We start from the raw sequence: 83,029 nt of genomic DNA, 5'->3' as shown, positions 1-83,029 counted from the left end.
AACACCACGCCATTGATTGACGTGATGCTGGTTCTGCTGATCATGCTGATCATCACCATCCCGTTGCAGACCCAATCTGTTGCGATTGATCTGCCGCAGGGCAACCCGCCGCCTTCGACGGAGGAGGTTCCGGTTGTGACCCTTGTGGTGGATTTTGATAATACGATTACCTGGAACGGGCAGCCGGTCAGCAGCGAGGACGACCTGCAGGCGCATCTGCGCGAGATTGCCTCCGCCCAGCCCAAGCCGGAATTCCACATCCAGCCCAACCGGCTGGCGGATTACAAGACTGTCGTCCACGTCATGGCCGACGCCCAGAGGCTCGGGGTCACCCAGATGGGTATCGTCGGGCAGGAACAGTTCGTCGATCAGTAAGGGAGCATAAAGCTCCGGGTAAAAACGGGCGTGCCGTATGGCAGGCCCGTTTTTTTTATGTCAGGTGCAGATAGCGCTCTGGGAGACGGCTTGCCAGAAATCATAAAAATAACATCCGGGCAAAAATGTTTGCGGTGTAGGGTGCGCTCAAGGGAACCCGGTTCGCTGTCGGGCGTAAAGTGCGAACAGGGCGGCATTGCATAAAGGGAGCAAAGCATCATGCGCCGGATGGGGGGAGTGCTGGTGGCGGCTACGTTGCTGTGGGGACACGCAGGGTCTGCGCTGGCCTACCAGCGCACTGTTCATTTTCGCACGCAGGGGGAGGAAGCAACTGTTGCTGGCACGGTCGAGGGGGAAGAGGTCGTGCAGTATAAGGTGCCAGCAAAAGTCGGGCAGTTTCTGCTTGTCGGGGGGCATGCAAAAAGCGCGCGCGTCAACTTCTGGGTGCGGGATCCCGGCGGGACGGAAGTTTACAGTAGCAAGGTTCAGGACGCCGCCTATATTGGCAGGCCCGAGCAGGACGGAACGTATGTTGTCGGGGTGTTCCTGCGCAAGGCTGATGCCGCGCGTGGGCAGGCAGCGTTTTTTCGACTGCGGTTTTCCCGCAGGTCTCAGCCAGAGGGATAAGGGCTGGGCGAACTGATGTGCGCAAAAGCATAGGCACATATCTGTCTGGTGCAGGGCAACCGTGCTGCCCGTTGTGATATGGCGGACAAGGTGGTTGGAGTATGTTACAGCGCACGCGGCAGTGCCCGTTGCTTATGCGCGCGGCGTAACGGAAGAAGAGACTCCATGAGAAAGCCCGAAACAATAGCCAAGTCCCTTATCACGCGGTTTAATGTGGCCGTTGCAGTCAAAATGACCATGCTGTTTGGCAGCATCTGGTGCGTTTATGCCTTTTTTGTCTTTTCTCTGGTTCCGGTTATTGTGCCGCAATGGCAGAACACGCTGCTTTACATAAGCAACTGCATTCAACTGGTGGCATTGCCCGCCCTTATGGTGGGGAGTGCCGTGCTAAGTCAGGGGGCGGACCAGCGCGCATCGGAAGATCATGCGGCCTTGCTGGAAATCCTGTCCGATGTGCGTGAAGAACTTGCAGACCTGAAGGATAAGACCGCCGGGATCGCGCGGGATACAACCGAAGCTCTGGAGCGCCCGGCCGTTACCGATGTCTCCATTTCCGACCAGACCATCGTGCTGGGGGATAAATCGGACGGGGGCGAAAACTAAAACCATTTTGTGCGCTATATGCCTGCATGCGTGGTCATGTGCATGACGGGGAGATGTGCGCTGGATAAAGGTCATAAAAGGTACCAGACCTTGCGGCTTGTATGGGCCTGCTATGGGGTGTCTGCCGTGTTTGTGGGGGCTGCGGGGTCTTCTGCCATGGCGGCGGAAACCGCGTTGGCTGGCAAGGCGCAGGTTGTTACGGTGCATGCCAGTCTTGCACACCTGCCCGCGGGCGGGGGGCTGATCCGCCCTCAGTCCGAGCCTCAGGCCCAGAGCGTGGTGAATGCCGAATATATTGCCCGTCAGGCTCCCTCTGCCACGGCGTTTGACCTTGTGGCCCAGTTGCCGGGGGCTACGGTAAGCGGGTCGGACCCGTTCGGCTTTTCCCCCCAGAGCAATATTTCTGTCAGGGGGATGAACGGGGATGCCATAGGGTATGTGCTTGAAGGCATGCCCCTGAATGACATTGCCTACTACACGGGCTACCCAAGCCAGTTTGCCGATAACGAGAATTACGAAACCATAAGCCTGCAACAAGGCGCACCAGACCTGAACAGTCCGGTGCTGAATGCGGCTGGCGGGTTGATGACGCTGCGGTTCAAAACCCCGGCGGACAAAGCCGGTGGGGTGTTTGATACCTCTTATGGTTCGTACAATACCAACCGTCAGTTCCTGCGGCTTGAAAGTGGTGAAATAGGCCATACCGGCCTGCGGGGTTTTGTCTCCTATTCCCACGGAGCAACGGATAACTGGCGTGGTCCGGGGCGGGATGAGCGCCAGCATGTGGACTTCAAGCTACTGAAAACATGGGGGCAGCAGAGTAGTGTTGCCCTGCTTGGGTCATGGAATCAGGCGATAAACAGCTATTACCCCCAGGTTACAAAAGACGCCTGGCAGGTCGATGGCATACACGGGGGCAACAATCTTGCCGCCCATTATAATGCCGACAATGCGGTAGGGGGGACGGATTACTGGCGTCTGGCCCGCCAGCCCGAGCGCACACTTTACATGGCCGCCCCCGTTAACCTTGCTCTGGGCAACGGGCTGGAACTGAAGGTCACACCTTATGCGCAGGGGGCCTACGGTAATGCGCCGGGGGGCATGCAACTGCCGAGCACAGGCCTGTTCAACGGCACGGACGCCGTGCAGCTTGCTCCGGCTCTGGCGAACAGCCCCGATGGGTCCATACCCGTGCGGGCGGATTATACGCAGCGGAGCTACCGCTCAGGTTTTACCACGGCACTGGACTGGAAGCATGGCTCCAATGACCTGACCATAGGCTACTGGTACGATTACGGGGACGATGCGCAAAAGCAGACCTTTGTCATGCTGGATGCCTCGGGGGCGGCCGGGTCCATATGGGGGGGTAACCCCTTGCGCACGGCCGGGGGGCAGGCGTTATGGGGGGCTAACAACCATACCATTGCCCAGACCAACGCTCTTTTTATAGGCGATCGGCTCAGCCTGCTCCATGACCGGCTGTTGCTGAGTGCGGGTTTTAAGGAAGTCATGTTCTCCCGCACCGGTACAAACGCCATGCCGGGCAGCCGGTATAATATTGGCACGAACACGGCGGTACCCTTGCCCCGCCTTGGTGCCAGATTTCAGATAACGCCGCATCATCAGGTCTTTTTTAACGCCACCACCAATTTTCGCACCCCGGCGGAAACAGCGCTGTATGATGTCTATGACCCCACCAGTGGTGCACTGGAGCAAAAAGGCACCGGTAATCTGAAGAATGAATACTCCATTGCAGAGGAACTGGGGTACCGTTACGCGGATGACCTGCTTGTGGGGAGCTTGACCCTGTTTAACTACAATTTCACCAACAGGCAGGTTTCCACTCTTGTCATGCTCAATGGTGCGCCGGTACAATCCACCATTAACGCGGGCGGGCAAACCACACGAGGCGTGGACGTGGAGGTGGGGCTAAGGCCATGGCACCATATAAGCCCTTATTTTTCAGGTGAGTATCTGCACTCCACAATTGACAATGACCTCTCTTCTGGCTCGGATGTTCTGCCAACACGGGGCAAACGTTCGGTGCGCTCCCCCACCTTGCAGGCCGCAGCAGGGCTGACATACGACGATGGGCATTTTTTTGGAGTGATGACGGTCAAATATACCGGGCATCAGTATGCAACCTTTATGAATGACGAGCGCATGCCCTCCCATGTTACGGGCAATCTGGCGCTTGGTTACCGTATGAAGGACGTATCCGTGCTGCATGCGCCGCAGTTGCGCATGAACTTCATCAACATCACCAACCAGCATTATCTGTCTGGTATTGCCGACCCAACCCTTGCCGCGCACGATACTGTGGGGCGGCGGGGGAGTGTGGTGTCTGGCCAGTCGCCTGACTATTACATTGGGGGAGGTTTTGCTGCCCTGTTTACCGCATCCACCGGTTTTTAAGGCATGAGCGTGGGGGAGCAGGCCCAGTTTGGGGTAAATGGCGTGCAGCAGCGGCGCGACTGGCCCTGCCTGACACTGGATGAAAGCCGGTCAGTCCTGCGTTTTTTCCACAATATGCCGTCTGCCCAGAGTGTGGCGTGGCATAGCATGCGCCCTTTTTCAGCTCTGGGGCGTGTGCGGCTGGAGGGGCAGGGGGAATGTCTGCTCAAACGCCACCACGTAACCCTGCGTTCTGTAAAATGGCTGGAGGAGGAACACGCTTTTATAAACCATCTGGCAGGGCAGGGAGCTGCTGTCTGCCCGCCGCTGGTTCTGCCCGATGGTCATACGGCTCTAACGGTTGGGGACTGGACATACGAGGCCTTTTTGCCCGCCCGTGGGGCTGATGTTTATCAGAATGTCATGTCCTGGCAGCCGTATTTTTCGGTCAGGCAGGCTTATGGTGCGGGTGTTGCGCTGGGCAGGCTGCATCTGGCGGCAGCCGGGTTCAAAGCCCCTGCACGTGGGGGGGCAGAGGTGGTGCCTCTGCTCTCGGGGTTGCGGGTTGTGGCCCAGCCAGAGCTGGTGCCTGCCGTGCAGCATTGGGTGGCCCGGCAGCCCCGGTTGCGATCCGCTCTGGCACACCGCAACTGGGTAGGGGACGTGGAGGCCATGCTGTTGCCTTTCCACCAGCGTTTGCAGCCTTTGTTGCCCCATATTGTTCCGGCATGGGGGCATGGGGACTGGCACGGTTCCAACCTGTTCTGGGCCGGGGATGATGTGAGCAGTGTGCTCGACTTCGGCATGGCGGACCGGACCTGCGCATCGTTTGATCTGGCCGTGGCGCTGGAGCGGGCTGTGGTGGACTGGCTGGCCCTGCCAGCCTCCGGTGTTGTTGCATGGGAGCAGGTAGCGGCCCTGCTGGAAGGGTATCAGTCCGTTCGCCCGCTAAGTGCTGGGGAATGTGCACAGGTTGTGGCGTTTCTACCCCTTGTGCATGTGGAGTTTGCCTTGTCCGAAGTCGGCTATTTTGCCGGGCTGGTGCATGATCAGGCTTCGGCCGAGGTCGCCTATACGGATTATCTGCTCGGGCATGGGCGCTGGTTTGCCTGTGGGGAAGGCAAGGAGCTTCTGGCTCGCCTGCCCGCCCTGCTACGCCAGACCGCAAGCCAGCAGGGGGCGGAATGACCACGCTGGAATGGGCTGCCGCCTTGGCCAGCGCCCTTGGGGTCTGGCTGACAGGGCAGCGTATGGTGGTGTGCTGGCCTGTGCTGGTGGTGGCATCGGCCCTGTATGGCGTGGTGTTTGTGCGTGCCGCTTTGTACGCGGATGCTGCCTTGCAGGGCGTGTTTGTTGCGTTGTCCCTTTACGGCTGGGCGCAATGGTTGCGCGGTGCCCGCGCGGAAGGGCAGGTGCGTGTGCTCCGGCCCCCCACAGCCCGGCGGTTATGGGGGCATGTGGGGGGCACGGGCCTTGCTGGTCTGGGTCTTGCACTGGTTTTGCGGCACTGGACGGATGACCCAACCCCCATGGGCGATGCCCTGCTGAGTGCTTACAGTATTCTGGCGCAGTTCTGGGGTGCACGCCGTTACAGGCTAAGCTGGGCGTTATGGGTGGTGGTGGACGTCTTCTACACCGTGCTGTTTGGAGAACGCGGCCTGTGGGTTACGGCAGCCCTGTACGCAGGGTTTGTGGTGCTGGCGTTGCGGGGCTGGCAAAAATGGGGGCAGGCCCAATAAGGCATGCCTTCCCATACTGGCCCGTCCGACCAGCGGGCGTATGGGAAAGGCCAGCCAGACCGCAGGTCAGGAAAAAATAATGGTGCGATGCCCATTGAGCATCACCCTGTGCTCCGTATGCAGTTTGACCGCGCGTGCAAGCACCTGCGATTCCACCCCTCGGCCTGTGGCAATATAATCGTTGGGGGAGAGGTTATGGCTCACCCGTGCGGTTTCCTGCTCGATAATCGGGCCTTCATCCAGATCAGCGGTCACATAATGCGCGGTCGCGCCGATCAGTTTGACGCCGCGTGCATAAGCCTGATGGTAAGGGCGCGCGCCTTTGAAAGATGGCAGGAAGGAATGGTGGATGTTGATGATCCGCCCGCTTAGCTGCGTGCTCAGAGTGTCCGAGAGCACCTGCATATAGCGGGCAAGAACAATCAGGTCCGCCTGTGTGGTGTGTACAAGTTCCAGCAGTCTGGCTTCCTGTTCCGCCTTGTTCTGCGGGGTGACGGGCCAGTAGTAATAGGGAATGCCCGCCTGCTGGGCCGTGGCTTCACTGTCTGGGTGGTTGGAGACAATGGCGACAATCCGGGCCTGCAACCAGCCGACACGGACCTGATACAGCAGGTTGAGCAAAGCGTGGTCAAAGCGGGAGACCATAATAATCATGCGTGGCAGCACGGCTGCATCATGCAGGCGCATGTTCATGCCGAACTGCTCCGCCACGGGGGCCAGACAGGTTTTTATGTCCGCCATGTCATTGGGGCCGGGGGTGAAAAAAGCCAGCCGCATGAACAACTGGCCCGTGCTGCGGTCACTGAACTGGTGGGTTTCGGTAATATCTGCACCCTGCCGTGCCAGCGCCGAAGTCACGCCTGCAACAATGCCAGCCTTGTCCGGGCAGGAAAAAGTAAGAATGAACTGCATAAGGCTCTGTCTGCTCCACGGGCCAGAAAGGAATCGCGCCGTAGTGTGCCAGCCATTCCCATATCTGTGCAATCCGGAGCGTGGGGCTGGAGCGTGGTTTGGGTGTGCCGTGGTGGGTAAGTCAGGCTGTGGATGAATTACAACACTCCGACTCGTTGTTGGAATGAGAGGTCAAGAGGGTTTGGTGTCATAAAAGCTTAAAAAAGCTACAAACCGCAGGAAACAGACATTTTTTATACTCTTTAAGCCCAGAGGCGGGTAAGTTTATCCACAATAGAAGGGGACGGATTACGGGAAAACCTTGTGGATAGTTTTGTGGAAGGCAGGAGCGCGCATATGTTTCATCGTCTTTCTGCATTTGTTCCTTATTTTGCCGGTCTGTGTGCTGGCTGGTGGGGAATGGGTTCGCATTTTATAAAAACCATGCCAGTTAGGCAGCATACAGGACCAGTCCTGTCCGCCTTGGTGTGGGGGATCCCTCACTCTGCCCGTAACCCGCTGGAGCAGATTTTTTTGCTATGCGCCTGACTCTGTACACCGACTATGCGTTACGCACCTTGCTTTATCTGGCCGTACATACGGACAGGCGTGTTTCCATACGCGAGGTGGCCCAGACGTATGGCATTTCCGAAAATCATCTGGTCAAGATCATCCATCATCTGGGGCGCGGCGGGTTTGTGCGCACACAAAGAGGGCGCGGCGGCGGGCTGACTCTGGGCCGTCCTGCCGAAGAAATCTGTGTGGGGGACGTCGTACGGCATACGGAAGAAGATATGGTACTGGTCGGCTGTATGACCCGTAATGGGGATGAGGGAATGCCCTGCCTGCTTGCAAAGGGGTGCAGCCTGCGCGGAGTGCTGGAGCAGGCGCTGGATGCGTTTATGGGGGTTCTGGATAAGTCCACGCTGGCGGATATGCTGCACCCGTATGAGCGGCGCACATTGTTGCAGGCGGCAGAACACCGCCACAGCCCTGACCCTGCTGGCAGGTAAACCGGGCTCCTCCTCATATGCGCCATGCGTTTGTGTGTGGGGCAGGGCGGGTTACGGTGTTGGTGATACCAGCATGCTGGCATAGGCTGTTGAAGGTCTTCTGGCTGGAATGGAAACAGATCAATGTCGCAGAAATTCAGGATTGCACTGGTAACCGGGGCCACCGCCGGGTTTGGGCATGCCATAGCCTTACGCCTTGTGCACGAAGGATACCGGGTTATTGCCACCGGTCGCAGGCAGGAACGGCTGGAGGCTCTGGCAGGGCAGGTTGAGGCTGGCCGTATCCTGCCGCTGCGGCTGGATATGACTGATCTGCCCGCCTTACGGGCCCTGCCACACAGTCTGCCGCAGGAGTGGCAGGCGGTTGATGTGCTGGTCAATAATGCGGGGCTGGCGCTTGGGCTGGAAAAAGCATGGCAGACCAATCCGCAGGATTGGGAGACAATGATTGCAACCAATGTAACCGGGCTTGTGGAAATCACCCGGGCTCTGCTGCCCGGCATGGTTGCGCGCAATAGCGGGCATGTTGTGTCCTTGGGGAGCACGGCCGGGACTTACCCGTATCCCGGCGCCAATGTGTATGGGGCGACCAAGGCTTTTGTGGACCAGTTCATGCGGAACCTGCGCAGCGACCTGCTGGGCAGGCAGGTGCGGGCAACCACCATTGCGCCGGGGCTATGTGGGGGAAGTGAGTTCAGTCAGGTCCGGCTTGGGGATCAGGGCAAGGCCGATGCTGTCTATGCGGGTACAGCCCCGCTGCTGCCGCAGGATATTGCCGAAACCGTGGCCTGGGTGCTTGGCCAGCCCGCCCATGTCAATATCAATCATGTGGAAATGATGCCAACCTGTCAGGCTTCCGCCGGTCTGGCGGTGGACCGGAGCATGCTGGGTTCATAAGCGCTGGGTGCCGCCTTGCCACACCAGACAGGAGTGCAGGCTCATATTGTGGCCGTGGACCCATCTGGTGCAGCAGGGCTAAGTCGCTCCCTGCATAACGGATCAGTACGTTCCGAGAAGCAGGGAGTGAAGCAGCAAAGCCAGGTTATTCGGGTACTTTACAGGCGATACACAGCTTGTTGCCATCCGGGTCGCGCAGATAGGCGAGGTAAAGCGGGCCAACGGGGGTCTGGCGCACGCCGGGCGGGTTTTCAATGGCCTGACCACCGTTTTCCACACCGGCCTTGTGCCATGCGTCCGCCATGGCTGGAGTATCTGCCTTTAAGCCGATGGTGCCGCCATTCGCTGCGGTGGCGGGTTTACCATCCAGCGGCGGGGTTACAATAAACCGGTCACCATGCTTGCCATAGGTAATGCGGCCTCTGGTGTCGATTTCTGCTGGAGGAATGTTCAGGACAGCAAAAACGGCATCGTAGAATTTTTTCGAGCGGGCAATATCATTAGTGCCCACCATGATGTGCGTGAACATGGTCTGTCTGTTCTCCAGTGGTTGGAACACAGGGAGGATGGCCCGCCCTGCTCCACACGGCAAGTCCTGCTCAGCTTATGTCCGCAATGCGTGCAAACCGTTGCTGCCGCCGGATGAACAGTTTTTCCGAAACGCGGAACGCTACGCTCTGCAACCAGCTATGGGGGGGCAGACCAATGATCTTGAACACCATGGTCGTGACACGGCGCAGGTGCTGGGGGCGGTAGTTGCGCATGGCCCGCACCATATAGGCCGCAATGCAGCGCGTATGGTCGTAGGGTTGGTCCGCCGGTACGTTGGTTGTGTAGTAGGCGGAGGCCAGTTCGTCGTCCTCGGTTTCCGTCACGCGGCCCAGCGCGATGCGGATACGCTGCCAGAGGCCAATATTCTCGCGGTGCAGGTAGCGGTGCATGTGGTCATAAAACAGTTTGAAATGCCGGAACTCATCAGCCGCAATCTGCTTGCACAGTGCCTTGAGCACAGGCTCTTCCGTGGTGTCGGCCAGCGCGGAATAAAAAGAGGACGTGCCGGTTTCCACCATGCACCGGGCGATCAGTTCCCCCGTGCGGGAGCCGCGTACGGAGTGGTCAACATCCAGCGGAATCCTGTAAAAATCGCGGTAACGCTGGAATGCGGCCTGATAGTCCCACTCCGGGTCGGCCAGCATGGCCCAGCGGCCCAGCGCATCACCATGCTGGATTTCTTCTTCCGCCCAGTGGTTGGCCGCCGTGCAGAAATCCGGGTCATTGTGGAAGACGTTGTTGAGGTACTGTGCGTAGTCCACACTGTTGCGCTCCACAACAGCGGCCGCCTTGATGGCGGGGATCAGTTCCGGGTCAACCTTGGAGGGATCAAACCGATCCCATGGCAGTTGATCAATCTGCCAGTGCTTCATGTACCGGACCTCCTGTTGCGCCATATCCCTGCCAGCCCTGCATGGTTCGCCCTGTTGGCACAGGGGAGGGAACAGAGGCGGCAGGCAGGTTTTTTAAACCATATGGTGCGTTGGCAAAGTAACGCGTGACAACAAAATACATCTGTACCCAAAACGCCGTATCTCCTGCCCGGGTTTGCCCCGTGCGCAGGGTTTGGCGGCATAAGGGTCTCTGTTATGGCACGGGTTGCTCATGGACTGGAACAGGGAAAAATATGGCACGGCAAATATGACCTGCTGCGCTGGGTGACGTCAGGGGGGAATGATGCCGCCTGCTCTTTGTGCACTATCCGCGTTTTCAGGAAGCATTCAGGCGTTTTCGTGGCTGGTTGAGGGGAGTGTGTCTTCAAGCGGGGGGAGTGCGCGCGGGCGGCGCTTGTCATCCAGTGCGACAAAAATGAACTCCCCTTCCGTCACCTTGGACGTAATATGGGTGTGGCGCGCCCTGCGCCATGTTTCCACATGAATGGTCAGTGACGTGCGACCCGTGCGGATGATTTTGGTGTAGATGCTCACCTCATCCCCCACCACAACGGGTTCAAGAAAAACAAGGCTGTTGATCGCAACGGTCACGCACCGCCCATTGGCCCGGAAGGCAGCGGTTGTGCCAGCGGCAAGATCCATCTGCGAGACAATCCATCCGCCAAACACGTCTCCTGCGGGGTTGGTGTCTGTTGGCATGGCCACAACGCGGATCGTGGGTACACCCGGCGGCAGATTGGAACTGGGTGAAGGTGGCATCGCAAGTATGTCCTTAAACTCTTTATGGGTCGTCTGGAGTGGCAGAGGTCAGTTTACACGATAAGCAGAATTGCGGCGAGGATACCCCTCAGTTTTGTGTGATCTGCATGTCATCCCTACGCGGTAGCCGTGCATGGTCCGCTCGGGACCCGCACGGGGCCGCAGGCCTAGTTGCGGATAAGGATGTAATTCACTGTGACGTCGAAGTTGATATGCTGATCCTTCATGTCCGGTGGCACAGGAGGGAGCTGCGCGCCTTCGAACATGCCAACGGTTGCTGCGTCCAGTGCCGGGGTTGAAGACCCGCTCATAAAGACTTTGAACACATGGCCCGAACGGTCGAGAATAACATGGACAGAGGTGCTGCCCTCTTCCCCCCGCTCAGCGGCTTCGGGCGGGTAGAACAGGTGGCGCTGGATCCATGCGTCAATTTCCGCAGCGTAGTCGCTACTTACGCCATGTACGCTTGTGCGTGAGGCGTAGTGGGCATTCAGTTGCCCGTTTTCCACCATTGGTCCAATGGACAGGTCCAGCGGGGCGCTTGACCCGCCCGGGCGGCCCCGGTTGGAGCGGCGGGGGGCTGGTGCCTCGTTAAATGAATAATCCATCGGGTGCTGGAGCAGGGACTGCAGGTTCTTTGGGAACTGCCGGGATTGGGTGTGCGGGCGCGGTACTGCGTGGCTGCTCGGCTTTGCCGTGGATTTGTGCGGAGTTGGCCGCGCTTTCCGGGGTGTGGTCTGGGGTTTTGGCAACCCGTCATCCGACTGCGGAAGGGGGGGCACCTCCGGTGTCGCCTCACTGGCTTCGGGCGGGGCTTTCTGGGTGTCGGGCTGCTGTTCTGCCGGAGGGGGAGGGGCCGCCTGCGGGGCTGCATTGCCGCTACCAGCTTCGGGCGAACGGGGGCCAACCATACCGCTGGAGGTCGTGGGCTGGGAAAAAACCATTTCCACCGGGGACGACTGGCTGGCCTGGGGAGAGCCTGTCTGTCCGTGGTGCGTTGCCTGATAAAGGAGTGCCGCCAGAAGCAGAAAATGCGCAAGGGCCGAGGCCGTAAACACCGGCCCCAATGTGGGGTCGGCGTATATGTCCTTGCGGATCAGGGGTGTGGAGGAGCCGCGTACCGGGCTGCCCGGTGGCTTGGGCACGGGCATGAACGGGAACAGCCGCGACCGTTGCCCTGCACCGCCTTCCACTTCAGCCGGTGGGGGGGCGGAAAGGGGGCGTGCGGGTTGCAGGCGGGGTTCCTGCCTGTTGGGTAGGGCGGCATTCGGGCGTGTGGAAGAGCGACGCGTATCGACCATGGACTGCCCGAGTTCTCCCTTGCCCCGCATGAGTATGGTGTGCGTGGGTATAGCCCACTTGCCCGCTATTTTGCCATTGCTCAAGCCCCGGTGCTACAGAGAACTTTGCTCCGGGGTGTGTGCAGGTAACGGGCAGGGTAGAGGACCACTCCAGAAATGGTCCGGTGTTGCAAGGCAGCCTGCGCTGCCACCATAGGTGATTTTACCAGATTTTAACGCGTTGTTGCATCGGCAGGTATAGCTTGTCGCCGGGCTGTACGTTCCATGCGTCGTACCATGCGTCAATATTGTGCATGGGCAGGTTTACGCGCGCTTCGGGCGGGGAGTGCGGGTCCGTGACAACAAGCCTGCGGATGGTTTCCTCCCGCAGTTTTTCGCGCCAGACCTGCGCCCAGCCCAGAAATACGCGCTGCTCACCGCTCAGCCCGTCCACCACCGGGGCGGGCTTGCCGTTGAGCGATGCGTGGTAGGCATCAAGTGCCAGGGTCAGCCCGCCCAGATCGGCAATGTTTTCGCCCATGGTCAGCTTGCCGTTCACATGCACACCCGGCAGCACTTCAAACGCGTCATACTGTGCACCCAGACGGTCAGCCAGCTTCTGGAAGCGTTCGGCATCGTCCTTTGTCCACCAGTCGCGCAGGCGTCCGTGTTCATCAAACTGACGGCCTTCATCATCGAATGAGTGGGTCATTTCATGGCCGATCACGCCGCCAATGGCGCCGTAGTTTACAGCCGGATCAGCCTTGATGTTGAAGAACGGCGGCTGAAGAATGGCGGCGGGGAAAACCACCTGATCAAACAGCGGGTTGTTGTAGGCATTAACCGTTTGCGGGGTCATGTCCCATTCGTTGCGGTCCACCGGCTTGTCCAGACGGTCCAGCCAGTAGCGCCATTCAAAGGCCACACCGTTGCGCGCATTGCCGTACACATCACCTTTTTTAACCGCAAGGCCCGTGTAGTCGCGCCAGTGGTTGGGGTAGCCGACCTGAATTTCAAAGTTTTCCAGCTTGCGGAGTGCGGCTTCCTTGGTGGCAGCACTCATCCAGCTATTGTTCTGCAACCGGACCCTGAAGGCATTTTTCAGGTCGGTGGTCAATTTTTGCATGGCCACACGGTTTTCGGGGGGGAAGTAGCGCTGCACGTAAACCTTGCCCAGCGCCATGCCCATGGCGGCACTGGTGGCCTGTACGCCCCGCTTCCACCGGGCGGTCAGGGTTGGCTGGCCAGTCAGGGCTTTGGTAAAGACAAACCGGGCCTGTTCAAAGCTGTCCGGCAGGTACGTTGTGGCGTTTTCGACCAGATGGAAGGCAAGCCACGCCCGCAGGGTGTCCATGTCCGTTGCGGCCAGCACCCGGGCCTCGCCTGTAATGGCGGAGGGTTCTCCAACAATCAGGCTCCGCTTGTCCATGTCCTGTGCGGGCAGGCCGGAAGCACTGAGCCATGCGACCCAGTCAAACCCCGGTGCCTTGGTCCCCAGTTCGGCCAGTGTCATGGGGTTATAGGTTTTCTGCGGGTCACGCAGGTCCGCGCGGGGCCAGTGTGCTTCGGCCAGTTTGCTCTCAAAAATCACAATGGCGGCCGCGGCCTTGCCGGGTTCGGGCCAGCCTGCGAGCGTGAGCGCTTTTTCGATATAGCTCTGGTAAGCCACTTTTTTGGCGGCAAATGCGGGTTTGAGGTAATAGTCCCTGTCCGGCAGGCCCAGCCCGGCCTGATCAAGCGTGAGCGCATAGCGCGTGGGGTCCTTGGCGTCGGGGTTGATCCCCAGCGAGAAGGGACCAAACTGGAACGACCCTACTGCCGTACCGCTGAGGGCCGCAAACCCTGCCATGTCCTTTATGGCCCGGATGGCATCCATATCCTGCGTCAGTGGCTGTGTGCCCAGACGTTCCACTTCCGCCACATCCATGTAGGAGGCGTAGAAGGTGCCCAGTTTTTCTTCCGTGGTGCGGGGGGTGGCTACCGGGTGGGCGGACAGGTCATCCAGAATGCTCTGGACCCGTGTGCGGGAAAGCTCGGCCAGAGCATTGAACGGGCCATAGCTGGTCATGTCCGCAGGGATTTTAAGGTGCTCCAGATACGTGCCGTTGGCGTAGCGGAAAAAATTGTTCCCCGGAACAGTCGCAAGGTCCCGCCCGGCAAGGTCTACGCCCCATGCGCCAAAGCTGGCCTGTGCCGTTTGTGGTGTGCTCTGCGGCGCGGCATGGGCCTGCCCGGCCAGACTACCTGCTCCCATAACGGCGGAAAGCAGAAGGGCATGGCGGAAAATGGCGCGCAAGGACAGGTCTGGCACAGGGGAACTCCGGTTCTTTATTATAGTTGCTGACACTACGGATTGCTGGCCGTGTTTCTTATGCAAAACACAAGACAAGTGCCTACCTTAGCCAGCTTGTTCCAGCCTGCCTACCCTCTTGTGGGGGGAGGGTTTCTTAAAAAAAACCTTATACGCGGATGCAGGTCTTTTTGATCGGGATATGCATGAATGTGCGGTTGAACGGTTGAAAATGAGATGGATTTGGGCGAACAACCTTGCATAAGAGAGCGTGTTGCCGTCATGAGAAAGCCAGCTTTGCCGGGGGAGCATGGCTTGCGTGGCAACGTGGTGGCACATGGGTGGGAAAGGAGCGGATTATTTTCGGGCAGCAAGCATATGGTCTTTTTCTGAGTATGCCGCGCCGCGCGTACTGGCAGCGTATGCTGTGCTGCGTCAGCCTGATCCCGCTCAGCCTGTTTGCGGTCCCTGCGGCACAGGCGCAGGATACGCCCGGCCCTGTCGGCAAACCGGCTGCATTGCCCAAACTTCCTATCGTACCTGATAAGCTAGGGCAGGCAAAACCCGCCCATGTGGCCGCTCGTGGCGTAACCCATGTGGATGTGGGGGCGCACCGGTCCGATTTTGCTTTTCCCGCAGCCCAGCACGAGCCTGATGCCACAACGCATCTGAGCGCGGAAATGCTGCGCAACAGGGACGTTACCACCCTCCGCGGGCTGGAGAGCGTGGCTCCAAACCTGACCATGCAGAGTATCAACGGCACAGCCTCGACCAATTTTTACCTGCGTGGTGCCGGGTTTAATGACTTTACGCAGAACAACATGCCCCCCGTTCTGACGTATATGGACGATGTGGCCTATGCGTACCCCGCCATGAGCAACGGGCTGCTGTTTGATATGGCCGATGCGGCCGTGGACCCGGGTCCGGTGGGCACAAAACATGGCCAGTCCACCACAGGGGGGGAGGTGCGCCTGCGCACCAATGACCCGACGACCACATGGCATTACGGCGGAATGGAGGACATAGCCTCCTACGCGCGGAGCCGGAGCGAGGCTTATGTGTCCGGCCCGCTGGCCAAAGGCTGGAGTTTTCGGCTGGCAGGGCAGACGCGTCAGGGTGGGGGGTGGCAGTACAACCCGACCAATGGCGCACATCTGGGGGATGCGGACCTCTGGGCCTTGCGGGGCAAACTGCGCTGGCAGCCCAATGAGCGCACGACCATCCAGCTCGGTGGTCATTTTGTGCAGGATAACAGTCAGGTGGTCACGGCGGTTCCTGTTGACAGGCTTATCGGGTCACAGCCCTTGCCGGATTTTGGGCTGGGACGGCGGGCGGAATGGTCCATGCGGCCAGAGTTTGCAAATCTTGTGGGGCGTGGTGCGGGCCTCAAGCCCAGCGAGCATAACCAGTACTGGGGGGCTGACCTGCGGCTGATCCATGATTTTGGTCCTGCTACCTTCACGGCCATCAGTGCGTTCGAAACCGAGCGGCAGGGCGAATATACGGATCAGGATGGCACGGCTCTCTCTCAGGCAGATACGTACCGCACCATAGATGCCAACGTGTTCACGCAGGAAGCCCGGCTGAACGGGGTTGCCCTGCATGGCCGCCTGAACTGGGTTGTGGGGGCATATTATCAGCGCAGCCGCATGAACCAGCAGTTTTTCTTTGACTATACGGATTACTCCGCACGCCAGTACATGATGGCTACGACCTTTGGCCTGAATCAGGAAAGTGTTTCAGAATTCGGGAATGTCAGCTACCGCCTGCCGCATAATGTGACCATCTGGGCCGGGCTTTTGCATGAGCTGGATGACCGGGGCCTTACCAGCCTGAAGTCTCAGATATTCGGCGGAGCGACCCGGAATTTTGACCCCGAGAACACCGCCGCCAACCAGTTTGCCGGGCAGGTTGGGGTTTCGTGGCAGTTTGTACCGCAGGCTTTGCTGTATTACAAAATGAGCAAGGGCTTTAAACCCGGCGGGTTTAGCGCCAACAATACGCAGGTGCAGGCCCAGTTGGACCCGTTTGGGCCGGAAACGGTTCTCACCTACGAACTCGGCCTTAAATCGGACCCCATACCGGGGCGTCTGCGCCTGAATGGTGCAGCGTTTTACAACGACTTTCATAACCAGCAGGTTATTGGCACCGTGCTGATCCCCAATTTTGGCCCGTTGAGCGAAATTACCAACGCCCCCAAATCCGAAAGCTGGGGGTTTGAGGCAACACTGGAAGCCCACCCGTTTGGCCATCTGTTCTTAATGCAGAACCTTGGCTGGCAGCGCGGGGATTTTCAGGATTTTCCAAATGTGGACCGGCCAGCCACCAATGCTTACCACGCAAGCCATCCGCAGCAGTGGAAGGCTATTGAACGTAATTTCAGCGGTGTGGATAACGGCTCCCCCAAACTGACCCTGAACGGGGATGCCACATGGCGGCAGCCCCTGCCCCGGAACTACAGGCTGGATTTTGGGCCAGACTGGCAATACAGGGGCAGCCAGGCCATTACCGTGGGGGGAACCGGGTTTTACCGCCTGCCACCGTATTTTTTGCTGGGGGCCCATGCAATCCTGCATTCTCCCTCCCAGTTGTGGGACATAACGGTTTATGCCCGCAATATTCTGGACCGCCGCTATGCGGAGAGCGGGGGCATGGCCACCACAACCTATTTTTATATCCCTGGCGAGCCGCGTTTTATTGGTGGCCGCATTGCCTGCCATTTTTAACGGCTGCAAAAGCCATGGCCTGCAATCTGGCCCATTGAGGGCAAACAGGGCATGATGGCGGCATGACAAAACAGGCCGTTCAGACACAATCCTTCCTGCTCCGGCTGGGCGAGCAGACCGTGCATGTCCGCCAGATGGGGGAGGGGCCGGGCCTGCCGCTGCTGCTGGTGCATGGCTTTGGTGGCAGTGCAACCAACTGGCAGCTCACCCAGCAGGTGCAGGCGGCCCACAGGCGGGTTATTGCGTTTGACCTGCCCGGGCATGGCCAGTCCAGTGCTCTGGTTCAAGCCCCCACACTGGCGCGTCTGGCGCAGGTTACAGCCCTGACGCTGGACGGGTTGGGGGTGAGCAAAGCTCATGTTCTGGGGCACTCGCTGGGCGGTGGTATTGCTCTGTCCTTGCTGGAGAGTGTTCCCGCACGGGTTGCCAGCCTGTCCCTGCTGGCCCCGGCAGGGTTGGGGCGCACGGTCAACATGGCGTTCATGACCCGCTTTGTGGAGGCCAGCACTGCGGCGGATATGGCGCAGGCCATGGCCATGGCTGTGTATGATCCCAAGCTGATCGGGCGCAAGGTTGCGGAATTTTTGGTGGAGGCCCGCGCAGTGCCGGGGGCACGGGCTGCGTTGCGCGCTATTGCGCAGACCTGCTTCCCCCATGGTGAGCAGGCCAATAACCTGCGCCCGCTGCTCAATAATCCGCCATGCCCCGTGCAGATTATCTGGGGGGAGGCAGATCAGGTATTGCCCGCCACGCAGGCACAGGGGATCCCTGTGCAGGATAACTGCCATTTTCTGGCCCGTACCGGCCACCTGCCCCATATAGAGCAGGCGGCTACGGTTAATGCACTGGTAAGGGATTTTTTATATGCGTGTGAAAAACCCTGATATTATCAGAGTTTTTCCCCCGCATGTCATGGCCCTTTCCCGTTAAAAAAATGGGGGAAGGGGATGTGTCTAGTCCATGCGTACGGAGGGGCGCACAAAACCGTCCAGCCAGTCCGTAAAGCAGGCAATGGCACCACGGAAGGGGCCATGCAGTTCAAACTGATGCTGCCGGTAAAGGGCCATATGCCCAAGGCGTGCGCTCAGGCCATTTAAAAACCCGCCGCCAAAAGTCTTGCCATCGGCAAATGCGCCCCAGCCGTTATAGTCTCCAAGGGCAACAATGGCTCCCCGGTTACGGAAGTGGAAGTCCGGCACAGGCTTTTTGTTAAAGATGTAGCCCGGCAGGTGGCGGGCCAGATGGTGGGCCTGCTGGCGGGCCACCTGTGCCGTGGGGGCCACTGGCGCATCCTTGATAAAGGAGCAGTCACCCATGGCAAACACATGCTCGTCCACCGTGCTTTGCAGGTTGGCCTGCACGGTAAGCTGCCCGCCACGCTGGTAATCCAGCCCGTCCATATCCCGCGTGACATCCGGCGCTTTAACGCCTGCGGCCCAGACGCGGAACTGCGCGTTAACACGGCTGCCATCCTTAAGAATGAACCCGTTTTCGTCCGCGCCGCTGACCATGGTGTTGGTGCGTACGGCAATGTTCAGGGCTTCAAGCTGCTTCTGGGCCGCGTCCGAGACATTCTGCGGAAAGGCGGGTAGAATGCGCGGCCCGGCTTCCAGCAGGGTTACGCGCATTTCCGGCGTGACCGGGGTAAAGTTGTACAATGCGCCAATGTCGAGCGCCTTGTGCAGCTCCGCAGCCAGCTGCACGCCGGTTGCTCCACCGCCCACAATGGCAATATCGACCGGCGTGCCACGACCATAGGCCTGAATAATGGCATGGCGGAAGCGTTCGTTAAAATGATTGGCCTCAACCACGTTGTCGAGGAACATGCAGTGTTCCACCACACCGGGGGTGCCAAAGTCATTGGCGCGGCTGCCAATGGCGAACACCACGGCATCGTAATCCAGATGCCGTTCTTCAAGCAGAAGCTGGTTGTTTTCTTCCATCAGCGGGGCAAGGGTGATGCGCCTGTTGGCCCGGTCCAGATGCGCAATCTCGCCATAACAGAAGCGGAAGCCGTGAGCCGCTGCGTGGGAGACAAATGTAATCCGGTCGTTTTCGTTCCGGGCGGTTCCCGCGGCAAAGCAGTGGAGCATGGGTTTCCACACATGGCTGAAGCCTTTGTCCACCAGCGTGATTTCCAGCCTGCCGGAGCGGCCGAGCGTGTTGCCCAGGCGGGTCGCCAGGGCCAGACCGGCAACGCCTCCACCAATAATCACGAGCCGGAACCTGTTTGTCATATCATTCCTGTCCTCTGCCTCCCCCTTTTGGCCTGAGGGGGAGGCTGTTTTGCGGTATGTTGTCTGTCTATGCCACGGCACAGCGTGGCTGGCTGGCTGGCGGGCGGGCAGTGGCAGAGGAGTGGTTTTGCCCGGTTCAGGTTGCGCTGGACAGGTCCAGCAGCCCGATCACCCCATCTTCGGTGCCAAAGCCCAGTGTGCAGCCATCCGGGCTGTAAGCCAGCGCGGTAACAGCGCCAGCCTGCCCCAAGGATACAGGAAGTACGCGCTGGGTCGTGGGCTCTATCATCACAACCGTGCCATTGGCAAAGCCCGCAGCCACAACTTCCTGCGATGGGTGGAAGGCAACGCGGGTGCACAATGCGCCCCCTGCGCCTGGGAGTTCTGCCGGGGGTTTGCCCATGGGGCCGCCGCCAAAGAACGGCCACATCACCACAACGTCCGCACCACTGGTGGCCAGCCATTTGCCATTGCTGGAAAAAGACATGGAGCGTACCTTGCTCGGGTAGCCACTCATGCGGATATTGTGCCCGTCTGCCAGCCGCCAGCCGTGCAGGTCGTTTTCCTGCATGGCGGTTACCACCGCATCCCCATTCGGGTGCATGGCAATGCCCAGATGGCTGCCTTTCCATTCCAGCAGCCGGGCACTGCCATCCTTGGACTGGGTGAACCACAGCGACACACCATTATAGTGCGATGCGGCAAGGCGCTTGCCCTTGGGGTCAAACGCAATACCGCCAACGGTGGTGGGGTGTTCAAACGTGCGGATAATTGTGCGGCCCGTGGCGTCGCGCAGTTCCACATTCTTGCCCGATGCCGCAGCGATCAGGGTGCTTTTGTCGCTGACAAATGTGGTAATGTGCTCTACCCAGCGGCGGGTTTTGGCCAGTTCTTCAATTTCGCCCGCAGGGTCAAGGCGGCACAGGCGGCCATCATCCCCGCCGGTTAAAAAACTGTCTGCCAGTGTATCGGGGGAGAGGGCCAGTACTGGCCCGTCATGCACCGCGTAGGTTGCCCACGCATTGGGGGCAGTCAGGTCATGCCGGTGGGCGACCACCACGTCCCCTTCACCCGTGGTAAAGGCGAACCGGCTGGAATCGCGCGAGGCAACGCAGCTCGTAATTTCTCCCTCGACCTGCCGGAAGGCGCCGCGCTTTTCAATCAGCCCGCGCAGAAGGGTTTCCTGAGTCGCGCTCATGCTGCAATGCAGCTTTCAAGCCCACGGCGGAGCTGTGGCCTGTTCAGATTGCGGCCAATAAAGACCAGACGGCTCTCCCGGGTTTCACCATCCTTCCATGGGCCAATGGCGTTGCCATCGGCCATCATGTGCACGGCCTGAAACGCAAAGCGTTCGGGCTGGCCTGCAAAGTCCAGAATCCCCTTGGTGCGCAGCATGTCTGCCCCTTTTTCCTGCAACAGGGCGCTGATCCATGCCTGAAAACGCCCCGCATCCAGCGGCTGCCTGACCTGAAGGGACACGCTGGAAATGTCTTCCTCATGGTGGTGTTCGGGATGTTCAAGAAAATCAGGGGTGTTTTCCAGCACACGGGCCAGATCAAACCCGCCACGGTCCAGCACATCGGTCAGGCGCACATTGCCCTTTTGGGCATGGTGGATGGGGGCCGAAGCATTGATCTTGCGAATGGCGGCCTCAATCTGGGCAATCTGGCCTGCATCCACCAGATCGGTCTTGTTGAGGATAATCACATCGGCAAAGGCCACCTGCTCGCGCGCTTCGGAGCTTTCGGCCAGTGTGCTCAGGAAGTTAAAGGCATCCACAACCGTAACGACCGCGTCCAGTTTTGCTTTTTCGCGCACGTCTTCGTCGGCAAAAAAAGTCTGGGCCACGGGGGCGGGGGCGGCAAGGCCGGTGGTTTCCACAATAATGCCGTCAAACTTGCCGCGGCGCTTCATCAACCCGTTCAGAATACGGATCAGATCGCCCCGTACGGTGCAGCAGATGCAGCCGTTGTTCATTTCGAACACTTCTTCGTCCGCGTCCACAACCAGATCGTTGTCCACGCCCAGTTCGCCAAATTCGTTAATGACCACGGCGTATTTGCGCCCGTGTTCGGCGGTCAGGATATGGTTGAGCAAGGTGGTTTTGCCCGCGCCCAGAAAGCCGGTCAGCACCGTAACGGGCACACGGGTATCGGGCGTGCTTGTGGCAGCATTTTCCGGCGCGAGGGATGCGTCAGACATAGGGTAAGCCTCCAATTCAACAATCGTGCTTTTCATATAGGACGCCAGATTATGAGAAACCAGAGAGGCATGGCTCCGCCGCGCCATAACCGGAGCTTCCGTGGCGTGTAAAAAGCCTAGTTTTCGTGTGTGTCCGTGGTGTTTGTAAGGGACTGGGGTTTTTGTTTGGGGGCGGTGGAACGCAGGAACCGCACGGCCAGCGCGCCATAAAGGGCATGGCTGCACAATGCGCGTGAAATCCCAAAGGCCAGAAAGGCACTGGCCATAAGTGCCAGCGTGATCTGCTGGTTATCGCACATTTCCATCACAATAACGGTTGCGGTCAGGGGGGACTGGGTGACCGCGGCAAAGTAGGCCACCGTGCCCAGCAGCACCACGGCACCGGGCGTGGTGTGGGGCAGAAAATGCGCGATCCACCCACCCATGCCCGCCCCGACAGAGAGCGAAGGCGCGAACAGCCCACCGGGGATACCCGAGCAGTAGGAAATAAGGGTGGCCAGCAGCTTGAACAGAAAGAACGAGGCCGGGTACTGGTCGGAGCCCATAATAATGTCACGTGCCTGCATGTAGCCCGTGCCATAGGTCATGCCGCCGCAAAGCAGGCCGATTATGGCCAGCGCCAGCCCGCACAACGCGGCGAACAGAACAGGGCGCAGGCTGATAAACCGCCCGAATGCCCCCGGAATCCCGCGGGAAATGCGGACCAGAAGGGCCGAGAACATGCCCCCGCACAGCCCCCCCATAACCCCGCAGACCACCACGGCCAGCCAGCTTGTTCCAACCGGCACGGCGGAATAGGTGTGGCCGAAATAGGTGTAGTTCCCCACAAGGGCAATGGCGGTCACGCCGGAAATAATCACGCAGGTCAGCATGGTGCCGCTGGTGCGCTGCTCAAAGGAGTGGGCCAGTTCTTCTATGCCAAACACAATACCAGCAAGTGGGGTGTTAAAGGCGGCCGCGACCCCGGCAGCCCCGCCAGCCTTGATCAGGGCGCGCTGCTTGGTCACATCGGTCAGGCCCGCAAGGCGGCCCACCGTGTGCATGATGGACGCCCCCACCTGCACGGTTGGCCCTTCGCGCCCGATGGAGGCGCCACAGAGCAGGCCAAGGCAGGTCAGGCAGATTTTGGCCAGTGCAATCCGCAGGGCCAGAACCTTGTCCACAATGGTCATGTCCTGCAGGTGCATGCAGGCAATGGCCTGCGGAATGCCGCTGCCCTGCGCGCCGCGGAACCATGTGCGGGTCAGCCAGGTAGAAAGTGCCAGCCCCAGCGGGGTCACCAGCAGCATCAGCCAGGGGTTGATATGCACAAGAATGGTGCGCACATGGGCTGCCCTGTCCGCCAGCCCGGCGAAGGCTACGGCGACCACACCAACCAGAACCGCCCCCGACCAGTAAATAAGCTTGCGTCGCCAGCTTACGGTGCCAGCTTTGGCGTGTTCACGCAGATGGCGCAGGGACTCTGCAGTGGGTATCACGCTCGCGGAGGGCATGAGGCATCTCTTGCATAAAAGAAAAAAGATGCGACCCAGTTTAACATTTCATGCGGCAGAAGAAAGACATTACCGTCTTTTATGATGGTTTTCTGTTTATTTTTCTGCTGAAGAACCGAAGCTGACGGGGGATGTCCCTGTGGAGGGGATGTTCAGGACCGTATGATCGTGCTTGGCGCAGGTTTCCGGTTCTATATGAATATGGACCAGCGTGCTGCCCATATGCGCGCGCAGGGCGTGTTCAATGCGGTCGCAGATGTCATGCGCGACCTTTACGCTCATGGTGCCCGGAACGACCAGATGGAACTCAAGGAATGTCATGGCCCCCACAATGCGGGTGCGGATATCATGCGCCTGAATGGCTCCATGTCCGTTGGCCGTAATAATTGCGCCGATTTCGCCCAGTGTCTGGGTGTCCGGGGCTTCGTCCATCAGCCCGGCAATGGAGTCCCGCATGACTTCCCAGCCAACCCGCAGCACGTTCAGGGCCACCAGCCCGGCCAGAACCGCATCCAGTTGTGGCCAGCCCAGCAGGGGGATCAGCGCAACACCGGCCACAAGGGCCACACCCGTCCATACATCGGACAGTACATGCTGCCCCCCGGCAATAAGGGCGGGGGAATGGCGGGCCTGCCCGGCACGGAGCATGATCAGCCCCCAGCCCAGATTAACGCAGGTTGCCGCCCCGTTCAGCAGCAGGCCGTTCCATGGCGCCAGTGCGGGGTGGGGGTTCAGCCAACCTTCCACGGCCTCGCGCCCAATCACAAATGCGGTAATGACCACCAGCGTGCCCTCGGCCACGGCGGACAGATACTCCGCCTTGTAGTGGCCATAGGTATGGTTGTGGTCCGCCGGGCGCTCTGCAACGCTTAACGCCCATAGCCCCCCTGCGGCGGCGACCACGTTGATAATGGTTTCTATGGCATCTGCATGCAGGGCAACGCTGCCGCTTACGGCAAAGGCTGCATATTTGAGCCCCAGCGCCACAAGGCTGACAAACAGGCTGACAACGGCAAGGCCCCGGTTACTTCCGGGGAGCGGGAGTTCGGGCATAGGCTCTTGTTTATCTGGTGTTAGACGGTGTGCGGGTCAGACAGGTGGCACGTGGGGCCGTAATCCTGTGTTTCCATCTGCACGGTGGGGTGGGCAATGCCAAAGCGTTTGCGCAGAGTGGTGACAAGTGTGTCGAGCAGGTGGCTATCGCTTTGCGCATCAGCGGCGTCTGCGCTGCGGACCAGATGCACGGTCAGGGCGGTTTCGGTCGTGCTTATGGGCCAGATGTGCAGGTCATGCAGGTCCGCAACACCGGGGGTGCTGCGCAGAAAGCTTTCCACTGCACTGGGGTCGACCTCACGCGGGACGGCATCCAGCGCCATATCCAGCGAATCCCGCAGAAGGGACCATGTGCTCAGGACCACCACAACAGAAATGGCAAGGCTTATGGCGGGGTCTATCCATGCAACATGGGTCAGCAGCACCATCCCCCCGGCAATAACCACGGCAAGGGATGTCAGGGCATCGGCCATGAGGTGCAAAAAGGTCCCTCGAATGTTCAGATCCCCTTTCTGCCCGGCGGCAAACAGCATGGCGGAGGCACCGTTTACCACAATACCGATGCCTGCAACCACCATCATGGTCATGCCCGCAACCGGGGTGGGGTGCATCAGGCGGTGAATGGCCTCCCACGCAACGCCGCCAGTGACCAGCATGAGAATGATTGCATTGGCCAGTGCCGCCAGAATGGAGGAGCGGCGCAACCCATAGGTAAAGCGCACGGTCGGGCTTTTGCGGGAGAGGTACTCGGCCAGCCACGCGGCGGCCAGTGCGAGCACGTCTGAGAGATTATGCCCCGCATCGGCAATGAGCGAGAGCGAATGGGCATAAACACCCCATATCGCCTCCGCCACCAGATAAAGCGAGTTAACGGCAATTCCTACGGCAAAAGCCGTACCAAAGGAGGTAGGCGTGTGCACGTGGTGGTGGCCAAATCCGTGCTTGTGCGTGCAGGCCGCCCCGTTACCTTCATGCTCATGCTCATGCTCATGCTCATGCTCATGCTCATGCTCATGCTCATGCTCATGTGTGCAGGGCGAAGGGGCGGTATGGCCTGTGCAGCCCGAATGGTCCGTATGGTCATGCGTCGGCATGTCTGGGGCTGGCATGGCTCTGGCTGCTTTCATTCACACAAATGGCCGTAGGATGGCGCTATTTCAGGGTTGCCACTTTATCTAGGGTGGGTTGCCGCAGAATGGAAGTGGAATATCCTCCACCGATTGCACGGCAGGCGTTGCACGCCCAAGCCGTTCCAGAATAGGGAAGGAGCCAGAGGATCGTTTTGCCCCATTTGCAACTATACTGGATGAACACGCCCCATGCTCCGTCTGACTGAACTGCGGCTACCGCTGGACCACCCGCCCGAGGCACTCCGGCAGGCGATCTGTGAGCGGTTGGGCATTGGTGCGGATGCGCTGGAACACTACACCGTGTTCAAGCGCGGGCATGACGCACGCCGCCGTTCTGCCATATGGCTTGTGTACACGCTGGATTGCGCCGTGCGGGACGAGGCAGATGTGCTGGCCCGTTACCGGATTGCGCACCCCGGCAACATCCATGTCCAACCCGCGCCGGACATGGCCTGGCATGCGCCCATTACCAATGGCGCAGCCCTTGCCGCGGCAGAAGGGTATAAACGCCCCATTATTATCGGCGCCGGGCCATGCGGGTTTATGGCCGCCCTGATTCTGGCCCGCATGGGGTTGCGGCCCCTGCTGCTGGAGCGTGGCAAGGTTGTGCGTGAACGCACGGTGGACACGTTTGCCCTGTGGCGTCGCTCCGTGCTGACCCCGGAGAGCAACGTCCAGTTTGGTGAGGGCGGGGCCGGTACTTTTTCCGACGGTAAACTCTACAGTCAGGTGCGCGACCCGCGCTTTCTGGGCCGCAAGGTGCTGGAGGAGTTTGTAAAAGCCGGTGCTCCGGAGGATATCCTGTATCTGGCGCACCCTCATATTGGCACGTTCCGGCTGGTGTCCATGGTGGAGCATATCCGTCAGGAAGTGGAGCAGGCCGGTGGGGAATACCGTTTCGGGGCCAGAGTGGATGACCTGCTGCTCAACGCATCCACCCGCAAGGTGGAAGGGGTGCGCCTTTCCAGCGGGGAGGTTATTGCAGCAGACCATGTTGTGCTCGCCGTGGGCCACAGTGCGCGCGATACGTTTGCCATGCTGCAAAAACAGGGTGTGAGCATGCAGGCCAAACCCTTTTCCATGGGGGTGCGGATCGAGCACCCGCAATCGGTTATTGATACGGCCCAGTTTGGCCCCAGCGCAGGCAACGAGCAGTTGGGGGCGGCCGAGTACAGGCTGGTCCACCACGCAGCCAATGGGCGGGGTGTGTATTCCTTCTGCATGTGCCCCGGCGGTACGGTCGTGGCGGCAACATCGGAGGAAGGGCAGGTCGTTACCAACGGCATGAGCCAGTATTCCCGTGCCGAACGGAACGCCAATTCGGGCATGGTGGTGGAACTGCGCCCCGGTGAGGACTACCCGGATGACCCGCTGGCAGGCATTGCCTACCAGCGCCACTGGGAGCGGCAGGCATTTCTGGCCGGGGGTGGGGATTATCGCGCCCCTGCCCAGCGTGTGGGGGATTTTCTGGCCGGTCGTCCATCCACCGCGCTGGGGGATGTGGTGCCCTCCTACAAACCGGGAGTAACACCAGCGGACCTGTCCACCTGCCTGCCGGATTTTGTGGTGGAGGCCCTGCGAGAGGCCCTGCCCCGGTTCGAGCGCAAACTACGCGGCTTTGCCATGGATGATGCGGTCATGACCGGGGTGGAAACCCGGACGTCCTCCCCTATCCGCGTGCCACGGGGGGAGGATGGTCAGTCCGTCAATACACCCGGCCTGTACCCTGCGGGGGAAGGGGCAGGGTATGCCGGGGGGATCCTCTCCGCCGCCATGGACGGTATCCGCATGGCCGAGGCCGTTGCGCAGGATATGGCTGGCCTGCCGGTTACTCTGGCGTAAGAGCCTATCCCGCGCGTGCGGGGCTTCAGGGAATATTGGCCAGAAACTCTTCCACCAGTTCGGTAAAGCGCTGGGGGGCATCGGCATGGACCCAGTGACCCGCACCACGAATGCTCTCCAGCCGGTGGTTAGGAAAAAGTGTCCGCATGGCCGGCTCGTTATCCGGGCTGATATAGGGAGAGTTTTCCCCGCGAATGAACAGGGTTGGCCCTTCATAGCGTAAGTCCGGGGCAAGGTGGGGCCAGCCCATAATGTCGGGCATGGCGGCCAGAATATCGGGCAGGCCGATGGCCCAGCCGGGGTTATCCCCCAGCCGTATGTTCTGCGCCATAAGCTGGCGTACCGCATCACTCGCAATATAGGGGCGCAGCAGATCGTTGGCGCCGCGCAGGTCCAGATATGGGGGGAATTGCAGCCTGTCCAGAGTGTCGGGCAGGTCCAGCCGGTCAAACCCGCCCTGTGCGGGCGCTATGTCCACCACAATCAGGGCGCGTATGGCGGTTGGGTGGGTCAGGGCTGCCATCATGGCGGTTTTGCCCCCCATGGAGTGACCGAGCATAATGGCGGGGCTGGCGTGGAGGTGCTCCATTGTGTCCAGCACATCCTGCGCCATGGTGGGGTAGCTCATGGGGCCGTGGGGGCTGTTACCGTGGTTGCGCAGGTCCATGGCCAGCGTACGCCGGGTTGTGGCCAGCTTGCGCTGCACAAAACCCAGATTGCGCGCCCGGCCAAACAGACCATGCAGCAGCACAACCGGCAGGGTTTTTTCGGGCGTTGGGTGCTCGGGGCCGCGCTCGCTCACGTTTAGCAACACTGTTCTGCTCTTTCCTCTGCTCTGGCGCGTATGGCGCATGGTGGGGCAGTTTTGCCCAGCTTTGCCGCTGAATGCGAGGGGCAGGGGCCTGTTTTTTCTTCACCTTCCAGAGAGAGGGCAGGTGTGTCACAGTCAGACCCATAGTTTATGGTGTGCGAGAGGGAGAGTGCATGCAACGGTGCCTTGTTATTCTCAGCCAACTGGACCAGACGGAGGTTTTGCTGGGCATGGCGGCACAGGTGCTCACCCGTATCCGGGGGATGCAGCGGATTGATGTGCTGGCTGCGCGGGAGCCTCCGGAGCAGATTCTGGGGCGCATGGGGTTTTCCGATACACAGGCCCAGACCCTGCGGGCCAGACAGCGCGAATGGGCCGATGCCCTGCATACCCGCTTCCAGCAGTGGCTGGCGCAGGAATATGGCACTCCCGCAGACCGGCTGGGCAAGGTGGAGGTTAACTGGCTGGACCCCGAAATTACGGTGGACCGCATTATTGCAGGTTACGGCAAGGACGCCGACCTGCTGATTCTGGGCTTCCCCGATAACCGGGACAGCGCCCAAAAGCATGTAGCCACCCGTGCCGCTATTTTTGAATCCGGCCGCCCCGTTCTGTTTGTGCCCCCATTCTGGGAGCAGACCAGCGGGGACCGCATGTTCATGGCATGGAAAGACACCCCCGCCTGCCGCCGCGCGTTTTTTGCCGCCCGCTCCTTTGTGGGGGCGGCCGAGGCGGTTGAGGTGGCCGTATCCGCCACCGATCCGCTGCCGCTGGATATTCTGCCCGGCGTAAGCGTAACCCAGCAGCCAGTTGCGGAGAGCCGCAATGTGGGAGAAACCCTGCTGGACATGGCCGGAACCTTCCGTGCCGACATGCTGGTGCTCGGAGGGTACCAGCATAACATGGTCTATAGTCGGCTTATGGGCAGTGTGACCGACTATATTCTGGCCAACCCCCGTGTGCCGGTGCTTTTACAGCACTGACAGCCTTATGGGCTGGCCGTCTGGCAGGGAGTTCAGGGCGTGCGGAGTGTTTTGCGCGCAAAAGCCCAGCACAATGCGCCAAAACCCAGTGTGCCCAGAATGGCGGGTACGTTCTGGGGCACAAAGGCGGCGAGGGAAAAAGCATTATCCCGCCCAGTAGCGCCGGAAAGAACAGCCAGTAACACCCCGGTCAGGCTTTCCCCCACAATAAAGCCCGATGCCAGCATGGTGCCGGTGGAACCACCTTCCGGGCTGCTCTGGCCCGTGGTGCTGGTGGCCTGTCGGTTACGGCTGATCCGCTTGAGCACCCACCCCAGTATGGCCCCGCAGGCCAGTGTCAGACTGACGGAGGCTGGCAGGTACAGGCCCACGGCTACCCCCAGCGGCGGCAGAGCCTGCCCCCGGCGGCGCAGGCCAAGATCCAGCACGACCAGCCCCACCCCCAGCCCCATGCCAACGCAAAGCATGGTCCAGTCCAGTGAATGGGTAAAAATGCCTTTGGCAATCAGGGTAATCAGGGCAGGTTGGGGGGCAGACAGGGCATGGGCGGGGTCCATGCCGGGGCGGGGCATGGCGCCGGTAAACCCGTATGCCTGATACAGCAGGTTGAGAACGGGCGGGATAACCGCAGCCCCAACAAGGCAACCCGCTATAAGTGCGACTTCCTGCTTCCACGGGCTGGCCCCCACAAGCTGGCCGGTCTTGAGGTCTTGCAGGTTGTCGTTGGAAATGGCGATGGTGGCGGTAATGGCCGACAGGAGCAGGATGGTAAACGCTGTGGCCAGTTTCTGGCCATCCGCCATCATGGCGTCAGGTGTCAGGCCCAGAGCCTCAAGTGCCAGAATCATTAGCGCGCACAAGACTGCGCCAATAATGATAATGCCTGAAATGGGGGAGGAGGATGACCCCACAATACCCGCCATGTACCCGCAGGCTGCGGCCATGACAAAGCCGAAGACAACGCAGAACACCACAGCCACGCCAACAATGGGCCAGAACCCGTGTGCCACGGGGGCCAGAAAGGCGGCAAAAAAACCAGCCAGCAACAGCATGGCTCCCACCATAAGCCCCCCCATGGTGCGGGCGGAAAGGTCCTTGTCTGTTGTGGCGGTCTGGCCCGTTGTGCGTTGCAGCATGGTGCGTATGCCCCGCAGCACGGGGGGCATGAGCTCGATCAGGGTCCAGAGGGAGGCAATGGCAATGGCGCCAGCCCCCACAAAGCGGACCTTGTGCAGCCATATGTCCTGCGCAAACTGGGCGGGGGGCAGGTGCGCGGGGTTGGGTAACAGGCTGGTCAGCCAGGGCACACCCACGCCCCATGCCAGTATGCAGCCTGTTAGCATGGCCATGCCCCCGCTCAGGCCAACCAGATACCCCGCCCCGATCAGGGCGGGGGAAAACGCGGCACTGAGCTGGAAGACGGCACTGCCCGCACTTGCGGTCAGGTTAAGCCCATCGCCCAGCAGGCGCAGGCCGCCACTGCAAAACGAAAAAACAGAGGCCATGACCCCGCCGCTGATCAATGCCTGCAGGCCGCGCTGGTTGCTCCTGTCCGCCCCTGCGCGCAGGATTTCGGCCGCGGCCACACCTTCGGGGTAGGGCAGGCTGCTTTGTGTCACCAGCGCGCGCCGGAGCGGGATGGTGAACAGTACCCCCAGCACCCCGCCAGCAAAGGACAGCCCCGCCGTCTGCCAGAAGGGAAAATGCGTCCAGAACCCGGCAATAATCAGCCCCGGAAAGGTCGCAAACACGCAGGACAGCGTGCCCGCGGCCGAAGCCTGGCTTTGCACCATGTTGTTTTCCAGCAGGGTGCCCCCGCCCATAAGGCGCAGCACGGCCATGGAAATAACCGCAGCGGGTATGGATGAGGCAAATGTCAGCCCGATCCGCAGGCCCAGATACACATTGGATGCGGTAAATACGACGGTAATAAGCGCACCAAGCAGTAGACCACGGAGTGTGAGTTCCCGTTGGGGGTTCGGGCTGGCCATGCGTCCTGTCTCTCCCGGAGGGTCATGGAGGTTGCGCCATCCATCATGCGGGTGGTCTGGCGTTCCCTCGCGTACGGTCCAAGGGCGGAGGATTTGCGGGCAGGCCGCAATCCTCCGCTCTTTTGTGCACATACGATGCTCACCGGGATTTGTCTGCCCCAAAGCGGGTCAGAAGGTCAGTTCAATGTTGCTTTGTACAAAGGCGCCAGATGTGGCTCCGGCATTGGTCATGGTGTGCGAGGCAAAAATGTATTCTCCGTCAATGCCAAGCGTAATGTGGCGTGTGGCCCGCCAGGTAAAGCTGGCCTGTGGCATGGTGGCTGTGTAGGCCCCGTGCGGGCGATAGGCGTAAAAGGCGGTGCCGCTGGCATAAATGGCATCCTGTCGGCTGTTACGCCACACGGCGGGCACCTTGAGCAGCAAGGTGGTGTTGGGCGTGGGGGCAATGGTGGCAATGGGGCCTACGTCGATCAGGTTGGACTGACCGATATAGGTGCTCATATCCAGGTAGTAGGCGCTGGGCACGTAGGGGGACAAAAAGCTGCCCCAGGAACTGTTCTGGTCTTTGTGCATATTCCCGCCTGAGACACTGTCCACCTGTATGCCAATGGCAGGATGGCCGGGCCATTTTGCAAACCGCCAGGAGAGCGTGGCATCAATGGCATAGGCGGAAACAGGGCGCGTTGGTCCGTTTTTGGCCGCGCGGAACTCACCCCCCTGCCACATGGCGCCAACCGAAAACTCCAGCGGGCCTGCATTGCCCCATATGCGTGTGCCCGGCGTATCGCGGTGGGTGGAGCCCGCAATGGAGCCACCTTCCAGAGTGGGCAGGGCACTCTTGGAGAGAATGAACCCCAGATAGAAAGTATCCACAAACACCTGACTGTTGCGCCCCAGGAACTTGAAGCTGGGCACCGCGTAGGATGTATAGGCTCCGAACAGACGCGAGTTCCATCCGACCTGATCGTGGAACATGGCCGAAGGCGCAGTGTTGGTCAGGGTCAGGTAAAACCCGTCTATGCGGAAGTTTTTCCAGAACGCATAGCCGCGCAGACCATTCCATGAATAGGGCAGGGAAGGGTACACGCTCCCTGCGGTAAAGTAGGGTGGTGCATCCAGAAAGGTCATGCGTCCAGCCATGCCGCCCACGGTGGCGTTAAGCACCTTGCCGCGCACTTCCACAAAGGCCTGTTGCACATCCAGCCTGCTGCGCCAGCGGCCCCCGGCGTAGCCATAGTAATTGACCCCCGCCGCCTGACCGCTCATCAACTCCCCATACAGGCGGACATGTTCGCCCAGATGCAGGTCCGCGCCCGTATTCCAGCGGAAGTTGTTGCGGTAGGAGGGCTCTTTTTTGGTCGAGCCAAATCCTGCGCGCTGGTCATAAAAATTGTGTTGCCGGAAGTTGCCGCTCAGTGACAGGTAAATATCGCCTTCCGTGTTGAACGGAATGTATTTGAGCACATCCATAGGGTCCAGCCGGTTGCGTTTGTCGCGCAGGCTCGACCAGTCTTCCGCCCAGCGGGAGACGGCATAATACCCTACGGTGCCAAAGCCTGCGGCTGCCCCGGTATTGGTGTTGAATACGCCCCACGGTCCCTGATGCAGCAGGGCTGTTGGCAGGGGCTTGAGTTCAAGCGACTGGGGCTGGCCGTAGGCTTCGGGGCGGCTGGTCAGGGGAGGGAGCAGTCGGCTGTTATCCCAAAAACTGGACTGGGGGGGCTGGGATGCAGGAGGGGTAATCGTCACAATGCGTGCCCCCGTAACATGCGCAGGGGCAGTAACGGTGGTGGTGGCAGCCGTTGCGTCTGGCTGCGTGTCCGGCTGTGTGTGCGGCATATGGAGATATGCCGCATTAGGCGCGGTTTCGGCCCGGATGGGGGCTGCCCATAGGCAGAGCAGGGCCGAGCCAGAGGCCAGAAGCCCGGTACGCAGCGCCAGGGAAGGCGTGTAACCGCGCAGGCCGGACACGGGGGGGTGTGCGGTGCTGGTCGGTTTTGGAGCGGTGTGGCGGGTGATTACGGTCATGGGCCGAGGTCACTTCTTGTTATTTTTATTAGGTCCGGCAATTCATTCAAATAATGAATTACTTATATTCCCATTATTGCTATAAATGCGCTCATGTCATATCGCATTTGCGTGTGCTGCATTGCTTATACGGAATGCAGCGCTATTTTTCGATAAAAATTAAAAAAATCTGGTTAACAAATCTGTGTTTTTCAAAAATGTTTGAAAAAATGCAACTCAGGCGGACGGAGCCCGGTGCTGGAGTGTATGCAGGCAGGTCTGCGCGCGCGTAGCCAGACGGATGTCATGAACTGTGGTCACGGCCTGTTCGGCCTGTCTGCGCCATGTGGTGGACATGCCCGTGGGCGAGCAGATGTTTCTGGTACTGCCAGTTGCGGCCGCATTGGGCTCGGTCGCGCTCAGTACCATTGCAGGCTGGCGGGGGAGCAGGCGTTGCAGCGTGTGCTCCAGTGACCGGGCCGTACGGGCGTCGGTCTGTGGCAGAACGGTTGCCACAATGCGGGCGGCTTCCGGCCTGCCCTGTGCCAGAGCCTGCATCACATCGTCCCACCCATGGGGGCGGGAGAGCGCTGTTGCAGTCTGGGCCACGCCATCATGCGTTGCCATGTACAGCACATGATCTGTTCTGTCGCTCTGTATGGTCGGTGGCAGGGGCCTGTCCTGCGTGGCCATAACACACAGCCCGGCGGACAGGCTGATCAGCAGAGCGGACAAAAGAGGGCGCAGTGCTCGCACGATGTAGGTATCTCCCTTGATGAGAGAGACAGTTGCATGGTGGAAAGTGGCGCGGGCATGGCAAGGGCGTGGCACATCTGCCAAAGGTTGCCCCGCCCGAGCGGGATGGCCTATAGGGTGCGGAACAGATCGGAAGGCGCGCACGCCGGGTTTATGGTCGTTCACCTTTGGCGGGATGATCGGATACGCCCCGTGCCCTGTTTTTCCTGATGCGTGATTTGGCTCGACTAAGGAATGAATGACATGAGCGCTTCTCTTTCTGCTTCAGAGATCACCCGCCTCCAGAGCGCGCTGCGCCGCCTGCTGGGTTCGCCTGAACTGACTGTAAACCCGGCCCCGCGTGCAGGTATGTCGGTCGAACTGGCCGTAAAGGGTGAAGTTATCGGCACCGTCCATCGTGATGATGAAGATGGCGATGTCAGCTACGCCATAAATATGGTGGTGCTGGAAGAAGACCTGCCCCGCGCCTGAACTGTAGCGACAGCAAAAAGCCAGTCCGCCGCAAGGGAGGACTGGCTTTTTTTGTGGGTTCCGCTCCGCCTGTTTTCAGGTGTTGGAAGGCGTAGCCGATGCCTGCATGATGGGAGCGCGTCGTACGGGCAATTCCACGTTGGTAATTTTCCACTTCCAGCCCTGAATACGCAATTCCACGCGCAGGGGTGTTTCGTGCTCATGGCCGGGCAGGGGGAGTTCCATAACAAACTGGTTCAGGCGGTTGAAATGGACCGAAGCCCGCGTGGCCAGAGATGCAAAGGACGGCGTACCGGACTGCGCCGAGGGCGCGGAACTGGGCAGGGCCTCATCCAGCAATGTGCCAAGGTTGGCCTGCGTGACCGTGGTATCCACTGCGTTGGATACGGCTGTCGTGGCAAAGGACGACCCGAAATCAGGCAGTTCATCCGCTGCGGGCTGGATGTTCAGGTGCAGGCCAGCCAGTGTCTGCCGTTTGAGTGAGGCATCAAGCGCGCCCCAGTTGATCATCCGGCCCAGGGCTACGGCATCGTGGCGTTGCAGGTCGGAGGCGACAGACCACAACGTGACAAAAGGGGAGGCCAGATACAGGCCAAACGATGCAGCCGCCGTGGCAACACACACCCGGCGCGCGGTCTGGCGGCGGGGCAGACTGGCTGGCCGGACTGCGGGTCCGGGCTGGGTGAAGGTTGTCATGCTACACATTCCTCATATGCGTTTGATGCAATTCTTATAAACCAGATACCGTCTTCTAACCAGATAATAATGCGTGTGGTTCCCTATGTTATTACAAAAATGTGACCTTTGTTGCTCAGTTTTTGGGGCATCCATAACGCATATGGGGGAGCATATGCCCCAGACTACTCAGGAGCGGATACAGAAGACCCATGCAGCTTGACCTCAGCGAAAATGAAATCCAGCGCTATTCCCGCCACATTCTTCTGCCCGAGGTCGGCGGTACGGGGCAGGTCGCGTTAAAAAACGCCTCCGTGCTTGTGGTGGGGGCCGGTGGGCTGGGTGCGCCAGCGGCTTTGTATCTGGCTGCCGCAGGCGTGGGCCGAATCGGTCTGGTGGATGATGATGTGGTCGAACTGTCCAACCTTCAGCGGCAGGTACTGCACACCACGCGTGGCGTGGGGCGCAAGAAGGTGGATACGGCGCGTGAGCAGCTGGCCGCCCTGAACCCCGAGATTGTGGTGGAGGCATGGGATATGCGGCTCAATGCCAGTAATGCCCACGATCTTGTCACCCGGTATGACCTCGTGTGCGATGGGTGCGACAACTTTGCCACCCGCTACGCGGTCAACGCGGCGTGCGTACAGGCTGGCAAGGTGCTGGTCTCTGCCGCCGTGCAGCGGTTTGAAGGGCAGTTGGCCACATTCAGCCCCACCACAGGGGGCGGGTGCTATAACTGCCTGTACCCTGCAACAGACGGGCAGGCATCCGGCCTGAGCTGTGGTGATGCCGGTGTATTTGGCGCGGTAACAGGTGTTATGGGCACATTGCAGGCAACGCAGGTGCTCAAGCAGATACTGGGTCTGGGCAACACTGGGGCCGGGGAACTGCTGATGTGGGATGCCCTGCGCATGAGGTTTACAACCATGACCCTGACTGCTGACCCGGCCTGCACGGTCTGTGGCGGAGGGCATGGTCATGGCTGAGGCGCATACTCCCCCCTGCGATCTGGCCTTGCTGGTTGTGGAGGCCCGATACGAGCGTATTCACGCGGCTTACATGCTGGCGGCCACGGCTGCGGCCATGGGGCAGAACGTTCTGCTGTTTGGCATGGGGGCTGGGGTCTGCGCCTTTTGCGGGGAGTGGAACGGGCTGGATGGAGCCGAAGGCGCGCGTATGCGGGCGCATGCGGGTGTTGCCGGGCTGGATGACCTGCGTGAGGCGGTGGTGGATATGGGAGTGACCCTTATGGTGTGCGACTCCGGCGTAAAAACACAGGGGCTGAATGCACAGGACCTGCTGGAAGGGGTTGAAACCGTAGGGCTGCCGAGTTTTTTTGACCGGGCTGGTCAGGCCAGACAACTCGTATTTTAACGGATGAACGTGCATGCAAAGGCAGGTTTGAACAGGGTTGTGACGCAAGTCTGTCCTGCTGTGAAACGTAAAGTCACGTGCGAAGTGTGTGCGGCCTCTTGCCCCCGCGTCACTCTCTTGGCAGGGATGCAGCCATGATGTGCACTCGCTCCTTTTTCCGGTTTCGCCTGCTTGCCTGCGTGACGGGCTGCATGGTGGCTTTTTCTGGCATCACGGCGTCTGCCGGTGTTGCGGCCGATGGTGTGGCGCCTCCGCTCCACAAACACCATAAACACGCCCTGACGGCCCCACAGGCCACAGCCGCGCACAAGGCCGGGAGCGGCAGAACCAGAGGCAAACATGAGACCGCCGCCACGCGGAGCGGTAAAAAAGGCGCGCACTCCAAAAAGCATGAGGCCGCAAGCGCGAAGGCCAGGCTAGCGCACCATACCCCTGCGCACCACCATGTTGTGGCGGCTGCCACAGGGGCTGCGGCCGCAACGGTTGCCGCTGGTGCTGCTGCTGCTGCTGCTCCCGCACCCGGTACGCCCGACATGGGGGCACCCGATGCTGGTGTGCAGAACGACCCCGCAAAAGGGAGTGTAACCGGCCTGCCGCTGCCACGTTATGCCGCCCTGCGCTCGGATGAAGTGAACATGCGGGCAGGGCCGGGGCAGCGTTTTCCCATTCTGTGGGTCTATCATCGCCGGGGTATGCCGGTGCGGGTGGAACGGGAGTTTGATGTCTGGCGTCTGGTGGAAGATCCCACCGGGCAAAAAGGCTGGATGCAGCAGGCCACACTGGCGGGTGGGCGAGATTTTCTGATCCCCGGTGAACCTCCGGGGGACGAAACACCCGTGCCCGCACAGGCCGGTAAGGATGGCGAAAAGGCCTTGCCTTCGGGGCATATGGATGCTCGGGTCGTCGCCAGTGTTGGTACGGCGCAGGATGCGGCAAAACTGTCCGGTGTGGTGTTCATGCGTGCAGGCGCCAGTGAGGATGCCGCCATAGTGGCCGTGCTGCGGCCGGGTACGGTTGGCTCGGTCCGGGAGTGTGCGGCTGGGTCGGCCTGGTGCAAGGTTTCGGTCAAGCAGTATAACGGATGGGTGCCCCGCCGGGCCATCTGGGGTGTGGATGCTGAGGACGTGATCAGCCCCTCCTGAACTTTTCCGGCGGAGTGTTAAGGAGAAGCTGCTTTATGTCTCTTGTCACAATGCCGGATAGTAAAAAAACAGAGGCAGTGGCCTGTCGCACCAAAATTGTTGCAACACTTGGTCCAGCCTCATCCGATTACGCAACCATCCGTGACCTTGCTCTGGCAGGGGCGGATGTGTTCCGCTTCAACTTCTCCCACGGCACCCACGCCGATCATGCCAGCCGCCATGCTTTTGTAAGGCAGGTTGAGGCCGAACTGGGCCGCCCTATTGGTATTCTGGCCGACATGCAGGGGCCAAAGCTGCGGGTCGGACGCTTTAGGGATGCTAAGGTCGAACTGGTGCCGGGTGCGCCTTTCAGGTTTGATCTGTCCGACACGCTGGGGGACGCCACGCGCGTGCAACTCCCCCACCCCGAAATTATCAAGGTGGCCACACCGGGCAGCCGTCTGCTGATGGATGATGGCAAACTGGCCGTGGTGGTGGAGCAGGCCGGGCCGGACTGGCTGGCAACGCGGGTGGAAATTGGTGGCCCGCTCTCCGACCATAAAGGGGTGAACGTGCCCGATGTGGCGCTGCCCATTCCGGCCCTGACGGAAAAGGACAAGGTGGATCTGGCCTATGCGCTGGAACTGGGGGTGGATTATGTGGCCCTCTCATTTGTGCAACGGCCGGAAGATCTGGTGCAGGCCCGCAGCCTTGTGGGCGAGCGGGCTGCATTGCTGGCCAAGCTGGAAAAACCTCAGGCGGTGGAAAACCTGTCCGCCATTCTGGCCCTGAGTGATGCGGTTATGGTGGCACGCGGTGATCTGGGGGTGGAACTGCCGCCAGAGAGTGTCCCCCTTATTCAGAAACGGATTATCCGCGAGGCCCGCAGGCTGGGTAAACCGGTGGTGGTGGCCACCCAGATGCTGGAAAGCATGATAACCGCACCAACCCCCACACGGGCCGAAGCGTCGGACGTGGCGGCAGCGGTGTTTGACGGGGCTGATGCAGTCATGCTCTCGGCGGAGTCGGCGGCGGGGCAATACCCGCGCGAGGCGGTGCGGATCATGAACCGTATTCTGTGGCGGGTGGAGCAGGATGCAGGCTGGCAGGCCCACATGGCCGCAGCCCGTCTTGCCCCGGAAGATTATGTAGCCGACGCCATAGCCAGCGCCACCCAGCAGGTTGCAGCCACTCTGCGCTCTCCCGCCATTGTGGCCTATACGCACAGGGGGGCCACGGCCCTGCGCATTGCGCGTGAACGCCCGACCTGCCCGGTGCTGGGGGTTACGCCCACGGCGCAGGCCGCGCGGCGGCTGGCTCTTGTGTGGGGTGTGCGGGCGTTTGTCAGCCCGCCGCACACGGCATCCACCACGGTAGAACGGATGGTGGAAGAGGCTCTGGCTGTTGTGGCCCGCGCACAGATTGGCGCTCCGGGGGATTCGGTGGTGATTGCCGCAGGTGTGCCTTTTGGGGTGAGTGGTTCCACCAACCTGATCAGGGTTGCCAGAATTCCCTGAGCGCTATGCGTTGAACTGGAGCCTGCCGGAGGTGACAGCCCCCCCGTTGCAGGGTATGGCGGGAGGTCGAGCCGGGCGCAGGCCGTATGGGCGGCCTGCTGGCAGGGCAAGGCGCAGGGGACTCTCAGATGGTAACCTCATTACGGAACAGGTTGGTCAGGCGGCATGTGCTCAAGGGGTTGTCCGGCCTGTCAGCCGGTCTGCTGCTGCCACGCCTGAGCGGCCCCCGGCAGGCGCTGGCCACCAGTGCGGGTGCGGCGGTAACCGCCTTCCCGCCTGATGTCACCACCCAGCCGCCCCGGCAATGGGGGCCGGAAGCGCCTCCGTCCTATGCGCCGGACCCCGATGTGATGGTGATAGACCGCTCTTTCCGCGATCTGATCAGTGGTCATGCGACCATCCATCGTGTGTGGAATGGCGGGGTGTGGTTGGAAGGCCCGGCATGGTCGGCCGAGGGGCGATACCTGCTGTTTAGCGATACCGTTACCAGCCAGCAGTACCGTTACCTGTGGGAGACAGGCGAGGTTACGCTTTTCCGTCCGGAATCCTACCATTCCAATGGCAATACGTTTGACTATCAGGGTCGCCAGATTTCCTGCGAGCATTTTTTACGCCGTGTTGTGCGCTGGGAGCATGATGGGTCGGTGCATGTGGTGGCCGATCATTTTGAGAGCAAACCCCTGAGTTCCCCCAATGATGTAATTGCCCACCCCGATGGCAGCATCTGGTTTACGGATCCGGGGTATGGAGACAGTCTTGCAGAAGGCCACGCCGACGCCGCCGGGGGGGAGGCCAACCCCGATGGGCGTATTCGCTGGCGGGTGGGCGAGGAACTGATCGGTGCCATAGGTGGCATGCACAGGCAGCCCGATCACACGTTCCGGGTTGATCCTTCGGGGCGGATTGATGTCGTGTTAACGCAGGACCAGTTGCCCAACCCCAACGGGTTATGTTTTTCGCCCGATTTTTCGCATCTGTATGTTATTTCCTCAGGGCGGCAGAATGGGGCAGGCGGGCATGATGGGGATCTGGCCGTGCATGAGTTCGACCTGCACAGACAGGAACTCCCCCTTTCCAACCCAAGGCTGTTCACCAATATGCGTTTTGAAGGGGTCCAGATGATCCCTGACGGGCTGAGGGCCGATATTTATGGCAATCTCTGGTGTGGCGTAAGCGGGCCACTGGGCCTGTGCGGAGTGTTCATCTTCAACCCCGAAGGGCATTTGATCGGGCGCATCCGCCTGCCTCATGGTGTTTCCAACCTGACCTTTGGTGGCCCCAAGAGGGACTGGCTGTTCATGTGCGCAGGGGGGGCTCTTTACAGCCTTCAGGTGAATACCCAGGGGGCTGGTCCAGCCTGATAAAAGCCAGTCATGGGAAAAGAGTGGATATTCGGAAAGTAGATGGCTGAAAGAAATTCGGATACGATACATTGATTATTGTAGTTACGCCCGACAATGCTCCGCTGATCTTGAGAATCTGGTGATATGTTTTGATAACGGGTTATGTTTTGAGGTCATCTGTGTCGATGTGACTTGAAAGCAGCAGGCGCGGTGACCGACATCAGGTGAGATTGCGCAACCGGAGAGGCCGCGGTGTTGCGGGTGGTTGGGGAACTGTATTGATGGCGGCGTCCACCGACAGTCCCACCTTCACCAAGGACATCTGCTCTTTTGGAGCGCAGGATTAAAGGACTGCTTCTCCCCTGTCAGGTTAAGCTGTTGCCTGCACACACAAACGGTCCTGCGTCACCGGTTGGGAGCATGTTACACGCTCTTTTTCAAAATCAGGGGCAGCAGGGCGAACAGGCCGCATAAGGTGGCGGCAAAAAGGGCAAGCCCGTGGGGGCTGGCCTGCATGGCCGCCGCACTTATGGCCGGGCCGGTAAAGCTGCCCAGCCCCCATGCCAGCGAGCACAGGGCGTATATGGCTATCAGGTCTCCATCGCGGTAGCGGTTGCCTGCGGCGGCCATGGCAACGGAATACAGGCTGGCAAATGCTCCGTCCCACACAAACATGAGCGGGTAGGCAAGAACAGGCTGGTGCATGACCAAAGGCCAGAGCAACGCGCCACCACAGGCCAGCAATGCCAGAATGATCTGTAAGGCCCGCCGGTTGGTTCTGTCTCCAATCCAGCCAATGGGCACCTGCATGACCGTTGCCCCCAGCAGCATGACGCTCAGCAGCAGGGTGGCCGCCCGTTCGCTCCAGCCAGACTGGATGGCATAGAGCGCCAGAAAGGACGTGGCTGCGGCATCCAGCATGGCAATCAGCAATGTGGCGGTAATGGCAATGGGGGCCAGCGCCAGATAACGCCAGAGCCGGTGCCGTGTTGGGGCCGCAGGGGGTGGGACTACCATCCATGGGGCCTGTGTTAGGGTTGCGGCCAGCAGCAGGAGGGCGGCAGTGCCAAAAAAGGGCAGGTTCCCCTGTCTGCCAGTCAGGCTGAGCAGGGCGGGACCCATGGCAATGCCGACAAAAAGCAGCGTGTTGTAAAGCCCCATGACACGGCCCCGCGCATGGTTGTCCGTGATCTGGTTCAGCCAGCTTTCGGACAGAACGAGAATGACCTCGCAAAAGGCCCCGAGCAGGACACGCAGAGGGAACCACGGCCAGATGGAGTGACCCAGCGGGAAGAGCAGAAGTGTCATTCCAGCACCCATAAGGGCCAGAAAAATGGCCCGCCGTGGTCCAAGATATGTGGCCAGACGCGGCATGAAGGGCGCAATGCCCAGGGCGCCCAGTGCCTGCATCATGCTGTTGGCGGCCACCATGCTCGCGCCATAGCCCCGATCCGCCAGATCGAGCGTAAAAAGGGGAGCGCCCAGACCCATGACCAACCCAAAAACAAGGCCCATAAATGTCAGGGTGGCTGTAGGCCGGAACTGGATGCGCGGATTTGAAGGGGATACGTGGTCCGGCATGCGGTCCTTCATGGTGTTGGCGGTATCGGGGCATGACATAAATCAAAGGCCCGGCGGAGTCGCAACAGGGGGTGAGCCCGTTGGGGCGCGGCATTGGACCTGTGCTGTGGCGCTCTGGTTCTGACGCACGCAGGGCTCAGGTCAACCCCCATGTGGGACAGACATAAGAATTTTACGTGCATTATGGTGCGGGGAGGGCTATCTGTGCGGCCACGCAAACACCACAGCGATCGCTGACCGCCCTTCCAAGCACGGAGGAGGCGGTAAGGCGCGCAGGAGCAATCAGGCCGACTTCATGGATATCCGCAATATCGCCATCATTGCACACGTCGATCATGGCAAGACCACTCTCGTTGACGAACTGCTGAAACAGTCTGGCTCTTTCCACGAGCATCAGCACGTTGCTGAACGCGCCATGGACAGCAATGATCTGGAACGTGAGCGTGGTATTACCATTCTGGCGAAATGCACGTCTGTTGTGTGGAAAAATACCCGCATCAACATTATCGACACCCCCGGACACGCCGACTTCGGCGGGGAAGTGGAACGTATTCTGAGCATGGTGGACGGCGCGGTTGTGCTGGTCGACTCTGCGGAAGGCGCTCTGCCCCAGACCAAGTTCGTTGTGGGCAAGGCTCTGGCCCGTGGGCTCAGGCCGATCGTGGTCGTGAACAAGATCGACCGTGGCGACGCCCGCCCCGACGAAGTGCATAACGAAGTGTTCGACCTGTTCGCAGCCCTTGGTGCGAATGACGAACAGCTCGACTTCCCCATGCTGTACGCCTCTGGCCGTCAGGGCTGGGCCGATCTGGAACTGGAAGGGGCCCGCAAGGACCTCAGCCCCATGTTCGACCTGATTATCAAGCATGTGCCTGCTCCCGTGCTGGACAAGGAAAAGCCGTTCGCCATGACGGCCACAATCCTTGAAAACGACAACTTCCTCGGGCGTGTGCTCACCGGTCGTGTCGAACAGGGCCGTGCCCGCATGAACATGCCGGTCAAGGTGCTGCGTGCGGACGGTTCCGTGGTTGAAACAGGCCGCCTGACCAAGCTGCTCTCCTTCCGTGGCCTTGAACGCGTTGCGGTTGAGGAAGTGGAAGCAGGGGACATCGTGGCTGTGGCCGGTCTGTCCGAAGCCACCATTCCGGACACGATTGCCGCCCCCGAAGTGACCGAACCGCTGCACGCCATTCCGGTTGACCCGCCGACCCTGTCCATGACCTTCCGCCTGAACGATGGCCCTCTGGGTGGCCGTGAAGGCAAGAAGGTGACGTCCCGCCAGATTCGTGACCGTCTGTTCAAGGAAACCGAAAGCAATATTGCCATTCGCGTGACCGACAGCCCCGAAAGCGAAGCGTTTGAAGTGGCTGGCCGTGGTGAACTTCAGCTTGGTGTGCTGATCGAAACCATGCGCCGTGAAGGGTTTGAACTGACCATCGGTCGTCCGCGCGTGCTGTTCCGCACGAACGAAGAAACCGGTGAACGTGAAGAACCGTACGAAGAAGTCACCATTGACGTGGACGAACCCTATTCCGGCGTGGTCGTGGAGAAGATGTCTCTGCGCAAAGGCCAGATGCAGGATATGCGTCCCTCCGGTGGGGACAAGGTGCGTCTGACCTTCATCATCCCCTCACGCGGGCTGATCGGCTACCACGGCGAATTCCTGACCGACACGCGTGGCACAGGTATCATGAACCGCCTGTTCTTCGGGTATCAGCCGTATGCTGGCACCATTGAAGGGCGTCGCAATGGGTCGCTGATCTCGGCTGAAGATGGCAACACCACAACGTATTCCCTGTTCTCCCTGCAAGAACGTGGCACACTGTTTGTGGACGCTGGCGAAAAAGTTTACGTCGGCATGATCATTGGTGAGCATTCGCGTGAAAACGATCTGGAAGTTAACCCGGTTCGTGAAAAGAAGCTGACCAACATGCGCGCATCCGGCAAGGACGATGCCCTGATGCTGACCCCGCCGCGTCGCATGTCTTTGGAACAGGCTATTGCTTACATTGAAGATGATGAACTGGTGGAAGTGACCCCTTCAGCCATTCGTCTGCGTAAGCGTTACCTTGATCCGAATGAGCGTAAAAAGCGGTCCAAAAGCCGCGAAGGCTGAGTAACCAGGGGCCACGCGCAAGCGTGGCCCTTGTTTTTTGTGGGCATAGGCAAACTAAGGTTACTCTGTGGCAAGGATTATTTTTTTCGAGCGCATTACAGGCATGAAAACTAGGTACGTCTTTCTAAAATCAAGGAAAACTGCCTATTTCAGGCTGTTTTTTTGTTGAGAATTCCTAAAATGTGGCAAAACTATGGCATTAGTGCGTTAAACTCATAATAAGTGAAAACGTTGCGCAAATTTTAAACGCAGACGGCCTGTCTATGCCGTGATATGCATGAACCCAGAAACCGGCTGGAGGTTTTTTGCACGGGATGGTGCAGTAAAGCCAAAGGAATTCTGACCGGTTGTATTGGAGATTTAAGAAATGATTTCTCGTCGTCTGCTCGCCGCTCTTTCCACAGTCGCTCTGATGGGCGCTGCTGTTCCTTCTTTCGCTCAGGAAGCTGCTGCTCCTGCCGCTCCGGCTGCTGCCGCTCCTGCTGCTCCTGAAGCCGCAGCTCCTGCTGCTGCTGAAGAAGGCAAAAAAGCCGACAAGCATGCCAAGCATGCTGGTAAGCATGGCAGCAAGCACCACGCCAAAAAAGGCGCCAAAGGTGACGCTGCTCCGGCTGCTGAATCCGCTCAGTAAGTCAACCATATCTAGCGGTGGGGTGGCGTAAGCCAGCCCGCCGGTGATGTGGAGGCATAAGAGCCTTAAAATAAAAGGGCCGGAGAAGAAATTCTCCGGCCCTTTTATTGTGCCTGCTGGTTTGTAGCCACCGCTTAACCGTAGCGGGTTAAGGCCAGATCCAGTGCGGGAATATCGGTTTTGCGGCCATCAATCATGTCTGCAATCAGGCGACCGGAGCCGCAGGCCATGGTCCAGCCTAATGTGCCGTGGCCAGTGTTGAGCCATAGATTACCAAAAGGCGTGGCCGGGCCAATAATGGGCGTGCCATCGGGCGTGCAGGGGCGCAGGCCGGTCCAGTATGTGGCGGCACTCAGGTCGCCCCCGCCATACAGTTCGGAAAAAGAGAGTTCCAGTGTTTCCCGCCGGTCGGGGCTGAGCTTGAGGTTATATCCGGTCAGTTCCGCCGTGCCGCCCACCCGTATCCGGTTGCCCAGACGCGTGATGGATACTTTGTAGAACGCATCATTCACCGTAGAAACCGGGGCATGGCTCTCATCCGTCAGGGGGAGGGTCAGCGAATAACCTTTAACGGGGTATATCGGCAGGTGTAGCCCAAGTGGGCGTAGCAGGCGGGCGCTGTAGCTGCCCAGAGCCATCACATAGGCATCTGCGCTCAGGTGCCCTGCACTGGTCCTGACGGAAACAACCGTGCCTGCCGTGGCGTCCAGCCCCTTGATGATGGTGTTGTAAAGAAAGCGCACCCCCTTGGCTTCGGCCATGCGGGCAAGCCTTTGGGTAAAGATATGTGCATCTCCCGACTGGTCATTGGGGAGGAACAGTCCGCCTTTGAGCAGATGGGCCGCATGGCGTAACCCCGGCTCGTGGTCCAGAATATCGTCCACGCCAAGTAACTGGTGGGGTATTCCGCTTTCGGCCAGCAGGCGCATGTCGCGCTGGCTTTTGCTGATCTGCTGGTCAGTCCGGAAAAGCTGGATCAGCCCTTGCTGCCGGTCATCAAAGGTCATGCCGGTTTCCTCGCGCAGGGCGTCGAGGCAATCGCGGCTGTATTCGGCCACGCGGAGCATGCGGGCCTTGTTGAGTGCGTAAGACTGCGCGTTGCAGTTCTTAAGCAGTTGCCGCAACCAGCGCAGCATGGCCATGTCCAGCCGTTTGCGAATGACCAGCGGGCTATGGCGGGGGTGCAGCATCCATGTCATGGCCTGCCAGGGCAGGCCGGGTGCGGCCCAGGGGGAGGAATAACCGGGCGAAACCTGACCCGCATTGGCAAAGGATGTTTCCAGGGCTGGGGCAGGCTGGCGGTCTATAACGGTGACGTCATGCCCCAGAGCGTTCAGGTACCAAGCGGAGGTCACACCAACCACGCCTGCGCCAAGGATAATGATTTTCACGGCTGCATCCTTATAAGAGGATGGGAGAGAACTCTCCCGCCAGTATGGAAACGGGGCCTGCGGGACACCCTGCCTTTACCCCCGTACCCGGCAAAGGCGGTGGCATTATGGCAGGCGGCCCGGCAGGTCGAACGGCGCAGATTACGCGGCGGGAACGCCCTTGCTGGTCGAATATTCAAAGTGCAGGGCCTGCTCGGGGTAAATAATGGGGTGAATGGCGTGGGCAGCCATGGCGGCCTCGCTAAAGCCCTGCAGGATCAGCTTGAGCTTGCCGGGGTAGGTTGCCACATCCCCAATGGCAAAAATGCCAGCAAGGCTTGTTTCGCAACTGGAGGGGGTAACGGGAATGGTGGAACGCTGGGTATCCATTCCCCAGCGGGCAACAGGGCCAAGGTCGGTTGCCAGACCAAAGAAGGGCAGCAGCACATCGGCTTCCAGCGTGCGGGTGGCGCCGTCCATGTCAATCACATCCACGCCGGTCAGCGCACCATTGGCGCCTTGCAGGCCGTGGAGCTGGTAGGGCACCACTTTTTCAATCTGCCCGGCGGCTACGGCTTCATCAAGCTGGCGCAGGCTTTCCGGTGCGCCACGGAAGCGGTCGCGCCGGTGTACCAGATAAAGTTTTGCAGCCGTGTCCTTGAGGGAGAGCGCCCAGTCCAGCGCGGAATCCCCGCCGCCAGCAATCACGATGCGCTTGTTCTGGAAGTCTGCCTTGCGGCGCACATAGTATTGCACCGCGCCACTTTCCTCATATGCGCCAAGGCCATCCAGCGGGGGGCGGTTGGGGCCAAAAGCGCCAGCACCGGCGGCAATAATCACGGCCTTGGCGTGCAGATGAGCGCCCTTGTCCGTGGTGAGCGAGAAGTCCCCGCGCTGGCCGCTCAGCCCCTCGACCCGGTGCCTGAGCAGGCGGGGAATATCAAACGGGGCAATCTGGCGTTCCAGATTGGCAATCAGTTCGGCCCCTTCCACGGCGGGGCAGGCGGGAATGTCGTAAATCGGTTTTTCGGGGTAAAGGGCCGCGCACTGGCCGCCCACTTCGGGCAGAACATCAATGAGCACACAGCGCAGGCGCAGCATGGCGCATTGGAAAGCGGCAAACAGCCCGGCCGGGCCTGCCCCTATAATGGCTACGTCTGTTTCTGCGGGGATGACTGACATGCGCAGGGTCCTGCTCTTAAGGTTATGCTAAGATTCAAAGCCCTGTTTTGCGTCAGCGTCGGTTTGGACGCAATGGCAAAAGGCATGGTTCGGAGCATATTTGGCAGGCTCTGCGGTGCGTACTGGTGGGGGTATAAAAAGCAGGCCCGCATGTGCGGGCCTGCCAGTCCGGGTTCAGGCCTTGGCCAGTTCTTTTTTCAGCCGTGCGTCCAGCACATCCAGGAAGTCCTGAGTGTTGAGCCACTGGGCGTTTTTGCCAACAAGCTGAGCAAGGTCCTTGGTCATCTGCCCGGCTTCCACCGTATCAATGCACACTTTTTCCAGTGTGTTGGCAAAGTGCACCACGTCCGGAGTGTTATCAAACCGGCCGCGATAGGCCAGCCCGCGAGTCCATGCAAAAATGGAAGCGATGGGGTTGGTGCTGGTGGGGTTGCCCTTCTGGTGTTCGCGGTAATGGCGGGTCACCGTGCCGTGGGCGGCTTCGGCTTCCACCACATCGCCAGAGGGGCTGAGCAGGACGGATGTCATCAGGCCCAAGCTGCCAAAGCCTTGTGCTACAATGTCGCTTTCCACATCGCCATCGTAGTTCTTGCAGGCCCACACATAGCCGCCGGGCCATTTGAGGGCGCAGGCCACCATGTCATCAATCAGGCGGTGTTCGTAGGTCAGGCCCAGTTTTTCAAATTCAGCCTTGAACTCGTTTTCATACACCTCGGCAAACACGTCCTTGAACATGCCGTCATAGGCTTTGAGAATGGTGTTCTTGGTGGACAGGTAAACCGGCAGCCCGCGGTCGCGCCCGTAGGAGAGGGAGGCCCGGGCAAACCCTTCAATGGATGCGCGGGTGTTGTGCATGCCCAGCGTTACACCGGGGCCCTTGAAGTCATGCACATCCAGCGTAATGGGCTCCCCCCCGTTATCTGGCACATAGTTCAGCGTGACCTTGCCGGGGCCGGGAATTTTTGTTTCCACAGCGCGGTAGATGTCTCCGTAGGCATGGCGGCCAATCACGATCGGCTTTGTCCAGTGAGGCACCAGACGGGGCACGTTGGAGCAGATGATGGGCTCGCGGAAAATGGTGCCGTCCAGAATGTTCCGGATGGTGCCATTGGGGGAGCGATACATTTTTTTCAGGCCAAATTCCTTCACCCGGGCTTCGTCCGGTGTGATGGTGGCGCACTTGACCGCAACGCCGTAGCGCTTTGTGGCTTCGGCGGCGTCAATGGTGACCTGATCATTCGTGGCGTCGCGGTGTTCAATGCCCAGATCGTAGTATTTGAGGTCAATATCCAGATAAGGCAGGATCAGCCGCTCGCGGATGAAGTGCCAGATAATGCGGGTCATTTCATCCCCGTCCATTTCTACAACCGGGTTTTTGACCTTGATTTTAGCCATGATTACCAATCCATTTCCGACATGGTTTTCTTGTTCGTTCTCACAAATGCTGCGCAATCTGTATGACTGTCATACACTGTATGGATTGAGCACCTTGCCACAGCCGTAAACTGTCTCGCACTTCACATTCGGGACAGGAGAGCCGGGTTTCAAGCGTATATCTGGCGGAAGCAGGCCGTTTTTGTGCCGGATTGGCCCTGTTCATCACAATCTGGTCAGGTCCGCAGGTGGTGGGGTGCGGAAGATTCAGGCTCTGTGGTCGGGCGTGACTTAACGGCCAGGTGCGGCTGGAACCGGCTGCAAAATAGGGTCCATGGGAGTGGACATCTGTGCCTTCTGTTGCGCAATGGCCGAGTTTTCCTGCTCCTGAATAAGCCCGATCTCACTCCCGAACTGATCGGGGGTGTAAATGCCATCACGCAGGTGCCGGGCGGCCTCAACCCCTTTTGAGGCACCATCCATGTAAATGGGAGCATAGGGGCCGTAAGCCTGCTGCCCGTATTTCTGGGTGGCTCTGGCCAGACAGGTCATCAGCTTGCTCATGTTATCCTTGGCAACCTGTCCGGGACGGGTCTGGTAGGTGTCCAGACAAGTCTGTTTGGCCCGGTACAATGCGGCCTCAGCCGGTGGCGTGTTGGGTGGAGCCACGGGGGCAGTGCAGGCCGGAAGCATGATCAGGGCGAGCAGGCTTATGGGGGGCAACGTGCTTTGCATTCTGTGGTTTTATGCCATTGCCACGGTGTTGGAAAATACACCAAACCGGGATTCTGGCCTGAACCAGCCGGTAGCCTGCATTTTTTTGTGGAGGAGGGGGCTGGTGGAGCCCGCGTGTTTATACTTGCTGCGAGCTTGCAGCAGTATTGCCCCACATGCCACGGCTGTGCTGCCGCTATGGCAATCTAGGGACTGGTGGGTTTGGAAAACCTGATTTTAAAAGGGAATATGCTGGGGCGAACGACGGGACTTGAACCCGCGACCACCGGTACCACAAACCGGCGCTCTACCAGCTGAGCTACGTCCGCCGCACAGCAAGCGGACGTTTAGAGAAAAGAGTGTGGTCCGTCAATTGGATAATTGCGGAATTGGTGGAAAAAACCGTTTTACCGGTTTTTCCACGCCTCCATGCGGTTCAGCGCCTCTATAAGCACTTCGGGACGTTTGCAAAAGGCAAAGCGGATCAGGTTGCGGGGCGGTTCGGCTGCGTAAAATGCGGAAGCGGGAATGGTGGTGACACGCGCCTGCTCCGTAAGCATGCGGCTAAAGGCCACATCGTCCTGCCCGTTGGCCAGCGGGGTAATGTCGGCCATGATAAAGTAGCTCCCCTGATAAGGCAGCACACCAAAACCCAGACGTTGCAGGCCGGAAGCAAGGATTGTGCCCTGCGTGGCCATGTCCTGCGCAAGGGTGGTAAAATAGGCTGTGTCCTTGTTCAGCCCGAATGCCACGGCGCGTTGCAGGTTGGGCGGGGTGGCAAACACAAGGTTCTGGTGTGCCTTGGCAATAACGGTAGCCAGTGGGGCGGGTGCCGTGATGTAACCTACCTTCCAGCCGGTCAGGGAAAAACTCTTGCCTGCACTTCCAATACGCACGCAGCGCTCACGCATGCCGGGCAGGGACATGAGCGAGATGTGCGGGGTGTTGAACACCAGATGTTCGTAAACCTCATCGCAGATGGCGAACGTATCGTGCTGCTGTACCAGCGTGGCAATAAAGGCCAGTTCGTCTGCCGTGAACACCTTGCCGGTCGGGTTCATGGGGGAGTTGAGGATAATTGCCTTGGTGCGGGCGGAAAAAGCATCGGCCAGCGCCTGCCGGGGCAAAGCCCAGTCTGGTGCCTGTAGCCGCACAATGCGCGGCACGCCGCCCAACTGGCGGATCACGGGCAGGTAGGTGTCGTATAATGGTTCCATCAGCACTACCTCATCCCCCGGCTCGATCAGGGCCATAAGGGATGCCGCCAGTGCTTCCGTTGCGCCGGATGTGACCACGACTTCCGAATCGGCATCGACCGCAATGCCCTGAAAGCGCAGGTTGGCCTGCGCCACGGCTGCGCGCAGTTCGGGCAGTCCTGTCAGGGGTGCATACTGGTTCTGTCCGTCAAGCAGGGCATCGGCTGCAAGGCGAATCATGTCCTGCGGGCCTTCCTGGTCAGGAAAACCCTGCCCGAGGTTAATGGCGTCATGCTGGCGGGCCAGCGCGGACATGACCGTAAAAATTGTAACAGGAAGATCGGCAAACTGCCTGTTAAAAACTTTTGTCATTACAAATTCCCTTGCCCGGCAGGCGGAAAAGAAGAAAGAAGGAGGCGGAGCGAAAACGGTCGGGATGAAATTTCTGTTTAATGCTTTACCGATACAAATCCGCATCTACCCGATTGCCCGACGGGTCAAGCCGTGCAAGTGTGTTCGGGTCTGGTGCCTGAGGTTTGTAACGGGTCAGGCAAAAGAACAAGAGAGTACAGGCCCCCACGCGGGTCCAGCAACGGTGTGTTGACGACGCGAGATGAAAAAGATCGAGGCCATTATAAAGCCCTTCAAGCTTGATGAAGTGAAGGAAGCCCTTCACGAGCTCGGGTTGCAGGGTATTACCGTGATCGAAGCCAAGGGTTTCGGACGCCAGAAAGGCCATACGGAGCTTTATCGCGGCGCTGAATACATTGTTGACTTTCTTCCAAAGATGAAAATTGAGGTTGTCTGTCCTGCTTCCATGGTGGAGCGCGCTGTGGAGGCTATTTCCACGGCGGCGCGCACCGGACGGATCGGTGATGGCAAAATTTTCGTGATTCCGGTGGATGATGTAGTTCGAATCCGCACGGGTGAGCGAGGGGAAGACGCGATCTGATCCCTGCTGTATGTCAGCAGGCTCGGGCAAGGCGGGCTCCACAATTCCACGGCATGTTTCCGCAGGGTGCGGAACATAAACAGGCTTTTTAGGTGAAGAGAGCATGGTGAAGAAAACAGCTTCGGCGGGCGACAGCAAGGCTGCTGCAATTGCCAAGGTTTTTGACCTGATTCAGGAACATTCGGTCGAACTGGTTGACCTGCGGTTTACGGACACGCACGGCAAATGGCAGCACACGTGCCAGCACGTCAGCACCATTGAGGAAGACAGCTTTACCGACGGCTTTATGTTCGACGGGTCTTCCATTGCAGGCTGGAAAGCCATTAACGAAAGCGACATGGTTCTGCTGCCCGATCCCACATCGGCTGTTATGGACCCCTTTTCCGCCCGTCCGCAGCTTATTCTGTTCTGCGATATTATCGAGCCGTCCACCGGGCAGCCCTATAACCGCGACCCGCGCTCCACCGCCAAGCTGGCCGAGCAGTACCTGAAGTCCTCCGGTCTGGGTGACACGGCCTTCTTTGGCCCCGAAGCCGAGTTCTTCATTTTCGATAACGTCCAGTTCGGCACGGGCCCCAACTACGGCACCTACCAGCTTGACAGCATCGAAGGGCCTGATGCGTCCCTCAAGGACTACCCAGAAGGCAACATGGGCCATCGCCCCGGTGTAAAGGGTGGTTACTTCCCCGTTGCTCCCGTTGACAGCGAAAGCGACCTGCGCGCTGAAATGCTGGCAACCATGGGCGAAATGGGTCTGGCCATTGAAAAGCACCACCATGAGGTTGCGCAGTCCCAGCACGAACTTGGCACCAAGTTTGAAACGCTGGTCCGCTCCGCCGACTTCATGCAGATTTACAAATACTGTGTGCACAACGTGGCGCACTCCTATGGCAAGACCGCCACGTTCATGCCGAAGCCGATCTTTGGCGATAACGGCTCGGGCATGCATGTCCACCAGTCCATCTGGAAAGACGGCAAGTCCACCTTTGCTGGTAATGGCTATGCGGACCTGTCCGATACGGCGCTGTACTACATCGGCGGTATCATCAAGCATGCCAAGGCGCTGAACGCCTTCACCAATCCGTCCACCAACTCCTACAAGCGTCTGATTCCGGGCTTTGAAGCACCCGTACTGCTGGCATATTCTGCCCGCAACCGCTCTGCTTCTTGCCGTATTCCGTACGCAACCAGCCCGAAGGCCAAGCGCGTTGAAGTGCGCTTCCCCGACCCCACGGCCAACCCTTATCTGGCATTCTCCGCAATGCTGATGGCGGGTCTGGATGGTATCAAGAACAAGATCCACCCTGGCGATGCCATGGACAAGGACCTGTACGACCTGCCGCCCGAAGAACTGAAGCAGATCCCGACAGTTGCTGGCTCCCTGCGTGAAGCGCTGGAAGCTCTGGCCGCTGACCACGAGTTCCTGCTGGCTGGTGGCGTGTTCACCAAAGACCAGATTGAAAGCTACATCACCCTGAAATGGAATGATGTGTACCGTTTCGAGCACACACCGCACCCGATTGAGTTCGAAATGTACTACTCCGTCTAATCTCTGGCCCCTCGGGGCTGAGGAATGGATGACTAAAAGGCGCGACCCTCGAATGGGGGTCGCGTTTTTTTTGTGACTTATCCTGAAATGAAAATTTATTCATTTTTCGATTATAATATGATAGATTTCTTCGTAAATAACATTGATCAACTCTGAATAACCGTTTCACTCCAGTAAAATGGTGTTCTGCAACGCAAGGAGAATGCCGGTCATGCAAGGCGGCCGTTCCCATAGTCTGTCAAAAATCACGGCGCTGTTCTGCGTTGTGCTTGGTTTTGTTCTGGCGGGGGGAGGCGGCTGGCTGGCCGTTCTGGGTGGTTCCGCTTTTTACGCGGTATGCGGTCTGGCTCTTGTGGTAACCGGAGGGCTGCTCTGGATGCAGCGGCGCGAGGCATTGTGGCTTTATGCGGCCGTTGCTGCGGGCACACTTGTCTGGTCCGTCACCGAAGCGGGGTTTGACTTCTGGGCACTGGCACCCAGAGGGGATGTTATTCTACCGCTGGGAGTGTGGCTGCTGCTGCCTTTTGTAGCAGGGGCGTTGCAGCCAGCATCCATCTGGAACCGTGTTCCCCTGCTGGCGGTTATTGTGGCCGGGTTGGGTGTCTATGGCTATGCGCTTACGCAGGACCCGCAGGATGTAACGGGTGTGCTCCCCCGTGCGCAGGCTATCCATGCGGGTGTGCAGCTTCCGGGTGAGGTGGCCGCTGTACCGGCGCAGGACTGGCCCGCCTATGGGCGCACGCAGGCGGGGGACCGCTATTCCCCCCTCAATCAGATAACAACGGGCAATGTGGATAAGCTCAAGGTTGCCTGGACCTTTAGAACCCACGACCTGCGCGGACCGGATGATCCGGTGGAAGTGACGGATGAGACAACGCCGATCAAGGTTGGCAACACGCTCTACCTGTGCTCACCCCATCAGGTCGTGTTCGCGCTGGATGCGGCGACTGGCAGGCAGGTCTGGCGGTTTGACCCCAAGCTGGTGGTTAACCCGACATTCCAGCATCTGACCTGCCGTGGTGTGTCCTATGCGCTCACGCCCCCCCGCGCAGCAGACGGTGCAGAGGTGCTGGATGGTGCGGCAACGTCAGCCTCCTGTGCGGAGCGTATTTTTCTGCCCGTCAATGACGGGCGGCTGGTGGCGCTGGATGCAAAAACGGGTCAGGTATGCCCAGCCTTCGGCAATAAGGGCGTTGTGGACCTGACCGAAGGCATGCCTATGCGCGTCCTCGGGTTTTATGAGCCAACGTCACCTCCCGTGGTCACGGACAAGCTGGTTATTATCTCTGGCGCGGTTACGGATAATTACTCCACGCACGAACCCTCGGGTGTGACGCGGGCGTATGACCTGTATAGCGGCAAGCTGGTCTGGGCGTTTGATCCGGGGAATGAGGATCCGAACCAGCTCCCCTCCGACAGTCACGAATACACGCCCAATTCGCCTAATTCGTGGATTGTTTCGGCTTACGATGCCAAACTGGGACTTATCTATATTCCTACCGGTGTGGCAACGCCCGACATATGGGGTGGCAAACGGACAGATGTGCAGGAGCGGTACGCATCAGGCATTCTGGCGCTGGATGCCCGGACAGGGCACAAGGTCTGGTTCTACCAGACGGTCCACCACGACCTGTGGGACATGGATGTACCGGCCCAGCCCAGCCTGATCGACTTCAGGCAGGAAGATGGCACGGTTATTCCCGCGCTGTATGCTCCGGCCAAAACAGGCAATATTTTTGTGCTCGACCGCCGTAACGGCCAACTGCTGGTGCCAGCGCCCGAACTGCCTGTACCGCAGGGTGCCGCGCAGGGCGACCATGTCTGGGCAACGCAGCCGTTTTCTCAACTGACTTTCCGCCCCAAAAACAGGCTGACGGATGGGGATATGTGGGGTGCCACCATGCTGGACCAGATGGTGTGCCGCATCATGTTCAAGAAACTGCGTTACGAAGGACCGTTTACGCCGCCTTCCGTGCAGGGCACGCTGGTTTTTCCCGGTAATCTGGGCATGTTTGAATGGGGCGGTCTGGCCGTGGACCCCGTGCGGCAGGTGGCGTTTGCCAACCCCATCGCCATTCCGTTTGTCTCCCGCCTTGTGCCGCGTCCGACAGATAATCAGGTTGTGCCACCAACCACGCATGACCCCGCCGCAAGTGGGGGAGAGAACGGGTTGCAGCCCCAGTACGGCACACCGTTCGGGGTGGAACTGCATCCGTTCCTGTCCCCCCTTGGTATTCCGTGCAAGCAGCCCGGCTGGGGCTATGTGGCCGGGGTGGACCTGAAGACCAACAGCATTATCTGGCAGCACCGGAATGGCACAACACGGGATAGTTCCCCCCTGCCATTTGGCTTTAAGGTGGGCATTCCCTCCCTTGGTGGGCCAATTATTACCGCAGGTGGGGTCGCGTTCCTGACCTCCACAGCCGATTATTACATCCGTGCCTATGATGTGACGACCGGCAAGGTCCTGTGGGCGGACCGTCTGCCCGCGGGTGGCCAGTCCACCCCCATGACGTATGAAGCCAATGGCCGCCAGTATGTTGTTACGGTCGATGGCGGACATGGCTCCTTTGGCACGAAGGAAGGGGATTACATTGTGGCCTATGCCCTGCCCGAAGCATCCCGCTGATAACGGGCAGGACCACGGAGTAAGCCTTGCAGTTCCGTGCGGGATCGGTGATCCTGCACGGAATGTGGAATGACCCTTACCTGGAAACATGCTGCCGCTCCGCCCTGCACAGGCTCTACCTTGCCGGTGCATGTGGCCGCCCCTGCGGCCTGATGGATGGCCCATGCCTTGAGCGGCTCGAGCGGATGGGGCTGGCTGAGCGCACGGCACAGTCACGCTTTGTGGCAACAGATGCAGGGCTGGCCCGCCATGCGCAGGAAGTGCTCAGGCATCAGGGCAAGCCTGCACCCACTTCATCCCCCCGGTCATGATCGCGCAGTCGCAGGTCTTCTGGCACACGCTGGATATGCTTGCGCGTGAGCGGGGGTTTACGCCTTCCGCCCTTGCACGGGCGGCGGGGCTGGACGCCACGGCGCTCAATCCTTCGCGCAGGGTGGGGGCGGGTGGTGTCATGCGCTGGCCGTCGCTGCCCACGCTTTTGCGGGTGCTGGACGTTTTGCAGGTGCCGCTGGCGGTTTTTGCCCGCTCCGTTGCAGGGGAGGGGCTGAATCCGACCATGCCGGACGAAGGCGGGGGACTGTTGCGTACCCTTGCGTATTCCATGCTCCAGCAGACTGGCGTGTTTGACCAGTACGGGCTGCCCTGTGGCCCGGTGTGGGAGCATGAGGCCTCGCCCGGTCAATGGTGGGGTGAGCCTGATGCCTATGTTGTGCGGGTGGATACTGATGGTATGGAGCCAGTTGTGCGTGATGGCGGGGCGGTTGTTGTGGTGCCGTCACTTCCACTGCGGGAGGGGGACAGGGTTCTGCTGCATGGCCCCGGTCGTGAGCCTGTTATGGGGTTGATGCTGCATGGACCGGAAGGGCCTGCCGTCTGCTCTTTTCGCGGGGGCGAGGTGCATGCACCTCCCGCGCGGGAGGATAAGGTGTGGGTGCACAGGATTGTCATGATGACGGTTTGAGAAAAACTCTTTTTAAGGAGTATAGGGAGTGTTTTTTTTAAAAGACCGTGCCGAATAATGTTGCATAGAAGATGATTATGGCGGCATTGCTGGTCAGTTTTGGGTTTTTTATAGCAGATTATTTTAAAATGTACTGTTTTTTCAATGTGTTGAAAATTGGGGCATGCGTCGGATGAGGGTTGTAGGGTGCATTATTGGCCAGCATGACCTCGGGCTGGTCTGTGTGGCCATCGTGTTGTGCATTTCTGGTGCCGGAGTGACCGCCTCTTTGTTCCAGCATGCTTTGCGGGCCAAAAACAACCAGTGGTACGCGTGGCTTTTTTTGACCTCTCTTTCAGGCGGGATTGCAATCTGGTGTACACACTTTGTGGCCATGTTGGGGTACGTTGGGAATACCCCCGCACGGTTTGATCCTTTGCTGACCAGCATATCCCTGCTGATTGCCGTTTTTGGCAGTACAATCGGCTTTATGCTGGCGACCTGCCGTTTTGCCCGTTTTCTGCCCGAACTGGGTGGCGTTACGGTCGGACTGGCTATTGTTGCCATGCATTATACTGGCATGCTGGCTTACCGCGTGCAGGGGCAGACATTATGGAACGTGCCCTGTCTTGTGCTTTCGGTGCTGGCAGCCATTGTGCTGTGTGTGCTGGCTGTGCGCGCCGGGGTTCGGCCCGGGCGATGGGCCAGTGCCTGTATGGCCGCTGTGCTGGCGCTGGCGGTTCTGTCCGTCCATTTTATTGGCATGGCGGCCTACCATGTGCAGGCTGGCTCTTCTGTCATGCAGAGCATGGAGCACTCCGAGGATACGCTGGTTCTGGCCGCAGCCATTGCCATCATGTCTTTCCTTATCCTTGGGGGTGGGCTGGTCAGCGGCATGATTGATGACAGTTCACGCGCGGAGTCGGTGGAAAAGCTGCGGCGGATGGCCCTGCACGATACGTTGACCGGCCTGCCCAACCGGCTGAACTTTCATCAACGTCTCGACCGTGAACTGGACTGGGCGCGTGAGAACAACGGCAGGCTGGCGCTGATCGGGATCGACCTGAACAGATTCAAGGAAATTAACGACCTGCGTGGCCACAGTGCGGGGGACGAGGTTCTGCGCATTCTGGGGTGGCGGTTGCGGGGATTGCAGAATAACAGGAGCGGCGAGTTTATTGCCCGCACCGGAGGGGACGAGTTTCTGGCTCTGTGCCGTGTTGTCTCGACCGAACAGACCAAGGGTTTTTTGCACAGGCTGGAGGAAGCCCTGTTCAAGCCCATCCGGTTTGAGGATACGGAAGTGCGGCCCGGCGCCAGTCTGGGCGTGGCCATATGGCCCGACCATGCAGCGGACAAGGAAACCCTGATCAACAATGCTGATCTGGCCATGTATCGCGCCAAGGCCGAGCGGGGGCGACATCCGTGTTTTTATGAACCCTCGATGGATGAAAAAGTGCGCATCCGGCGCAAGCTCTCCGCGGACCTGCGCCAAGCGGTCGAGACCGGGCAGTTAACCATCTGCTATCAGGTGCAAAGAGTGGTCGCCACGGGGGAAATCCGTGGCTACGAGGCACTGGTGCGATGGGAGCATCCCACACAGGGCACCATTATGCCGGATGATTTTATTCCGCTGGCCGAAGAGAGCGATCTGATCCTGCAGATTGGGGAGTGGGTGCTCCGCTGCGTCTGTGCCGAGGCCGTGCAGTGGCTCCAGCCCTATACGGTTGCGGTCAACCTGTCGGGCATGCAGTTTGTCCACTCGGACATTGCCCGCATTGTAGCCAATATTCTGAAAGAAACAGGGCTGCCCCCCCAAAGGCTGGAACTGGAACTGACAGAATCGACCTTTATTGCCGATCAGGCCCGTGCTTTGCAGGTGCTGCACCAGATCAAGGATATGGGGGTCAGTCTGGCGCTGGATGATTTTGGCACTGGGTATTCCTCGCTGGATACGCTGCGCCGTTTTCCTTTTGACCGCATAAAGATTGACCGCTCATTTTTTGGGGTCATGCAGACCAGCGAGCATACACAGGCGATTGTGCGCGCGGTTCTGGCTTTGGGCAGGGCGTTTGGCACTTCGGTCATGGCGGAGGGGATCGAGACCGCGGAGCAGTTGAGCATGCTCAATGCCGCCGGGTGTTATGAGGCTCAGGGGTTTCTGCTGGGACGGCCCGCAACACTGGCCGATATTGTTAAAAATGGCCAGATCACCATGAATGGCGCCCTCTAGCCAGCGTGTCCGGGAGGGGGGCAGGCAGGGCAGAGCACCCCTGCGTTAAAAAAATGTGCTAAAGTGGTGCCCAAGGCAGAGGAACAGGCTGACTTTTCTCTTTATTTACCGTAAAGGGGCAGCATGACCGATGTACCCCTTTCGCTCATCCGCAATTTTTCCATCATCGCCCATATCGATCATGGAAAGTCCACTTTGGCCGACCGCCTGATTCAGGCGTGTGGAGCCCTGACTGCCCGTGAGATGACCAATCAGGTTCTTGATAACATGGATCTGGAGCGGGAGCGTGGCATTACCATTAAAGCGCAGACCGTCCGGCTGGCCTATCCCGCCAAGGATGGCAAGACCTATGTGCTGAACCTGATGGACACGCCCGGACATGTTGACTTCGCTTACGAGGTCAGCCGCTCTCTGGCTGCGTGTGAAGGCTCGCTTCTGGTGGTGGATGCCTCCCAGGGGGTGGAAGCCCAGACCCTTGCCAACGTGTATCAGGCCATAGACGCCAACCACGAAATCGTACCCGTGCTCAACAAGGTGGACCTGCCTGCGGCAGAACCTGAGCGCGTGAAGGCGCAGATCGAGGAAGTGATCGGCATTCCCGCCGATGATGCGGTCGAGATTTCGGCCAAGACCGGCCTGAACATCGAAGGTGTTCTGGAAGCTGTAGTCACCCGCCTGCCGCCCCCCGTAGGGGATGCGGAAAAACCGTTGCAGGCCATGCTGGTGGATAGCTGGTACGACCCCTATCTGGGCGTGATCGTGCTTGTGCGGATCAAGGAAGGCCGGCTGAAGCGGGGCATGAAGGTGCGCATGATGTCCTCTGGTGCGGTGCATCAGGTGGATCAGGTGGGTGTGTTCGCCCCGCGCATGACATCGGTGGAAAGCCTTGGTCCGGGTGAGATGGGGTTCATCAACGCCGCCATCAAAACCGTGGCCGACTGCAATGTGGGTGACACGATTACCGATGACCGCCGCCCCGCCGCGACGCCGCTGCCCGGCTTTAAGCCTTCCATTCCGGTTGTGTGGTGCGGTCTTTACCCCATTGTCTCGGATGATTTTGAAAAACTGCGCGACAGCCTTGCCAAGCTGCGCCTGAATGATGCGTCTTTCCACTACGAGGCGGAAACATCGGCAGCCCTTGGCTTCGGCTTCCGCTGCGGCTTCCTTGGCCTGCTGCATCTGGAAATCATTCAGGAACGCCTGTCCCGCGAGTTCGATCTCGACCTTATCGCCACAGCGCCGTCCGTTGTGTACAAGGTCTACCGCACCAATGGGGAGATGGAAGAACTCCACAACCCGGCCGACATGCCCGATGGTTCCCTGATTGAAAAAATCGAGGAACCGTGGATCAAGGCCAACATTATGGTGCCGGACGAATATCTGGGTGCAGTCCTGACCCTGTGTACGGAGCGACGTGGTACGCAGGTGGACCTGACCTATGTTGGCAACCGCGCCATGGCTGTTTACCGCCTGCCCCTGAACGAAGTGGTGTTTGACTTCTATGACAGGCTCAAGTCGCTCACACGCGGCTATGCCAGCTTTGATTATCAGATGGATGGGTACGAAGAGGGCGATCTTGTACGCATTTCCATTCTGGTTAATCAGGAGCCGGTTGATGCGTTAAGCTTCATAGCCCATCGTTCCGCCGCGGAAACACGGGGTCGCTCCATTTGCGCACGGCTGAAGGACCTTATCCCCCGGCAGTTGTTCAAAATCGCTATTCAGGCCGCCATTGGTGGCCGCGTTATCGCGCGTGAAACCATTGGAGCGCTATCGAAGGATGTGACGGCCAAATGTTATGGCGGGGACATCTCGCGTAAGCGCAAGCTGCTGGAAAAGCAGAAAGAAGGTAAAAAGCGCATGCGCCAGTTCGGTAAGGTGGAAATCCCGCAGAGCGCCTTCCTTGCCGCGCTCAAAATGGAACACTAGCTATTCAGTACCGGCTGCTGCCATATATGTGGCCGGTAAACCCTGGTCTGGCAGTGCCGGTGTAATCGGGGCTGATACGGTTTTTTACCCGGTCTTGCCGGGTTGGAGAATGCAGCGGGTTCATGAACAGCACAACGCCCCTTACCGTTGGTGAGCACCCGCATGCCAGTTTTCCCGAAGGGGTGGAACTGGACTGTGGTGTAACACTGGCACCTGTTGATATTGCGTATTGTACGTATGGTCAGCTTTCGGCCAACAAAGACAATGCCATTCTCATCTGTCATGCCTTTACCGGCGACCAGTATGTGGCGGAAACACACCCCCTTACGGGTAAACCCGGTTGGTGGGAGCGTATGGTCGGGCCGGGCAAGCCGATTGATACAAACCGCTTTTTTGTAATCTGCTCCAATGTTCTGGGTGGCTGCATGGGCAGCACGGGGCCACGCTCCCCCAGAACCGACGGGCAGGAAGCGCCGGGCGAGTTATGGGGCACCGCATTCCCCCCCATTACCATCCGCGATATGGTGCGCGCCCAGCACAAGCTGGTGCGTAGTCTGGGCATAGAGCGCCTGTTTGCCGTGGTGGGCGGTTCCATGGGGGGCATGCAGGTGCTCGAATGGGCCGTGACCTACCCCCAGATGATGCGCGCCGTGATGCCCATAGCCACAGCGCCTTTCCATTCAGCCCAGAACATTGCGTTTAACGAGGTCGGGCGGCAGGCCATTATAGCCGACCCGGACTGGCGGGGCGGACGTTACTGGGAGGCGGGTGTCGTGCCCGCGCGGGGGCTGGCTGTGGCCCGTATGATGGCGCATATTACCTATCTGTCGGAAGAAGTGCTGACCCGCAAGTTCGGGCGGCGCATGCGGCGTGGGCCAGTTGGCGGGCAGGGACCGGAAGGCCCGGTTTCTACATTCGGTGATATTTTTGAGGTGGAATCCTACCTGCGCTATCAGGGTTCAAGCTTTGTCCGCCGGTTTGACGCCAACTCCTACCTGAGCATCACGCGGGCCATGGACTGGTTCGATATTGCCGCGGATCATGATGGGGACCTGACCCCGGCTTTTGCAGGCACGGCAGTCCGGTTTTGCGTTGTTTCCTTTTCCTCGGACTGGCTGTTCCCCACATCGGCCGCGCGTACACTGGCCCGCGCCCTGAACAGGGCCGCTGCCAATGTGTCGTTCGTCGAGATTGAAACAGATAAAGGCCATGATGCCTTTCTGCTCGAAGAACCGGATTTTGACCGCACGGTGCGCGGCTTTCTGTGCGGTGTGGCCGAACATGCGGGGTTGTTCTGATGCGTCTCGACCAACGCCTGATTGCGGACATGATCGAACCCAAAACCCGTGTGCTCGACATCGGGAGCGGGGATGGCACACTGATCGGCCATTTATACCGCGAACGTGGGTGCGATGCCCGTGGCATTGAACTGAACATGGAACTGGTGACACGCTCCGTAGCCCACGGCCTGCCCGTCGTGCATGGGGATGCGGACCACGATCTGGCCTATTATCCCGACCATTCGTTTGATTATGTAGTGCTCCAGCGCACATTGCAGGCTGTGGAACGCCCAAGGGAAGTCCTGCGGCAGATGCTGCGCATAGGGCGGTATGCCATTGTGTCCTTCCCCAATTTTGGGCACTGGCAGTTGCGGCTGCGCCTGCTGCTTGGCGGGTGCATGCCCATGACGGCCGTATGGCATACCCCGTGGTATGAGACGCCCAATATCCACCCCTGTACGATTCGGGATTTTCTCGAACTCTGCCGTCAGGATGGATATATCGTGGAAAAATGGCTGGCGGTGGATGAAGATGGCGAGCGCGCTCCGTGGCGGCGGTCCATACGGCTGGCCAATCTGTTTGGCGAACAGGCGCTGTTTCTGCTGCGCAGGCGCTAGTGTAGTCTGGCGCGGGAGTAGTACAGCGGCTGGATTTATGGGCAGGTATTAACAGTCTCCTGAAAAATAAGTTAGAATTCAGTGCATTCATTTCCTCCTCAAGCCGGACGGCGCATGGAGCCTATGCGCAAAAATATATTGAAAATACTAGTTATATGATAGGAATCCTGTATATATCGGGTGTCTGATAATCGTGATTTGCAGATGGTATGACAGTTCTGCGGGCTGCTTATTTTCGGACCAATATGGTACGGAACCCTTGCGGGGCACGCGCACTGCTTTTATATAATCCTTTCAGGACAGTCTGTGCGGGATGCATTTTTCCGAAAATTTCTTATTCTGTCTGTAATGTAATAAAATTCATGCTGACCTGTCAGTAAGGTCTGGCTTAGAGACGGTTCTGCTCTGTTTTAATTCTGGTTTGCAGTGCGTGACTGAAAGTAAGGCGGACGTGACTCGTTTTCAGGTGCATGGAGAGGTTGCCCCTAAATGACTACTTTTTCGGATCTGAAACTAGCTGCACCCCTGTTGCAGGCGCTGACGGACCAGGGGTACGAAATACCGACCCCAATCCAGGCCGGTTCCATTCCCCATCTGCTCGAAGGGCGTGATCTGTTAGGTCTTGCGCAAACGGGCACAGGCAAGACCGCGTCTTTTGCACTGCCGATCCTGCAGCATCTGCACAACAACCCCAAGGCTGCAACGCCCAAGCAGCCGCGCGTTCTGGTGCTGGCTCCCACGCGTGAACTGGTTGCCCAGATCAGCGACAGCTTTAAAGCCTATGCGCGTTACATGAAGTTTTCTCAGGCCGTGGTGTTTGGCGGTGTGGGGCAGGGGCGGCAGGTTGAAGCCATGCGCCGTGGCGTGGATGTGCTTGTAGCCGCACCTGGTCGTCTGCTGGACCTGATCGGTCAGGGTTATATTGACCTTTCCGGGCTGGAAGTTCTGGTGCTGGACGAAGCCGACCGTATGCTGGATATGGGCTTTGTGCGCGATATTCGCCGGATCATGAGCTATGTTCCAGCCCAGCGGCAGACCCTGCTGTTCTCGGCCACCATGCCAAAGAGCATTGAAGATCTGGCAGCCTCCCTGCTGAGCAACCCGGCCCGCGTGGAAGTGGCGCCACCGTCCAGCACGGTGGACCGTATCCAGCAGGCCATCATGTTCGTAAACGGCACAAGCGACAAGCGCGATGCGTTGCTGACCATGGTCGAATCTGACAAGGTTGCCCGTGCCGTGGTGTTCACGCTCATGAAGCATGAAGCCAACAAGGTTGCCGAATTCCTGAACAAGAACAGCGTTGTGGCCGAAGCCATTCATGGCAACAAGTCTCAGGGCGCACGCGAACGGGCCATGAAGGGCTTCCGGGCTGGTTCGGTCAAGGTTCTGGTAGCAACGGATATTGCTGCCCGCGGGATTGACGTGGACGAAGTCAGCCACGTGTTCAACTATGACCTGCCCAATGTGCCGGAAAGCTATGTGCACCGTATTGGCCGTACGGCGCGTGCCGGGCGCGATGGCTGGGCTGTTTCCTTCTGCGATGCGGAACAGCGCGCATGGCTGAAGGATATTGAAAAAACAATTGGCAAGTCCATTCCCGTCGTCCGCGATCATCCGTGGCATTCGGAAGAAGCCGAGTTCTCCACGCAGCGTCCACCTGTTCTGGGTGGCGGCGGCGGTGGCCGGGGTCGTGGTGGTCCGCCGCGCAATGGTGGCGGTGGTGGCGGCCGTGGTGGCCCGCCGCGTCGTTCTGGTGGTGGACGTCCGGGGTCTTCGCACAGGTCCGGTGCTCACGCCTGAGCGTGTTGAGGTGCAAAAAAAGCCGCTACGGTTTCCGTAGCGGCTTTTTTTATGGTGGAATCTGGTGTGGTATTCTTAAGGTTATGGAAACGGGGCAATGATCACTCAGTGTTCGTGCGCCGTCCTGTGGTAAAACCATAACACGCAGGGAATCCGGCTGTGCCCATTTGGAAGCGTCTCCCCCAAGAAGAATGTGATCAATAAAGCTGCTGCCGTTCTGGCAGGGGCTGGCGCGCCCGGCCGTAACAAGTTCCAGCGGTGTGATCTGGTTTAATGCCATGAACAGGGGGTCCGTGCGCGTCATGCGGCGATTAAAATCCCCGATGATGGCAAAGGCTTCCCGATTTTTTGTTCTTTGGAGCAACCAGTCCTGAAGTGCGCGGAATTGCTGGAACAGAATGGGGCAGGAATGGCGCGTTTCGGATAATGGGTTGTCCCAGCAGCCAGTTTTAAGATGAACAATCAGAACCCGTAAATCTGCACTCTCCGTGCTTACAGTAACATCCAGCCCACTGCGCAGGCGGTGGCGTGCTGCGGTGGGGCTGAGTGCCAGAGCGGTTACGTCCGGGTTGCGTTTGACGCGCAGGCCCTGACGCACCGCAAGAGCGGTATGCTGGGGAATGTCATCCCCGGAAAGAAAAAGCTGATAATCCTGCGTGCCAAACAGACGGGCAAGTGTTGCCGTATCCCCGACTTCCTGCAAGCCGATCAGGTCGGGGTGCAGACGTTTGGCATAGGTGGCTAATGCGGCAAGGTCATCCGCTGTTCTATGGGGGATGTCGTCTGGAATTTGCGGAGCGTGCTGCATCTGGCTGTCCAGCAGCCATTCCACGTTCCATGTGCTGATTTTCAGGGTTTGTGCAGGCGTTGCAAAACCAGTAGCAGGCAAAAAAAGGCCGACACCCGCCAGAACGATCAGGCCCAGACGGTGTGCCGGCATGCAGAAGACCGAAGTGTCAGGCAGTTTCCTGCTCGGTCTGTTCCTGCAGTTTTTCAATAATGCCACTGATCGGAACAGTTGTGCGGGTCTGCTCATCCAACACCGAGATTTCTCCGGTGCCAATGTCGTAGAACCATCCCTGCAGGAAGAGCGTGTTACGCGCAAGCCCTGCTGCAACGGCAGGATGTGTGCGCAGGTGTGCAAGCTGGAGAAGGACGTTCTGTTCAGCAAGGCAGCGCACGGTAGCGGGCCCAGCATCCTCGGAATGCAGGGTGTTCATCGTGGCGGCCCGTGCGGCTTCGGCGTTGCGGAGCCAGCTGCGCACGGTGGGCATTTTATCCAGCCCGTTCTTTTCGGGTTCGAGTAGCGCTTTCATGGCGCCACAGTCGGAGTGGCCGCACACGATAATGGAGGATACTTCAAGCCCGAGGACCGCATATTCAATGGCGGAGGAAACACCCCCCAGCATTTCCCCATATGCGGGAACAAGGTTGCCAATGTTGCGCAGAATAAACAGATCACCCGGTTCGGTCTGGGTGATCAGGTTAGGGTTGATGCGGCTATCGGCACAGGCAATGAACAGCGCGCCGGGAGCCTGCCCTTTGGCCAGACTGGCAAACAGGGCTTCCTTCGCGGGGAAAATTTCGGTGTTGAAGTGCTCAACACCACGCAGGAGAGAAAGCAGCTTGCTTCTGGCTTCGGAACATGTCGGCATCAGTTAACTCCAGAAAACCTTGACGTTTGGCCTGTAGCAGGCCCATGGCCCCCTAACAGGGGCAATGTTAGGCCAAACGTGTGAGGGACAGATACGTTTTAGGGCATAAAGCAAAATTCTGTTTTGTAATATTGCACTTAGCTCAGCGGATCATCCTCGGGTTCACTCATCTGGTCAGCCGGGTGGCGGACTGGTGCGGGGTTGGTGCGGGGGCGGCTGGATTCGGTCTGGCGGCGTGTAAAGTTGGCTCCCAGAGAGGCGAGCTCAAGGAACTGGTCGGCCTGCCTGCGCAGATCATCCCCGATCAGGGGCGGGGAAGAGCGCATGGACGAGGCAACGGAAACGCGCGTACCCTGCCGCTGCACGGCCTCGACAACCCGGCGGAAGTCTGAATCCCCGCTGAACAGAATGGCGTGGTCTATATGTGGGGCCATTTCCATCATGTCCACCGCGATTTCGATGTCCATGTTGCCTTTGACGCGGCGTTTGCCGGTCGAATCCGTAAATTCGCGCGCGGGCTTGGTCACAAGGAAATAACCGTTATAGGAGAGCCAGTCGGTCAGTGGCTTAAGCGGGGAGTAATCCTCCGTGTCCAGAATGGCGGCGTAATAATAGGCGCGGATTATATGCGTTTTGGCTGCAAAAAATTCGAGCAGTTTTTTGTAGTCAACGTCAAATCCAAGGCTGCGCGATGTTGAATACAGGCTTGATCCGTCAATAAAAAGACAGGTTTTTTCATCTTTTTTCAGGTTCATGAGCATGGTCCTCTAAATACAGTCACTGTTGTTTCTTTTGGGTTTCGATTATGCGGAAATGAAATTTTTATCATGCGCTTCGTAATGAAAGCCCCTCTGGCTGTTAGTTTGCGGGGCGCTCTTATAAAAGAGGCTCCAATTGTGTTCAAAACAAGATATTCCACTCAGGTGTGAGGCATTGGATGGCGGAAGAGAGAAATCATACCAGATCGGTCCTAATAGCAATAGGTGCAAATCTGCCTCAGGGAGGGCAATCCGCGCTGGAAAGCTGCGAACAGGCCGTGCAGGCCCTGCGCCATGTGCCGGGGTTGCGTGTGCAGGCTGTTTCCCGCTGGTATGAGAGCGCGCCCATGCCGCCATCGGGGCAGCCTCCTTACGTGAATGGGGTTGTGCTGGGTGTGACGAGTCTGCCTCCTCTGGTCTTGCTGGATCATCTTCAAGACATAGAAACGCAGCAGGGCCGTGTGCGTTCCGTGCCCAATGCCGCGCGCACACTTGATCTGGACATTATAGATATGGACGCGCTGTGTCAGACTGCGGAGCGGCTGGTTCTGCCGCATCCACGGGCTCATGAGCGCGCCTTTGTGCTGTACCCCCTGCGCGATGTGCAGCCTGGCTGGGTGCATCCACGCACCGGACAGCCGCTTGAACAGATGCTTCAGGCCGTTGAAGGGCAGGAAATCCGGGTGATCGGGTAATAAGCCTTTCCTGTCGGGGGTGGATGCGGTAATATGTCCTTTCTGTCTTTTTTATCTTATTTCTGTGCTGAACTGTCTGGAGGCTCTTCGTAATGGCCCGCGTCACCGTCGAAGACTGCGTTGAAAAGGTTCCAAACCGCTTTGAACTGGTGGTGTACGCCGCGCAGCGCGCCCGCAACATCTCCCGTGGCGAGGAGCTGACCATCGACCGCGACAACGACAAGAATCCTGTCGTTGCCCTGCGTGAAATTGCGGATGAAACCGTGCAACTGCCCGCTCTGCGCAACGATCTGATCCGTTCGCAGGCCCGTGAGCCCGAACCCGAACCTGTGGAAGAAGATGTGCAGGATCTGGTGCCGACCGAACAGAACATTTTCGGTCTGCAGGAAGTCTCCGCCGAGGAAGAAGCCGCCGATGACGTGCGTGCGATTGAAGCGGCTCTGACCGGTCGCGCACGGCGGTAAAAGGCGCGTGGACCAACCGGGCGGCGATATTCCCGTTCACACCTCTTCCCCTGAGCGGGAGGGGGGTGCCCCGGTTGAGGCATCTATGGTGCCTGTAATCCCTCCTGGGCGTGAGGGGGAGATCGGCTGCGAGCGGCTGGTTGCCAAGGTGCTCAGTTATGCGCCGCAGGCCGATGTCCAGTCCATTCGTCGTGCGTTTGATGTGGCTAACCGGGCGCATCAGAGCCAGATGCGCGACAATGGTGATCCCTATATAACCCACCCTCTGGCTGTTGCCATGATTCTGGCGCGCTTCAGGCTGGATGTGCAGTCCATCTGCACCGCTTTGCTCCATGATACCATCGAAGATACCGGCGTTACGTATGATACGCTAAAGGCCGATTTCGGGTCGGTTGTGGCTGATCTGGTCGATGGCGTGACCAAGCTGACCCGGCTGGAACTCCAGTCTGACCGCACCAAGCAGGCCGAGAATTTCCGCAAGCTTGTGCTGGCCATGTCCAAGGATATTCGTGTCCTTCTGGTCAAGCTGGCGGACCGCCTGCACAACATGCGCACCCTCCATTTTGTGGAGCGGCAGGACCGCAGGCAGCGCATCGCGCGTGAAACGCTCGATATTTATGCGCCGCTGGCCGAGCGTATTGGTATGGACCGGGTCAAGACCGAACTCCAGAACCTCTCCTTCGCGCAGCTTGAGCCCGAGGCCGATACCACCATCCGCACGCGCCTGAACTACCTGCGGGGGCAGGGGGCGGATGTTATTGAGGACGTGCGGCGCGAGCTGCTGCGCCTGTGCCATGAAGCGGGGCTGAAGGACGCTCAGGTTTCGGGGCGTGAGAAATCGCCTTATTCCATCTGGGAAAAAATGCAGCGCCGGAATGTGGCGTTCGAGCAGTTGTCCGACATCATGGCTTTCCGCATGATCGTGAACACGCGCGAGGACTGTTATATGGCGTTGGGCGCGGTGCATGCCGCCTACCCCATGATCGCCGGGCGGTTCAAGGACTACATCTCCACCCCCAAGGCCAACGGGTATCAGAGCCTGCATACGGGGGTTACGCTGCGTTCTCCCCGTAACCAGAAAATAGAAGTGCAGATCCGCACGCAGGCCATGCATGACGTGGCCGAAAACGGCGTTGCTGCCCACTGGGTGTACAAGGAAGGTGGCACCAGCAGCCCTGACGAGGACGGATATGGCGGCGTACGCCGCCCACGCTGGGTGCAGGACCTGCTGGAAATTCTGGAAGCCTCATCCGCTCCCGATGAGTTTTTGGAAAACACCAAGCTTGAACTTTACCAGGATCAGGTTTTCTGTTTTTCCCCCAAAGGGCAGCTTATCTCGCTCCCGCGTGGGGCAACGCCAGTTGATTTTGCCTATGCGGTGCATAGCCAGATCGGGGATACCTGCGTAGGGGCCAAGGTTAACGGTCGCCTTATGCCGCTGCGGCATGAGCTGGAAAACGGCGATCAGGTCGAAATCATGACCGCCCGTGGTGGCGCGCCCTCTCCTTCGTGGGAGCGGTTTGTCGTTACCGGCAAGGCGCGTGCGCGCATCCGCCGTTATGTGGCTCAGCAGCAGCGTCAGGTTTCGCTGGATAATGGACGCGCAGCACTGGCCAAGGCCTTCCGTCAGGAAGGTGTGGATGGCTCCGAAAAGATCATGGAGACCACGCTCAAGGCGCTCAAGCAGAGTTCCTTGCAGGATCTGTATGTTGCGGTTGGCGCCAGCAACCTGAACGCGCGGGATGTGGTGCATGCCGCCTACCCCGAACTGCGGCGTGTGCAGCGTGTGCCGCGCATGCTGGCTGGCCTGCCCGGTGTGCTGGGTACGGCAGGGCCACGGCCACGCGGTGCGCCTGCCATGCGCCGTCCATCGGGTGGGGCGGTGCCGCTGGTCGGGCTTGGGGCCGGTGTTGCCGTGCATTACGCAGCCTGCTGCCACCCCTTGCCGGGGGACCGCATTGTGGGTGTGGTGGCAACAGGCAAGGGCGTGACCGTGCACACACGCACCTGCCAGACGCTGGAAAGTTTTGCCGCAACGCCCGAACGCTTTTTGGATGTGGACTGGGATTACGACGCCATGGCGCGTGCCGGTGGAACCGGGCAGATGCGCGTTGGCCGTATCAGCATTGTAGCCGAAAACGAGGGTTCTGTGCTGGCATCCATTACCAATACGATTTCCAAGTGCGATGCGGCTATGGTCAATCTCAAGATCGTGCATCGCCAGCTCGACTTTACCGAAATCCTGCTGGATGTGGAGGTGCGTGACCTGCGCCACCTGTCCTCTGTTATTGCCGGGTTGCGGGCTGTATCGGGTATTACGCAGGCGGACCGGGCCAAGTCATGACCCTGCTGGCAACTGGTGTGGACCTGTGCGACATGCGGCGGATCGAGCAGGTCATGGAGCGGTTTGGGGAGCGTTTTCTGGACCGTGTTTTTACGCCATATGAGCGTGCCAAGGCTGAGCGGCGTGTGGGGGCTGCCAGAATAGGCACTTACGCCAAACGCTGGGCCGCCAAGGAGGCATGCGCCAAGGCGCTGGGTACGGGTTTTGCCTACGGGGTTGCGCAAAGCCAGATCGGGGTGGAAAACCTTGCATCGGGCCAGCCGGTTCTGGTGTTAACGGGGGTCGCGGCCCGGAAGCTGGCCGAGCTTGTGCCCGCAGGCCACAGGCCTGAACTGATGCTGAGCATGACCGATGAACCCCCTTATGCGTTTGCACAGGTGTTTATCTCGGTCCGCGCGGGTTGACATCACACCAAGCTCACGGCTTGATCCGGCGGATTTTATTTTTCTGGCATGATTATGGGAGCAGATGGGGCAGCGCATGAGTAAATCGGAGACTTCTCCAACTGGAGCGCAGCACGCTGTTACCGTCAGACATGCTGTGGTGGAATATGTGCGGACAATTTTAACGGTCGTGATCGTTGTGCTTTTTGTCCGTACGTTTTTGTTTGAATCCTTTGTCATCCCCTCCGGGTCCATGATCCCCACCCTGCAGGTGGGGGACTACATCTGGGTGTCCAAATACAGCTATGGCTATTCGCGGTTTTCCCTGCCGTTTTCGCCCGACCTGTTTAACGGGCGGGTCTGGGCGGGGCAGCCGCATCGGGGCGATGTGGCTGTGTTCCGGTTTACCAAAGATACGTCTATTGATTACATCAAGCGGGTTATCGGCCTGCCGGGGGACCGTATTCAGGTCACCGGGGGGCAGCTCTTCCTCAATGGTGTGCGGGTTCCCTGCACGCAGCCGCACGCTTACGTGGCGCGGGATGAAACGCGCATGCCCATGGAAGGCGAGGCCTGCACGGAGGAACTCCCCCTGCGTGACGGGCAGGGAGTGGTCCGGCACGATATTCTGAAATTGACCAATGATGGCCCGCAGAACGACACTCCCGAATACGTAGTCCCTCCCGGCTACTTTTTTGCCATGGGTGACAACCGTGATGACAGCGCGGACAGCCGCTTTGTGGGGGATGGCCCCAAGGACCTTGGCTTTGTGCCCATGGAAAACCTTGTCGGCAAGGCGCAGCGCATTTTCTTCTCGGTTGAGGCCGCACATCCCATCTGGCAGGTCTGGTACTGGCCGGCCGAAATCCGCTGGGCCCGTCTGTTAAAAGGCGTGATGTAAATGAGTGCTGGCCACTCCACGCCGCAATATCTGGCGTCCATGGCATTGCAGGAACGTCTGGGTTACCAGTTTGCCGATCCCTCCCTGTTGCAGGAAGCGCTGACCCATCGTTCCGCCGCGCATCAGAAGGCGGGTGGGCGCAGGCGGAACAAAACCAAGGGGGCTGGTTCCAACGAGCGGCTGGAGTTTATAGGCGACCGCGTTCTGGGTCTGCTTATGGCGGAACTGTTGCTGGAGCGGTTTCCGGGTGAGCAGGAAGGGGCTCTGGGCTCGCGGCTTGCGCATCTGGTTTCACGTGCAACGCTTGCGGATATTGCCGAGCAGCTTGGTCTGGCTGACGCCCTGTCCGTCGCGGAGCATGAGGCCCGTGCTGGAGTGCAGACCGCCGCCAATGTTGTGGCCGATGGGCTGGAAGCCGTGCTTGGCGCGGTTTTTCTCGATGGTGGGCTGGCTCCGGCACGCAAGATTGTGCGTGCCTGCTGGAAGCGGATACTCGATGCACAGGCACTCCCCCCCAAAGACCCCAAAACCGCATTGCAGGAATGGGTTCTGGGGCGTGGGCAGGGTTTGCCGTTTTACGAAACAATAGGGGCCGACGGTCCATCGCATGCTCCCCTGTTTGTGGTGCGGGTCAGTGCTGGTGGGTATTCGGCGGAAGGATGCGCAGGGAGCAAGCGGGCAGCAGAAAGTTCTGCCGCGGCAACCCTGCTGGAAAAACTTGGAGGCAGCCATCAGGGCTGAAGCAACAGGCATGACACAAACAACACGTTGTGGCTTTGCTGCGCTGGTGGGTGCACCAAACGCAGGCAAATCAACACTGCTCAACCGTATGGCGGGCGCCAAGCTCTCCATTGTCTCGCCCAAGGCGCAGACAACGCGCTTTAGGGTGCTGGGTATTCTCATGCGCGGGGCCAGCCAGATTCTGCTGGTGGACACGCCCGGTATCTTCAAGCCGCGCCGCAAGCTTGACCGCGCCATGGTGGCTGCTGCCTGGACTGGCTCGGATGATGCGGACATCACCTTGCTGCTGGTCGATGCCCGCACAGGCCTGACCGAAGCCGTGCAGGACATTATTACCCGTCTGGCGCAGGCTGGGCGCACCACGTGGCTGGTGCTGAACAAAACGGACCTTGTGCCAGCATCCGCCCTGCTGCCCCTTACAGCGGCCATTACCGAAAAACTGCCCGTTGAGCATGTGTTCATGGTCAGTGCGCGTACCGGTGGTGGTGTGGACGACCTGCTGGACAAGCTGGCTGCCAGCCTGCCCGAAGGCCCATACCTGTACCCCGAAGATGACCTGACCGATCTGCCCGACCGCCTGCTTGCAGCCGAGCTGGTGCGTGAGCAGATTTTCATGCAGACGCATGAGGAAGTGCCCTATGGCACCACGGCCGAGACCGAGAGCTTTCAGGAACGTCCCGATGGTTCGGTGCGGATAGAGGTCACGATTTACGTTGGCCGTACCGGACACAAAGCCATTCTGATTGGGAATGGCGGGCAGAAGATCAAAATGATCGGCGAGCGGGCGCGCAAGCAGCTGACCAGCCTGCTGGAACGCCCGTGCCACCTGTTTTTGAATGTCAAGGAACGTTCTGGCTGGGATGAAGAACGGGCCCGCCTGCGCGCCATCGGGCTGGATGACGTGCCATAAAGCACGGCTTGGCGCTTGTGGCCGTGCGCCTTGGAGGATAAGAGAGAGCGATCTTACACGCTGCGCGCCTGCGCGTGGCGGAGGTCTGTTTTTTGTCGGACTTTGCATGATTGAGGGCCTATGACTGCTTCTGTCTCTGAAACGCCAAGGCGTAAACGTGTATTGCTCAAGGTGTCTGGTGAAGCCCTGATGGGTGAGGGCGCCTTTGGGGTAGAACAGAAGACGGTCGAGCGGATTGCCAAGGATGTCGCCGAGGTCGTTCGCAGCGGTACGGAAGTGTGCCTTGTTGTGGGTGGTGGCAACATTTTTCGTGGAGTGGCTGCCGCAGCCAAGGGCATGGACCGCGCGCAGGGTGACTATGCGGGTATGCTGGCAACGGTCATTAACGCGCTGCTGCTCCAGAATGCGCTTGAACGTGAACTGATAACAACACGGGTCATGTCCGCCATTCACATGTCTTCCGTGGCCGAGCCGTATATCCGGCGCAGGGCGGTCCGGCATATGGAAAAAGGGCGGGTGGTTATTTTTGCCGCAGGTACGGGCAATCCCTTCTTTACCACGGATACGGCGGCAGCCCTGCGTGCGGCGGAAATGGAATGCGATATTCTGCTTAAAGGGACGCAGGTTGATGGCGTGTATTCGGCTGACCCCAAGCACGACCCCAGCGCCACGCGGTATGATGAACTGACATACATGACCGTGCTCTCCAACCAGTTGAGCGTCATGGATGCAGCGGCCATCAGTCTGGCGCGTGAGAACAAGCTGCCGATTATTGTCTTCAATATTGGCGAGGAAGGCTCGTTCGGTCGCGTTATGCGCGGCGAGGGCGCGTTTACGCGGATTATTGAAGCAACCTGACACCATGTAAACCGCTGCCCGTTAAGGCAGCACGCGGAATGAACTAGGGCGGAGGCAGGACAGCACAGTGCCTTCGCGACAAAACGGGAGAAACCGCCGTGTCTGACTTGAATGACCTGCTTGATGACATCAAGCGCCGTATGGATAGCGCGCTGGAAAGCCTGCGTCGTGATTTTTCGGGCCTGCGCTCCGGCCGGGCCAGCCCTGCTCTGCTCGAACCCGTTCGGGTGGAAGCCTATGGGGGGGAAGTGCCGCTTACGCAAGTTGCCTCCATTGCCGTACCCGAAGCGCGCATGATTACCGTACAGGTCTGGGACCGTGTTCTGGCCGGGGCCGTGGAACGCGCCATCCGCGATGCCGGGCTGGGGCTGAACCCCGCCGGTGAAGGCCAGACCATCCGGGTGCCTATTCCGCAGTTGACCGAAGAACGCCGTAACGAACTGGCAAAAGCTGCCGCACGTTATGCGGAAGGGGCCAAGATTGCCGTACGTGGCGTGCGCCGCGATGGCATGGACAAGGCCAAGGGTTTTGAAAAGAAAGGCGACATCAGTCAGGATGACGTCAAGACATGGTCTGACGCCATTCAGAAAACGACTGATCAGTATGTCAAAAAAGTAGATGACATGCTTGCCGAAAAAGAGAAGGAAATCAAGCAGGTCTGAGGACCTGCCTGAACGGGGCCGGTTTTATTCCCGCTGAACTGAAACGGTGGATTTTTTCCTGTCATGTCTTCCTTGCCAGCCGACAGAAAAGCGGTCGTCCCTTCGCATGTCGCCATTATCATGGATGGCAACGGGCGCTGGGCGTGTGAGCGGGGGCTGCCGCGTCTGGCGGGGCATCGTGCCGGGGCGGATGCCGTGGCGCGGTGCATCAAGGCGGCCATTCAGCGTGGTGTGCCCTACCTGACCCTGTATGCGTTTTCATCCGAAAACTGGTCACGTGGCCCCAAGGAAGTCTCGGACCTGACCGGCCTTTTGCGCTACTACCTGCGCCACAAGGTCAAGGAACTGCATAGCGAGGGCGTCTGCCTCCGGTTTATTGGTGATCTGAGCCGGTTTGACACGAGCCTGCGCGAAGAACTGGCCCGTGCCGAAGCCATGACCCGCAATAACGGGCGGCTGGTGCTATTGCTGGCCCTGTCCTACGGGGGGCGGGGGGATATTATGCAGGCAGTCCGGCGTGTTGCGCAGGAAGTGCGCGATGGCTGGCTAACCCCTGATCAGATTGATGAAAGCCTGTTTGCCAACCATTTGTGGACCGCTGGTGTGCCTGACCCTGATGTGGTCGTGCGTACGAGCGGGGAATACCGGCTTTCCAACTTTCTGCTCTGGCAGAGCGCATATGCGGAACTTGTTTTTCTGGATGTGTTCTGGCCAGACTTCAATGAAGGGCATTTTGCAACGGTGCTGGATCTTTATGCCCGCCGTGAGCGGCGCTTTGGTGCGCGGCCGGTGGCTTCGCCATGACAACGACCGGGCAATCCTCCGCATGGCGGGACCTGCGGCCGCGTGTTCTGTCTGCCATGGTCATGGTCGCGGTTGCGGGTGGCTGCATCGGGGCAGGCGGGGTTGCCTATGTCCTGATGGTGCTTGTGGCCATGGGCGGTATGGCGTTTGAGGCAGCGGGCCTTCTCAAACTCCCCGTCCGGAGCTGGCGGGGCGGGCTTTATGTGCTGTGGGCGGTCTGTGGCGGGCTTTCTGCTGCAACCGGGCACTGGCGTTATTTTATTCTGTTCAGTATCGGCTCATGCGTATTCGGCGCGGAGCTGTGCGCCATGATGTGTGTGATCATCACGGCGGGTACGGCTCTGCTGTGGCTGCGGGTGGGAAGTATCTGGCCTGTTCTGTTTGTTGTCGCCGTAGTGGTGGCGAGTGATACATCAGCCTACATGGCAGGCCGCCTGATTGGCGGGCCAAAGCTGGCCCCGCGCATTTCCCCCGGCAAAACGCGCTCAGGTGCTCTGGGCGGGTTTGTGGGGGCTGTGCTTATGGGGGGGGGTATAGCGCTTCTCTCTGGTCTGGGAAGCGTGAAGATGGCGCTGGTCTGGGGAGGCATTCTGGGTGTGTCCGCCCAGCTTGGAGATCTGGCCGAAAGCGCTATGAAGAGGGCGCTGGGCGTGAAGGATTCCGGCACGCTGCTGCCCGGCCATGGTGGTCTGCTCGACCGGTTTGATGGTCTGGTGATGGCCGCGCCTGTTGCCGCCGCCGTTTCCGTTACCGTGCCTGATGCACCCTTCTGGAGCGCTGGCCTGCACGATCTTGTTTATAGCCTTGTTTCTGGCATGCCTGGTTAGTCCAGTCCTTGGCTTTTGCCCTGCGTGGTCGGGGCCTGTGTTATTTTTCGGGTTTGGAAAGACAAGACATGAGAACCGTAACCGTTCTGGGAACTACCGGCAGCATTGGCTGCTCTACCGTGGATCTGCTGGAGCAGGCGCGTGACCAGTATCGGGTGCGTGCGCTTGTGGGTGGTAAAAATGCTGCCAAGCTGGCCGAGCAGGCCCGCAGCCTGAAGGCCGAACTGGCCGTGCTGGCTGATGAGAGCGCCTATGCTGAACTCAAGGCGCTTCTGGCCGGGAGCGGTGTTGAGGTCGCCTGTGGCCGCAAGGCGGTCATAGAAGCAGCGGGGCTGCCAGCGGACTGGACCATGGCGGCCATTACCGGCGCTGCGGGGCTGGAACCTACCCTGGCCGCTGTGAAGAACGGCAACAGCATTGCGCTGGCTAACAAGGAAGCTCTGGTCTGCGCGGGGGATGTCATGCTCCGTGCGGTGCGGGATGCTGGAGCAACGCTGCTGCCGGTCGATTCCGAGCATAATGCGGTTTTCCAGTCCATGGCGGACCGGCAGGCCGATCAGGTTGAAAAAATAATTCTCACCGCATCTGGCGGTCCCTTCCGCAACGCTTCGATTGATGTCATGCGTGCGGCCACACCGGCTCAGGCACTCAAGCACCCGACATGGAGCATGGGGGCCAAGATCAGCATCGATTCCGCGACCATGTTCAACAAGGGGCTGGAGGTTATTGAAGCGGCCCGTATTTTCGGCCTGACCGAAGACCGGATAGATGTGCTGGTGCACCCTCAGTCCGTGGTGCACGGCATGGTGCAGTACACTGATGGCAGCCTGATTGCGCAGATGGGGTCGGCTGACATGCGCATTCCCATCGCCCACACATTGGCATGGCCGCGGCGTATGGCCACGACCTCCAGCCGTCTGGACCTTGCCGCCTTTGGCACGTTGGAGTTTATTGCACCTGACGAGGTGCGTTTTCCCGCCCTGCGTCTGGCGCGGCAGGCCCTGCGGGCAGGCAGGGCCGTTCCGGCCATTCTGTCCGCAGCAAATGAGATTGCGGTTGAAGCCTTCCTGAAAGAGCAGATCGGTTTTCTGGACATTGCGCGCGTGGTCGAGGATACCATGAACGCACTCGGCGCTCCCCCGGCTGACACGCTTGATGCCGTGCTCCATTGGGATGCAGAGGCCCGGCGCGTTGCAACCCGGCAGATTTCTAGCGTGGTTGCTTGAGAAAGCCACCTTCAGTCCCGATATCGGAGGAATGATGATACACGAATATCTACGCACCCTGATTTCCTTCGTTTTCGTGCTGGGCGTGCTGGTCACCTTTCACGAACTTGGGCATTACCTCGCTGCCCGCTGGCGCGGTGTGCATGTGGAGGTCTTTTCGCTCGGGTTTGGCCCGGCCCTGTTCAAATGGCGTGACCGGAGCGGGACGGAATGGCGTATCTGCCCGATTCCTCTTGGAGGATATGTGCGCCCACACGGGTTTGATGACCCCGAGGATGCGACAGAAGAGCAGAAAGCTGCATGGATTCCGGGGCGGACCTTCCATGATAAATCCGTATGGTCACGCGCCATCGTTATTCTGGGCGGGCCGGTTTTTAACTTCATTCTGGCTTTTGTGCTGTTTGTGCTGCTGTTCGCCACGGCTGGCCAGCCGCATGTGCGGAACGAGGTTGCCTCCGTCCTGCCCGGGAGTGCCGCGCAAAATGCCGCCCTGCAGAAGGGTGATGTTATCCTGCGCATAGGCACGCACGATATTGCAGGGGTTGAAGACGCACAGGCCACAGTGGCGCAGGCACCGGGGCAGAAGACAACATTGCTGGTGCAGCGTAATGGCCAGTCGCTGGAAATCCCCCTGACCATTGGCTCCACGCAGGATTCGCGTGGCGGGCCAGCACATGGCCTGCTGGGTGTGGTCTTTGCGGTTGAGCCTGGTAAGGCCCTGCCGCTGCCGCAGGCTATCTTTGCCGGGGCTAAGGCCACATGGAATACCATTGTGCAGACGCTTAATGGCGTGTGGCAGATTTTTAGCGGGCAGCATACCGCGCGGGATTTGGGCGGTCCGCTCAAGATTGCGCAGCTCTCGGGGCAGGTTGCTCAATACGGGTTTGCCAGCCTGCTTTCCTTCATGGCGCTGCTGTCGGTTAATCTGGGTCTGATCAATCTCTTTCCCGTTCCGCTTCTTGATGGTGGACGTCTGGTTTTTTATGCCATAGAGGCAATAAGAGGGCGTCCGGTTTCCAAACGGGTGCAAGAGGTTAGTTTCCAGACCGGGTTTGCTGTGCTGGCGGGTCTGTTCTTGTTTTCGACGTTCAACGATCTGTCCAGCTTCGGGTTGTTCAGATGGATTGCAACGCTCGCGGGATGATAGTGAACCGGGCGTGAAGGGAAGGCTTGCGTGACAAGGGTAATTTCGGATACGTCCCTTGCGGGCGAGACAGGAACGGGAGATAGGCTTCCGTGCTGAACCGACCCCGATGGAGGGAGGCAGATCTTGACGGGTAAACGTTCGGCCCTGTTCGTTTCTGTCTGCATGTTGCCTTTTTTCCTGCTTGAGGGACGGGGGGCTATGGCCGCCCGGAACCAGGACACACAGGCACCAGCAGCTGTTGTTGCATCGCCCGAGGGGGATGCCGAAAGTCCTCCAGCACCTCTGCCAGCTGCTCAGCCAGCCCCGGTGGGGGTGATTGATGAGATCCGCGTCTCAGGCAATACCCGTATCGAGACCAACACGGTCTTGTCCTACATGGTTGTCCGTCCGGGTGATCCGTTTACGCAGGATGACCTCGATCGTTCCCTGAAGACCCTGTATGCAACCGGGCTGTTCAAGGATGTGACCTTGCGGCGCGAGGGGAATGCCCTGCTCGTCAAGCTCAAGGAAAACCCGATCGTCAACCGGATCGTGTTCGAGGGCAATCATGCCGCCAAGGATGAGGACCTGCGCAAGGTGCTCTCCCTGCGTCCGCGTGCGGTCTTCTCGGCGGAAACAACGGCGGATGACCGGCAGCGTATTCTGGAAGTCTATGCCCAGAAGTCCCGCTTTGCGGCTGTGGTGACACCCCAGATCGTGCGTCTTGCGCATAATCGTGTGGATGTGATCTTCCAGATCAATGAAGGCCCGAACACCAAAATCCGCAAAATCGCGTTTGTTGGAAACAAGGCTTACAACGAGGCCGAACTGGCTGGCGCGATTTCCTCCAAGGAAACGGCCTGGTACCATTTTCTGGGCTCGTCTGACGAATATAACCCGGAACGTGTGAAGTATGACGGGGAGCTTCTGCGCCGGTTCTACCTGCACAACGGGTATGTTGATTTCCAGATCAAGGATATCAAGGGCGAACTCTCGCCTGACCGTAAATCCTTCTACATCACCATCACAATGGATGAGGGCATCCGCTATCGTCTGGGCAAGGTGGACATCCGTTCCAGCCTGCGGCATGTGCCCGCCAAGTCGCTGCGTAAGTATGTCGAGCTGTTCCCGCACCAGTGGTATGACGGCAAGGCCGTGCAGGATAATGCGACCGACATGGAGGAACTGCTCCAGTCGGAAGGGCATCCTTTTGCCGTGGTGCGTCCGGTCATTGCCCGCAACCCCGAAAAGCACATTGTCAATCTGCTCTTTGACGTAAGCGAAGGCCCGCGCCGGTATATTGAGCGGATCGACGTTAACGGCAACACCATTACGCAGGATAACGTGATCCGTCGGCAGCTTCCGTTCGCCGAAGGTGACCCCTACACAAGTAGCTACAAGAAATACGCCAAGGAAGGGGTCCAGGATCTGGGCTACTTCAAATCGGTAGAGGTAAAGGACGCTCCGGGTTCCTCCCCTGATCGTGCCAACGTGTCCGTTAACGTTGTGGAAAAACCAACGGGCGAGTTCTCGCTTGGTGGTGGTTACTCCACCGACGTGGGTATTATTGGTAACGTCGGACTCAAGCAGCACAACCTGCTGGGTACAGGGGTGGATGCCGGGTTCTCGGGCACTGTTTCGTACTACCAGAAGCAGGCGGACCTTTCCGTTACGGACCCGGTCTTCCTCGGGCGTAATCTGGTTGTCGGTGCGGATATCTTCTTCATCGAAAACAATTACCAGACGTATCAGAACTACTCGGAAGGGCGCTACGGTATTACCCTGCGCATGGGGTATTCGTATAACCGCTATCTTTCGCAGTCGTGGAACTACAGCCTGATCCGCCGCTGGGTGGGGGATACGTGGAGTGAATCCTCTCCCTATATTCAGGAGCAGAAGGGCAAGTCGCTTCTTTCCCAGCTGAGCACTACGGTCATGTATGACCGGCGTGATAACCGCATGCAGCCGCATAGTGGGTATTTTGTCTCGGTGGGTGGGGACTTTGCCGGTATTGGCGGGGACGAAAATTACGTTCGCGGCAAGATCAACGGTGCTTACTACATTCCGCTTGATGACCTGACCAACAGCCATAACTGGACAATCATATTCCGTGGCGGCACCGGTTACCTTGCGGACTGGGGCAGCAACGGCCGCCGTGATATTATTGATAACTTTTATCTGGGTGGTAACAACCTGCGCGGCTTCCTTGATGGTGGTGCAGGCCCACGAAGCGTAGGGAATGCAGCCCATCACTCCGAAGATCTGATCGGTGGGCGGTTCATGTACAACGCTACGGCGCAGCTGAACTTCCCGATCCCCTTCCTGACAGAAATGGGCGTGGGTGGACGTGCCTTTGTGGATATGGGGTCTGTGGCCGGTTTGCGTGTGAAACACCTCTACACCAACCCCGCGACTGCCGGCGCAAACTATACGGCTGTATCGGGTGACATGGTGAGTCCACGTGTCAGTGCAGGTGCAGGTTTTTCGTGGAAAAGTCCGTTTGGCCTGCTGAATATTGACCTTGGTGTGCCGGTCAGACGCAGCTATAATGACCGTACACAGCTCCTTCGCTTCGGCTTCGGCCAGCAATTCTGAGGTAATGATGCGTTTCAGTTCAAAAGCTGCCCTTCTGGGGGCTGTTTGCCTTTCTTTTTCCGCAGCCCTCATCCCTGCTGCTCAGGCAGAAGGTGGGAATGGCTGGTTCGTGCCCAAAAGCCAGCCTGCAGCGCAGGCCCCGCATCCTGCCAGCCGTAATGCCGCTCCTGCTCCCGTTGCACTGCCCGCGCCTGCGGCTGATAGTCAGGAAGCAGCCGATCAGGCGCCTCCGGTTCTGCCCTTGCCGCCTATTCCCAGTGCCCCTGAAATTGCCAAGGAAGCGCCTCCCCCCACCACCATTATCGGTGTGATCAGCGTATCTGGCGTGATGCGCCAGACCTCTGCCGCCATGCAGGTGGAACGTGTTCTGGGTGCCCGCCGCGATGCGCTGGCACAGGATCTCCAGCGTGAGCAGGCTGGCTGGCGCGATGAGCAGCAGACATTGCAGGCTCAGGCCAAATCCCTGACATCTGACCAGATCCAGACCCGTGAACGTAGCCTTCAGGCCAAGGTTATGAAGGCGCAGCGTGACTTCCGTAACCGTAACCGGATTATTCAGGAAGCGGCTCAGGTTTCTCTGGGGCAGATCGAGCGTGAACTGGTGCAGGTCATCCAGAAAGTTGCCGCTGCGCATGGCATGAACCTGGTGCTGCATAGCGAGCAGGTCGCCCTGCATGTGGATGGTCAGGACATTACGAACGAAGTGGCGGCAAACCTGAACAAGGTTCTGCCCAGCGTCTTTATTCCTGATGCCAATGTAGACCCCGAAGAACTGGCAAAATCCGGCAAAATGCCCACAACGGCTGATGGGGACCCGCAGATGGTGGCGTCCGGCCCAGCTCCGGCGGCTCCTGCCACCCCTGCCGGGAAAAAATAAGCATGGTGGATTGCAGGGCGTCTTCCGGCCCGGCTGATCCGCGTTTTTTTACGCGCGTCGGACCTTTTGATGCATCGGTACTGGCAGAAGCAGCCGGTGCCGACCTGCGACCTCCCCGACAGGGGAGTTTTCCGCAGGAGGGGTATGTCGGCATAGCGCCCTTGCAGGTGGCCCGCGCGCGTGAGGTGAGTTTTCTGGATAACCGCCGTTATGCTCCCCTGCTGGAGCATACACAGGCTGGTCTGGTGATTGTTGCCCCAGCTTTTGCGGACAAGGTGCCAGAACATTCCGCAGCCCTTGTAACTGCCACGCCGTATCTGGCGTGGTCGCGCATTGCGCGGCTGTTTCATCCACGTCAGACTGGCAAGGGTGGTGTTCACCCTTCCGCAGTGGTAGATTCTTCCGCTGTTGTAGACCCCACAGCGGAGGTGGGGCCTTTTGTGGTTATCGGGCCTGACGTGCAGGTTGGGGCTGGCTGTATTATTGGGTCTCATTCCGTTTTGGACCATGGCGTACAGCTTGGTGCGGAATGTCGCATTGGCTCTATGGTGACGTTGTCTCATGCCCTGGTGGGAGACCGTGTTACCATTCTGCCTGGTGCGCGCATTGGGCAGGAAGGTTTTGGGTTTGCGGTCGGGCCTGAGGGGTTTGAGAGTGTGCCCCAGCTTGGTCGTGTCATTATCGAGCATGACGTGGAAATTGGTGCCAACAGCACCATTGATCGCGGCTCGGTTAATGACACGGTTATCGGTGCGGGGTCCCGGCTCGATAATCTGGTCCAGATCGGGCATAATGCCCAGCTTGGGCGTTGCTGCATTGTGGTGTCGCAGGCTGGTATTTCTGGCTCCACGGTGCTCGAAGATTACGTAACGGTTGCTGCTCAGGCCGGTCTTATTGGCCACATCCGTATTGGTGCCAAGGCGCGCATTGGTGCGCAGTGTGGCGTCATGTCGGATGTTGAGAGCGGTGCAGATGTCATAGGTAGCCCCGCCATGCCGTTCCGGGAGTTTTTCCGTAACGTGGCGGTGCTGCGCAAGCTGGCAAAAAAAGCGTCTGGGTCGGCCA

73 protein-coding genes and 1 tRNA gene (1 of these 74 only partly in view) are annotated in these 83,029 nt (G+C 59.3%); 46 read left to right on the top strand and 28 right to left on the bottom strand.

Annotated features, from left to right (window positions below; translation table 11 throughout):
* From HNR55_RS03255 to pnuC, 6 genes are all read left to right on the top strand, one after another.
* Positions 1-375, top strand: a 375-nt coding sequence (locus tag HNR55_RS03255) for an ExbD/TolR family protein (protein ID WP_184382537.1), incomplete at its 5' end; no start/stop codon positions are given.
* A gap of 219 nt (positions 376-594) precedes the next feature.
* A complete protein-coding gene (locus HNR55_RS03250) occupies positions 595-1,002 on the top strand; it encodes a hypothetical protein (RefSeq protein WP_166111178.1) in 408 nt (135 codons plus the stop codon).
* A gap of 165 nt (positions 1,003-1,167) precedes the next feature.
* Positions 1,168-1,605 carry a hypothetical protein gene (locus HNR55_RS03245; RefSeq protein ID WP_166111175.1) on the top strand — a complete coding sequence of 146 codons (438 nt, stop codon included), beginning with the start codon at positions 1,168-1,170 and terminating at the stop codon, positions 1,603-1,605.
* Positions 1,606-1,761: 156 nt separating this feature from the next.
* Positions 1,762-4,020 (top strand): TonB-dependent receptor, encoded by a 2,259-nt coding sequence (locus HNR55_RS03240; RefSeq protein ID WP_242005424.1) that lies wholly within the window; start codon positions 1,762-1,764, stop codon positions 4,018-4,020.
* Positions 4,021-4,023: 3 nt separating this feature from the next.
* Positions 4,024-5,187: a phosphotransferase enzyme family protein gene (locus tag HNR55_RS03235; protein ID WP_166111169.1), complete on the top strand. Its 1,164-nt coding sequence runs from the start codon at positions 4,024-4,026 to the stop codon at positions 5,185-5,187.
* A complete protein-coding gene (gene pnuC / locus HNR55_RS03230) occupies positions 5,184-5,738 on the top strand; it encodes a nicotinamide riboside transporter PnuC (RefSeq protein WP_166111166.1) in 555 nt (184 codons plus the stop codon). Before HNR55_RS03235 ends, pnuC begins: the two co-directional genes overlap by 4 nt.
* 66 nt (positions 5,739-5,804) lie before the next feature.
* Here pnuC and purU read toward each other — a convergent pair whose 3' ends face one another.
* On the bottom strand, positions 5,805-6,650 hold the full coding sequence (purU, locus tag HNR55_RS03225) for a formyltetrahydrofolate deformylase (RefSeq protein WP_166111162.1): 846 nt from the start codon (positions 6,648-6,650) through the stop codon (positions 5,805-5,807).
* A 518-nt stretch (positions 6,651-7,168) separates the two neighbouring features.
* On the opposite strand from purU, the gene HNR55_RS03220 reads away from it, so the two are divergent.
* Positions 7,169-7,642 (top strand): RrF2 family transcriptional regulator, encoded by a 474-nt coding sequence (locus tag HNR55_RS03220; RefSeq protein ID WP_166111159.1) that lies wholly within the window; start codon positions 7,169-7,171, stop codon positions 7,640-7,642.
* A 123-nt stretch (positions 7,643-7,765) separates the two neighbouring features.
* Entirely contained in the window at positions 7,766-8,539 is a 774-nt protein-coding gene (locus tag HNR55_RS03215; RefSeq protein WP_166111156.1) for an SDR family NAD(P)-dependent oxidoreductase, read from the top strand.
* Between the two features lie 145 nt (positions 8,540-8,684).
* Here the strand turns inward: HNR55_RS03215 and HNR55_RS03210 are convergent, their stop codons facing one another.
* The 5 genes from HNR55_RS03210 to HNR55_RS03190 form a co-directional block, all read right to left on the bottom strand.
* Positions 8,685-9,068 carry a VOC family protein gene (locus HNR55_RS03210; protein ID WP_166111152.1) on the bottom strand — a complete coding sequence of 128 codons (384 nt, stop codon included), beginning with the start codon at positions 9,066-9,068 and terminating at the stop codon, positions 8,685-8,687.
* A gap of 70 nt (positions 9,069-9,138) precedes the next feature.
* Positions 9,139-9,963, bottom strand: a complete 825-nt coding sequence (locus HNR55_RS03205) for a ferritin-like domain-containing protein (protein WP_166111149.1) — start codon at positions 9,961-9,963, stop codon at positions 9,139-9,141.
* Between the two features lie 348 nt (positions 9,964-10,311).
* Positions 10,312-10,743: an acyl-CoA thioesterase gene (locus tag HNR55_RS03200; RefSeq protein ID WP_166111144.1), complete on the bottom strand. Its 432-nt coding sequence runs from the start codon at positions 10,741-10,743 to the stop codon at positions 10,312-10,314.
* 167 nt (positions 10,744-10,910) lie between these two features.
* The gene (locus HNR55_RS03195; protein WP_242005394.1) at positions 10,911-12,128 is read right to left on the bottom strand and encodes an energy transducer TonB; all 1,218 of its coding nucleotides are present in this window, start codon (positions 12,126-12,128) and stop codon (positions 10,911-10,913) included.
* A 118-nt stretch (positions 12,129-12,246) separates the two neighbouring features.
* Complete coding sequence (locus tag HNR55_RS03190; protein WP_166111328.1) at positions 12,247-14,277, bottom strand: M13 family metallopeptidase; 2,031 nt, start codon at positions 14,275-14,277, stop codon at positions 12,247-12,249.
* A 293-nt stretch (positions 14,278-14,570) separates the two neighbouring features.
* Between HNR55_RS03190 and HNR55_RS03185 the strand changes: the two genes are divergently transcribed.
* The gene (locus tag HNR55_RS03185; RefSeq protein ID WP_456304250.1) at positions 14,571-17,039 is read left to right on the top strand and encodes a TonB-dependent receptor; all 2,469 of its coding nucleotides are present in this window, start codon (positions 14,571-14,573) and stop codon (positions 17,037-17,039) included.
* Positions 17,040-17,101: 62 nt separating this feature from the next.
* Positions 17,102-17,923 (top strand): alpha/beta fold hydrolase, encoded by an 822-nt coding sequence (locus tag HNR55_RS03180; RefSeq protein WP_166111141.1) that lies wholly within the window; start codon positions 17,102-17,104, stop codon positions 17,921-17,923.
* Positions 17,924-17,992: 69 nt separating this feature from the next.
* Here HNR55_RS03180 and HNR55_RS03175 read toward each other — a convergent pair whose 3' ends face one another.
* The 6 genes from HNR55_RS03175 to HNR55_RS03150 form a co-directional block, all read right to left on the bottom strand.
* Positions 17,993-19,276, bottom strand: a complete 1,284-nt coding sequence (locus tag HNR55_RS03175; protein ID WP_166111138.1) for an NAD(P)/FAD-dependent oxidoreductase — start codon at positions 19,274-19,276, stop codon at positions 17,993-17,995.
* 136 nt (positions 19,277-19,412) lie between these two features.
* Positions 19,413-20,474 (bottom strand): WD40 repeat domain-containing protein, encoded by a 1,062-nt coding sequence (locus HNR55_RS03170; RefSeq protein ID WP_166111135.1) that lies wholly within the window; start codon positions 20,472-20,474, stop codon positions 19,413-19,415.
* Positions 20,471-21,478, bottom strand: coding sequence for a CobW family GTP-binding protein (locus HNR55_RS03165; protein ID WP_166111133.1), 1,008 nt, complete (start codon positions 21,476-21,478; stop codon positions 20,471-20,473). The genes HNR55_RS03170 and HNR55_RS03165 overlap by 4 nt, the downstream gene beginning before the upstream one ends.
* 116 nt (positions 21,479-21,594) lie before the next feature.
* A complete protein-coding gene (locus HNR55_RS03160) occupies positions 21,595-22,971 on the bottom strand; it encodes a chloride channel protein (protein WP_166111130.1) in 1,377 nt (458 codons plus the stop codon).
* A gap of 96 nt (positions 22,972-23,067) precedes the next feature.
* A complete protein-coding gene (locus HNR55_RS03155) occupies positions 23,068-24,024 on the bottom strand; it encodes a cation diffusion facilitator family transporter (protein ID WP_166111127.1) in 957 nt (318 codons plus the stop codon).
* 20 nt (positions 24,025-24,044) lie between these two features.
* The gene (locus HNR55_RS03150) at positions 24,045-25,133 is read right to left on the bottom strand and encodes a cation diffusion facilitator family transporter (RefSeq protein WP_242005393.1); all 1,089 of its coding nucleotides are present in this window, start codon (positions 25,131-25,133) and stop codon (positions 24,045-24,047) included.
* A gap of 210 nt (positions 25,134-25,343) precedes the next feature.
* Here HNR55_RS03150 and HNR55_RS03145 point away from each other — a divergent pair, with 210 nt between their 5' ends.
* Entirely contained in the window at positions 25,344-26,996 is a 1,653-nt protein-coding gene (locus HNR55_RS03145) for an NAD(P)/FAD-dependent oxidoreductase (RefSeq protein ID WP_166111121.1), read from the top strand.
* Between the two features lie 25 nt (positions 26,997-27,021).
* On the opposite strand, the gene HNR55_RS03140 is transcribed toward HNR55_RS03145, so the two are convergent.
* Positions 27,022-27,810 carry an alpha/beta fold hydrolase gene (locus tag HNR55_RS03140; RefSeq protein WP_166111118.1) on the bottom strand — a complete coding sequence of 263 codons (789 nt, stop codon included), beginning with the start codon at positions 27,808-27,810 and terminating at the stop codon, positions 27,022-27,024.
* A 170-nt stretch (positions 27,811-27,980) separates the two neighbouring features.
* Here HNR55_RS03140 and HNR55_RS03135 point away from each other — a divergent pair, with 170 nt between their 5' ends.
* The gene (locus HNR55_RS03135; RefSeq protein WP_166111115.1) at positions 27,981-28,790 is read left to right on the top strand and encodes a universal stress protein; all 810 of its coding nucleotides are present in this window, start codon (positions 27,981-27,983) and stop codon (positions 28,788-28,790) included.
* A gap of 32 nt (positions 28,791-28,822) precedes the next feature.
* Here the strand turns inward: HNR55_RS03135 and HNR55_RS03130 are convergent, their stop codons facing one another.
* The 3 genes from HNR55_RS03130 to HNR55_RS03120 form a co-directional block, all read right to left on the bottom strand.
* Positions 28,823-30,781 (bottom strand): OPT family oligopeptide transporter, encoded by a 1,959-nt coding sequence (locus HNR55_RS03130; protein ID WP_166111112.1) that lies wholly within the window; start codon positions 30,779-30,781, stop codon positions 28,823-28,825.
* Positions 30,782-30,949: 168 nt separating this feature from the next.
* Positions 30,950-32,809, bottom strand: a complete 1,860-nt coding sequence (locus HNR55_RS03125; protein WP_166111109.1) for an alginate export family protein — start codon at positions 32,807-32,809, stop codon at positions 30,950-30,952.
* A 216-nt stretch (positions 32,810-33,025) separates the two neighbouring features.
* Positions 33,026-33,544, bottom strand: a complete 519-nt coding sequence (locus HNR55_RS03120) for a hypothetical protein (RefSeq protein ID WP_253544943.1) — start codon at positions 33,542-33,544, stop codon at positions 33,026-33,028.
* A 243-nt stretch (positions 33,545-33,787) separates the two neighbouring features.
* On the opposite strand from HNR55_RS03120, the gene HNR55_RS03115 reads away from it, so the two are divergent.
* The gene (locus HNR55_RS03115) at positions 33,788-34,015 is read left to right on the top strand and encodes a DUF3126 family protein (protein WP_166111106.1); all 228 of its coding nucleotides are present in this window, start codon (positions 33,788-33,790) and stop codon (positions 34,013-34,015) included.
* A gap of 75 nt (positions 34,016-34,090) precedes the next feature.
* Here the strand turns inward: HNR55_RS03115 and HNR55_RS03110 are convergent, their stop codons facing one another.
* Entirely contained in the window at positions 34,091-34,711 is a 621-nt protein-coding gene (locus tag HNR55_RS03110; protein ID WP_242005392.1) for a DUF2939 domain-containing protein, read from the bottom strand.
* A 191-nt stretch (positions 34,712-34,902) separates the two neighbouring features.
* Here HNR55_RS03110 and HNR55_RS03105 point away from each other — a divergent pair, with 191 nt between their 5' ends.
* From HNR55_RS03105 to HNR55_RS03085, 5 genes are all read left to right on the top strand, one after another.
* The gene (locus HNR55_RS03105) at positions 34,903-35,676 is read left to right on the top strand and encodes a HesA/MoeB/ThiF family protein (protein WP_166111101.1); all 774 of its coding nucleotides are present in this window, start codon (positions 34,903-34,905) and stop codon (positions 35,674-35,676) included.
* Positions 35,669-36,064 carry a DsrE family protein gene (locus tag HNR55_RS03100; RefSeq protein WP_166111098.1) on the top strand — a complete coding sequence of 132 codons (396 nt, stop codon included), beginning with the start codon at positions 35,669-35,671 and terminating at the stop codon, positions 36,062-36,064. The genes HNR55_RS03105 and HNR55_RS03100 overlap by 8 nt, the downstream gene beginning before the upstream one ends.
* 134 nt (positions 36,065-36,198) lie before the next feature.
* A complete protein-coding gene (locus HNR55_RS03095; protein ID WP_166111094.1) occupies positions 36,199-37,206 on the top strand; it encodes an SH3 domain-containing protein in 1,008 nt (335 codons plus the stop codon).
* Between the two features lie 35 nt (positions 37,207-37,241).
* Positions 37,242-38,702 carry a pyruvate kinase gene (pyk, locus tag HNR55_RS03090; protein ID WP_184382534.1) on the top strand — a complete coding sequence of 487 codons (1,461 nt, stop codon included), beginning with the start codon at positions 37,242-37,244 and terminating at the stop codon, positions 38,700-38,702.
* Between the two features lie 128 nt (positions 38,703-38,830).
* Entirely contained in the window at positions 38,831-40,063 is a 1,233-nt protein-coding gene (locus HNR55_RS03085) for an SMP-30/gluconolactonase/LRE family protein (protein ID WP_166111091.1), read from the top strand.
* A gap of 405 nt (positions 40,064-40,468) precedes the next feature.
* Here HNR55_RS03085 and HNR55_RS03080 read toward each other — a convergent pair whose 3' ends face one another.
* Both HNR55_RS03080 and HNR55_RS03075 read right to left on the bottom strand, forming a co-directional pair.
* Positions 40,469-41,665, bottom strand: coding sequence for an MFS transporter (locus tag HNR55_RS03080; RefSeq protein WP_242005391.1), 1,197 nt, complete (start codon positions 41,663-41,665; stop codon positions 40,469-40,471).
* 142 nt (positions 41,666-41,807) lie between these two features.
* Positions 41,808-42,020, bottom strand: coding sequence for a hypothetical protein (locus HNR55_RS03075; RefSeq protein WP_166109652.1), 213 nt, complete (start codon positions 42,018-42,020; stop codon positions 41,808-41,810).
* Here HNR55_RS03075 and typA point away from each other — a divergent pair.
* Together typA and HNR55_RS03065 are read left to right on the top strand one after the other, a co-directional pair.
* On the top strand, positions 41,922-43,742 hold the full coding sequence (typA, locus tag HNR55_RS03070) for a translational GTPase TypA (RefSeq protein WP_166111088.1): 1,821 nt from the start codon (positions 41,922-41,924) through the stop codon (positions 43,740-43,742). The two genes, HNR55_RS03075 and typA, sit on opposite strands and share 99 nt — an antisense overlap.
* Positions 43,743-44,109: 367 nt before the next feature.
* The gene (locus HNR55_RS03065; RefSeq protein ID WP_166111085.1) at positions 44,110-44,373 is read left to right on the top strand and encodes a hypothetical protein; all 264 of its coding nucleotides are present in this window, start codon (positions 44,110-44,112) and stop codon (positions 44,371-44,373) included.
* Between the two features lie 134 nt (positions 44,374-44,507).
* Here the strand turns inward: HNR55_RS03065 and HNR55_RS03060 are convergent, their stop codons facing one another.
* The 6 genes from HNR55_RS03060 to HNR55_RS03035 all read right to left on the bottom strand — a co-directional run bounded on the left by HNR55_RS03060 (position 44,508) and on the right by HNR55_RS03035 (position 50,581).
* Positions 44,508-45,764, bottom strand: coding sequence for a D-amino acid dehydrogenase (locus HNR55_RS03060; RefSeq protein WP_166111082.1), 1,257 nt, complete (start codon positions 45,762-45,764; stop codon positions 44,508-44,510).
* Between the two features lie 141 nt (positions 45,765-45,905).
* A complete protein-coding gene (locus HNR55_RS03055; protein WP_166111079.1) occupies positions 45,906-46,925 on the bottom strand; it encodes an NAD(P)/FAD-dependent oxidoreductase in 1,020 nt (339 codons plus the stop codon).
* Positions 46,926-47,099: 174 nt separating this feature from the next.
* The gene (locus HNR55_RS03050; RefSeq protein WP_166111076.1) at positions 47,100-48,320 is read right to left on the bottom strand and encodes an NADP-dependent isocitrate dehydrogenase; all 1,221 of its coding nucleotides are present in this window, start codon (positions 48,318-48,320) and stop codon (positions 47,100-47,102) included.
* Positions 48,321-48,590: 270 nt separating this feature from the next.
* Positions 48,591-49,034, bottom strand: a complete 444-nt coding sequence (locus HNR55_RS03045) for a hypothetical protein (protein ID WP_166111073.1) — start codon at positions 49,032-49,034, stop codon at positions 48,591-48,593.
* Positions 49,035-49,266: 232 nt separating this feature from the next.
* Positions 49,267-49,342: transfer RNA gene (locus tag HNR55_RS03040), tRNA-His, on the bottom strand.
* 78 nt (positions 49,343-49,420) lie between these two features.
* Entirely contained in the window at positions 49,421-50,581 is a 1,161-nt protein-coding gene (locus tag HNR55_RS03035) for an aminotransferase (protein WP_166111070.1), read from the bottom strand.
* A 241-nt stretch (positions 50,582-50,822) separates the two neighbouring features.
* On the opposite strand from HNR55_RS03035, the gene HNR55_RS03030 reads away from it, so the two are divergent.
* From HNR55_RS03030 to HNR55_RS02985, 10 genes are all read left to right on the top strand, one after another.
* Entirely contained in the window at positions 50,823-51,161 is a 339-nt protein-coding gene (locus tag HNR55_RS03030; RefSeq protein WP_025826259.1) for a P-II family nitrogen regulator, read from the top strand.
* Between the two features lie 103 nt (positions 51,162-51,264).
* The gene (gene glnA, locus HNR55_RS03025) at positions 51,265-52,710 is read left to right on the top strand and encodes a type I glutamate--ammonia ligase (protein ID WP_166111067.1); all 1,446 of its coding nucleotides are present in this window, start codon (positions 51,265-51,267) and stop codon (positions 52,708-52,710) included.
* 211 nt (positions 52,711-52,921) lie between these two features.
* Entirely contained in the window at positions 52,922-55,339 is a 2,418-nt protein-coding gene (locus HNR55_RS03020) for a glucose/quinate/shikimate family membrane-bound PQQ-dependent dehydrogenase (RefSeq protein WP_373318126.1), read from the top strand.
* A gap of 62 nt (positions 55,340-55,401) precedes the next feature.
* Entirely contained in the window at positions 55,402-55,650 is a 249-nt protein-coding gene (locus tag HNR55_RS03015; RefSeq protein WP_166111312.1) for a hypothetical protein, read from the top strand.
* Positions 55,647-56,300, top strand: a complete 654-nt coding sequence (locus HNR55_RS03010; protein WP_166111061.1) for a helix-turn-helix transcriptional regulator — start codon at positions 55,647-55,649, stop codon at positions 56,298-56,300. The genes HNR55_RS03015 and HNR55_RS03010 overlap by 4 nt, the downstream gene beginning before the upstream one ends.
* A gap of 163 nt (positions 56,301-56,463) precedes the next feature.
* Positions 56,464-58,512 carry a putative bifunctional diguanylate cyclase/phosphodiesterase gene (locus tag HNR55_RS03005; RefSeq protein ID WP_166111058.1) on the top strand — a complete coding sequence of 683 codons (2,049 nt, stop codon included), beginning with the start codon at positions 56,464-56,466 and terminating at the stop codon, positions 58,510-58,512.
* A 123-nt stretch (positions 58,513-58,635) separates the two neighbouring features.
* Entirely contained in the window at positions 58,636-60,441 is a 1,806-nt protein-coding gene (lepA, locus tag HNR55_RS03000; RefSeq protein ID WP_166111056.1) for a translation elongation factor 4, read from the top strand.
* Positions 60,442-60,563: 122 nt separating this feature from the next.
* Positions 60,564-61,739, top strand: coding sequence for a homoserine O-acetyltransferase MetX (metX, locus tag HNR55_RS02995; RefSeq protein ID WP_166111053.1), 1,176 nt, complete (start codon positions 60,564-60,566; stop codon positions 61,737-61,739).
* Positions 61,739-62,338, top strand: coding sequence for a methionine biosynthesis protein MetW (gene metW / locus HNR55_RS02990; protein WP_166111050.1), 600 nt, complete (start codon positions 61,739-61,741; stop codon positions 62,336-62,338). The genes metX and metW overlap by 1 nt, the downstream gene beginning before the upstream one ends.
* A gap of 489 nt (positions 62,339-62,827) precedes the next feature.
* Entirely contained in the window at positions 62,828-64,138 is a 1,311-nt protein-coding gene (locus HNR55_RS02985; RefSeq protein WP_166111047.1) for a DEAD/DEAH box helicase, read from the top strand.
* Positions 64,139-64,187: 49 nt separating this feature from the next.
* On the opposite strand, the gene HNR55_RS02980 is transcribed toward HNR55_RS02985, so the two are convergent.
* The 3 genes from HNR55_RS02980 to HNR55_RS02970 all read right to left on the bottom strand — a co-directional run bounded on the left by HNR55_RS02980 (position 64,188) and on the right by HNR55_RS02970 (position 66,548).
* A complete protein-coding gene (locus tag HNR55_RS02980) occupies positions 64,188-65,078 on the bottom strand; it encodes an endonuclease/exonuclease/phosphatase family protein (protein ID WP_221441726.1) in 891 nt (296 codons plus the stop codon).
* 16 nt (positions 65,079-65,094) lie between these two features.
* Complete coding sequence (locus HNR55_RS02975; RefSeq protein ID WP_166111045.1) at positions 65,095-65,793, bottom strand: carbonic anhydrase; 699 nt, start codon at positions 65,791-65,793, stop codon at positions 65,095-65,097.
* Between the two features lie 137 nt (positions 65,794-65,930).
* Positions 65,931-66,548, bottom strand: coding sequence for a LabA-like NYN domain-containing protein (locus tag HNR55_RS02970; protein ID WP_166111042.1), 618 nt, complete (start codon positions 66,546-66,548; stop codon positions 65,931-65,933).
* Positions 66,549-66,730: 182 nt separating this feature from the next.
* Here HNR55_RS02970 and folK point away from each other — a divergent pair, with 182 nt between their 5' ends.
* The 16 genes from folK to lpxD form a co-directional block, all read left to right on the top strand.
* On the top strand, positions 66,731-67,246 hold the full coding sequence (gene folK / locus HNR55_RS02965; RefSeq protein WP_166111039.1) for a 2-amino-4-hydroxy-6-hydroxymethyldihydropteridine diphosphokinase: 516 nt from the start codon (positions 66,731-66,733) through the stop codon (positions 67,244-67,246).
* A gap of 92 nt (positions 67,247-67,338) precedes the next feature.
* Positions 67,339-67,710 carry a DNA-directed RNA polymerase subunit omega gene (gene rpoZ, locus HNR55_RS02960; RefSeq protein ID WP_166111037.1) on the top strand — a complete coding sequence of 124 codons (372 nt, stop codon included), beginning with the start codon at positions 67,339-67,341 and terminating at the stop codon, positions 67,708-67,710.
* Positions 67,711-67,795: 85 nt separating this feature from the next.
* Positions 67,796-70,054: a RelA/SpoT family protein gene (locus HNR55_RS02955; RefSeq protein ID WP_166111306.1), complete on the top strand. Its 2,259-nt coding sequence runs from the start codon at positions 67,796-67,798 to the stop codon at positions 70,052-70,054.
* A complete protein-coding gene (gene acpS, locus HNR55_RS02950) occupies positions 70,051-70,458 on the top strand; it encodes a holo-ACP synthase (protein WP_166111034.1) in 408 nt (135 codons plus the stop codon). The genes HNR55_RS02955 and acpS overlap by 4 nt, the downstream gene beginning before the upstream one ends.
* Positions 70,459-70,534: 76 nt before the next feature.
* Entirely contained in the window at positions 70,535-71,338 is an 804-nt protein-coding gene (lepB, locus tag HNR55_RS02945) for a signal peptidase I (protein ID WP_166111031.1), read from the top strand.
* Positions 71,339-72,079 carry a ribonuclease III gene (gene rnc, locus HNR55_RS02940; protein ID WP_242005390.1) on the top strand — a complete coding sequence of 247 codons (741 nt, stop codon included), beginning with the start codon at positions 71,339-71,341 and terminating at the stop codon, positions 72,077-72,079.
* Between the two features lie 10 nt (positions 72,080-72,089).
* A complete protein-coding gene (gene era / locus HNR55_RS02935; RefSeq protein WP_166111028.1) occupies positions 72,090-72,989 on the top strand; it encodes a GTPase Era in 900 nt (299 codons plus the stop codon).
* 120 nt (positions 72,990-73,109) lie between these two features.
* Positions 73,110-73,847 (top strand): UMP kinase, encoded by a 738-nt coding sequence (gene pyrH / locus HNR55_RS02930; protein ID WP_086645199.1) that lies wholly within the window; start codon positions 73,110-73,112, stop codon positions 73,845-73,847.
* A gap of 140 nt (positions 73,848-73,987) precedes the next feature.
* Positions 73,988-74,509 carry a ribosome recycling factor gene (frr, locus tag HNR55_RS02925; RefSeq protein WP_221441729.1) on the top strand — a complete coding sequence of 174 codons (522 nt, stop codon included), beginning with the start codon at positions 73,988-73,990 and terminating at the stop codon, positions 74,507-74,509.
* Positions 74,510-74,572: 63 nt separating this feature from the next.
* On the top strand, positions 74,573-75,313 hold the full coding sequence (gene uppS, locus HNR55_RS02920; RefSeq protein WP_166111022.1) for a polyprenyl diphosphate synthase: 741 nt from the start codon (positions 74,573-74,575) through the stop codon (positions 75,311-75,313).
* Positions 75,310-76,140: a phosphatidate cytidylyltransferase gene (locus HNR55_RS02915; RefSeq protein ID WP_166111019.1), complete on the top strand. Its 831-nt coding sequence runs from the start codon at positions 75,310-75,312 to the stop codon at positions 76,138-76,140. The genes uppS and HNR55_RS02915 overlap by 4 nt, the downstream gene beginning before the upstream one ends.
* Before the next feature lie 68 nt (positions 76,141-76,208).
* Entirely contained in the window at positions 76,209-77,366 is a 1,158-nt protein-coding gene (gene dxr, locus HNR55_RS02910; protein ID WP_166111016.1) for a 1-deoxy-D-xylulose-5-phosphate reductoisomerase, read from the top strand.
* A gap of 31 nt (positions 77,367-77,397) precedes the next feature.
* Positions 77,398-78,510, top strand: coding sequence for an RIP metalloprotease RseP (rseP, locus tag HNR55_RS02905; RefSeq protein WP_184382532.1), 1,113 nt, complete (start codon positions 77,398-77,400; stop codon positions 78,508-78,510).
* A gap of 165 nt (positions 78,511-78,675) precedes the next feature.
* The gene (gene bamA / locus HNR55_RS02900) at positions 78,676-81,087 is read left to right on the top strand and encodes an outer membrane protein assembly factor BamA (protein WP_166111297.1); all 2,412 of its coding nucleotides are present in this window, start codon (positions 78,676-78,678) and stop codon (positions 81,085-81,087) included.
* A 4-nt stretch (positions 81,088-81,091) separates the two neighbouring features.
* Positions 81,092-81,964, top strand: a complete 873-nt coding sequence (locus HNR55_RS02895) for an OmpH family outer membrane protein (protein WP_166111013.1) — start codon at positions 81,092-81,094, stop codon at positions 81,962-81,964.
* 2 nt (positions 81,965-81,966) lie between these two features.
* Positions 81,967-83,029, top strand: the 5' portion of a protein-coding gene (gene lpxD / locus HNR55_RS02890; RefSeq protein ID WP_166111010.1) for a UDP-3-O-(3-hydroxymyristoyl)glucosamine N-acyltransferase. It continues 23 nt past the right edge of the window; only the first 1,063 of its 1,086 coding nucleotides appear in the window; it begins with the start codon at positions 81,967-81,969; its stop codon lies beyond the right edge, outside the window.

Origin of the sequence: Acetobacter lovaniensis (genome assembly GCF_014207635.1) — a bacterium.
Taxonomy (GTDB): domain Bacteria; phylum Pseudomonadota; class Alphaproteobacteria; order Acetobacterales; family Acetobacteraceae; genus Acetobacter; species Acetobacter lovaniensis.
Note: the sequence above shows the minus strand (reverse complement) of the source record. Positions and strands in the feature narration are given on the sequence as shown.

What these genes read in the sequence shown, in the direction of transcription:
- HNR55_RS03150 (WP_242005393.1), bottom strand. Translation starts at nt 25,133, where the DNA reads ATGCCAGCCCCAGACATGCCGACGCATGACCATACGGACCATTCGGGC.
- HNR55_RS02985 (WP_166111047.1), top strand. Translation starts at nt 62,828, where the DNA reads ATGACTACTTTTTCGGATCTGAAACTAGCTGCACCCCTGTTGCAGGCG.
- HNR55_RS03055 (WP_166111079.1), bottom strand. Translation starts at nt 46,925, where the DNA reads ATGTCAGTCATCCCCGCAGAAACAGACGTAGCCATTATAGGGGCAGGC.
- HNR55_RS02915 (WP_166111019.1), top strand. Translation starts at nt 75,310, where the DNA reads ATGACAACGACCGGGCAATCCTCCGCATGGCGGGACCTGCGGCCGCGT.
- HNR55_RS03240 (WP_242005424.1), top strand. Translation starts at nt 1,762, where the DNA reads ATGGCGGCGGAAACCGCGTTGGCTGGCAAGGCGCAGGTTGTTACGGTG.
- HNR55_RS03210 (WP_166111152.1), bottom strand. Translation starts at nt 9,068, where the DNA reads ATGTTCACGCACATCATGGTGGGCACTAATGATATTGCCCGCTCGAAA.
- HNR55_RS03095 (WP_166111094.1), top strand. Translation starts at nt 36,199, where the DNA reads ATGATGTGCACTCGCTCCTTTTTCCGGTTTCGCCTGCTTGCCTGCGTG.
- metW (WP_166111050.1), top strand. Translation starts at nt 61,739, where the DNA reads ATGCGTCTCGACCAACGCCTGATTGCGGACATGATCGAACCCAAAACC.
- rpoZ (WP_166111037.1), top strand. Translation starts at nt 67,339, where the DNA reads ATGGCCCGCGTCACCGTCGAAGACTGCGTTGAAAAGGTTCCAAACCGC.
- metX (WP_166111053.1), top strand. Translation starts at nt 60,564, where the DNA reads ATGAACAGCACAACGCCCCTTACCGTTGGTGAGCACCCGCATGCCAGT.
- HNR55_RS03130 (WP_166111112.1), bottom strand. Translation starts at nt 30,781, where the DNA reads ATGGCCAGCCCGAACCCCCAACGGGAACTCACACTCCGTGGTCTACTG.
- HNR55_RS03105 (WP_166111101.1), top strand. Translation starts at nt 34,903, where the DNA reads ATGCAGCTTGACCTCAGCGAAAATGAAATCCAGCGCTATTCCCGCCAC.
- dxr (WP_166111016.1), top strand. Translation starts at nt 76,209, where the DNA reads ATGAGAACCGTAACCGTTCTGGGAACTACCGGCAGCATTGGCTGCTCT.
- rseP (WP_184382532.1), top strand. Translation starts at nt 77,398, where the DNA reads ATGATGATACACGAATATCTACGCACCCTGATTTCCTTCGTTTTCGTG.
- HNR55_RS03050 (WP_166111076.1), bottom strand. Translation starts at nt 48,320, where the DNA reads ATGGCTAAAATCAAGGTCAAAAACCCGGTTGTAGAAATGGACGGGGAT.
- HNR55_RS03220 (WP_166111159.1), top strand. Translation starts at nt 7,169, where the DNA reads ATGCGCCTGACTCTGTACACCGACTATGCGTTACGCACCTTGCTTTAT.
- HNR55_RS03200 (WP_166111144.1), bottom strand. Translation starts at nt 10,743, where the DNA reads ATGCCACCTTCACCCAGTTCCAATCTGCCGCCGGGTGTACCCACGATC.
- lepA (WP_166111056.1), top strand. Translation starts at nt 58,636, where the DNA reads ATGACCGATGTACCCCTTTCGCTCATCCGCAATTTTTCCATCATCGCC.
- uppS (WP_166111022.1), top strand. Translation starts at nt 74,573, where the DNA reads ATGTCTTCCTTGCCAGCCGACAGAAAAGCGGTCGTCCCTTCGCATGTC.
- HNR55_RS03045 (WP_166111073.1), bottom strand. Translation starts at nt 49,034, where the DNA reads ATGCAAAGCACGTTGCCCCCCATAAGCCTGCTCGCCCTGATCATGCTT.
- HNR55_RS03165 (WP_166111133.1), bottom strand. Translation starts at nt 21,478, where the DNA reads ATGTCTGACGCATCCCTCGCGCCGGAAAATGCTGCCACAAGCACGCCC.
- HNR55_RS03005 (WP_166111058.1), top strand. Translation starts at nt 56,464, where the DNA reads ATGCGTCGGATGAGGGTTGTAGGGTGCATTATTGGCCAGCATGACCTC.
- bamA (WP_166111297.1), top strand. Translation starts at nt 78,676, where the DNA reads ATGTTGCCTTTTTTCCTGCTTGAGGGACGGGGGGCTATGGCCGCCCGG.
- HNR55_RS03010 (WP_166111061.1), top strand. Translation starts at nt 55,647, where the DNA reads ATGATCGCGCAGTCGCAGGTCTTCTGGCACACGCTGGATATGCTTGCG.
- pnuC (WP_166111166.1), top strand. Translation starts at nt 5,184, where the DNA reads ATGACCACGCTGGAATGGGCTGCCGCCTTGGCCAGCGCCCTTGGGGTC.
- HNR55_RS03190 (WP_166111328.1), bottom strand. Translation starts at nt 14,277, where the DNA reads ATGGGAGCAGGTAGTCTGGCCGGGCAGGCCCATGCCGCGCCGCAGAGC.
- glnA (WP_166111067.1), top strand. Translation starts at nt 51,265, where the DNA reads ATGGTGAAGAAAACAGCTTCGGCGGGCGACAGCAAGGCTGCTGCAATT.
- HNR55_RS02970 (WP_166111042.1), bottom strand. Translation starts at nt 66,548, where the DNA reads ATGAACCTGAAAAAAGATGAAAAAACCTGTCTTTTTATTGACGGATCA.
- HNR55_RS03035 (WP_166111070.1), bottom strand. Translation starts at nt 50,581, where the DNA reads ATGACAAAAGTTTTTAACAGGCAGTTTGCCGATCTTCCTGTTACAATT.
- HNR55_RS03085 (WP_166111091.1), top strand. Translation starts at nt 38,831, where the DNA reads ATGGTAACCTCATTACGGAACAGGTTGGTCAGGCGGCATGTGCTCAAG.
- HNR55_RS02975 (WP_166111045.1), bottom strand. Translation starts at nt 65,793, where the DNA reads ATGCCGACATGTTCCGAAGCCAGAAGCAAGCTGCTTTCTCTCCTGCGT.
- purU (WP_166111162.1), bottom strand. Translation starts at nt 6,650, where the DNA reads ATGCAGTTCATTCTTACTTTTTCCTGCCCGGACAAGGCTGGCATTGTT.
- era (WP_166111028.1), top strand. Translation starts at nt 72,090, where the DNA reads ATGACACAAACAACACGTTGTGGCTTTGCTGCGCTGGTGGGTGCACCA.
- HNR55_RS03170 (WP_166111135.1), bottom strand. Translation starts at nt 20,474, where the DNA reads ATGAGCGCGACTCAGGAAACCCTTCTGCGCGGGCTGATTGAAAAGCGC.
- lepB (WP_166111031.1), top strand. Translation starts at nt 70,535, where the DNA reads ATGAGTAAATCGGAGACTTCTCCAACTGGAGCGCAGCACGCTGTTACC.
- HNR55_RS03015 (WP_166111312.1), top strand. Translation starts at nt 55,402, where the DNA reads ATGTGGAATGACCCTTACCTGGAAACATGCTGCCGCTCCGCCCTGCAC.
- HNR55_RS03180 (WP_166111141.1), top strand. Translation starts at nt 17,102, where the DNA reads ATGACAAAACAGGCCGTTCAGACACAATCCTTCCTGCTCCGGCTGGGC.
- HNR55_RS03125 (WP_166111109.1), bottom strand. Translation starts at nt 32,809, where the DNA reads ATGACCGTAATCACCCGCCACACCGCTCCAAAACCGACCAGCACCGCA.
- frr (WP_221441729.1), top strand. Translation starts at nt 73,988, where the DNA reads ATGGATAGCGCGCTGGAAAGCCTGCGTCGTGATTTTTCGGGCCTGCGC.
- rnc (WP_242005390.1), top strand. Translation starts at nt 71,339, where the DNA reads ATGAGTGCTGGCCACTCCACGCCGCAATATCTGGCGTCCATGGCATTG.
- pyk (WP_184382534.1), top strand. Translation starts at nt 37,242, where the DNA reads ATGTCTCTTGTCACAATGCCGGATAGTAAAAAAACAGAGGCAGTGGCC.
- typA (WP_166111088.1), top strand. Translation starts at nt 41,922, where the DNA reads ATGGATATCCGCAATATCGCCATCATTGCACACGTCGATCATGGCAAG.
- pyrH (WP_086645199.1), top strand. Translation starts at nt 73,110, where the DNA reads ATGACTGCTTCTGTCTCTGAAACGCCAAGGCGTAAACGTGTATTGCTC.
- folK (WP_166111039.1), top strand. Translation starts at nt 66,731, where the DNA reads ATGGCGGAAGAGAGAAATCATACCAGATCGGTCCTAATAGCAATAGGT.
- HNR55_RS02980 (WP_221441726.1), bottom strand. Translation starts at nt 65,078, where the DNA reads ATGCCGGCACACCGTCTGGGCCTGATCGTTCTGGCGGGTGTCGGCCTT.
- HNR55_RS03115 (WP_166111106.1), top strand. Translation starts at nt 33,788, where the DNA reads ATGAGCGCTTCTCTTTCTGCTTCAGAGATCACCCGCCTCCAGAGCGCG.
- HNR55_RS03160 (WP_166111130.1), bottom strand. Translation starts at nt 22,971, where the DNA reads ATGCCCTCCGCGAGCGTGATACCCACTGCAGAGTCCCTGCGCCATCTG.
- HNR55_RS03100 (WP_166111098.1), top strand. Translation starts at nt 35,669, where the DNA reads ATGGCTGAGGCGCATACTCCCCCCTGCGATCTGGCCTTGCTGGTTGTG.
- HNR55_RS03065 (WP_166111085.1), top strand. Translation starts at nt 44,110, where the DNA reads ATGATTTCTCGTCGTCTGCTCGCCGCTCTTTCCACAGTCGCTCTGATG.
- HNR55_RS03110 (WP_242005392.1), bottom strand. Translation starts at nt 34,711, where the DNA reads ATGACAACCTTCACCCAGCCCGGACCCGCAGTCCGGCCAGCCAGTCTG.
- HNR55_RS03235 (WP_166111169.1), top strand. Translation starts at nt 4,024, where the DNA reads ATGAGCGTGGGGGAGCAGGCCCAGTTTGGGGTAAATGGCGTGCAGCAG.
- HNR55_RS03075 (WP_166109652.1), bottom strand. Translation starts at nt 42,020, where the DNA reads ATGCTCGTGGAAAGAGCCAGACTGTTTCAGCAGTTCGTCAACGAGAGT.
- HNR55_RS03205 (WP_166111149.1), bottom strand. Translation starts at nt 9,963, where the DNA reads ATGAAGCACTGGCAGATTGATCAACTGCCATGGGATCGGTTTGATCCC.
- HNR55_RS03145 (WP_166111121.1), top strand. Translation starts at nt 25,344, where the DNA reads ATGCTCCGTCTGACTGAACTGCGGCTACCGCTGGACCACCCGCCCGAG.
- HNR55_RS03080 (WP_242005391.1), bottom strand. Translation starts at nt 41,665, where the DNA reads ATGTCATGCCCCGATACCGCCAACACCATGAAGGACCGCATGCCGGAC.
- HNR55_RS02955 (WP_166111306.1), top strand. Translation starts at nt 67,796, where the DNA reads ATGGTGCCTGTAATCCCTCCTGGGCGTGAGGGGGAGATCGGCTGCGAG.
- acpS (WP_166111034.1), top strand. Translation starts at nt 70,051, where the DNA reads ATGACCCTGCTGGCAACTGGTGTGGACCTGTGCGACATGCGGCGGATC.
- HNR55_RS03135 (WP_166111115.1), top strand. Translation starts at nt 27,981, where the DNA reads ATGCAACGGTGCCTTGTTATTCTCAGCCAACTGGACCAGACGGAGGTT.
- HNR55_RS03030 (WP_025826259.1), top strand. Translation starts at nt 50,823, where the DNA reads ATGAAAAAGATCGAGGCCATTATAAAGCCCTTCAAGCTTGATGAAGTG.
- HNR55_RS03020 (WP_373318126.1), top strand. Translation starts at nt 52,922, where the DNA reads ATGCAAGGCGGCCGTTCCCATAGTCTGTCAAAAATCACGGCGCTGTTC.
- HNR55_RS03175 (WP_166111138.1), bottom strand. Translation starts at nt 19,276, where the DNA reads ATGACAAACAGGTTCCGGCTCGTGATTATTGGTGGAGGCGTTGCCGGT.
- HNR55_RS02895 (WP_166111013.1), top strand. Translation starts at nt 81,092, where the DNA reads ATGATGCGTTTCAGTTCAAAAGCTGCCCTTCTGGGGGCTGTTTGCCTT.
- HNR55_RS03215 (WP_166111156.1), top strand. Translation starts at nt 7,766, where the DNA reads ATGTCGCAGAAATTCAGGATTGCACTGGTAACCGGGGCCACCGCCGGG.
- HNR55_RS03245 (WP_166111175.1), top strand. Translation starts at nt 1,168, where the DNA reads ATGAGAAAGCCCGAAACAATAGCCAAGTCCCTTATCACGCGGTTTAAT.
- HNR55_RS03155 (WP_166111127.1), bottom strand. Translation starts at nt 24,024, where the DNA reads ATGCCCGAACTCCCGCTCCCCGGAAGTAACCGGGGCCTTGCCGTTGTC.
- HNR55_RS03250 (WP_166111178.1), top strand. Translation starts at nt 595, where the DNA reads ATGCGCCGGATGGGGGGAGTGCTGGTGGCGGCTACGTTGCTGTGGGGA.